The 115,343-nt window shown below is 41.1% G+C and carries 105 protein-coding genes, 2 pseudogenes, 2 riboswitches and 1 other annotated feature (2 of these 110 only partly in view); of the genes and pseudogenes, 71 read left to right on the forward strand and 36 right to left on the reverse strand.

Features of this window, described 5'->3' with window-relative positions; translation table 11 throughout:
- The 3 genes from ACLGGR_RS16845 to ACLGGR_RS16855 form a co-directional block, all read left to right on the forward strand.
- Window positions 1-11 carry the 3' portion of a helix-turn-helix domain-containing protein gene (locus tag ACLGGR_RS16845; RefSeq protein ID WP_136944992.1) on the forward strand. It extends 217 nt beyond the left edge of the window, so 11 of the gene's 228 nt are visible here — the last part of the coding sequence; its start codon lies off the left edge, out of view; the stop codon is at window positions 9-11.
- Between the two features lie 233 nt (window positions 12-244).
- Window positions 245-880 carry a Panacea domain-containing protein gene (locus ACLGGR_RS16850; RefSeq protein ID WP_252050190.1) on the forward strand — a complete coding sequence of 212 codons (636 nt, stop codon included), beginning with the start codon at window positions 245-247 and terminating at the stop codon, window positions 878-880.
- A 3-nt stretch (window positions 881-883) separates the two neighbouring features.
- A complete protein-coding gene (locus ACLGGR_RS16855; protein ID WP_410973510.1) occupies window positions 884-1,375 on the forward strand; it encodes a type II toxin-antitoxin system VapC family toxin in 492 nt (163 codons plus the stop codon).
- A gap of 26 nt (window positions 1,376-1,401) precedes the next feature.
- On the opposite strand, the gene ACLGGR_RS16860 is transcribed toward ACLGGR_RS16855, so the two are convergent.
- Window positions 1,402-1,593 carry a hypothetical protein gene (locus tag ACLGGR_RS16860; protein WP_410973511.1) on the reverse strand — a complete coding sequence of 64 codons (192 nt, stop codon included), beginning with the start codon at window positions 1,591-1,593 and terminating at the stop codon, window positions 1,402-1,404.
- Between the two features lie 1,288 nt (window positions 1,594-2,881).
- On the opposite strand from ACLGGR_RS16860, the gene ACLGGR_RS16865 reads away from it, so the two are divergent.
- The gene (locus tag ACLGGR_RS16865) at window positions 2,882-4,990 is read left to right on the forward strand and encodes an RNA-directed DNA polymerase (RefSeq protein WP_410973512.1); all 2,109 of its coding nucleotides are present in this window, start codon (window positions 2,882-2,884) and stop codon (window positions 4,988-4,990) included.
- 237 nt (window positions 4,991-5,227) lie between these two features.
- Window positions 5,228-5,665, forward strand: a complete 438-nt coding sequence (locus tag ACLGGR_RS16870; RefSeq protein WP_410973513.1) for a hypothetical protein — start codon at window positions 5,228-5,230, stop codon at window positions 5,663-5,665.
- Between the two features lie 47 nt (window positions 5,666-5,712).
- Here the strand turns inward: ACLGGR_RS16870 and ACLGGR_RS16875 are convergent, their stop codons facing one another.
- Entirely contained in the window at window positions 5,713-6,180 is a 468-nt protein-coding gene (locus ACLGGR_RS16875) for a hypothetical protein (RefSeq protein ID WP_024424476.1), read from the reverse strand.
- Window positions 6,181-6,305: 125 nt separating this feature from the next.
- Entirely contained in the window at window positions 6,306-6,980 is a 675-nt protein-coding gene (locus ACLGGR_RS16880) for a hypothetical protein (RefSeq protein ID WP_410973514.1), read from the reverse strand.
- A gap of 209 nt (window positions 6,981-7,189) precedes the next feature.
- On the opposite strand from ACLGGR_RS16880, the gene ACLGGR_RS16885 reads away from it, so the two are divergent.
- Both ACLGGR_RS16885 and ACLGGR_RS16890 read left to right on the forward strand, forming a co-directional pair.
- A complete protein-coding gene (locus ACLGGR_RS16885) occupies window positions 7,190-7,558 on the forward strand; it encodes an RlpA-like double-psi beta-barrel domain-containing protein (protein ID WP_024424478.1) in 369 nt (122 codons plus the stop codon).
- Between the two features lie 73 nt (window positions 7,559-7,631).
- Entirely contained in the window at window positions 7,632-8,681 is a 1,050-nt protein-coding gene (locus ACLGGR_RS16890; protein WP_410973515.1) for a hypothetical protein, read from the forward strand.
- A 214-nt stretch (window positions 8,682-8,895) separates the two neighbouring features.
- Here the strand turns inward: ACLGGR_RS16890 and ACLGGR_RS16895 are convergent, their stop codons facing one another.
- The 3 genes from ACLGGR_RS16895 to gabP form a co-directional block, all read right to left on the reverse strand.
- Window positions 8,896-9,267 carry a carboxymuconolactone decarboxylase family protein gene (locus tag ACLGGR_RS16895; RefSeq protein ID WP_410973516.1) on the reverse strand — a complete coding sequence of 124 codons (372 nt, stop codon included), beginning with the start codon at window positions 9,265-9,267 and terminating at the stop codon, window positions 8,896-8,898.
- A 272-nt stretch (window positions 9,268-9,539) separates the two neighbouring features.
- On the reverse strand, window positions 9,540-11,072 hold the full coding sequence (locus tag ACLGGR_RS16900; protein ID WP_410973517.1) for a multicopper oxidase family protein: 1,533 nt from the start codon (window positions 11,070-11,072) through the stop codon (window positions 9,540-9,542).
- Window positions 11,073-11,170: 98 nt separating this feature from the next.
- Window positions 11,171-12,559, reverse strand: a complete 1,389-nt coding sequence (gene gabP / locus ACLGGR_RS16905; protein WP_039176895.1) for a GABA permease — start codon at window positions 12,557-12,559, stop codon at window positions 11,171-11,173.
- A gap of 480 nt (window positions 12,560-13,039) precedes the next feature.
- On the opposite strand from gabP, the gene ACLGGR_RS16910 reads away from it, so the two are divergent.
- From ACLGGR_RS16910 to guaA, 5 genes are all read left to right on the forward strand, one after another.
- The gene (locus tag ACLGGR_RS16910; RefSeq protein ID WP_034282879.1) at window positions 13,040-13,939 is read left to right on the forward strand and encodes a cation diffusion facilitator family transporter; all 900 of its coding nucleotides are present in this window, start codon (window positions 13,040-13,042) and stop codon (window positions 13,937-13,939) included.
- Between the two features lie 102 nt (window positions 13,940-14,041).
- Complete coding sequence (locus ACLGGR_RS16915) at window positions 14,042-15,004, forward strand: AAA family ATPase (protein ID WP_142946458.1); 963 nt, start codon at window positions 14,042-14,044, stop codon at window positions 15,002-15,004.
- On the forward strand, window positions 15,001-16,191 hold the full coding sequence (locus ACLGGR_RS16920; RefSeq protein WP_410973518.1) for a DUF58 domain-containing protein: 1,191 nt from the start codon (window positions 15,001-15,003) through the stop codon (window positions 16,189-16,191). Before ACLGGR_RS16915 ends, ACLGGR_RS16920 begins: the two co-directional genes overlap by 4 nt.
- 9 nt (window positions 16,192-16,200) lie before the next feature.
- Window positions 16,201-18,405 carry a DUF4129 domain-containing transglutaminase family protein gene (locus tag ACLGGR_RS16925; protein ID WP_410973519.1) on the forward strand — a complete coding sequence of 735 codons (2,205 nt, stop codon included), beginning with the start codon at window positions 16,201-16,203 and terminating at the stop codon, window positions 18,403-18,405.
- 186 nt (window positions 18,406-18,591) lie between these two features.
- On the forward strand, window positions 18,592-20,133 hold the full coding sequence (gene guaA / locus ACLGGR_RS16930) for a glutamine-hydrolyzing GMP synthase (protein ID WP_039176907.1): 1,542 nt from the start codon (window positions 18,592-18,594) through the stop codon (window positions 20,131-20,133).
- A gap of 80 nt (window positions 20,134-20,213) precedes the next feature.
- On the opposite strand, the gene ACLGGR_RS16935 is transcribed toward guaA, so the two are convergent.
- The 3 genes from ACLGGR_RS16935 to ACLGGR_RS16945 form a co-directional block, all read right to left on the reverse strand.
- On the reverse strand, window positions 20,214-20,699 hold the full coding sequence (locus tag ACLGGR_RS16935; protein WP_342499983.1) for a YbaK/EbsC family protein: 486 nt from the start codon (window positions 20,697-20,699) through the stop codon (window positions 20,214-20,216).
- 143 nt (window positions 20,700-20,842) lie between these two features.
- Window positions 20,843-21,898: a helix-turn-helix domain-containing protein gene (locus tag ACLGGR_RS16940; protein WP_410973520.1), complete on the reverse strand. Its 1,056-nt coding sequence runs from the start codon at window positions 21,896-21,898 to the stop codon at window positions 20,843-20,845.
- Entirely contained in the window at window positions 21,899-23,560 is a 1,662-nt protein-coding gene (locus ACLGGR_RS16945; RefSeq protein WP_410973521.1) for a 2-isopropylmalate synthase, read from the reverse strand.
- Between the two features lie 57 nt (window positions 23,561-23,617).
- Window positions 23,618-23,882 (reverse strand) — a binding site (T-box leader).
- A gap of 635 nt (window positions 23,883-24,517) precedes the next feature.
- Between ACLGGR_RS16945 and ACLGGR_RS16950 the strand changes: the two genes are divergently transcribed.
- A complete protein-coding gene (locus ACLGGR_RS16950; protein ID WP_243824942.1) occupies window positions 24,518-25,675 on the forward strand; it encodes an AAA family ATPase in 1,158 nt (385 codons plus the stop codon).
- Complete coding sequence (locus tag ACLGGR_RS16955) at window positions 25,676-27,913, forward strand: S8 family peptidase (RefSeq protein ID WP_410973522.1); 2,238 nt, start codon at window positions 25,676-25,678, stop codon at window positions 27,911-27,913.
- 637 nt (window positions 27,914-28,550) lie between these two features.
- Here ACLGGR_RS16955 and ACLGGR_RS16960 read toward each other — a convergent pair.
- The 5 genes and pseudogenes from ACLGGR_RS16960 to ACLGGR_RS16980 all read right to left on the reverse strand — a co-directional run bounded on the left by ACLGGR_RS16960 (window position 28,551) and on the right by ACLGGR_RS16980 (window position 31,662).
- Window positions 28,551-29,378, reverse strand: a complete 828-nt coding sequence (locus tag ACLGGR_RS16960; RefSeq protein ID WP_410973523.1) for a hypothetical protein — start codon at window positions 29,376-29,378, stop codon at window positions 28,551-28,553.
- 19 nt (window positions 29,379-29,397) lie between these two features.
- On the reverse strand, window positions 29,398-30,126 hold the full coding sequence (locus ACLGGR_RS16965; protein ID WP_410973524.1) for a CPBP family intramembrane glutamic endopeptidase: 729 nt from the start codon (window positions 30,124-30,126) through the stop codon (window positions 29,398-29,400).
- A 94-nt stretch (window positions 30,127-30,220) separates the two neighbouring features.
- The gene (locus tag ACLGGR_RS16970) at window positions 30,221-30,631 is read right to left on the reverse strand and encodes a hypothetical protein (RefSeq protein WP_410973525.1); all 411 of its coding nucleotides are present in this window, start codon (window positions 30,629-30,631) and stop codon (window positions 30,221-30,223) included.
- Window positions 30,632-30,636: 5 nt separating this feature from the next.
- A complete protein-coding gene (locus ACLGGR_RS16975; RefSeq protein ID WP_410973526.1) occupies window positions 30,637-31,089 on the reverse strand; it encodes a LytTR family DNA-binding domain-containing protein in 453 nt (150 codons plus the stop codon).
- 5 nt (window positions 31,090-31,094) lie between these two features.
- Window positions 31,095-31,662: pseudogene (locus tag ACLGGR_RS16980) on the reverse strand (GNAT family N-acetyltransferase).
- A gap of 138 nt (window positions 31,663-31,800) precedes the next feature.
- Here ACLGGR_RS16980 and ACLGGR_RS16985 point away from each other — a divergent pair.
- Window positions 31,801-32,373: a hypothetical protein gene (locus ACLGGR_RS16985; RefSeq protein WP_410973527.1), complete on the forward strand. Its 573-nt coding sequence runs from the start codon at window positions 31,801-31,803 to the stop codon at window positions 32,371-32,373.
- A 44-nt stretch (window positions 32,374-32,417) separates the two neighbouring features.
- On the opposite strand, the gene ACLGGR_RS16990 is transcribed toward ACLGGR_RS16985, so the two are convergent.
- Window positions 32,418-32,591: a Fe3+ hydroxamate ABC transporter substrate-binding protein gene (locus ACLGGR_RS16990; protein WP_410973528.1), complete on the reverse strand. Its 174-nt coding sequence runs from the start codon at window positions 32,589-32,591 to the stop codon at window positions 32,418-32,420.
- A gap of 179 nt (window positions 32,592-32,770) precedes the next feature.
- Here ACLGGR_RS16990 and ACLGGR_RS16995 point away from each other — a divergent pair, with 179 nt between their 5' ends.
- Both ACLGGR_RS16995 and ACLGGR_RS17000 read left to right on the forward strand, forming a co-directional pair.
- Entirely contained in the window at window positions 32,771-33,316 is a 546-nt protein-coding gene (locus ACLGGR_RS16995; RefSeq protein ID WP_410973529.1) for a sigma-70 family RNA polymerase sigma factor, read from the forward strand.
- Window positions 33,285-34,733: a DUF4179 domain-containing protein gene (locus ACLGGR_RS17000; protein WP_410973530.1), complete on the forward strand. Its 1,449-nt coding sequence runs from the start codon at window positions 33,285-33,287 to the stop codon at window positions 34,731-34,733. Before ACLGGR_RS16995 ends, ACLGGR_RS17000 begins: the two co-directional genes overlap by 32 nt.
- Before the next feature lie 42 nt (window positions 34,734-34,775).
- Here the strand turns inward: ACLGGR_RS17000 and ACLGGR_RS17005 are convergent, their stop codons facing one another.
- The gene (locus ACLGGR_RS17005; protein ID WP_410973531.1) at window positions 34,776-35,939 is read right to left on the reverse strand and encodes an MFS transporter; all 1,164 of its coding nucleotides are present in this window, start codon (window positions 35,937-35,939) and stop codon (window positions 34,776-34,778) included.
- Window positions 35,940-36,039: 100 nt separating this feature from the next.
- Between ACLGGR_RS17005 and ACLGGR_RS17010 the strand changes: the two genes are divergently transcribed.
- From ACLGGR_RS17010 to ablB, 21 genes are all read left to right on the forward strand, one after another.
- On the forward strand, window positions 36,040-36,936 hold the full coding sequence (locus ACLGGR_RS17010; protein WP_070326832.1) for a LysR family transcriptional regulator: 897 nt from the start codon (window positions 36,040-36,042) through the stop codon (window positions 36,934-36,936).
- Between the two features lie 115 nt (window positions 36,937-37,051).
- Window positions 37,052-37,153, forward strand: a riboswitch (purine riboswitch).
- Window positions 37,154-37,297: 144 nt separating this feature from the next.
- Entirely contained in the window at window positions 37,298-38,623 is a 1,326-nt protein-coding gene (locus tag ACLGGR_RS17015; RefSeq protein WP_142946439.1) for an NCS2 family permease, read from the forward strand.
- Window positions 38,624-38,830: 207 nt separating this feature from the next.
- Entirely contained in the window at window positions 38,831-38,992 is a 162-nt protein-coding gene (locus ACLGGR_RS17020) for a hypothetical protein (protein ID WP_166644707.1), read from the forward strand.
- Between the two features lie 11 nt (window positions 38,993-39,003).
- Window positions 39,004-39,183, forward strand: coding sequence for a YezD family protein (locus ACLGGR_RS17025; RefSeq protein WP_024424503.1), 180 nt, complete (start codon window positions 39,004-39,006; stop codon window positions 39,181-39,183).
- Window positions 39,184-39,403: 220 nt separating this feature from the next.
- The gene (locus tag ACLGGR_RS17030) at window positions 39,404-40,195 is read left to right on the forward strand and encodes a hypothetical protein (RefSeq protein WP_410973532.1); all 792 of its coding nucleotides are present in this window, start codon (window positions 39,404-39,406) and stop codon (window positions 40,193-40,195) included.
- A 204-nt stretch (window positions 40,196-40,399) separates the two neighbouring features.
- Window positions 40,400-40,954, forward strand: a complete 555-nt coding sequence (locus ACLGGR_RS17035) for a DUF2179 domain-containing protein (protein ID WP_024424505.1) — start codon at window positions 40,400-40,402, stop codon at window positions 40,952-40,954.
- Entirely contained in the window at window positions 40,951-41,151 is a 201-nt protein-coding gene (locus ACLGGR_RS17040; protein ID WP_012009137.1) for an NETI motif-containing protein, read from the forward strand. The genes ACLGGR_RS17035 and ACLGGR_RS17040 overlap by 4 nt, the downstream gene beginning before the upstream one ends.
- Before the next feature lie 79 nt (window positions 41,152-41,230).
- Window positions 41,231-41,332, forward strand: a riboswitch (purine riboswitch).
- 169 nt (window positions 41,333-41,501) lie between these two features.
- Window positions 41,502-41,990: a 5-(carboxyamino)imidazole ribonucleotide mutase gene (gene purE, locus ACLGGR_RS17045; RefSeq protein ID WP_024424506.1), complete on the forward strand. Its 489-nt coding sequence runs from the start codon at window positions 41,502-41,504 to the stop codon at window positions 41,988-41,990.
- On the forward strand, window positions 41,983-43,125 hold the full coding sequence (gene purK / locus ACLGGR_RS17050) for a 5-(carboxyamino)imidazole ribonucleotide synthase (protein ID WP_410973533.1): 1,143 nt from the start codon (window positions 41,983-41,985) through the stop codon (window positions 43,123-43,125). The genes purE and purK overlap by 8 nt, the downstream gene beginning before the upstream one ends.
- Window positions 43,122-44,417, forward strand: a complete 1,296-nt coding sequence (gene purB, locus ACLGGR_RS17055; protein WP_024426701.1) for an adenylosuccinate lyase — start codon at window positions 43,122-43,124, stop codon at window positions 44,415-44,417. Before purK ends, purB begins: the two co-directional genes overlap by 4 nt.
- 72 nt (window positions 44,418-44,489) lie before the next feature.
- Window positions 44,490-45,212, forward strand: coding sequence for a phosphoribosylaminoimidazolesuccinocarboxamide synthase (gene purC, locus ACLGGR_RS17060; RefSeq protein WP_151040312.1), 723 nt, complete (start codon window positions 44,490-44,492; stop codon window positions 45,210-45,212).
- Entirely contained in the window at window positions 45,205-45,459 is a 255-nt protein-coding gene (gene purS, locus ACLGGR_RS17065; RefSeq protein ID WP_003214349.1) for a phosphoribosylformylglycinamidine synthase subunit PurS, read from the forward strand. The genes purC and purS overlap by 8 nt, the downstream gene beginning before the upstream one ends.
- Entirely contained in the window at window positions 45,456-46,139 is a 684-nt protein-coding gene (purQ, locus tag ACLGGR_RS17070) for a phosphoribosylformylglycinamidine synthase subunit PurQ (RefSeq protein WP_024424510.1), read from the forward strand. The genes purS and purQ overlap by 4 nt, the downstream gene beginning before the upstream one ends.
- Window positions 46,123-48,354 carry a phosphoribosylformylglycinamidine synthase subunit PurL gene (gene purL, locus ACLGGR_RS17075; protein ID WP_044335226.1) on the forward strand — a complete coding sequence of 744 codons (2,232 nt, stop codon included), beginning with the start codon at window positions 46,123-46,125 and terminating at the stop codon, window positions 48,352-48,354. The genes purQ and purL overlap by 17 nt, the downstream gene beginning before the upstream one ends.
- On the forward strand, window positions 48,330-49,760 hold the full coding sequence (purF, locus tag ACLGGR_RS17080) for an amidophosphoribosyltransferase (RefSeq protein ID WP_251217007.1): 1,431 nt from the start codon (window positions 48,330-48,332) through the stop codon (window positions 49,758-49,760). Before purL ends, purF begins: the two co-directional genes overlap by 25 nt.
- A gap of 96 nt (window positions 49,761-49,856) precedes the next feature.
- Window positions 49,857-50,897 carry a phosphoribosylformylglycinamidine cyclo-ligase gene (gene purM, locus ACLGGR_RS17085; RefSeq protein ID WP_048240010.1) on the forward strand — a complete coding sequence of 347 codons (1,041 nt, stop codon included), beginning with the start codon at window positions 49,857-49,859 and terminating at the stop codon, window positions 50,895-50,897.
- Window positions 50,894-51,463, forward strand: coding sequence for a phosphoribosylglycinamide formyltransferase (purN, locus tag ACLGGR_RS17090; RefSeq protein ID WP_041108687.1), 570 nt, complete (start codon window positions 50,894-50,896; stop codon window positions 51,461-51,463). The genes purM and purN overlap by 4 nt, the downstream gene beginning before the upstream one ends.
- Window positions 51,464-51,478: 15 nt before the next feature.
- Window positions 51,479-53,017 (forward strand): bifunctional phosphoribosylaminoimidazolecarboxamide formyltransferase/IMP cyclohydrolase, encoded by a 1,539-nt coding sequence (gene purH, locus ACLGGR_RS17095; protein WP_410973534.1) that lies wholly within the window; start codon window positions 51,479-51,481, stop codon window positions 53,015-53,017.
- Between the two features lie 12 nt (window positions 53,018-53,029).
- Window positions 53,030-54,304 carry a phosphoribosylamine--glycine ligase gene (gene purD, locus ACLGGR_RS17100; RefSeq protein WP_410973535.1) on the forward strand — a complete coding sequence of 425 codons (1,275 nt, stop codon included), beginning with the start codon at window positions 53,030-53,032 and terminating at the stop codon, window positions 54,302-54,304.
- 111 nt (window positions 54,305-54,415) lie between these two features.
- The gene (locus tag ACLGGR_RS17105; RefSeq protein WP_410973536.1) at window positions 54,416-54,610 is read left to right on the forward strand and encodes a hypothetical protein; all 195 of its coding nucleotides are present in this window, start codon (window positions 54,416-54,418) and stop codon (window positions 54,608-54,610) included.
- A 15-nt stretch (window positions 54,611-54,625) separates the two neighbouring features.
- The gene (gene ablB, locus ACLGGR_RS17110) at window positions 54,626-55,471 is read left to right on the forward strand and encodes a putative beta-lysine N-acetyltransferase (protein WP_410973537.1); all 846 of its coding nucleotides are present in this window, start codon (window positions 54,626-54,628) and stop codon (window positions 55,469-55,471) included.
- Here the strand turns inward: ablB and ACLGGR_RS17115 are convergent.
- A complete protein-coding gene (locus ACLGGR_RS17115) occupies window positions 55,466-57,124 on the reverse strand; it encodes a PucR family transcriptional regulator (RefSeq protein ID WP_410973538.1) in 1,659 nt (552 codons plus the stop codon). The genes ablB and ACLGGR_RS17115 overlap by 6 nt on opposite strands.
- A gap of 191 nt (window positions 57,125-57,315) precedes the next feature.
- Here ACLGGR_RS17115 and ACLGGR_RS17120 point away from each other — a divergent pair, with 191 nt between their 5' ends.
- Genes ACLGGR_RS17120 through ACLGGR_RS17135 form a run of 4 tightly spaced genes read left to right on the forward strand, consistent with a single transcriptional unit; the run spans window position 57,316 to window position 61,300 of the window.
- Window positions 57,316-58,680 carry an aspartate aminotransferase family protein gene (locus ACLGGR_RS17120; RefSeq protein ID WP_410973539.1) on the forward strand — a complete coding sequence of 455 codons (1,365 nt, stop codon included), beginning with the start codon at window positions 57,316-57,318 and terminating at the stop codon, window positions 58,678-58,680.
- A gap of 12 nt (window positions 58,681-58,692) precedes the next feature.
- Complete coding sequence (locus ACLGGR_RS17125) at window positions 58,693-59,379, forward strand: CoA transferase subunit A (protein WP_410973540.1); 687 nt, start codon at window positions 58,693-58,695, stop codon at window positions 59,377-59,379.
- Window positions 59,355-60,020: a 3-oxoacid CoA-transferase subunit B gene (locus ACLGGR_RS17130; RefSeq protein WP_410973541.1), complete on the forward strand. Its 666-nt coding sequence runs from the start codon at window positions 59,355-59,357 to the stop codon at window positions 60,018-60,020. Before ACLGGR_RS17125 ends, ACLGGR_RS17130 begins: the two co-directional genes overlap by 25 nt.
- A 14-nt stretch (window positions 60,021-60,034) precedes the next feature.
- Window positions 60,035-61,300, forward strand: a complete 1,266-nt coding sequence (locus ACLGGR_RS17135; RefSeq protein ID WP_410973542.1) for a peptidase — start codon at window positions 60,035-60,037, stop codon at window positions 61,298-61,300.
- A gap of 32 nt (window positions 61,301-61,332) precedes the next feature.
- On the opposite strand, the gene ACLGGR_RS17140 is transcribed toward ACLGGR_RS17135, so the two are convergent.
- Window positions 61,333-61,554, reverse strand: a complete 222-nt coding sequence (locus ACLGGR_RS17140; protein WP_142946424.1) for a YgaP family membrane protein — start codon at window positions 61,552-61,554, stop codon at window positions 61,333-61,335.
- 125 nt (window positions 61,555-61,679) lie between these two features.
- Here ACLGGR_RS17140 and ACLGGR_RS17145 point away from each other — a divergent pair, with 125 nt between their 5' ends.
- Together ACLGGR_RS17145 and ACLGGR_RS17150 are read left to right on the forward strand one after the other, a co-directional pair.
- A complete protein-coding gene (locus ACLGGR_RS17145) occupies window positions 61,680-63,422 on the forward strand; it encodes an adenine deaminase C-terminal domain-containing protein (RefSeq protein ID WP_410973543.1) in 1,743 nt (580 codons plus the stop codon).
- Window positions 63,423-63,982: 560 nt separating this feature from the next.
- A complete protein-coding gene (locus ACLGGR_RS17150) occupies window positions 63,983-64,297 on the forward strand; it encodes a YerC/YecD family TrpR-related protein (RefSeq protein ID WP_024424524.1) in 315 nt (104 codons plus the stop codon).
- A gap of 110 nt (window positions 64,298-64,407) precedes the next feature.
- On the opposite strand, the gene ACLGGR_RS17155 is transcribed toward ACLGGR_RS17150, so the two are convergent.
- Together ACLGGR_RS17155 and ACLGGR_RS17160 are read right to left on the reverse strand one after the other, a co-directional pair.
- A complete protein-coding gene (locus tag ACLGGR_RS17155; protein WP_410973544.1) occupies window positions 64,408-64,917 on the reverse strand; it encodes a DUF3916 domain-containing protein in 510 nt (169 codons plus the stop codon).
- Window positions 64,918-65,012: 95 nt separating this feature from the next.
- A complete protein-coding gene (locus ACLGGR_RS17160; RefSeq protein ID WP_410973545.1) occupies window positions 65,013-66,593 on the reverse strand; it encodes an FMN-binding glutamate synthase family protein in 1,581 nt (526 codons plus the stop codon).
- A gap of 139 nt (window positions 66,594-66,732) precedes the next feature.
- Here ACLGGR_RS17160 and ACLGGR_RS17165 point away from each other — a divergent pair, with 139 nt between their 5' ends.
- On the forward strand, window positions 66,733-66,963 hold the full coding sequence (locus tag ACLGGR_RS17165) for a hypothetical protein (RefSeq protein WP_017366762.1): 231 nt from the start codon (window positions 66,733-66,735) through the stop codon (window positions 66,961-66,963).
- Between the two features lie 23 nt (window positions 66,964-66,986).
- Here ACLGGR_RS17165 and ACLGGR_RS17170 read toward each other — a convergent pair whose 3' ends face one another.
- Window positions 66,987-67,352: a DUF2283 domain-containing protein gene (locus ACLGGR_RS17170; RefSeq protein WP_410973546.1), complete on the reverse strand. Its 366-nt coding sequence runs from the start codon at window positions 67,350-67,352 to the stop codon at window positions 66,987-66,989.
- Window positions 67,353-67,625: 273 nt separating this feature from the next.
- On the opposite strand from ACLGGR_RS17170, the gene pcrB reads away from it, so the two are divergent.
- From pcrB to ACLGGR_RS17195, 5 genes are all read left to right on the forward strand, one after another.
- Entirely contained in the window at window positions 67,626-68,318 is a 693-nt protein-coding gene (pcrB, locus tag ACLGGR_RS17175) for a heptaprenylglyceryl phosphate synthase (RefSeq protein WP_048239995.1), read from the forward strand.
- A 57-nt stretch (window positions 68,319-68,375) separates the two neighbouring features.
- On the forward strand, window positions 68,376-70,598 hold the full coding sequence (gene pcrA, locus ACLGGR_RS17180) for a DNA helicase PcrA (protein WP_024426683.1): 2,223 nt from the start codon (window positions 68,376-68,378) through the stop codon (window positions 70,596-70,598).
- Between the two features lie 44 nt (window positions 70,599-70,642).
- A complete protein-coding gene (ligA, locus tag ACLGGR_RS17185) occupies window positions 70,643-72,649 on the forward strand; it encodes an NAD-dependent DNA ligase LigA (protein ID WP_046314111.1) in 2,007 nt (668 codons plus the stop codon).
- 15 nt (window positions 72,650-72,664) lie between these two features.
- Window positions 72,665-73,861: a CamS family sex pheromone protein gene (locus tag ACLGGR_RS17190; protein ID WP_111291427.1), complete on the forward strand. Its 1,197-nt coding sequence runs from the start codon at window positions 72,665-72,667 to the stop codon at window positions 73,859-73,861.
- Window positions 73,862-73,989: 128 nt separating this feature from the next.
- Complete coding sequence (locus ACLGGR_RS17195) at window positions 73,990-74,997, forward strand: phosphotransferase enzyme family protein (RefSeq protein WP_410973547.1); 1,008 nt, start codon at window positions 73,990-73,992, stop codon at window positions 74,995-74,997.
- 63 nt (window positions 74,998-75,060) lie between these two features.
- On the opposite strand, the gene ACLGGR_RS17200 is transcribed toward ACLGGR_RS17195, so the two are convergent.
- The 3 genes from ACLGGR_RS17200 to putP all read right to left on the reverse strand — a co-directional run bounded on the left by ACLGGR_RS17200 (window position 75,061) and on the right by putP (window position 78,670).
- Window positions 75,061-76,211, reverse strand: a protein-coding gene (locus ACLGGR_RS17200) for an IS3 family transposase (RefSeq protein WP_410973548.1) whose coding sequence is annotated in 2 segments (ribosomal slippage) — window positions 75,061-75,938 and window positions 75,938-76,211 — 1,152 coding nt in all. Because the reading frame shifts where the segments join, the coding sequence is not laid out codon by codon here.
- Between the two features lie 117 nt (window positions 76,212-76,328).
- Window positions 76,329-77,021, reverse strand: coding sequence for an MgtC/SapB family protein (locus ACLGGR_RS17205; RefSeq protein ID WP_024424547.1), 693 nt, complete (start codon window positions 77,019-77,021; stop codon window positions 76,329-76,331).
- Window positions 77,022-77,188: 167 nt separating this feature from the next.
- Window positions 77,189-78,670, reverse strand: a complete 1,482-nt coding sequence (gene putP / locus ACLGGR_RS17210; protein ID WP_410973549.1) for a sodium/proline symporter PutP — start codon at window positions 78,668-78,670, stop codon at window positions 77,189-77,191.
- Window positions 78,671-79,092: 422 nt separating this feature from the next.
- Here putP and gatC point away from each other — a divergent pair, with 422 nt between their 5' ends.
- From gatC to gatB, 3 genes are read left to right on the forward strand one after another with little or no spacing between them, the layout of a single operon-like run.
- Window positions 79,093-79,383, forward strand: coding sequence for an Asp-tRNA(Asn)/Glu-tRNA(Gln) amidotransferase subunit GatC (gatC, locus tag ACLGGR_RS17215; RefSeq protein WP_024424549.1), 291 nt, complete (start codon window positions 79,093-79,095; stop codon window positions 79,381-79,383).
- Window positions 79,384-79,397: 14 nt separating this feature from the next.
- Entirely contained in the window at window positions 79,398-80,855 is a 1,458-nt protein-coding gene (gene gatA / locus ACLGGR_RS17220; RefSeq protein ID WP_142946416.1) for an Asp-tRNA(Asn)/Glu-tRNA(Gln) amidotransferase subunit GatA, read from the forward strand.
- A 13-nt stretch (window positions 80,856-80,868) separates the two neighbouring features.
- Window positions 80,869-82,299, forward strand: a complete 1,431-nt coding sequence (gene gatB / locus ACLGGR_RS17225; protein ID WP_024424551.1) for an Asp-tRNA(Asn)/Glu-tRNA(Gln) amidotransferase subunit GatB — start codon at window positions 80,869-80,871, stop codon at window positions 82,297-82,299.
- Between the two features lie 180 nt (window positions 82,300-82,479).
- On the opposite strand, the gene ACLGGR_RS17230 is transcribed toward gatB, so the two are convergent.
- Entirely contained in the window at window positions 82,480-83,325 is an 846-nt protein-coding gene (locus tag ACLGGR_RS17230) for a TetR/AcrR family transcriptional regulator (RefSeq protein WP_251217026.1), read from the reverse strand.
- Between the two features lie 131 nt (window positions 83,326-83,456).
- On the opposite strand from ACLGGR_RS17230, the gene ACLGGR_RS17235 reads away from it, so the two are divergent.
- Window positions 83,457-86,681: an efflux RND transporter permease subunit gene (locus tag ACLGGR_RS17235; protein ID WP_410973550.1), complete on the forward strand. Its 3,225-nt coding sequence runs from the start codon at window positions 83,457-83,459 to the stop codon at window positions 86,679-86,681.
- Window positions 86,682-86,712: 31 nt separating this feature from the next.
- On the opposite strand, the gene ACLGGR_RS17240 is transcribed toward ACLGGR_RS17235, so the two are convergent.
- Complete coding sequence (locus ACLGGR_RS17240) at window positions 86,713-87,666, reverse strand: nucleoside hydrolase (protein WP_061110519.1); 954 nt, start codon at window positions 87,664-87,666, stop codon at window positions 86,713-86,715.
- Between the two features lie 182 nt (window positions 87,667-87,848).
- Here ACLGGR_RS17240 and ACLGGR_RS17245 point away from each other — a divergent pair, with 182 nt between their 5' ends.
- From ACLGGR_RS17245 to ACLGGR_RS17260, 4 genes and pseudogenes are all read left to right on the forward strand, one after another.
- Window positions 87,849-88,757, forward strand: coding sequence for a diacylglycerol kinase (locus ACLGGR_RS17245; protein WP_024424554.1), 909 nt, complete (start codon window positions 87,849-87,851; stop codon window positions 88,755-88,757).
- A 61-nt stretch (window positions 88,758-88,818) separates the two neighbouring features.
- On the forward strand, window positions 88,819-90,198 hold the full coding sequence (gene rlmD, locus ACLGGR_RS17250; protein ID WP_410973551.1) for a 23S rRNA (uracil(1939)-C(5))-methyltransferase RlmD: 1,380 nt from the start codon (window positions 88,819-88,821) through the stop codon (window positions 90,196-90,198).
- A 250-nt stretch (window positions 90,199-90,448) separates the two neighbouring features.
- Window positions 90,449-91,423: a tRNA dihydrouridine synthase gene (locus ACLGGR_RS17255; RefSeq protein ID WP_202739330.1), complete on the forward strand. Its 975-nt coding sequence runs from the start codon at window positions 90,449-90,451 to the stop codon at window positions 91,421-91,423.
- Between the two features lie 106 nt (window positions 91,424-91,529).
- Window positions 91,530-91,973 (forward strand): annotated as a pseudogene (locus tag ACLGGR_RS17260) (SMI1/KNR4 family protein); the annotation flags it as partial.
- 143 nt (window positions 91,974-92,116) lie between these two features.
- Here the strand turns inward: ACLGGR_RS17260 and ACLGGR_RS17265 are convergent.
- Entirely contained in the window at window positions 92,117-92,881 is a 765-nt protein-coding gene (locus ACLGGR_RS17265; protein WP_410973552.1) for a MurR/RpiR family transcriptional regulator, read from the reverse strand.
- A 148-nt stretch (window positions 92,882-93,029) separates the two neighbouring features.
- Here ACLGGR_RS17265 and ACLGGR_RS17270 point away from each other — a divergent pair, with 148 nt between their 5' ends.
- Together ACLGGR_RS17270 and ACLGGR_RS17275 are read left to right on the forward strand one after the other, a co-directional pair.
- Window positions 93,030-94,619 carry an alpha-glucoside-specific PTS transporter subunit IIBC gene (locus ACLGGR_RS17270; protein ID WP_410973553.1) on the forward strand — a complete coding sequence of 530 codons (1,590 nt, stop codon included), beginning with the start codon at window positions 93,030-93,032 and terminating at the stop codon, window positions 94,617-94,619.
- A gap of 17 nt (window positions 94,620-94,636) precedes the next feature.
- Window positions 94,637-95,962, forward strand: coding sequence for a 6-phospho-alpha-glucosidase (locus ACLGGR_RS17275; RefSeq protein WP_251217033.1), 1,326 nt, complete (start codon window positions 94,637-94,639; stop codon window positions 95,960-95,962).
- Window positions 95,963-96,053: 91 nt separating this feature from the next.
- Here the strand turns inward: ACLGGR_RS17275 and ACLGGR_RS17280 are convergent, their stop codons facing one another.
- Entirely contained in the window at window positions 96,054-96,425 is a 372-nt protein-coding gene (locus ACLGGR_RS17280) for a hypothetical protein (RefSeq protein WP_039177014.1), read from the reverse strand.
- A gap of 184 nt (window positions 96,426-96,609) precedes the next feature.
- On the opposite strand from ACLGGR_RS17280, the gene ACLGGR_RS17285 reads away from it, so the two are divergent.
- Window positions 96,610-97,047, forward strand: a complete 438-nt coding sequence (locus ACLGGR_RS17285; RefSeq protein WP_323649569.1) for an Rrf2 family transcriptional regulator — start codon at window positions 96,610-96,612, stop codon at window positions 97,045-97,047.
- A gap of 65 nt (window positions 97,048-97,112) precedes the next feature.
- Window positions 97,113-98,024, forward strand: a complete 912-nt coding sequence (locus ACLGGR_RS17290) for an NAD(P)/FAD-dependent oxidoreductase (protein ID WP_410973554.1) — start codon at window positions 97,113-97,115, stop codon at window positions 98,022-98,024.
- Between the two features lie 10 nt (window positions 98,025-98,034).
- On the opposite strand, the gene ACLGGR_RS17295 is transcribed toward ACLGGR_RS17290, so the two are convergent.
- Window positions 98,035-98,241: a hypothetical protein gene (locus ACLGGR_RS17295; RefSeq protein ID WP_410973555.1), complete on the reverse strand. Its 207-nt coding sequence runs from the start codon at window positions 98,239-98,241 to the stop codon at window positions 98,035-98,037.
- 113 nt (window positions 98,242-98,354) lie between these two features.
- Here ACLGGR_RS17295 and ACLGGR_RS17300 point away from each other — a divergent pair, with 113 nt between their 5' ends.
- Window positions 98,355-99,002 (forward strand): DUF3885 domain-containing protein, encoded by a 648-nt coding sequence (locus tag ACLGGR_RS17300; protein WP_410973556.1) that lies wholly within the window; start codon window positions 98,355-98,357, stop codon window positions 99,000-99,002.
- Between the two features lie 34 nt (window positions 99,003-99,036).
- Here ACLGGR_RS17300 and ACLGGR_RS17305 read toward each other — a convergent pair whose 3' ends face one another.
- A complete protein-coding gene (locus tag ACLGGR_RS17305) occupies window positions 99,037-100,365 on the reverse strand; it encodes a 6-phospho-beta-glucosidase (protein WP_041116119.1) in 1,329 nt (442 codons plus the stop codon).
- Window positions 100,366-100,562: 197 nt separating this feature from the next.
- Here ACLGGR_RS17305 and ACLGGR_RS17310 point away from each other — a divergent pair, with 197 nt between their 5' ends.
- Window positions 100,563-101,294, forward strand: a complete 732-nt coding sequence (locus tag ACLGGR_RS17310; RefSeq protein WP_142946405.1) for a MurR/RpiR family transcriptional regulator — start codon at window positions 100,563-100,565, stop codon at window positions 101,292-101,294.
- Window positions 101,295-101,310: 16 nt separating this feature from the next.
- Here ACLGGR_RS17310 and ACLGGR_RS17315 read toward each other — a convergent pair whose 3' ends face one another.
- On the reverse strand, window positions 101,311-102,510 hold the full coding sequence (locus ACLGGR_RS17315; RefSeq protein ID WP_410973557.1) for an MFS transporter: 1,200 nt from the start codon (window positions 102,508-102,510) through the stop codon (window positions 101,311-101,313).
- Window positions 102,511-102,655: 145 nt separating this feature from the next.
- On the opposite strand from ACLGGR_RS17315, the gene ACLGGR_RS17320 reads away from it, so the two are divergent.
- Window positions 102,656-103,135 carry an aminoacyl-tRNA deacylase gene (locus ACLGGR_RS17320; RefSeq protein ID WP_410973558.1) on the forward strand — a complete coding sequence of 160 codons (480 nt, stop codon included), beginning with the start codon at window positions 102,656-102,658 and terminating at the stop codon, window positions 103,133-103,135.
- Between the two features lie 34 nt (window positions 103,136-103,169).
- Here the strand turns inward: ACLGGR_RS17320 and ACLGGR_RS17325 are convergent, their stop codons facing one another.
- Complete coding sequence (locus tag ACLGGR_RS17325; RefSeq protein WP_410973559.1) at window positions 103,170-104,078, reverse strand: LysR family transcriptional regulator; 909 nt, start codon at window positions 104,076-104,078, stop codon at window positions 103,170-103,172.
- Between the two features lie 103 nt (window positions 104,079-104,181).
- On the opposite strand from ACLGGR_RS17325, the gene ACLGGR_RS17330 reads away from it, so the two are divergent.
- On the forward strand, window positions 104,182-105,384 hold the full coding sequence (locus ACLGGR_RS17330) for an MFS transporter (protein ID WP_410973560.1): 1,203 nt from the start codon (window positions 104,182-104,184) through the stop codon (window positions 105,382-105,384).
- Window positions 105,385-105,447: 63 nt separating this feature from the next.
- Here the strand turns inward: ACLGGR_RS17330 and ACLGGR_RS17335 are convergent, their stop codons facing one another.
- Complete coding sequence (locus ACLGGR_RS17335; protein WP_410973561.1) at window positions 105,448-106,527, reverse strand: DUF3900 domain-containing protein; 1,080 nt, start codon at window positions 106,525-106,527, stop codon at window positions 105,448-105,450.
- Window positions 106,528-106,727: 200 nt separating this feature from the next.
- Window positions 106,728-106,877 (reverse strand): DUF1540 domain-containing protein, encoded by a 150-nt coding sequence (locus ACLGGR_RS17340; RefSeq protein WP_072367870.1) that lies wholly within the window; start codon window positions 106,875-106,877, stop codon window positions 106,728-106,730.
- A 353-nt stretch (window positions 106,878-107,230) separates the two neighbouring features.
- Here ACLGGR_RS17340 and rfbF point away from each other — a divergent pair, with 353 nt between their 5' ends.
- From rfbF to ACLGGR_RS17365, 5 genes are read left to right on the forward strand one after another with little or no spacing between them, the layout of a single operon-like run.
- Complete coding sequence (gene rfbF, locus ACLGGR_RS17345; protein ID WP_142946399.1) at window positions 107,231-107,995, forward strand: glucose-1-phosphate cytidylyltransferase; 765 nt, start codon at window positions 107,231-107,233, stop codon at window positions 107,993-107,995.
- A gap of 4 nt (window positions 107,996-107,999) precedes the next feature.
- A complete protein-coding gene (locus tag ACLGGR_RS17350) occupies window positions 108,000-108,971 on the forward strand; it encodes a GDP-mannose 4,6-dehydratase (protein WP_410973562.1) in 972 nt (323 codons plus the stop codon).
- Window positions 108,972-108,983: 12 nt separating this feature from the next.
- The gene (locus tag ACLGGR_RS17355; RefSeq protein ID WP_410973563.1) at window positions 108,984-109,895 is read left to right on the forward strand and encodes a putative nucleotide-diphospho-sugar transferase; all 912 of its coding nucleotides are present in this window, start codon (window positions 108,984-108,986) and stop codon (window positions 109,893-109,895) included.
- The gene (locus ACLGGR_RS17360; protein WP_410973564.1) at window positions 109,892-111,082 is read left to right on the forward strand and encodes a glycosyltransferase family 2 protein; all 1,191 of its coding nucleotides are present in this window, start codon (window positions 109,892-109,894) and stop codon (window positions 111,080-111,082) included. The genes ACLGGR_RS17355 and ACLGGR_RS17360 overlap by 4 nt, the downstream gene beginning before the upstream one ends.
- Window positions 111,083-112,012, forward strand: a complete 930-nt coding sequence (locus ACLGGR_RS17365; RefSeq protein WP_142946395.1) for a putative nucleotide-diphospho-sugar transferase — start codon at window positions 111,083-111,085, stop codon at window positions 112,010-112,012.
- 181 nt (window positions 112,013-112,193) lie between these two features.
- On the opposite strand, the gene ACLGGR_RS17370 is transcribed toward ACLGGR_RS17365, so the two are convergent.
- Together ACLGGR_RS17370 and pbp4 are read right to left on the reverse strand one after the other, a co-directional pair.
- Window positions 112,194-113,432 (reverse strand): MFS transporter, encoded by a 1,239-nt coding sequence (locus tag ACLGGR_RS17370; RefSeq protein ID WP_142946394.1) that lies wholly within the window; start codon window positions 113,430-113,432, stop codon window positions 112,194-112,196.
- A gap of 146 nt (window positions 113,433-113,578) precedes the next feature.
- On the reverse strand, window positions 113,579-115,343 hold the 3' portion of the coding sequence (gene pbp4 / locus ACLGGR_RS17375; protein WP_410973565.1) for a penicillin-binding protein PBP4(5). It continues 275 nt past the right edge of the window; the window shows 1,765 of its 2,040 coding nt (coding positions 276-2,040); the start codon falls outside the window, past its right edge; its stop codon occupies window positions 113,579-113,581.

Consider the following 115,343-nt stretch of genomic DNA (forward strand, 5'->3'; position numbering starts at 1 on the left):
CTTATGAATAACATAAAGCATCGTCTTACGATTTCACCAATTTATAAGGGGAATAATAACAATTTAACAACACTATATATAGTATGTATCTGAAAATAACACAATATGTAGTGGCTTTATCTTCATTTTAATCAAAATATAGTATTATATCGTGTTGCGACTTAAAAATCAAGATAAAAATGTTGCCAAATTTTATGAAATGGCTTAAAATTAAGATATACCTTTGGATAAAGGAGGGGTTAAGATGAAAATTTCATTGGCAGCTAAGTACTTATTAAGCAAAAGCGAACTTAACACTAAGTATGAAATCACCCCAAAGAAACTACAAAAAATATTATACTATGCTCAGTCTTGGTTTTTAGTTAAAGAGAAAAAACCTTTATTTGAAAATGAGCATTTTCAGGCTTGGCAACATGGACCAGTTAACTATCCTATTTATATGGAATATAAAAATTATGGTTATTTTCCAATACCACCTGTTAATTTTTCAGAGGAGCTTCTGTCTCTTAATGAAAGAAGTCATTTAGACTCTATATGGGAGACTTATGGTCATTATAGCGCTGATGAGTTGGAGCATTTAACTCACAAAGAAGATCCTTGGATAATAACAAGGGGTGATCTAGGTCCTGAGGCACCTTCAAGTGAAGTTATTTCTGAAGAAATAATTTCACAGTATTATACAAGAGTATCTGATGATTTGGCAGAAGGGACTTGGAAATCACCACTAGTTCCTGAATTGAAGTTAGAATATTTAATTTTCCCAAAACAAAAAACCGCTGAAAATCCTTTATTGAAATATGCTGGTAAATGGTCTGGAAATGATTTAGATGAGTGTATTGAAGAGGTATATAATAATAGAGTAGAGGTTAAATTCGATTAAATTATGTTGCTTTTAGATACAAATCATTGCAGTGGAATATTTGGGGGAAATACAGATGTTATATCAGAGCTTCAAAAATTTGATAGTGAGACCCTGTGTACTAGCTTCATAACAGAAGCAGAATTGTACTTTGGAGCTTATAGATCAGAGAAATTTCAAGAAAATCTTTTTGTTGTTGAGTCATTTTTAAATGATATTAAAACATATTCTTGTGATTCAAAAACGTCGAAGGCCTATGGTGAATTAAAAAGTAAGCTTTTATTTCACTTTGGTCCGAGAGAGAAACAAAAGAGAAGAAAGTACACCTTAAAAAAAATCGGGATAGGTGAAAATGATCTATGGATAGCTTCTGTTGCAATCGCACATGATATGACAATAATAAGCTGTGATAGTGATTTTATTAGAATCCAAGAAGTTGAACCTAACCTGAAAGTTGAGAGTTGGATTAAACAAACCTCTGTTCTTAGTGAAGAGACTAGTGTTTCTGATATGTAAAAGCCCACTGAAATAGGTGGGCTTTTTTATTTGAACTTCCATTCTTTTTTCTCTTTATCCCAAGTCAATTCTTTACGGGATACAAGGTTCTTAGCCGCCTTGCGTATCGTTTCCTCATTTTTACCTGTTTTCCTTTTCAGATCCTCCATTGTCGGGTTTTTGCGAAATCGACTCATATTATAAATGATTCGATAAATTTTTCTTTCGAGATCAGTCATATCATCATCACCAAGAATATTTTATCAGAATGTTTGTTCGGTGTCTAAGTGTGGTGTATAATTAGATTATACGGTTTTACCCGCGGAAACGGGATTATAAAAATTCGTATATTTCAATGATTAACTTCTTCTTATATTACTCACAACTTGGCCGCCTAGAAGGACGGCTTTTTTTGATGCCATTTTTGATGCCGAAAGCTGTATAAATGTATATAGAGAAGTAAAAGCCATCGTATTAAATCATCTTTAGGTAATTTTCCACTTCATTTTATATAAGGTCATAAAAACACATATAACTAGGCAATGCATGGGCGGCATGATGTAAGGAGAACTCTAAACCCTTGATAAGACCAAGGGTTAGAGCACTTCTCTTCATACCGTGGCATTTTATTGGTCATCAGCGCCGATAAAATTACTCTAAATATAGAGGTCTCTCATTAATTCACAGAATTTTTGAGAGGCCTCTTTTTCTAATCCTCTTGTTAGAGGTCCGTATATCTCATCTGTGGTTGTACCTGATGAATGCCCCAATCGGGGAGAAATTACTTCATAATGAGATTGGCTTTAATTAAAAGTGAAGCATGGGTATGCGAAAACAATTAAGTCGGACATTCTTTTTATTGTATGTTTTAACGAGTCAGAGAATTGTTTGAATGTAATTGGATAACCTTCTGAACAAGTAAAGATGAAACCTTGGTCTTTATATAAGCGTTTGTTTTTCTTAATGAACTGATTTTGCTTTTCTTTCAAGTCTTTTAACAAATCCATAATGGATGGTTCTTTAGAGTGTTCCTTATGGAACTAAGTGTCTTAGGTTTTCGTAAATTTTAAAGTCTAAGTCCTTCCACTGAAGGGAAACGGCTTCTCCTATTCGCATTCCATGTCGCTCAAGTAAATCAGGGATTTTTAGAACCCAGTAGGGTAGTAACGTGTGATTTTTTAATTAAGTAATTGAGTTGCTATGAAGCTTTCCTTAATAAGGGATTGAGCAATTAAAAAGTGTATTACAAGTAGAGAGGTTACTATAAAAATTACAATGAAGAGGCGCTAGAGGATCACAAGTGAGAGTAAAACCTTGTAATCCTCTTTTCTGTTGGTGTAAAAGGATTTGTGATGATAAATTACAGAATTACACGTTTTTGCAAAAACATATTATTGTTTTTCTAGTAGCTTCCAAATATCTGTCACTGTCTTGTGACTGCCATGTTTCATTGGTATGATAAAGGTAGGAATGTGACTTATTAATCAGATTAAGAATGTACGAAACACATTGAAGAAAGTGAAATGAATGTCTTCAGCAGAGCATTTAATTCAAAATATAGAGCGAAGATATTTATTGAATATTTTTTTATTGGATATTATATTTGGGCTGATGGGAGATTTTATTATGAATTTCGATCAAAAAATGATTGCATATGGTTACCTTGCTAAAGAAATACCGTCAGAATTTCAAACAGAAAGCTTGGCAAAAGTCTTAGACAAAATACAATTCGACAGTTTAACTAATCAAGAAAAGTCAATATGGGCAAAACCTATCCATTTTACTATACCAAATGGTGAAGGTTTTCGACGATTAATTAGCATACCTTCACCGCTACATCAAATATTATTATGCAAGTTAATAAGTGAAAACTGGGAGGAATTACAGATTTTCTTTAGACAATCTAACATTTCTATGACTACGCCAGTGGTAAGTTCTGAAGAAAATATAGCTATAGAATCTAAAATTAATATTAAAGAGAAAATGAATATTAGAATGAAATATTTACATAATAAAAATTATATACTACAAACTGATATTTCTCGATTTTATCCTACAATCTATACACATGTTATTCCGTGGGCATATCACACTAAGGATTATATTAAGAAGAATATAAATAAGAAAAACCTTTTAGGAAATAAAATAGACTCTAGAATTCAATTTATGCAGGATGGCCAAACTTTTGGAATTCCAATTGGACCGGCTACATCGCAGGTTATTTCAGAGATTGTAGCAACTGCGATCGATGTTGATTTTAAAGAGTTAATAAATAGTGAAGTGCCAGGTTTTAGATACACAGACGACATAGAGTACTATTTTGATTCTGAAGAATTAGCTAAAGAAGCTTTGTCAAAGATTCATAAAGTAGTAAATGCATATCAACTCGAGTTAAATCCAATAAAAACAAAAATTATTAAAGCACCAGTAGCATTTGAACCAGAATGGAAGCAATACTTTTCTAGTTACTTTTTTAGAAAAACAGTTCTAGGACAGAGAAGTGATTTAAATTCCTATTTCAGCAGAGCTTTTAGTTTCAAGCATAGTTCACTAGATAAGGGAGTCTTACAGTATGCTCTTAAGAAGGTTAGATCAGAGATAATATTAGAAGAAAACTGGGACATTTTTGAATCTTTATTGTTACACTCTGCTTTTTCTGATCATAGTACGTTACCAGTAGTATTGGAAATAATTGAGTTATATATAATCAAAAATTATCAAATCAATCAGAATAGATTTAAGGAGTTTTTAGAAAAGTTAATTAAGATTAATATTCATCAAGGAAATCATTTTGAGGTTTGTTGGGCACTAGTATATTCTAAAAGAATTGAGATTTCGTTAAGTAAAGAGGTTACAAATCTATTGTTAAATGCAGAAGATTCTATTACATGTATATTGACAATGATATTAAGCAATAAGGGATTATTAGAAGGTAATTTGAATTTCAATAAATACAAAAAGTATTTAAATAAAGAAGAGCTCTATGGATCGAATTGGTTATTTGCATATGAAGCTTTTAAACAAGGCTGGTTAAGACCGTATAGTAATCCGGATTACGTTTTAGAAGATTCATTTTTTAATATACTTTATCAAAATGATGTATCGTTTTTGCAAGATGAAGTCAGCTTGTATGATCTAAGAGATATGATAATAGATTCTTCTACAGTGGAAAGCACAGAGAAAACGGAAATATCTGAGGAAGAAACTGAAGCAGAAGAAAGCACAGAGAAAACGGAAATATCTGAGGAAGAAACTGAAGCAGAAGAAAGCACAGAGAAAACGGAAATATCTGAGGGAGAAACTGAAGCAGAAGAAAGCACAGAGAAAACGGAAATATCTGAGGGAGAAACTGAAGCAGAAGAAAGCACAGAGAAAACAGAAATATCTGAGGGAGAAACTGAAGTAGAGGAAAGCACAGAGAAAACGGAAATATCTGAGGGAGAAACTGAAGTAGAGGAAAGCACAGAGAAAACGGAAATATCTGAGGGAGAAACTAAGCCAGAGGAAATTTTCAAATTATATTCAAAAATGAAAAATACAATTTATAAAAATAATGCTTGGTTGATAAAAGGCATTGATACTAACTTCAAAAAAGATAAGAATATAAGTACTTATCTAGGGGATGAAGGATACTAGGGGAGGTAGTAAATTCACACAGTTCTGATTTTTAATCATTTAGCTGTCACGTTTGTGTGCCAGCTTTTAAAATAATGATCTCTTCCAAATATTGATTCCACAAGGCAAGTGGGAACTGTGATTGAACAAAATCAATGAGTTTTTTCTTTAAAATTACATAAAAAAATCCACTATTTCCATAAAAAATCAGATCAATTCCTTATAATAAAGGTATCTGAGAATGGGGAGTGAGTCGAGATGGACCAAAACTTGCTGCAAATGAATCAAGTAAGATCAGAGGACGAATTAGCGGTTGTGAATATTTCTTCTACAGAGATTGGTGCGCTATCAAAAGAAACAGCGGAGCGGATTTTACAAGCGAAGGATACGGATTATATTCATCAGCTGATGTATGTTCCGATTGAAAAGAAAGAAGATTTGAATTGGTTGATTCAAAGTGTCGGAGAGGCGTTAGACGATGAGGATGAAGATGACGCTGCACTTGAATTCGCTGATTTGCTCTATTTCTTTATCATTCCGTTATATGAGGAGTATATCATGAGAGATCATCATTTGTATGAGTGTTTAGAGGATTTGCTGGTACGATTGGCATCAAGGGCTCACTCAGATATTCACGCACTGGTCAATGTTATGAGAGACGATTTAACCGAGATGAACATGAAAAAAAGCTTGTAGAGTGATTCTCTACAAGCTTTTTATTTATAAGAAAATCCATCAAGCAGTTATTGGGCTCTTTCCCAAGTGATTTTTGTTTCATTTGTTGTTTTCTTTCCTTTTGCGAGCACTTTGCCGTTTTCTTGTTTCACGGTGATGTTTAGGTCATAAAAGGAATAGAGGGCGCCGAGGCTGTCATTTTCCGGTTTATGCAGATTGTTTTCTTTTTCAGTTGATGCTCCAATGGCCAGCGTTTTGGCAAAGTTTAAACCGATGACTTCAGCGTAATCACTATTGGTATCAGAGGAAGCGGTTACGTTTAAAGAAATGACTTTTTTCTTTTGATCCACGGTGATGTCAGTGTCTTTGATGAGTTTAGACTGCTCCATTACTTCTTTTGTTTCTTTTTGAATGCGCTCATTAATCGTAGGAAGTGCCTTAGATTCTGGTTTTTGTTCTTTTGTCGTATTCGAGCAAGCTGCTAGAATGGAGAGACTTGCAACTAGACTCATGAAAACAAGTAGACTTTTTTTCACGTTCGTTCTCCTTTTTTCTTCGAATGATGTATGTTTATGTTACCACGAAACCTTGTTTTGATTAAAAGAGAAGTGTTGATAAGCTGTGAACAATAAAAAGCACCCTCTATCGGGTGCTTTTTTGCTTATTGTGCTGAAAGGCTTGTGCTTAATGGAATAGAAGAAATAACGGTGAATTTAGGAGCCGCAGCACCTGATTCTAAATTTTTACGTAAAAGCGATGATTTGATTGACCCATCCCATTTTTTATAGACACTTCCTGATGTATTTGCACGAAGCTGTACATTTGAGAAGCTTGCTTGTGAATAGCTGTTTGTTCCATTATCCTGTACGCCGTGTACCATTTTTACAACATCTAGGTCTTTCAGACGGCTAGGGTTGTAAACAGGCTGCTTATAGCGCAGTGTCCCATTGACATATAGTGACACCGTTCCATCACCATTGTTGATGAGCTTTAAGTTGACACGTGCACCATCCTTAATGCTCTTATCATATTCACTGTTCCAGTATTGACTGCCGCCTTGTGAACCGCTGCCGAGAAAGACCTTGTAGCCAGAAGACGTTTTTGAAATACCGCTCTCTACAACGGCAGAGCCGAGACCGAGATACCAGTCCGCATAGCCATTTTTAATGGTTGTTGTTTTCGGCAGGACAATATCAGCAGAGATACCTGACCATTTGGCTTCATCCGTTTGTGTCACAATGGCGCCGTGACGAGGACCAGCCGCTGAGGCAGGGATACTTGATAGCATCAAAACGAAGGCCAAACTTACAATCAAAACGGTGAACCACTTTTTCATGAAAATTCCTCCTTAAATTTGATTCACTTTCATTATATAAAATGAAGGAGGGGGGCTGCTTACAATGTTCTGGCTGATTTTGGCGGTATTTATGAACTTAATCGGTCATAAAGTGGTCAACTTGTATTTGAATTGTAATGTGTCTGTAAAATAACTGGGTTCATCTTCATGTATAATGAGTGCAGAAACCAAAAACGGAGGATTTCTTAATGAATAAAAAGCTTATCACGACAATCGTAACAGTAGCTAGTTTATTTTTAGCATTCAGTTTCTCACATGGAGCAAGTGCAAAAAAAGTAAGCGGCAATATTACTTGGTATAATGGTGTCGGTAAAAAAGGCGCAGATGGAAAAAAACTCGGTCATTGGGATGCAGCAACTAAAATGGGCTTTGACGTACCGAAAAAAGGTACAAAACTAAGAGTGACAACAAAAGCGAAACCACATAAAGTGATTACAGTATATAAATATGATGTAGGCAGAATGCCAAATGCTGTACTAGACGTAAGTCCAAAAGCATTCAAAGCACTTGGGTATAAAACAAGTAAAGGTGTCGTAAAAGGGCATTACACTTATTAATACATAGGCATGCAAAGAAGCGGGAAAAGTTCATTTTCTGGCTTCTTTTCTTGTAGAGAGGGTCTGAAAGGCAATGAAAAAATCAACATGGTGGATCATCACAGTCATTGGCGTCGCAGTGATTGCGGCAGTTATTTTCTTCATGATGAAGCCTGGGCAAGAGGCAAAACATGCAGGGAAGGTCAAAACAAATCAAGATGCAAAAGACGAATTGCTCGTTTCATTTACAGATCAAAAGTTAAATAATACTTATTACTTGCACGATCGGGCGCTTCATACAGAGAAACTGACAGCGTATCCTTCGATTGCTTATGATTCTACGAAACAGGTTTTATATTACACGTATACGGATGAAGACACGCAAAAGGTGAGTATTCGGGAATTAAATGTGAAATCTGACGAAGAAAAAACGCTGTTTACGAGTGATGATTCTATCGACAGTATGAGACTGTCTGGTGACGGAAAGAAGTTATTTCTAAGGTATAATAAGGATTCTGGAGAGCAATTTTTTGTCGCATCTTTTGATTTGAAAACACACAAAATGAAGGAGCTGTATCCGGAAAAAAGCAAGGATGATACGGTGAGTTCTTTTGCATATGATCCGACTTCAAATGATTTGGCGATCCAGCATTATTCTTTAAAAGAAGATTATCAAAAAACCGATGAAGCGAATGAAAAGGGTAGAGATCCTGAACCAACAACCATGAAGATCACCCTTCAAACAGGTGAGAAGGGGAAACGCATTGCACGTATCTCACAAACGATCAATGATATTTCATTTTCTCCAGATCATAAGAAATTGATTTATACAGAAGTAAAGGTTCGTAAAGAAAAAGAAATATCCTCTATTAAGATGCTTGATGTAGAAACAGGAAAAACGACGACACTCGTTAAAAATAGCCAGGGTGTTCATATTTTAAGTGCTGCACAGCCGCAATTTTCTACGGACGGATCGTCTGTTTATTTCTTAGGTGTTGCAAAAGACGCAGAAGAATTAAAGGATGACACCGGACGAAAGGCCAAGGTAAGAACGATTTTTGAATACAATATGAAGAAGAAAACGGTGGAAGCCGCTTGGGAAAAGGATGGCGGAATCGTTAACAATTTCACTGTCAATCGATAAAGGAAACGTTCAGTTATTTATATAACTGGACGTTTTTTTATTTTGTCACTTGAAATGCTGGAGAAATGGTGGATTTATAGAAGGAAAATCAGTTTTTAAGCAGGGATACGAGTGCTATTTTCGTATTTTGCTTATGTGACAGAGGAAAAGAAAAAGGGTAATATGAGTGAACATAAAAAAACGAGAGGACTGATGACATCTCGTTTTCTCTGTTTTATTTGTTTTCATCTAATAAGTTTTGAAAGATAAACAGGGCATTAATGGAGTGAGGGAATCCAGCAACCTTTGTACAGTGTTTAATAATCTCCATAATCTCTATGACAGAAAGTCCAATATGTAATGCTTGTTCAAAATGAGTCTTTAAGTCTTCTTCACAATCGCCTTTTGTGATGAGCGAAGATAATGTGCTGATGGCCTTTTGTTTTTCATCTAATATGAAGTGATTGAATTCTTTTTGTTCACTGAGTTCAATGGTTAGTTGTTCAATGTTTGATCGAATGCTCTCGTTCTCATGAATTGAAAGCTTCTCTATGTTACCTGCCGCTGTTTCTTGTTTGACCTGGCAAGTCTCTTTTTCTTCATTCAAATTGAACTCCTCCGTTTTTTATCGCAATTTTCCATTTGTTCGTTCATTATGGCTTATGTGCCTTTTGATAGATGTAATGGGTATATAGTAGTATTATCGGTTTGCTGCGTCAACTTTTTAAGTGTGGAATGCTCAAAGGAATGATTCATGCGATTTATTTTTCCATTTTGAAATGAATCATAAAAGGGCTAATGAATGGATGTCGGTTAGCCCCTTTGTGATCAGCAGTTTCATACAAGTTCTACGCATTTAGCGGAAGAGTGGTTTCATTTTTACTGAATGATATCCATCGGCCTCATCATGTCATAATCTTCATGTTCTAAAATATGACAATGCCACACATATCGGCCGCTGTATGGAACAAATCGAGCAACGATCCGAATGACTTCACCTGCATGCGCCTGAATGGTGTCCTTGTAGCCTTGTTCATGTAAAGGAGGCGCTTCGTTTGGTCCTGTATACACAATTTCTCCTGTCGATTGATAGACTTCTGTATCAAATGGCCTTCTGTCTAAAACCCGAAATTGAACAAGGTGCAAATGAATAGGGTGTGTGCCTCTGGTTGGATTGACGATGGACCAAACCTCTAGACTACCAAGACGAGGATTTTCCGTGACAGGGTCATTCCAAAATTGGTTATCGAGCAATAGGATAGGGCGGCCGTATTTATCCTGCGTGCCGGTAAGTGTGAGTGTACGCTCTCTATCAGCTTGACTTGGTCGAAGCGCTGGCAGCGGTTTGAAAATCGGACGTAATGTTTTAGGTACTCTCCCTTTTAGTGGACGTGTGACTTTGAATTGCATAATGTTCGCATCTGTTTCAGGATTCACATCCTGTCCGCAGCCGGCTGTATTTTTGAGAGTGATCGTTTTGTTTTCATAAGCTGAAAAGTCGATGATGACATCGAAACGTTCAGCAGGTGCGATGCTAAAGGATTGATGGCGAACGGGTCTTGGTAAAAAGCCCCCATCGGAACCAATTTGCAAGATTGTGGCGTCGTTATCTAGATGCAGCTCGTAAGTTCTAGTATTGGACGCATTTAAAATGCGAAAACGGTATTTTCGCGGCTCTACTTCTAAATACGGCCATACTTTTCCATTGACTAAAATGGTTTCTCCGCAAAAAAAGGGCACGATGGATGGGTCTGGTATGTCACTGTCCTCTGGCGTGTTGTTTGGTCTGCTAGGATAAAACAGTGAACCATCCTCCTGAAACGTCCGGTCCATAATCATTAAAGGAATATCATAATCATCTTTTGGCAGCTCTAAGGACTTTTCAAATGCATCTGAGATCAAATAAAACCCAGCTAAACCGGCGTACACATTTAGTCGTGTCAATGCCATCGCATGATCGTGATACCACAATGTGCAGGCTTGCTGATGATTTGGGTAGACGTAAGTCTCTCTTTCAAAAAAAGGGCCGGTTGCTTCAAAATCCCGTGAAAACCAGGCCTCTGGGTAGCCGTCACTGCTTGCTGGTGTGACGCCGCCATGCAGATGAACGACTGTTTTCACCTCTGGTTCATCGTGATGCCCATGGTGAATGGTGTGATCGACAGGCAGAAAATGTTTCAATGGCAATTTGTTCATCCATTTCACTTTGACCTTTTCATTTCGATTGGCTTTAATGGTTGGACCAGGCAAGCTGCCATTATAGGCCCATAGCTTGGTTGGGGGCAGGTCTCTATGAACTTTTAAGAATACCTCCTCCATAGTAATTTCATAATACGTTTGTCTTGGGTTCTTTTTGACGGGCTTCGCGACTTCTGGAATTGGAAGCTCGTCAACAAATTTTTCTAGGTTCATGTTGACTAATCCTCACTTAAATACAATTTGATACAGTATAAGTGCGGACATCAAAATAGGTGAATAAAATAAAAAAACCCGCTTTTCAGCGGGAGAAATTACGGGTGTTTATTTTCAAGCGCCGCATTTGCAGGCACTTTTTTATTCGGTTTAAAGATGAAATAAGCAGCTAGTACGCTAAAGGTAATGATACTCGTCAAAATGAGCTGTGGCCGCATGGATTCGATAAACAGCATCGATGCCAAGATGGCGCAAATAACCAAAATGGTAAAGTACGTGAGGTATGGAAACAGCCACATTTTGATTTTGAGCTGTTCTGGATTTTCTTTTTCAATTTTACGACGCATTCTTAATTGTGAAACGGCAATGACCAAGTAGACAAGAAGGGCAATGGCACCAGATGCATTGACTAAGAACAAAAAGATGGTTTCAGGATAAAAGTAGTTCATCATGACGGCAATGTAGGAAAAGAAGGTACCTGCGACTGTAGCCGCTACAGGAACACCACGTTTGCTGATTTTCATAAAGCGTTTCGGCGCTTCGCCTCTTTCTGCTAATGAATAAAGCATTCTGGACGTTGTGTACAATCCGGAGTTTAAACAAGATAGAACAGCTGTTAAGACAATGACGTTCATGACTTGAGCGGCTGATGGAACACCGATGTATTCTAATACCGCAACGAACGGACTTGTTAAAATACTTGCGGAATTCCAAGGAAGTAAGGTGACAACGACAGCAATTGATCCGACATAGAATACGATAATACGCCATACAACAGAGCGGGTGGCTGTCGTCACAGATTTGACTGGGTCTGCGGATTCACCGGCCGCTATGGCCACAATCTCTGTTCCCATGAAGGAAAAGATAACGACGACGATTCCAAGTAGTACAGAGCTGAATCCATTTGGAAGGAAACCGCCATTCCCTGTTAGATTGGCAAGACCTGAAGTATGATGACCGCCAAAACCAAAGATAAATGCAAAACCAATGAGTAGAAAGAGAATAATGCTGACGACTTTAATTAATGAGAACCAATATTCAAATTCGCCAAAAGATTTAACAGAAAAGATATTTGTTAATGTTAAGAGGATTGTGAGGATAAGACTTGTGAGCCAAACAGGTGCATCTCCATACCAATATTGAATAATGGCAGCACCGGCAATGGCTTCGATGGCGATGACGATCACCCAGAAGAACCAGTAAAGCCAGCCGATTGTAAAACCGGCCCATGGACCGATAGCATCGCTCGCATATTGTGAGAAAGAACCGCTTGTCGGATAGGCACATGCCATTTCTCCAAGCATTCTCATAATAAAGATCACCAGAAGTCCGGCAAAAGAATAGGAAAGAATGGATCCAGGCCCTGCAGAATGAATGACAGCGCCGCTACCAACAAATAGCCCTGCCCCAATGACCCCAGCAATGGAGATCATCGAAATATGTCTTGTTTTAAGGTTTTTTTGAAGACCGTTTGTCATGTTGGACATTTCTTTACCTCCAAACATTTCTCAATAATAGAGAATTTGTTTTTAGAATATTTTAAATTTTATCACACTGAATAATCATTCAGCATTGGACAGGTTATCAAACTGACATTTCAAACCTCTTAACATGATGTTAAAAAGTAGAAAGGATTTGAGAGATTATGTTCCCTCTTTTCCCTCTGTTTATTTTTAAAATAGCATAAATAAGGAAGGAGGTAAGTTGTGTCTCAAAATAAAATTATTCTGACAATTTATCTAAGAAGAGTGATTTGACGATATGTCCATTTCGAAGAGAATTGGAAAAAGGTTGATGGGAGTAGGTCTTGAGGTCATTTGACCTTGTAAAAATAAGTTTGCTTAGGTCAACACATTTCTATTTATCCTATTTTGCTGACATAAGCGAATCATGTTGCTGTAGACCCACACGGGCTTTGCTTTGTAAGATAAATAATAGAAAAGTGATGTGTGAGGAGGCGCGGCGACATGGAGCGCTATAACGAATTAAGACAAGGTGAAACAGGTGCTTGGGTCAGCATCATTGCCTATGTGATCTTATCTGCGGTCAAACTCATTATTGGGTATGTGTTTCATTCAGAGGCCCTTTCGGCAGATGGATTGAATAACACGACAGATATTATTGCATCCCTTGCTGTGTTGATCGGGCTGCGTATTTCTCAAAAGCCGCCTGATGAAGATCATCCGTATGGTCATTTTAGAGCGGAAAATATTGCGTCTCTTGTGGCTTCCTTTATCATGATGCTTGTTGGGCTTCAGGTTTTGCTGAGTGCAGGCAAGTCGCTCTTCTCATCTGAGCATCAAACGCCGGATATGATCGCGGCTTGGACAGCAGCAGGAAGTGCTGTTGTGATGTACGGTGTGTATATCTATAACCGCAATCTGTCCAAACGAATCAATAGCCAGGCTCTTCATGCGGCAGCTGCTGATAATAAATCAGATGCGTATGTGAGTATTGGAACATTTGTAGGAATCATGGCCTCTCAATTTCAGCTGGCATGGATTGATACGCTTGCAGCGTTTGTCATTGGCTTAATTATTTGTAAAACTGCGTGGGAGATTTTCAGAGATGCCTCTCATTCTTTAACAGACGGTTTTCATATAAAAGATATGTCTAAATATAAAGAGACCATTGAGGCTACACCAGGAGTGGGCGATTTAAAAGATATTAAGGCGCGTTATCTTGGAAGTACAGTTCATGTGGATGTAGTGGTTGAGGTCGAGCCTAACTTGAACATAGCAGAAAGCCATGATATTGCAGATGAAATTGAACGTAGAATGAAGCAGGAGCATGATATTTTACACTCTCATGTTCATATGGAGCCAGCAAGTGAGCCAAAAGAAGAGAAGAAGTCTTTTCCATCGTGAGAAGGCTTCTTTTTTATACGTGCTGATGTTATATGTAAATGCGCGTTGTATGGTAAAGTTAGACTATATGAAATTTGACAGAAACGTGATAGGAGGATCAGGATGGCATTTGATGAACCGATGCATTCAGATTTACAAAAAATCGTAGATAACATCAATAAAGTCATGGTTGGGAAAAAAGATATTGCGATATTAAGCCTTGTTGCGATTTTGGCGAAGGGACATGTGCTGCTAGAGGATGTGCCTGGTGTAGGGAAGACGATGATGGTTCGTGCTTTGGCAAAATCTATTGGCTGTGAGTTTAAGAGAATCCAATTCACTCCTGACCTTTTGCCTTCAGATGTAACAGGCGTGTCGATTTACAATAAAAAGACAAATGAATTTGAATTTAGGCAAGGACCGATCATGGGGCAGATTATTTTGGCTGATGAGATCAACCGGACCTCTCCTAAAACACAATCAGCATTGCTTGAAGCAATGGAGGAAGGCAGTGTCACAGTGGACGGAGAAACGATGCCGCTTGCGGATCCTTTTTTCGTCATGGCGACGCAAAATCCAGTGGAATATGAAGGGACTTATCCGCTGCCAGAAGCGCAAATGGATCGGTTTTTATTCAAGCTGCAGATGGGATATCCGACCATGCTCGAGGAGCTGGAGGTGCTCAACTTGCAGGAGAAGCAATCCCCGATTGATACGCTCCAAGCTGTCATGACTAAGGAGCATATCCATGCGTTGCAGCAGGCTGTTCAGACCATTCATGTGGATGCATCTATTAAAGAATATATTGTTGAAATTGCTCAAGCGACGCGTAAACACCCATCTGTTTATCTAGGTGTCAGTCCAAGGGGATCGATCGCCTTGATGAAAGCGGCACAGGCGTATGCGCTTTTGAATCAGCGTGATTATGTGATTCCTGATGATGTACAGTATTTGGCGCTTTATACATTACCGCATCGTATGATTTTGACATCAGAAGCGACATATGAAGGGAAGAAGGCGGAGACACTGCTGCGACAAATGCTTGAGCAAATTGGCGTGCCAGTTCAAAAGTCGCTGACTCAATGAAGTCACGTAATCGTTTAGCCGTTTCATTATGGTTACGGGTGATGATGCTCATCATTCTCACTGCGGCAGCCTTTTGTTATGCCATGTTTCAGGGAGGGTTTGTGAGCTGGTTCCTTTTTTATGCATTTTTACCATATGCTTTGTATGCACTGCTGTTTGCACTCGTTCCGCTGCGCGCGACAGCCAAGAGGACATTACAGCAAACCCGCTTGAAGGCGGGGGATGTGCTGTCCGTTGACCTTGAAATCAAGCGGACCCATCCATTTCCGTATGTTTACGTCATGATTGAGGATGCTCCTCCAGACACCTTTCACTTACAGGAACAGATTGAGATGAAGCAAATGCTTTTTCCTTGGTTTCGGAGAACTTGGCGATTTTCCTATCAATTGAATGATGTCATGCGGGGAGAGCATCATTTGACAGCGGTTCGAATCAAAACAGGTGATATGTTTGGGTTTGTTGAGAAAGAAATCATCATTCCGTTAGAGAAAAAGCTGCTTGTCTACCCAAAAGTGCTTGATATCCCAGTAGAGCCTGCTGAGTCAGTGAATGAAAATGGAGGCAAAGCGGTTCACTCGTGGTTAAATGAACCGACCCATGTGACAACAGGCGTACGGGAATACCAGCAAGGAGACCGGTTTGCTTGGGTGGACTGGAAGACGACGGCCAGAAGAGGCCAGCTGATGACGAAGGAATTTGAACAGAATCAAGCAAAGGATCTTGTCGTGTTTGCTGATTTTACCGATCAAGCTGTTTTTGAAACAGTCGTCTCTATTACAGCATCTGTTCTTCAAACGGCTGTGAAAAAAGGCGTGCCGTCAGGTCTTGTCACTCTAGGAGGTCAGCATGCCTTTCGAGTCGATCAAGGAGAACTTCATTTACAGGACATGCTTTATTATTTAACAAGGGTGCAGCATCAGCCTTCCCGCGCACTAGAATATAAACCGTTAGCAGCGAGTGAGTACCAGCACTCAGGAAAATATGTCGTCACGGGTCAGCTGCAGGAGGAGCTTGCGGCAAGTCTCTTTGGAAATCGAAACAGAAAGAATATCACCGTGCTTTTAGTGAAGAAAGCCGTTGACCATTTGACGACAAAAGAAAAACAGCTTGTAGACCGGCTAAAGGCCTCTGGAATACGCATTACCCTTTTATTTGAAGACCGGCTGCACGAAAGAACTGTGAGGTGACAAACATTTATGCTGCATACGCATCTGCGGCAAAGCCGTTTTGAATTGTTCATCTATTATGCTGTAGCTTTTCTGCTTCTATGGGAGTGGCTTCGTCCACTTCAAGATTTTACAGAGACGAGCCATACGTCTTATTTCATCATTTTTATTGGCCTTACGTGTTTGTTTACGTTCTTTCGTCTGAAGTGGTATGTGACGTTTCCTATTTGTGCTGGACTGATTTTGCTCGCCTTATATTTGATCTTTTATCAATCAGCGCCAGGCTATCCGGCTGCTTTGTTTGCTGATATCAAGGATAATATCATGTTAATGAGCAGGGGCATGTGGAGTGACATGTATCCGTCTTTCCGCACATTGTTGTTTTATATTTTGCTGTGGCTGCTTGTCTACTTGCTTCATTATTGGGTGGTCTATCAGCAGCGTATCTTTTTCTTTTTACTGATGACGATTGTGTATGTCACGATTCTTGATACGTTTACGCCATATGATGCGACCTTTGCGATCGTTCGTATTATGGTATTTGGCTTTTGTTTGCTTGGATTGCTGTATTTCGATCGACTGCGTTCGGCTGAGGGCGTTCGGGTGTCACAGAAAGCACGTCTAAAGTGGTTTTTGCCCATGCTGGCGCTTGTCCTTCTATCAGCGTCACTCGGCGCTTCTTTGCCAAAATCTGATCCGCAATGGCCTGATCCTGTCCCGTTTTTTAAGGCAGTGACGAATCAAGATGGGACAGCAGGGCAGAATAAAGTGGGATATAGTGCAGATGATTCGGCGCTTGGCGGACCGTTTAGTGAGGACCGCACACCTGTCTTTAAATGGAGCGGAAAGGAGCCGTCTTACTTTCGTGTAGAAACAAAAAGTATTTACACAGGAAAGGGCTGGGAGGATGCTTCAAATGATACGAAGCCTACTCGGCTAAAGGATGACACTGTGCCGAATCGGTGGTTTACTGAGCGAGTGAAAACAGAGGAGCATGAAACAAGAATTGATATAGAATCAGACTATCGATTTAATCATGCTGTCTATCCTATTGGAACGATCATGCTGACGCCAATGGAAAATATTCCGCTGCAAATCATGGGTAAAACGGAGAAAATTGTCCCGTCTATGCAAAACCCACCTAAAAATTTAGGGAACTATCAAGTCAGTTTCTTATCTCCTACATTTATCCTAGAGGATTTGCAGAGAATCAAAGTACCGACAAAGAAGCAGGTGAATCAGCAGGTTGGCCGTGAATACTTGCAGCTTCCATCGTCACTTCCAGAGCGTGTGAAAACTTTGGCAAACAGCTTAACGGAAACGAAGGACAATATGTATGATAAAGCCAAAGCAATCGAGGATTATTTAGGATCTGCGAAGTTTTCATATGAAACGCAGAATGTCGCTGTGCCTGGTCGTAATGAAGATTATGTGGATCAATTTTTATTTGATACGATGATCGGCTATTGTGATAATTTTTCAACCTCTATGATTGTGATGCTTCGTTCGATCGGAATTCCGGCGAGATGGGTGAAAGGGTATACGTCTGGCCAGTTATATGAAACGCAGATGGATGGAAACAATGTGTATGAAGTGACCAATAACAATGCGCATTCATGGGTAGAGGTTTATTTTCCAAATAGAGGCTGGGTCACCTTTGAACCGACAAAAGGATTTACAAATCCAGAGACATTTACGAATGAAGCTGTTTCAAGCGATCAGACGGATGATAAAAAGGAAGAAAAAGATCAGTCAAGTTCTGATACAAGCGAAGAAAAGCAGCAAGATCAGCCGCAGCAGCAGGAGGCAGAGCAGCCGGCACAACCAAAGGAACAAACAGCGAAGGCAAAGCCAAATATGGTGCATGTTGGTTGGGTTGTAGGTTATGCGGCAGGAGCTTTTGTCCTGCTTGGATTCATGAGCTGGATGCTTTATCGATTCAGAACAAGATGGCTGCCATTCTTTATTGTGAGAAAAGTGAAACGTTTGCCAGAGGATGAAGCATTCTTCTATGCATATGCGGCTCTATTAAAGCAGCTAGGGCGCAGGGGAATCGAGAAAAAGCCAGGTATGACACTAAGAGAATTCGCTTCGTTGATTGATGAGAAGGATGGAGATCATCATATGTCAGAGCTGACGAAGCTTTATGAACGTGCGCTCTACCGGCGAGAGGATGCCTCAGCGCTTTGGCAGCAATCGGCAAAGTTATGGGAAAATTTAATAAACAGGAGATAGTCTTGACCGCGTACCTTCCTGTTGTTAGAATAGGTGAATATTAAAACCTTCTAAAATACATGAAATTGAAGCGTTCGGATGTGAGTCTGGGCGCTTCAAAAGCGTGATTCACACTGAGAGCAGGTTTTCTCCTCTCATTTTTTCTGTGCGTTTATAAAAAACTATATTGGACATAGAGGTGACACCATGACAAATTTAGTAAATGAAATGATTTTGGTTCTCGATTTCGGCAGTCAGTACAATCAGCTGATCACACGCCGTATTCGTGAATTTGGTGTGTACAGTGAGCTTCATCCGCACACTTTAACTGCTGAAGAAATTAAAGAAATGGCGCCTAAAGGAATCATCCTTTCTGGTGGACCAAACAGTGTTTATGATGAAGGATCTTTCCGCTGTGATGAAAAGATTTTTGATCTGGGCATTCCAGTCTTAGGAATTTGCTACGGCATGCAGCTCATGACTCACTATTTAGGCGGGAAAGTAGAAGCGGCAAGCCAGCGTGAATATGGAAAAGCAGATATTCATATTAACGGAACACCTGCTTTATTCAAAGACCTTCCAACGGATCAAGTCGTTTGGATGAGCCATGGTGACCTCGTAGTTGAAGTACCAGAAGGCTTTACAGTCGATGCAACAAGCGCACATTGTCCAAACTCAGCGATGAGCTTAGCTGAGAAGAATTTCTATGGCGTTCAATTCCACCCAGAGGTTCGTCACTCTGAGTACGGAAATGACCTATTGAAAAACTTTGTCTTCGGCGTGTGTGATTGCGATGGCAAATGGTCAATGGAGAACTTCATTGAAATCGAAATGCAGAAAATCCGTGAAACAGTAGGCGACAAGCAAGTATTGTGCGCATTAAGCGGTGGTGTGGATTCATCTGTTGTGGCGGTATTGATCCACAAAGCCATCGGCGATCAGCTGACATGTATTTTCGTTGACCACGGTCTTCTTCGCAAAGGCGAAGCAGAAGGGGTTATGAAAACATTTAGCGAAGGTTTCAACATGAACGTGATTAAAGTAGATGCAAAAGATCGTTTCTTAAACAAGCTAAAAGGTGTGTCTGATCCTGAGCAAAAACGTAAAATCATCGGTAACGAATTTATCTATGTATTCGATGACGAAGCGGACAAGCTAAAAGGAATCGACTACTTAGCACAAGGAACACTTTACACAGACATCATTGAGAGCGGAACAGCAACGGCACAAACAATCAAATCTCACCACAACGTAGGTGGTCTTCCAGAAGACATGCAGTTCGAATTGATTGAGCCACTCAATACGCTATTCAAGGATGAAGTCCGTGCCTTAGGTTCAGAGCTTGGCATTCCTGATGACATCGTCTGGAGACAGCCATTCCCAGGTCCAGGACTAGGTATCCGTGTACTAGGTGAAATTTCTGAAGAAAAACTAGAAATCGTCCGTGAATCGGATGCAATTCTACGCGAAGAAATTGCCAACTTCGGCCTTGAGCGCGACATCTGGCAATACTTCACGGTTCTCCCAGACATCCGCAGCGTAGGTGTTATGGGTGACGCAAGAACATACGACTACACAATCGGTATCCGTGCTGTTACATCTATTGATGGTATGACGAGTGATTGGGCAAGAATCCCTTGGGACGTGCTTGAAAAGATCTCAACTCGTATCGTCAATGAAGTGAAGCATATTAACCGCGTGGTGTATGATATTACGAGTAAGCCGCCTGCTACGATCGAATGGGAGTAGTTATAATAGAGCTAGAAACCTTTGTGTATCAAGGGTTCCTAGCTCTTTTTTATTTTTAATTGCACTTTTTCCTTCCGTTTTTAATGTGTTAATGAATCATTCCATCCCTTACACACATCAATCCATTGTGAATAACCGGAGTATTTTTCTAATTGTTTTATTGTGAGTTCAATAGCACTGTTACTGCTCCCGCAGGCTGGATAGACTGTCTCAAAACGTTTGAGTGAAATATCTAAATAAACAGAAACGCCATTCTTTATAGCAAAAGGACATACTCCGCCAATTTCATGACCGACCAAGTCAACGACCTCATGAGGAGAAAGCATTTTAGCTTTTGTTTTAAAATATTCCTTGAATTTTTTGTTATCAACTTTTGCATCGCCAGAGGTCACAACTAAAATAGCTTGTCCATTTACTAGAAAGGAGAGTGTTTTTGCGATTCTTTCAGGTTCGCAGCCCAATGCAGAAGCAGCCAAGTCTACGGTTGCACTAGATACTGAAAATTCTTGAATTCGAGTATCCATATCATATTGTTTAAAATAATCTTTTACTTGTTTGATTGACATGATGATTTCTCCTTTTTATTAGTATTGATTTGACATTTTCTCGATTTTAAAATTGTCCTTTTAAGATAAGCGTCATTCATTCTGCTCATTCTAAAGCAATTTTTCTTTTTCAAAGTAACAAGTACAGTCTCTCCTTATTATCATTATCTATTATTTAAACGATATTGATGTGGTGTTAGGTGATATTTTCTCTTAAATAAACGAATGAAATGTTCTACATTTTGATAACCAACGGCTGCCGCAATATGATCTACTTGTGAATTGCTGCCAGTGAGCATTTCGCAGGCTTTTTCCATTCTTATTTTTTGTCTAATCTCACTAAATGATTTGCCAAGCTTACGAGATATATATTTTGACAAATAAGACTGTGAAAGGTTAAATTCCTCTGCCATCTCCTGGATGGTTATATGCTCACAACATTGCTGAATATATTGGAGCATTTCAATAATACGTATATCACTATATTGTTTGACCTGATTTACGTTCATATGACTTGGTTTGAATCTTAATAAAAGACATAATAATATCTCAAACAAATTATTCATAATCAACTGGTAACTAGGGAACCGATTATAATTTTCTGTAAATAGTTGAAGAGAGCAGTCTAGCAAATCTTTATCCAAGTGACTATGGAAAATAAGAATATTTTTATTTTCTTTTATATACAATGCATTCAAAAAGAACTCTGAAATGACATTGTTGCCTTTTAACATTTTAAAAAATACTTTTTGAAAAGTACTTTTACGGATCATGATTTGCATTGCGATTGTATTCTCCATTACAATTGGCTTGTGTATGGTGTCAGGTGGAATAAAGGCAATATCTCCTGATTTTAAAGTCATTTTTTTGTCTTCCACTTCTAAATACATCTCATTCTCCAGAACATAGATCATTTCAAAGAAATCATGGATAGCCGACAATTGAGGCATAAAACGGCTATACTTTCTCACTTCGATATCTTTCTCCTGACCTAACCACATGATATCCTCTTTTTCAAATTCGTTCTGCCCTTTTTGCAAAAATTCTTCTATATATATTTGCTTATGCATTAAATTGTGTTTATCATAATCCTTCAAAAATAATTGCAATGATTGATTGTCATGCTTTTTCTGTTGGTATTGTTGATAAAAGATTTCTTGCTCGTTATATTCTCTTAAATATTGCATCACTTCATGTTTTTCAAGTTTATCTTTTTCCATCTACATCCAGACCTCTAGTTTATTTACTGCAACTACCAGGGCTTTCACTGTTGCTTCTATAATATCTTTATCAATTCCAGCACCCCAATGCATTTTTCCTTGATATGAAATTCCAATCTGTGCACAGGCTTGTGCTTGAGAATCCTTGCCCAAAGAATTCTGTTCATAGACTTCCAAAACATATTCGAGATGAAAATATGCTTTTAACGCATTACTGATTGCATCTAAACTTCCATTACCAGTTCCTTGTATTTCAATTTGTTGATCATCTCTCAGCAAAGTTAAGGTGACTTCCTGCTTGTCTCCTTTATGAAATTGATAATCAAGTAGCTGGAAATGAGGGTGAAAATCAACATACTGTTCTTTAAAAACATGATATATTTCTTCGACAGACAATTCCCTACTTGTCTGATCAGATACTTTCTTCGCTGCATATCCCATGGCTTCATTCATTTGATAAGGAAGTTGAATGCCATAATTTGTTTCTAGTATATAGCCTATGCCGCCTTTTCCAGACTGGCTATTGATTCGAATCACATCCGTTTGATAATTCCTCCCCAAGTCAACTGGATCTACTGGGATATACGGAACGTCCCATTTAACAACATTATTTTCCTTTCTATATTTCATACCTTTAGATATCGCATCTTGATGTGACCCAGAGAATGCGGTGAAAACCATCTCCCCAGAATATGGCTGCCTCTCAGGAACAGTGATTTTTGTTAGTTTTTCATATTTTTTACGAATCGCTTCTAGGTTATTGAAATTCAATTTTGGATCATAACCTTGTGAATACATATTCATCGCCAAGGTAATCAAGTCAACGTTCCCTGTACGTTCACCGATACCAAATAATGTACCTTCGACTCTTTCTGCGCCAGCTAGAACACCAAATTCTGCATCACTAACCCCAGAGCCACGGTCATTATGAGGATGAACAGATAATGTCACACTGTCTCGGTAAGACAGATTTTTGTGTATATACTCAATCTGACTTGCAAAAATATGAGGCATTGAATATTCAACTGTTGTCGGAATATTGATGATCGCTTTATGAGTTGGTGTCGGTTTCCAAATATCTAAAACACTATTACAAATATCTAACGCATAATCAACTTCTGTTCCTGGAAAGCTTTCTGGACTATATTGAAAATAAATATCACTATTTGTTTTTTCGGCAAGTTCTTTTACTAAAATAGCTCCATCAATGGCAATTTGTTTAATTTCATCTTTTGTTTTCTTAAATACTTGTCTGCGCTGCGCTTCTGAAGTCGAATTATATAAATGAACAATCGCTTTCGGTACCCCCTTAATGGCTTCGAAGGTTCGGCGGATGATATGCTCTCTCGCTTGTGTGATCACCATAATCGTGACATCGTCTGGAATCATATGATGATCAATCAGTGTCCGTAAAAACCTAAACTCCGTATCAGAAGCAGCTGGAAATGCGATTTCAATTTCTTTAAAACCTATCTCTACTAATAACTGAAACATTTCCAATTTTTCATCTAAGTTCATAGGAATAGGTAATGCTTGATTTCCATCCCGCAAGTCCACACTGCACCATATCGGAGCACTTTCTAATGTTTCTTTCTTCACCCAATCATAAGTCAGGTTCGGTGGCAAAAAGTATTTCTTTTCGTATTTTTTGTGGTTAAACATCATCGATTCCTCCTAGAAAATAGAATATAAAAAAAGCCTATCATCTCCAATATTTACCTTGGAGACGAAAGACTTCTGCTTACGCGGTACCACCCCTGTTTCATGATAACCATACATTATCATGCCCTTATTCGGATACAGATTGTTTCATCTGATATCCTTCCCATATAACGGTGGGGGGCCGTCCTTAACTACATCAATACTTTTCATTTCACTAAGGATACTCTAAGGTGAGTTCCCTGCCTTTTTGTTATTGCTTCTCATCAACCAGCAACTTTCTGAAAACATTTAGGCAAGTACTATTCCTTATCATCGCATTCTCATTTTTCTGATTTTTTCTATTATACCAAGATTACAAAAAAGAGATAGTGTTAGGGATATCTTTTTTAATTGATCTTTTTTGTCCTATGGGTGTCTTATCTTCGTTTTTAATTTTATTTTCTTTGAGCCCTTCATTTGAGCTGGGAACGTTGATTGATAAGGGCTTAACCTTTTGAACATACAGTTCCCTACCAAAAAACTTACAGAAAAAATATTGGTAGGTTTTTTTATTTCTAATGAACTACTTTTGATTTAATGTGCTATTCTCGTCATCCTCACCAAACAAAAATCCAAGGCCCAAAATATAGGTGAGTGAATTAACAGCGAACAATAAAATCGCACCAATCTTTTTCATGGTCATTTAACTCCTCCTAACATCAGTTGAAATCATCAATTCTTTTCCTATTAGCCCTCAAGTTCCTATAAATTTCAACTGAAATTCTAAGAAAGAACAGTTTGAAGAAAGTGGAAGACAAGCACTTTTTCAATGTAAAGTAGTATAAGTTTATTTTCAACATGATATTCTTAAATTAACGTTCATATTTCCCTTTGAATCGGTTATTATAGACGATAGGTGGTTTAAAGTGTTGAATTCAAAGGGGAAATTATTGTTCAAAGAAGGAAGTGAATTTTAAAATGTCTTTAAACAATCATGTTATTAATCTTGTTAAATTTTTTATTGAAGAAAGAAAAGAAGATTTTTTAGAAGAATGCAAATTAATCATTGAGTATCAAGAAGAAAATAAAAATTATCAATTCGCAAAAAAACTCAATAAGTTACTATTGGATGTGAATCTTCCTGAAACATCTCATTCTGTAAAGAGAAGTTCTTTTGATATTACACCGTTCAATCAAAAAAGTAATTATCTAAGTTCAAATCAGAGCAATGAAGAGAATTTTATAAAAATTTTAGAACCTGAAATTGATTTGAAGAAATTATCTTCAAGTACTGATGTAGATCAACAATTAATATCTGTTGTGCACCAGTGGAAAAAAAGAGATGACTTACTAAAATTTAATCTTAAACCTCAGAATAAAATTTTGTTTCATGGAGTACCAGGTACAGGGAAAACCCTAACAGCAAAAGCATTAGCGAAATCACTTGGTTTAAAAATTGCCTATGTCAGCTTTGATTCATTGATGTCTTCATACTTGGGAAAAACAAGTGATAATTTAAGTAAAGTTTTTGAGTATGCAAGGAATAACTCATGTTTAATCTTATTAGATGAAATAGATGCTATAGGAAAAAGTCGAGATGATAATAATGAGTTAGGAGAACTTAAAAGAATTGTGATTTCTTTGCTTCAAAATTTAGATGACTTTCCTGAGAACTCATTTTTGGTTGCTTGCACTAATCATCCTCATTTACTAGATAAGGCTTTATGGAGAAGATTTGAAAATAATATAGAATTCAAACTACCTGATTATAATCAAAGAAATCAAATAATAGCCAATACACTAACTGATATAAGTCTAAACCTTCACGCTAATCAAATTGATTTTATTACAATATTGACGAAAGGATTTACTCCATCTTTGCTTGTTCAATCAATTGAAAATTCTTCTAGGAATTGGATTATTAATGAAAAAAATGTTAAACTTTACACTATTATTGTCGAAGATATTGTTAGAAACATAAGTAATCAGGATAAAGACATTACATTAGAGCAAAAAATAGGTATAGCAAAAAAATTGAGAAATGAAAATGAACGGAAATATTCTTTTTCATATCTTAGCGAATTACTAGATATACCTAAATCAACTCTTTTTATGAAGATGAAGGAGGAATCCTAGATGGAAAAACCGCATTTGCGGATTTCAGAGAATAGTGTAAGTAAAACAAAAACTAACTTTAATGGTGGTGGAAGCACATATCAACGTAGCGACTACCGTGCACATGGACAGGAATTATTAGAAGATTTATTAAAAATTTCCCAACAGAGCTACGATATTGACCCCGTAAAGGATAGAAAATTCTTTGAAGTTAACCTTGCTCCCGGCGAAAAATTATATGATCGTTTCGGAAACTTGATGGAAAAGTCAGATATAGAGGTTTTGGATGTTATCAATGATTCTTATGGTTACGGTGTAATCTCTAACAGCAGTTTGAATACTCTACAAAGAAAAGTCGAGAGTTATATTAACACTCCGAATAACAAAGGTAAGTCCTATTATTCATTTATTGATGATATTGGGGAAATAAATCCATTAAATAAAATATCTCAAACGGTTAAGTCTAAAATTGATTTTGGAGAAAAAGAAAATTTGGAAGTTTCAATAGAATCATTTACTTCGTTGCCAAAAGATGTTGCTGAAAAAGGATTTAAAGAAGCTATTGAAAAATTTATTGAAAATAGAGGAGGTTTTATAACTGACCAATTCTTATTTTCTTCCGGCAGTGTTTTAGTAGAAGGAACAATGAGTAGCGAGCACATTGAAGATCTTGTTAGATCTTTTAGTTCAATAAAGTCAGTCGATGTACAAACAAAAGTATCAATTACCACTCTCAAAGAATCGTCTCAAGTTGTTGAGGAGATTACAGTAGAGACTTATGATGGAAATGCTGTTGTCTGTGTTATCGATAGCGGAGTGGATAGTTCTAATTCGTTTTTATCTCCTTATATTACAGAACAGATAGACTATACACCAGCATATAGTTACGACAGGTTTCATGGGACATTTGTTGCTGGAAGAGTTATATTTAGAGATAAATTAGATGAACAAATCTCAAGAGGAACCCTAACACCCTTTTGTAGAGTTCTTGATTTTAATATATACGGAAAAGATGGAAACGGAGAAGAATTAAATTTATCTGAGATTGATCTAATTAGGGCAATTCGAAAAGTAGTTCAAGCACATAAAGACGAAGTTAAAGTGTATAATCTTTCTATTAATTTAATAAGTCAAAATGGGTATTCAACATTAGATGAATTCAAAGTAACACGTCTTGCTGCAGAAATAGACCATATTAGTAAAGTCTATGAAGTTTTATTTGTAATTTCTGCAGGAAACATTGAGAATGTGTATGAGAAGCTAAATAGCGAAAACTATCCAGATCATTTTATTCAAGATTCTCAACGAATAAACTCTCCAGCGGAGTCATATCTATCATTAAGTGTGGGCTCATTAATAAAAAATTTCGAAGATGGTATGCTTGGAGGAGAGAACCACCCAGCTCCATTTTCTCGAAGGGGACCAGGATTTAATGGCTCAAGGAAACCCGATTTAGTTGTAGATGGTGGTAATTTAGGGTTAAATAATTCTGATAATCCTAGTTTTGGTACATTGGGCTTTTGTTCTTACTCAGGAGGATTTCAACGATCTCTTGGGACAAGTTTTTCCGCACCTATAGTTTCGTCTTATGCAGCAGAGTTATTTGAAAAAATCCCGGATGCTACCCCTAACTTAATAAAAGGGCTACTAATTCATTTTGCAAATCATCCTACAAGTAGTGAATTTTCTAGACCTTTAGAGGACCATTTGGGTTTTGGTGAGCCTAATTTAGGAAAATGTTTAGAATCTTTAAATAGTAAAGCAACATATGTACACGAAGGAGTGATAGAAGGTCAAACTTATTATAAAATTCCTTTTTGGATTCCGACCATTTTAACAGATGAAACTATTCAACGCTCTGGCAATAAAAAAGTTAACCTGCGTGTAACCGTAGTCTGGGATCCACTTACAGATAGAGGTAAGGGGCTGGATTATTCTAAAATCCATCTTTATTCAAATATCTATAAACTAAATAAAGAAGATGAAATTAAGTTGTCTTTGAATGACATGAATGAAGTTTCTTTTAAGGAGAGATTTTATCCAGTAACCAGAATGGAAAAGGCATTATCAAGAAATATTGATTCTGGAATGTGGAGTTTGGAGCTTCGTATGTCAAAAAAATGGGGTGTGCCAGAAGGTTATGCTCAAAGTTTTGCAGCGATTATTTCAGTCGAGGATCCATATGACGAGTTAGATGTATATTCAGAAATTGAAAATGAAGTAGGAATTAATATGTATCAACCCATTATTCGAATATAAAAAATACTACCCCTTTTTTATTGAAAAGGGGTTTTTTAAGTTTCAAAATAATGAGAGGAACTGCGCATTAAAGCAATAGATAAAACGATTAGCAATAAAACTTAGGATATCTTATCTTTTTTAAAACTATGTTTTATAGTCCAGTATTGGGCGTAACTAATTTCTTGATTAGTAAACAAGCCCCCAGGCTTCTTATCGTTTTTAAATATCTTTCAAAAAAACAAGTCTCATACGTTAGTTGGCAATATCGAAACACAGGACTTCAATCAAAAAGTGAATGAGGTGACGATTGGTTATTTCTTGCGGTAGGTCGTTGGGATAAGGAGATTGCAACATAAGCCCTCTTTACATTAGTAAAATTCTGTTTGGAAAAGTTGATATTGATAGAATTCAAGCGAAGGCTATGCCGGTAAATGATGATGTAAAAAAGTTTTTTGAAAAATGATTTTATCAAAGAAAGATTGCTTAGAGAAGGTGTTTTATGTGGTAAAGGAGTTGTTGATTTAGAAATATCAGCATTCTGAAAAAGGATTACATGCGCTTAGGGTATCAGCTTTTTATTATGATCTAACTTCCCTATTTTTAGGAACTTTATTTTAAAATAAAAAAGCGAAGCAATGAGCTCGCTCATTTATATTTATTTCATCTCATTGGAAAATCGAATTTGCATATCTATCAGTTCATCATAAAATTTGAAGTGTTGTAACTTCAAATCTTCACAGACTTTTTTGATGATCCATTTGCCTCGTTCTTCAATCCTGAGATTGACTTTATGTAGATACTCACTTAATTCTTGTTCATTTTGAGGTTTTAATCGATTGTAACTTCCGATTCCATCAAAATGCCCTTTCCAAAATTCACTCACAGTCCATTTTTCATCATTGTTCACATATGGTTGAAGGAAATATCGTTCGACGAACTGTTTCCAGCATGCTAATGGTTGAAAGAATTCAGATAGTGAATACATCGTAACATCCCAATAATCTTGTGAAAACAAATAACGACCCGAGTTCATCCAATGTGGTAATATGGTGAAATTCCCAATGCAATGGGTGGAAGCAGCAAAGGTTTCAAACTTATGGTTGATATGAACATCAGAAGTTATTTTTTTAGAAAGATTGAAAGTCGTAATAAACGAATTCATTGTTTCTCCGCGGAGCAAGTTGTAACGATCTAGAAAAAGCTGTGATTTAGGCTCTGACTCATAATCAGTACTCCAAAGTAATTGATAAATATAAAAAGGTTCTTTATCACAGTCAGCTTTGCGGCCGGCTTTTTTGGTAACATTACAAATTCCAATTTCTTTGAGTTTACGACTTTTATAATCTAGTAATAACTCAATATGTGATTTATCTTTTGGTATCGGTTCTTCGATATAACTTTGTTTAAAATCCCATTCCCAAGGCTTTATTTCAAGTTCTTCACACTTTTCAAACCAGCCCTCTATCCATGTGTTATTCTTCATTTCTTTCCTCCTATTCTCCTTATCTATCGCACACTTTTTTCATTCTTAATTTTCTCCACAACACCACCGCAAGAATAAGCAAAATGACACATTGAACCGAAAGCAAAAGCATTTGCATTGCCATAGGCGTTTGCCCATTTGTGGTTTGATCTACAATATTATGAACCGCGTGCCATATGATCACCCATTGCAGGCTGTTAGTAAGTGCCACGATTTCGGCTGCGACGAGTCCAAATAAAAGGGCGAAGACGATTTGTGCGATGGTTAAGGTGATGCTTTTTCCGCTTAGTAGATTAGCAGAATGACCAAGGCCAAATAGTACGGCAGATCCCCAGATGGCGGAGCTCAGATTGATTTGTTTTAAATATTGGAACAGAATGCCGCGAAAAATACCTTCTTCAAAAATACCGACACAGACCATGAAGAAGCAAAGTGCCGTAAAGGAAGAAAGGGATAAATCCGTGTTTAACCCAGCGATAAACGGGATGGCCTCGATGAAAAGAATGGGAATGACCCACATACCAAGAGACCCTTTTCGAAAACCTATTTCTTTCAAGTGAAAACGGCTTTTCTGAATAATGAATAGAAGAAAGAGACACCCAGCCAGCATGGCACAGCCATTGATGATATAGATGGTCATTGGGTCGGTTACTTCTTTGATGGATATATAGACACCTGCACTTGTTGGGATGATTAAAGAAAACAGCAGTAGAAGCACAGCTTTTCGAATGATTGTCATTGGTTTCATTGTTGATTCCTCCTCTAATGTCAGAGTAGTGGAATCAAGCAGGAGCCACAATCAAATCTAACTAACAGGTAAATTTAGAGCCCTAAGATGCATATTAAGGTGTTGTCCGTTTCTTTCGCTGCTGTAAAAGTTCATTGATTTCCGCAGCGGTTGCTCGATCTTTTTTATACAATAGGTACTTAATTAAAAAGAATAAAGCAATGACCACGAGGAAATTCACAATGATCGTAGGGAGACTGATTTCACCATTGACGATGATAATGGTTGTCATAATCATACACATCACAAGGATGATATATAAGATTTGTTGAAAAAGAATCCGATTATGGCTGTACGTATGTTTAGGGTATAGCAAGAAGGTCAGGGCACTGGAAAAAAAGGAACTGAACATGATTGCTTGTAACATGTAAATCGGCATTGATCCAAATGTGAAACAATAAATCAGCACTAATACCGTAAAGATCATACAAAATGTGATTAAAAGATTAATGATATAACGTCCCATCCTGTTCACTTCCTCCGTAATCCAAGCTTCTCTTTTAATGCTTGAATATAAAAACGTGAAATCATTACTTTTTCTTCATTTGTAAGGCTTGCTTCAAAACGACCACTCGTTTTAGGAGAAATGTCGGCGATAGAATCAATATTCAGAATCATCGATTTCGAGATTCTGACATAATCATAAATTTCGAGCCGTTCTTCAAGTTCAAACAACTTTTCCTTTAGGAGAAACACCCCGTCTGTCGTATACAAGAACGATTTTTTATCGACACTTTCAATATATAAAATGTCGTGATAATAGATCTTTTTCATGCTTTCTTTCTCCGGGTCTTTCGCTAGGAAGAAGGGGGCTGATTGCTCTACTTGCTGGACAAGCTTTTCAATCGTCGAATTGAGCTCATAAATGTGAAAAGAAACATACTCAGATTGCGGCTTTTGAATGAAATGAATATCTGTTTTCATTTGTTTTATTTGTAATCCCTTTTCAAAATCGCATACATAAAAAACATCATCAAACCCATTCTGACCAAGATCATACTCCCTTAATAAACCCTCTCGAACAAAATCAACATTCTCCAATAATTGAACAGAGGACGTATTTGCTGGATCAATAATCGCTTCAATCCGATTCAGATTCATTTCCTGAAACCCATATCGTAGTACCGCAGCAATCGCTTCGCTCATGATGCCTTTTCTCCAATGATCGTGGTGTAATTCGTAGCCAATTTCCGTGCGACAGTGCTGTTTTTCTAGGTTGAGAAAGCCGCAGCTGCCGATGATGACTGGATTCTCTTTTAGAGAAATGCCCCAGCGGATGCCTGTTTGTTCTTTGAAGATGTCGTGATACCACTTGATTTCTCCTTTTGTGTCTTCAATCGTTTCATGAGCATCAATGCCCATGTAGCGGCACACGGTTTCATTGGATAAATAGATGTGCATATCCTCAGCGTCTTCGAACGTTGCTTGTTTTAAGATTAGTCTTTCGGTATGTATTGTTGGAAATGATTGTGGAAATATCAGTTTACGTTTAGTCATATTTTTCTCCTCATGTAATTTTATTTAAATTATACCTGTACTGGTCAATTTGTGGAATGCTTTGGTATAATATGAAAATATAATTGTGGAAATAATTCACAAGCAGAATTCGATTAAAAGCAAAAGAGGATAATTGAAATGGGCATTTTTCTAATGATGATCGTCATCGTGCTGATCATCGTATCTTTAGCGATCTATTTGTTTAAAAAGGGAATCATTCATTCTAAAGTGTTAGTGATTGTAGGTTCTATTTTAGGAGGAACCGCACTATTTGTTTGGGTGGCTATGTTTTTTAATTTTCACTCTGTATCTTTAACAAATGAATCGCTAGGTCATTTTAAGATCGGTGAAAAATTTGAGAGAGATCATACTTTTGTGGAGAATACTCAATTCTCTCATCCTAAACAGAGGGTCTATATGGAAAAAGAAAATCAAGATTTTGTAGTATCAGTTGATCAACATCATCGAGTTATATCTATTTACAATCAGTCAAAACAGAAAAAACTCAAAACATCTAAGGGAATCACTATTGGAGAAGATTATTCATCTGTGATACAAACATATGGAGATCAATTCAAGAAGCTCTGGTTTGTCGAAGGGTATAGCAAAGGTATACAATATCAAGATCAATCAAACGGTATCCTTCTGAAGTTCTTTTTCAATGATAATAATAAACTAGCACTCATTGAACTTCGTAGTAAGCGGAAATAAAAAGTAGAAAGTAAAAACAAGCATTTCAATTGAAATGCTTGTTTTTATGTTTCTTTTCCATAACATGCCTTACAATAAAAAACCCCTTCATTCCTCAGACAAGCCTTCACCTCTGTCATTCCTTTTCTCTTTGGATAGACAAGCTTGACGTACACTTCTTCGTTTCCTTCTATCTTTTTCTGACAGCTAGCACACGCGGGTTCTTCAAATAGAAACAATCGACTTACTCCTTTTTGTACATATTTCTTCCATTATATCAAATATTCAACTTGTTCTTTCGACTCCATTCTTCACTTTTTTTGTTTTTGTCCGACATATGCTAAGTAAAAGAAATTTGCGTTTGTTGAAACCGTTTGTGAGAAACCTTGCTCTAACAGGTGTAGGAGGTGTGAGTGAGATGAAGCAAGTGCGTCTAATTAAAAAAGCACAAAAAGGGAATGTCCCGGCATTTGAGAAATTAATGCTGATGTATCAAGAGCGTTTATATAAAACGGCTTTTCTCTACACAAGAAATAAAGAGGATTCGTTAGATGCTGTTCAAGAAACGGTCATTAAAGCGTTTAAGCATCTATCTGGATTAAAAGAACCGGCGTATTTTTCTAGCTGGCTGACACGGATTTTGATTCATACAATTTTTGCGATGAAGAAAAAGCAGCAAGATGTTGTTCCGTTTGAACAGCATCATGAAAGCGTTGAGCGCCATGATTTTTTGGAAGACAGGCTCGATTTAAAACATGCACTTGAAGTGTTAGATGAGCAATACCAGGTCGTCATTCAGTTGTTTTATTTTCAAGATTATTCAATTTCGATGATTTCTGAGCAGATGGGTGTGCCTGAAGGAACGGTTAAAACTCATTTGTATCGAGCAAGAAAGTTATTAAAGCAAACATTGGAGAAGGAGGAGAGTGTTGATGGAACGAAAAGAAATGAAAAAGCTTTATGATGAGATTGATGTACCAACAGTTGAAGTGACCTCTGCGATTCGCCAAGCCATTGGGGATGTGAAAGCGGAACAGAAAAGACATTGGTTCAAATGGAACTGGAGAACGCCAATATACTCTGCCATTGTTCTCATCGTCCTTTACTTTTCATCAGGTTTCCTTTTTCCTTCTCTTAATACAGCGATGGCACGTGTCCCGATTATTGGGCAATTTTATATGATGTTTCACGATAAAGTAGGAATGGCTCTTTTTCAGAGTGATTTGGTGAAACATGTCAATGAGGGGGCTGAATCAAGAGGAATTACTGTGAAAGTAAACAGTGTATACTATGATGCCGGGCGTCTTGTTTATACGTTTACTGTCGATCATTTGAATACAAAGGAAGATTCTGTACCATTCATCGTCAGCAACTTAGATCATATAAATGAAAATTTCCAACCGAGTTACGACAATCAGGAATTGAAAAAATTAAAGGATGGCCGATATGTTGGACAAATGGAAGTCTATACAAATGGACAGACAATTAAGCAAGGTCAAAAAGCCCCACTCGTCATTTCAAAAATTGGAGATATTGTAGGGAATTGGCGTTTTGAATTACCTGTGGTCAAGCAAAAAACCACCTTACTAGCGGGACAAAAAGACGTGTCTATTTTAAATGGACGTTATCAAATAAGAAATGTAAAGGTAGAAAATGGAGTGAATGGCTCTGCTATTCAATATGCCATTGATTACAATGGTTTTGCCAAAGATGATAAAGTTAGTATACATGGGATGAAAGATAATTTAGGGAATGAGTACGAGTTAGAATTAGGAACAAGGTTAGGAAGAAAACCACTTTCTCCTAAAAAAAATAGAGTCGATCATTTAACCATTTTGAATCAGCCGATCAATCCAAAGGCGACCGAATTGACATTTGACACATCTGTGGATATCGAACGAGAATACAGCCACATCATTCCTCTCAAGACAAAGCTGCCTGTTCAGTTCAAAACAAAACACCATGGCATCGGAATCAAAATCAATAAAATAGAACAAAAAGACCGTTCTGTGATTGTTGATTATCAATTCACTGGAGTAGATCGAAAAGAATTAGATCAGGATGTGATGGAGAATATAGGTGAATTCATTGGATTAGGCGATGTTGAAAAGATGAAATCATGGCCCGATCCACAAGCAGACTATGAAAACGGATATTACTTGAAGGGGAACAATGCGAAGGTAACCAATTTGAAGTCAGCTTCGATGCAATCCACCTTTGAATTTGATAATAAGGAGTTAGAGACTTTATCATTAAACCATTTTTCATTTAAGGATTATGGGCTTTATCTTAATTTGTCAGATTTGAATCTGTTGGCACCGCAAAAAGAAATAACGGTAACCATTCCAGTCAAAAAAGAAACTTCAAAAGCTAGTCAATAAATAAGAGAGCGAACATGATTACACATGTTCGCTTTTTGTCTGTTATTCCACCAGTCGATGACGATTGAACGAATACCGAATCAACATCAACGCCACAAAACTAGCTAATCCGCCAATCCAACTTAAATTAGTCACATTTGTATACTGTATAATCACGCCGCCCATTGACGATCCGAGCATCATGCCGATGTTCATAATCGCTGTATTAAAGCTCAGCACTGTTTCTGATGCTTGGGGTTTAAGGGAGATCAGATAGTATTGCTTCGCTGGTGTTGTTGTCCATGTGGCGATGCCCCATATGGCGAGCGTGATCAAGACGCTAATTGTAGAGAATTGCGTAAAGAATAAGGCAAAGAGAGCGAACATCTGGATCATGATGCTAATCGAGATGGTTCGGTTTGGTCCCCATTGATCGACGGCGAAGCCGCCAAAGCGTGAGCCAATAAAAGCAGAAATTCCTAAGACGAGCAAAGCAATGCTTGTCATTTCAAGTGAAAAGCCAGCGGTCTGTCTTAATAATGGAGAGATATAAGCAAAGACCATCGTGTAGCCTAAGATCCAAAAGACGGTTGTGGCTAAGCCGCTGATCACCCTGCGGTCTTGAAGGATGTGTAATTGCTGTTTCAATGGCAGATGAGAATGTCCCTCTATGCGTGGCAGCAATTGATAAAGAAGCATGAAGAGACAAGCAGTACCTAGTGCAATGATGAGAAAAATATAGTGCCAATCCACTTGACCTGATAGAAATGTTCCGATCGGCACACCGAGTACGAGTGAAACGGTGAATCCAGTGATGACCGTCGCCATTGCGCTTCCCTTTTTTTCTGGCGGGGCGATCTGCGCTGCATAGTTCGTGGCGACGACAATATATAAGCCGCCGCTCATGGCCATGATGACGCGAGATAGCAGGAGCAGCACAAAATGATGGCTGAAAAAGGCGAGCATATTGCCTAAAATAAACACAAAAATAGCTGATAACAAAACCTTTTTTCGGTTCAGCTTCGACGTTGCCATGACTAAAAAGAGAGCGCCTACTGCATAAAAAAGAGAATAGACGGTGATGAGCTGACCGGCAGCAGGAATGGAGATGTGTAAATCAACAGCAATGATATCTAGAATGCCAGACACAACGAATTCTGACGTGCCTGTGACAAATGAACCGACAGCTAAAAGAATAATCAATAGATGATGAGATGTGTTTTTCATTTTGAACCCTTCCTTCATGTTGATGCGTTGTCTTTAGTTTAAATTCCGTGCTAACATAAGTAAAATTGATGTTTTTCATGAAGGAGATGAGTAAATACTCATGAGCTTTGTTCGCTTTGATATTATCGCAAAAGTTGTGGAGCTTGGCAGTTTTACAGCAGCAGCTGAAGCATTAAATATGACGCAGTCAGCTGTGAGTCATGCAGTGGCGAATGTAGAGTCAGAGTGGGGTGTGTCTTTATTCATTCGTGACCGAAAAAAGGGCATTATGCTGACGGACATTGGTCAGACCCTTCTCCCGCATATTAGAGAAGTGTTAAATAGAGTGGAGAAAATCCAGCAAGAAATTGCGCTAACGAAAAATATTGAAACAGGTATGATTCGTATCGGCACATTTGCCAGTGCCTCTGCTTGTTTATTGCCTAAGCTGCTTGTGAGCTATCAGAAAAAACATCCAAAAATCGAATTTAAATTCTATGAGGGAACGTATGAAGAAATATTGGAGTGGCTGGATTCTGGCATCATTGATGTTGGATTTGTTGTGAAAGGCCATGCGGATGAAGCCTTTGATTTACTGCCGCTTATGAAAGATGAGATGGTCGTCGCCTATCACCCAAATCATCGATATGAACAGCAGCCCATTGTAGATATAACAGATTTGGCGGGTGAACCATTTATTATGCCGACTGGCATGTATCAATCACATGTAGAGGATATTTTTTCGGAGGCGCAAATGAAGCCAGCTGTTTTATTTGAAGTTCATGATTGTACGACCATTGCCCGTATGGTCGGGGAAGGACTTGGTGTCACAATAGGCCCTGAGTTATTTTTAAAAACGCAGCAGCTTGTGCATATTCGCCAGCTGAATGTCTCTCATCATCGTGAGGTTGCGCTCGCCTGTCCATCACTCTCCCAAGCTTCTCCGGCAGTGAAAGAGTTTTTCCATGTAGCCGAAGCGGTTTTTGCAAAAGAGAAGGATTTGGGGAAGGGTGTATAAAGAACTAGATATGAATTTCCAAATTCGTGTAATAAGACGAATGAAGCGGACATTTCTTTGAAAAATGTTCGCTTTTCGTATTGTGTTTTAAAAATGAAGTTGGTACAATAGACACAGAAATCAAATAGATAGAAGTCGTATAATCGCGGGGATATGGCCTGCAAGTTTCTACCAAGCTACCGTAAATGGCTTGACTACGTCAATTCACACTCGTTTGATATAAATCATGCATTGTTCTTGTTTTATGTCACGGTCTGAATTCACATATGTAGTCAAGCGTCCCAAAATTGTTGGGGCGTTTTTTATTTGACTAGTGAATGGGACAGACTAAAGCAAAAGGACATGAAGGGAGTCAGTTGGCTTGAAACAGTTTTTTCAGTTTGATGAGTTAGGTACGAATTACCGCAGAGAAATCATCGGTGGTTTAACCACATTTTTGTCGATGGCTTACATTCTGTTTGTCAATCCGATCACACTTGCATTAGTGTCTGTGCCGGATTTTCCAGATAAATTACGAATTGATCAAGGGGCAGTCTTTACAGCGACGGCGTTAGCTTCTGCTGCAGGGTGTCTCCTGATGGGATTGATCGCCAGGTATCCGATTGCGATAGCCCCAGGGATGGGTCTGAATGCGTTCTTCGCCTTTTCGGTTGTGCTTGGTATGGGCATCAAATGGGAAGCAGCACTTTCAGGTGTGTTTGTTTCAGGATTGATTTTCGTTGCTCTTTCTTTAACAGGTTTCCGTGAAAAGATCATCAATGCCATTCCAGCTGAGCTGAAGCTGGCGGTTGGTGCAGGTATTGGTTTGTTCATTACGTTTGTCGGTCTGCAAGGCTCTGGCATTATCGCCAATAATGATAATACGCTCGTTTCGATTGGGAACATTCATAGTGGTCCTGTCCTGTTAACAGTGTTTGGTATCGTTGTGACGGTCATTTTAATGGTTCTTCGAGTGAATGCAGGTGTCTTCATTGGGATGCTTGTGACTGCTATTGCCGGGATGATCTTTGGTCTTGTGCCAGTACCATCTCAAATTGTGGGAAGTATTCCAAGCTTGTCTCCAACCTTTGGTCAAGCCTTGATTCACTTGCCAGAAATTTTCTCGATTCAAATGCTTGTTGTGATTTTAACGTTCCTATTCGTTGGGTTCTTTGATACAGCTGGTACACTTGTGGCTGTGGCAACGCAGGCTGGTTTAATGAAAAATAATGAGCTGCCTCGTGCAGGAAGAGCACTGCTGGCGGATTCTTCTTCTATCGTTGTAGGTTCTATTCTTGGTACATCTACAACGACATCTTATGTTGAATCTAGCTCAGGTGTTGCTGCTGGTGCGCGTTCTGGTTTTGCAGCTGTCGTCACAGGCATTTTCTTCTTGCTTGCGATGTTCTTCTCACCACTGTTATCCATCGTTACATCGAATGTGACAGCACCTGCTTTAATTATTGTCGGTGCGCTGATGGTCGCTCCGCTGGCGAAGATTGCATGGGATCGTTTTGAAATTGCGGTACCAGCTTTCTTAACGATGATTATGATGCCACTGACATACAGTATTGCAACAGGGATTGCGGTTGGCTTTATTTTCTACCCGATTACGATGATCTTTAAAGGGAAAGCGAAAGAAGTACATCCAATTATGTACGGATTGTTTGTCATCTTTATTCTATATTTTGCTTTCTTAAATCATTAATTGAACATTTGAAACAGCAGCTCATGGAAGCTGCTGTTTTTTTGTTAAAAAAATCAAAACATAGTTGACTTATAGGAATTATGTGTTTATGATAAAAAGACATAATTCGCTGATTGGATCACCAAAGGCGCTTTGATTTCCTTTTTAATAGAAGGTTTCAGGGTGCCTTTTTTTCTTGTAGACATTTAAAAGGGGAGGAGATGTCTTTTGTCACGCTGGCTTAGACAGGTGATTGAACGAAAAAAGCAGGTGCTGATTCAAAAGCTCCTTTTATGGGGGCATGAAGAAAAACAGGAAGCGCTCATGCATTATACGATTCATGAGTTAGAAAATGAGGTTCTCTATTTAAAAGAGCGAAAACAAAAATAGGGGGATGAGCGATGGATGAACAAAAGCTGAATTATATTTTATCTGCCTTAAAAGGGATCGACTATGGATCAGTGGTCATCACCATTCATAATGGACATATTACACAGGTCGATACGACCAAAAAGACTCGGTTCCCCGCTCATCAGGAGAATCTCCGGGTCCAGCAAGGAAAGCGGAGCCAATATCGTTGACCACGAATTTCAACATTGATAAAAAGCTGATGGAGGCCGTCAGCTTTTTTGTTTTGTCTTATTTTCTCTCCGTTTTAAAACCTCTGCTGCCTTTTATCCGTCTATTCGTATGAACGTCGAGGAATCTTGACTGAATAGAGAGACTCCGCTACTTTAAGAGGAGTCATCCGAACAGATCATTTACTTGAGCCTGTGAGGATTGGATAGGAGTTGATATGAGATGTTAGAGAAAGATCAAGATCAGGGGACATCTGAAAAGAAAAACGAAGAGTCATCAATAGATCAAGAAACAAGGCAATCCCGCCTCAGCCGCAGCGCTGCAAAACGTGGAAGAACCTCAAAATCAGCGGATGATGAGCGTTCAGCTATCCAGCGTATACTGCAAGGTGCAGGAGGCGCGTTTAAGCGTTATGGTTCATATGGACTGGCGATGTTAAAATCACCGAGCCGGGCCATCAATCAAGCGGAAACATTGCGTATGAAGTACGCCTGGATCTCGATTGTGTTATTCAGCGTGTTTTTTACTTTAGGCAACTATGTTCAATTAAAGGCGTCAAAGACCCGTTTATTAGGCTTTGGCATTCATTATTCTTTTGGCGACGCTTTTTTGAAGGTAGCGGTCTTTACACTCATTGTGTTGACATTGATGATGCTTACCGTCTGGCTGCTCGGGAAGTACATGCTAAAAGGGAACATATCACTGAAAGAAGTGATCATGAAGTTTGGCGCTGCGCTTGTGCCGGTTTTGGTTTTATCCATCCTTTGGCTTGTATTTGCCATGCTGAATATTCCATATGTGACCGTCATATTATCCGTGATGATGTTTGTCGGCCTTCAGTTGATTGCGGTCGTGCTCTTTCGCTCGATTCAATCGGAGCATGATGCCGTACGTGGAGATTTGATGTATGCAGGCTGGATCTTTTTATTGGTTGAGCTTGTCATCATTGCGCTGCTCTGGGGCATAGTCGGGGATTATTTGATTCCATCACTTGTTCCTGTTCGATTCGGATAAAACACACTGAAAACCTCCTTTTTTTAAAAAGGGGGTTTTCATGTTGAGAAGAGAAAAAAACGGGTAAACTCTTGGTAACAAAGACCACCCTTGTTGTCGAAAGATATATGTGTTTTTATCGCGTAAATTTGATTGTATCAAGGTATGTTCTCTAGTAGAATATGGGGTGCTTTATTTGATTTTTTAGTGCAGGGGGTTCGAATCGTGCTTCAACAACTTTTATCCAATGCGTTCACCATGGTTTTAATCATTTTAGTGATTAATATTGTCTATGTGTCTTTTTCCACCATGCGTTTGATTTTAACAATGAAAGGCAGACGGTACGCAGCTGCTTTTGCGGGTACGATCGAAATGCTCATTTATGTCATTGGGTTAAGTATCGTTCTAGATAACTTAGACCAAATACAGAATGTCATTGCGTATGCGCTAGGTTATGGAATGGGGATCATTGTCGGGATGAAAATTGAAGAGAAGCTGGCACTTGGCTACACAACTGTTAACGTGATCACAAAAGAATTGGATGTCGATCTCCCAAGACAATTGAGAGAAAAAGGATATGGTGTCACCAGCTGGGTAGCAGGCGGTCTTGAAGGAGACCGGACAGCATTGCAAATTTTAACACCGAGAAAATATGAACTGCAATTATATGAAACGATTAAGACGCTGGATTCAAAGGCGTTTATCATTTCATATGAGCCCAAATCGATTCACGGCGGCTTCTGGGTGAAGGCTGTGAAGAAAAGGAGAATTAAAGAATGACCGCAAAACCAAAGAAGAAAAAATTCTATGTGGAAGACAACATGACGATTGATCAAGTGTTGTCCCAGATGGCAGCGGAAGGCTACTCGCCTGTCCGACGAATGGAGGAACCGATTTTTCAGGAAAAGAAGGAAAATGGGTCGATTCAGATCATTCCGATTGGGAAAAAAATCGTATTTGAAGGAAAAATAGTCTAAATCCGAACATTAAAACGACGACTTCATAGATTGTTCGATAAATCCGTTGACATCATGAACATCCGTTGTTAAGATAAACATGAAATCAAAACACGAGCCTCATATAATCTTGGGAATATGGCCCATAAGTTTCTACCCAGTTACCGTAAATGACTGGACTATGCAGGATAGTGAACAAAACTGACATGGCAATTCAAAAGCGAACAGCGCTTACCATGGCCCGGTTTGTGTTGCTTCCTAACAATGCAATGCAAATCGGGCCTTTTTGTTCGGCGTTTGACAAGCTGCTTAGGTTTGGGAAGCGTGTCAAACGATACAAAATCGAATATCAGCTTAAAGGTGGGGACAAAATGAAGCCGCTTGTAGGTGTCATCATGGGAAGTACATCTGATTGGGAAACAATGAAAAATGCGTGCGACATCTTAGAGGAATTAAACATTCCGTATGAAAAACAGGTGGTATCCGCACACCGGACACCTGACTTGATGTTTGAATATGCGACTGAAGCAAGAGGTAAAGGACTAAAGGTCATCATTGCCGGTGCTGGAGGCGCAGCACATTTACCGGGGATGGTCGCAGCAAAAACGACACTGCCGGTCATTGGTGTGCCTGTACAATCAAAGGCACTAAACGGGCTGGATTCCTTATTATCCATCGTTCAAATGCCAGGCGGTGTACCAGTTGCTACAGTAGCAATTGGCAAAGCCGGTGCAACAAATGCAGGCCTTCTTGCCGCACAAATGATTTCAGCATTTGATGAAAAGGTCGCAGCTCGCCTTGAAGAAAGAAGAGAGCAGACAAAACAGACTGTACTAGAAAGCAGTGATCAGCTTGGCTAAGCAGACCATTTTTCCAAACGCAACCATCGGGATTATTGGCGGCGGACAGCTTGGCAGATATATGGCTGTCAGCGCAAAGCAAATGGGGTACCGGGCAGCAGTTCTAGACCCGGTTGCACAATCTCCTTGCGGACAGGTTGCGGATACAGAAATTACAGCCGCATATAGTGATCTTGAAGCGATTCGAAAGCTGGCAGAAATCAGCGATGTGGTGACTTATGAGTTTGAAAATATTGATTATGATGCACTCAATCAGCTGAAAGAAGAAGCCTATTTACCACAAGGAAGCGACCTTCTTCTTCTAACTCAAAATCGTGAGACCGAGAAAAAAGGGATTGTAGACGCAGGCTGTGAAGTAGCGCCTTACCGCATTATTCATGATGAAAAAGAGCTGGAAGACGCAGTGGACGTGCTCGGTTTGCCAGCCGTGTTGAAAACATGCAGAGGCGGCTACGACGGAAAAGGACAGTACGTCATCAAAGAAAAAGGACAGCTTCAGGAAGCAGCTGCACTGCTTACACATGGAACTTGTATTTTAGAAAGCTGGGTTCCGTTCCAAATGGAGCTCTCGGTGATCGTCACTCGTTCTGTTCATGGAGAAATTGCAGTATTCCCAGTCGCTGAGAACATTCATAAGCATAATATTTTGTTCCAAAGCATTGTACCTGCAAGGGTAGAGGACCGCATTCAGGAGAAGGCGAAAGAACTGGCAACAACACTAGCTGAAAAGCTGGGGCTGGTTGGTACTCTTGCTGTAGAACTGTTCCTGACAGATGACGGAAAGCTGCTCGTCAATGAACTGGCACCGCGCCCGCATAATTCTGGTCATTATACGCTTGATTTATGTGAGACAAGTCAGTTTGAACAGCACGTTCGCGCTATATGTGGTTTGCCGCTTGGCGGTACAGCCCTTTTATCAGAGGGAATGATGGTGAATTTATTAGGCGATGAAGTGGACATTCCAAAAGAGCATCCTGAGCTTCTCAAAGAAGCGAAGCTTTATCTATATGGAAAGCATGAAGTAAAAGCCGGCCGCAAGATGGGGCATATGACGTTTATGAAACAGCTCGATGATGAGTGGATGACAAACATCACAAAGATATGGACTGAAAGAGATGGAGGAAACGGGAAATGATCGAACGTTACGCACGACCAGAAATGTCAGCAATCTGGACAGAGGAAAACAAATTTAATGCATGGCTTGAAGTAGAAATTCTCGCTTGTGAAGCTTGGGCAGAGCTTGGCGTCATTCCGAAAGAAGACGTTGTGACCATGCGCAAGAATGCAAGCTTTGATATTGGACGTATTTTAGAGATAGAACAAGACACGCGCCACGACGTGGTTGCCTTTACGCGTGCTGTATCTGAATCTCTAGGAGAAGAAAGAAAGTGGGTTCATTACGGGTTAACATCGACAGACGTAGTGGATACGGCACTTTCATATTTATTAAAACAGGCGAACGATATCTTGCTCAAGGACATTGAGAGATTTGTTGACATACTAAAAGAAAAAGCAAAAGAGCACAAATATACCGTCATGATGGGCCGTACACACGGTGTACACGCTGAACCGACAACATTTGGCCTGAAGCTTGGTCTTTGGTACGAAGAAATGAAGCGTAACCTAGAACGTTTTAAACAAGCAAAAGCTGGCATTGAATACGGCAAAATCTCTGGAGCTGTTGGCACATATGCGAACATCGACCCGTTTGTTGAGCAATATGTATGTGAGAAACTTGGCATCAAAGCTGCACCAATTTCAACCCAAACCTTGCAGCGTGACCGCCATGCAGATTACATGGCTACTCTTGCTTTAGTCGCAACGAGCATTGAGAAATTTGCTGTTGAAATTCGTGGTCTTCAAAAGAGTGAAACACGTGAAGTAGAAGAGTTCTTTGCAAAAGGACAAAAAGGATCATCAGCAATGCCGCATAAGCGTAACCCAATCGGTTCTGAGAATATGACGGGAATTGCCCGCGTGATCCGTGGATATATGCTGACAGCTTATGAAAATGTACCGCTTTGGCATGAACGTGATATTTCCCATTCATCTGCTGAGCGCATCATTTTACCAGATGCAACGATTGCACTGAACTATATGCTCAACCGTTTCTCAAACATCGTGAAAAACTTAACGGTTTTCCCTGAAAACATGAAACGCAACATGGACCGCACACTTGGCTTAATTTACTCACAGCGCGTTCTTCTCGCATTAATTGATACAGGCATGGCACGTGAAGAGGCATATGACACGGTTCAGCCAAAGGCAATGGAAGCGTGGGAGAAGCAAGTGCCGTTCCGATCATTAGTAGAAGCAGAAGAAAAAATCACGTCACGCTTAACACCTGAACAAATCGCTGACTGCTTCGATTACAACTATCATTTGAAAAATGTCGATATGATTTTCGAACGTCTAGGTCTTGCGTAAGAAATGGGCCGCCTGCTCACCAGGCGCCCAATCCTGAAAATTGCCAACATTCAAATTAGGAGGCCAACCTGAATGACTGTGAAACAAGAACTTCTCTACGAAGGCAAAGCGAAAAAAATCTATCAGACCGATGACGAGCATATTTTATATGTCGAATATAAAGACTCAGCTACAGCATTTAACGGCGAAAAGAAAGCAGAAATCGAAGGCAAAGGCAGACTGAACAACGAAATTTCGAGTTTAATCTTTCAAATGCTGCATGAGAAAGGGATCAACAATCACTTTGTGAAACGTCTTTCTGAAACAGAGCAGCTCATTCAAAAGGTGCAGATTGTTCCGCTTGAAGTGGTTGTACGAAATGTGGTGGCAGGCAGTATGTCAAAACGCCTCGGCATTCCAGAGGGAACGAAACTGGACACACCTTTGATTGAGTTTTACTACAAAGATGATGCGCTCGGCGATCCGCTCATTACAGAAGATCATATTCGCATCTTACATGCAGCGACACCTGAGCAGGTCGAGGAAATGAAACAGATCACAAGACAAGTGAATGAAGAGTTAAAGCAAATCTTCTCAGACTGCCATGTGAATTTAATTGATTTCAAGCTTGAATTCGGAATAGATCACGAGAATCGTATTTTGCTAGCTGATGAGATTTCACCTGATACGTGCAGGCTTTGGGACAAAGATACAAACGAAAAGCTTGATAAAGACGTGTTCAGACGAAACCTGGGCGGCTTAACGAATGCATACGAAGAAATTTTCAAAAGACTTGGAGGCCATAAACATGTATAAAGTGAAAATTTTTGTCAGCTTAAAAGAGAGCGTTCTTGATCCACAAGGAAGTGCGGTGCAGCACGCTTTGCACAGCATGTCTTATCAGGAAGTAAAGGATGTCCGTATCGGGAAATACATGGAGCTTGTCATTGAAAAATCAGATCGTGATTTAGACACAGTTGTCAAAGAAATGTGCGAAAAATTACTTGCCAACACGGTGATTGAAGATTACCGCTATGAGGTGGAGGAGGTTGTCGCACAGTGAAGTTTGCAGTGATCGTCTTGCCTGGCTCTAACTGTGATATCGATATGTACCATGCGATTCAAGATGAGCTAGGTGAACAAGTTGAATATGTATGGCACGACGAAACGAGTCTTGACGGATTTGACGGTGTACTCGTACCAGGCGGTTTCTCTTATGGGGATTACTTAAGATGTGGTGCGATCGCCCGCTTCTCAAACATCATGCCGGCGGTGAAAAAAGCAGCTGAGGAAGGGAAACCTGTTCTTGGTGTTTGTAACGGGTTCCAAATTCTTCAGGAGCTTGGCATTCTTCCGGGTGCGATGAGACGAAATAAAGACTTGAAGTTTATCTGTCGTCCAGTTGAACTCATTGTGGAAAACAACGAAACGCAATTTACAAGCGGTTATCAAAAAGGCGAATCCATTACGATTCCTGTAGCGCACGGTGAAGGCAACTTCTACTGTGATGAAGACACTTTAGCGAAGCTCATTGAACGCGGCCAAATCGCTTTCACTTACGGAGACGACATTAACGGCAGTGTGAATCGTATTGCAGGTGTAACGAATGAAGAGGGCAATGTACTCGGCATGATGCCGCACCCTGAGCGCGCGGTTGATTCATTACTAGGCAGCGCAGACGGACTTAAATTGTTTCAATCTATCGTGAAAAATTGGAGGGACACTCATGTCACTACTGCTTGAACCAAGTCACAAGCAAATTAAAGAAGAGAAATTGTATCAGCAAATGGGATTGAGTGATGAAGAATTCGCTTTAATCGAATCCATTATTGGCAGGCTGCCAAACTACACAGAAACGGGCATTTTTTCTGTCATGTGGTCAGAGCATTGCAGTTATAAAAACTCAAAGCCTGTTTTAAGCAAATTCCCGACAAAAGGAGAGCACGTCCTTCAAGGTCCAGGGGAAGGCGCTGGAATCGTTGATATTGGAGACAACCAAGCGGTTGTATTTAAAATCGAATCACATAACCACCCATCTGCGATTGAACCGTATCAAGGAGCGGCGACAGGTGTCGGCGGAATTATCCGTGATGTATTCTCCATGGGTGCGCGTCCAATTGCTGTATTAAACTCTCTTCGTTTTGGTGAACTGACTTCACCGCGCGTGAAGTACTTGTTTGAAGAAGTAGTGGCAGGGATCGCAGGCTATGGAAACTGTATCGGAATTCCAACAGTTGGCGGAGAGGTTCATTTTGATCAAAGCTATGAAGGCAACCCGCTTGTGAATGCGATGTGTGTTGGATTAATCAACCATGAGGACATCAAAAAAGGGCAGGCAAAAGGTGTCGGCAACACGGTCATGTACGTTGGTGCCAAAACGGGACGTGACGGAATTCACGGTGCAACATTTGCGTCTGAGGAATTTTCTGATGAATCAGAAGAAAAACGCTCAGCTGTTCAAGTCGGTGATCCGTTCATGGAAAAACTGCTGCTTGAAGCGTGCCTTGAAGTCATCAAAAACGATGCACTCGTTGGAATTCAGGATATGGGAGCGGCTGGCTTAACAAGCTCAAGTGCGGAAATGGCGAGTAAAGCAGGTTCTGGTATCGAGATGAATCTAGATCTTATCCCGCAGCGTGAAACAGGCATGTCAGCATATGAAATGATGCTGTCTGAATCTCAAGAGAGAATGCTTTTGGTCATTGAAAAAGGCCGTGAACAAGAAATCATTGATATTTTTGAAAAATATGATCTTGAAGCAGTATCAGTCGGTCATGTGACAGACGACAAAATGCTTCGTTTACTTCACCAAGGTGAAGTGGTATGTGAGCTTCCTGTTGATGCACTTGCAGAAGAAGCGCCGGTTTATCACAAGCCGTCAAGTGAGCCTGCATACTATCGTGAGTTTTTAGAAACAAAAGTGGAAGCACCTGCCATCACAGATGCAGCCGACACGTTAAAGCAGCTCCTTCAGCAGCCAACAATTGCAAGTAAAGAATGGGTTTATGATCAATATGACTACATGGTTCGGACAAATACAGTGGTTGCACCAGGCTCTGATGCGGGCGTACTAAGAATCCGTGGAACGAAAAAAGCCCTTGCGATGACAACAGATTGTAACGCACGTTATCTGTACCTTGATCCAGAGGTCGGCGGGAAAATCGCAGTCGCAGAAGCAGCACGTAACATTGTGTGCTCAGGCGCTCGTCCGCTTGCAGTAACAGATAACCTAAACTTCGGTAATCCAGAAAAACCAGAAATTTTCTGGCAAATTGAAAAATCTGCTGACGGTATTAGCGAAGCGTGCCGCAAGCTAAGCACACCGGTTATCGGTGGGAACGTCTCTTTATATAACGAATCAAATGGAACAGCCATTTACCCAACACCGGTCATTGGGATGGTTGGTTTGGTTGAAGACACAGCTCATATTACGACGCAGTCGTTCCAGCAGGCTGGCGATGTGATTTTCGTCATTGGTGAGACAAAAGAAGAATTCGCAGGCAGTGAGCTTCAAAAGATGACAGAAGGCCGTATTTACGGAAAAGCACCAGAAATTGATTTGGATGTAGAGCTCACGCGTCAGGAAGCCCTTCTTGCTGCGATTCAAAACGGACTTGTTCAATCAGCTCACGATGTGTCTGAAGGCGGTCTTGGTGTAGCACTTGCTGAAAGTACATTTGGAACAGACGGCCTTGGCGCTCATATCCAAATTGATTTAAACAGCGAAGCTTCATTATTTAGTGAAACACAGTCACGTTTTGTCGTCACAGTGAAACCAGAGCACCGCGAAGCGTTTGCTGCGGCTGTCAAAGATGCGAAAGAAGTTGGAACGGTGACAAATGATGGTGTATTCACTGTCAAAAATCAAGAAGGACAACAATGGATTCATGCAGCGGTCAACGAGCTTGAACGCGCATGGAAAGGAGCGATCCCATGCTTGCTGAAATCAGAGGCTTAAACGAAGAGTGTGGCGTCTTTGGGGTTTGGGGACACGAAGAAGCCCCGCAAATCACATATTACGGATTGCATAGCCTTCAGCACCGAGGACAAGAAGGTGCGGGAATCATTGCAACAGATGGTGAAAACCTGACGGCACATAAAGGCCTTGGACTGATTACGGAAGTCTTTCAAAACGGTGAGCTAAAGGATTTGAAAGGAAAAGGTGCGATCGGACACGTTCGGTATGCGACAGCAGGCGGAGGCGGCTTTGAAAATGTGCAGCCCCTCTTCTTCCGCTCGCAAAACAATGGCAGCCTTGCCCTTGCTCATAATGGGAACTTAGTGAATGCAACGCAGTTAAAGCAGCAGCTAGAGAACCAAGGGAGTATTTTTCAGACGTCTTCTGATACGGAAGTGCTCGCTCATTTAATTAAGCGCAGCGGCTATATGGAATTGAAAGAGCAGATCAAAAATGCCCTGTCCATGCTTAAAGGAGCATATGCTTTCTTAATTATGACGGAAACAGAAATGATTGTGGCGCTTGATCCGAACGGCTTACGTCCGCTTTCACTTGGTATGCTTGGGGACGCGTATGTTGTTGCTTCTGAAACATGTGCATTTGATGTTGTCGGTGCCACGTATTTACGAGATGTGGAGCCTGGCGAAATGCTGATCATTAATGATGAAGGCATGAAATCTGAACGCTTCTCCATGAACATTAACCGCAGCATGTGCAGCATGGAATACATTTATTTCTCAAGACCTGACAGCAATATCAACGGCATCAATGTGCATAGTGCGAGAAAGAACCTTGGCAAAAAGCTTGCTGAGGAAGCGCATGTCGAAGCAGATGTTGTGACAGGTGTACCAGATTCGAGTATTTCTGCAGCGATTGGATATGCCGAAGCAACAGGTATTCCATATGAGCTCGGTTTGATTAAAAACCGTTATGTCGGACGGACCTTTATTCAGCCGTCTCAAGCATTGCGTGAGCAGGGCGTGCGCATGAAGCTGTCTGCTGTGCGCGGGGTCGTCGAAGGAAAACGTGTTGTGATGGTGGATGATTCCATCGTACGCGGTACAACGAGCCGCCGTATTGTGACGATGCTAAGAGAAGCGGGTGCAACGGAAGTCCATGTCCGCATCAGTTCACCTCCAATCGCACATCCATGTTTTTATGGCATTGATACGTCCACACATGAAGAGCTGATTGCTTCTTCTCATTCAGTGGAAGAAATTAGACAGGAAATCGGAGCAGACTCCATAGCATTTTTATCTGTAGACGGTTTAATGGACGGGATTGGCAGGAAGTATGATGATCCGCAGCGCGGTCAATGTTTAGCATGCTTTACTGGGAAATACCCGACTGAAATTTATGAAGATACGGTTCTTCCGCATGTGAAGGAAACAGCACTGACGAAATAATCGAATAAAGGAGCAGCAGTCAAGATGATTTGATATGCTGCTCTTTCATTCTGCTGAAAATAAATGGAAGAGAAGCAGCTAAAAGGAGTGAATGGGATGTCAGAAGCATATAAAAACGCCGGTGTCGACATCGAAGCAGGATACGAAGCCGTCAAACGAATGAAAACACACGTAGAACGTACAAAAAGAGCAGGCGTCATGGGTGCTCTAGGCGGATTTGGCGGTATGTTTGATTTATCTGAGCTGCCATACAAAAAGCCCGTTCTTGTCTCAGGAACAGATGGTGTCGGAACAAAATTAAAGCTTGCCTTTTTAATGGATCAACACGATACAATCGGCGTAGATGCCGTGGCAATGTGTGTCAACGATGTGCTGGCACAAGGGGCAGAGCCGCTCTTTTTCTTAGATTACTTAGCAGTTGGTAAAGCAGATCCTTTGAAAATTGAATCCATTGTCAAAGGTGTGGCTGACGGCTGTGAGCAGTCTGGTTCGGCGCTTGTCGGCGGAGAAACAGCAGAAATGCCGGGTCTTTACACAGAAGATGAATATGATATTGCTGGTTTTTCAGTAGGCGTCGTTGAAAAGGACGAAATCGTGACAGGAGAGAGCATCAAAGAGGGGCACTTGCTCATTGGACTCAGCTCAAGCGGAATTCATAGCAATGGGTACTCTCTCGTTCGTAAAGTATTGTTGGAAGACGCTGGTCTGGATCTGCATCAAACGTATGAACCTTTTACAAGACCGCTTGGAGAAGAGCTTCTTGAACCGACCAAAATTTATGTGAAGCCCGTCCTCAAACAAGTGAAAGCCGGCAAGATTGACGGTATGGCACATGTGACAGGCGGCGGCTTTATTGAAAATTTACCACGTATGCTACCTGAAGGGCTTGGCGTTGAGATTGATAACGGCTCATGGCCAGTACCGCCAATTTTCTCCTTTATTCAAGAAAAAGGACAGTTAAAGGCTGAAGAAATGTTCAACGTGTTTAATATGGGCATTGGCTTTGTCTTAGCGGTAAAAGAAGATGACCTTGTCGAAGTGATCAGAGGACTTGAAGAAGACGGAGAGAAAGCATTTCTCATCGGTCGTGTTCAAAAAGGAGAAGGTGTCACATTCGGCGGTGGAAGCCTCTCATGAAGAAGTTTGCGATCTTCGCCTCTGGAAGCGGGACGAATTTTCAAGCCATTATGGATACATTAAAAAAAGAACAGTGGCAGGCAGAGGCCGCCATTGTGATTTGTGATAAACCGGGTGCAAAGGTGCTGGAGCGTGCTGAGAAAGAGGGCATTCCCTCCTTTGCCTTTACCCCGAAGGCTTTTCCGAATAAAGCCGCTTTTGAACAAACGATCATTGAACAGCTTAGGCTGCATGAAGTGGAATGGATTTTCCTTGCTGGGTATATGAGACTGATTGGTCCGACATTACTTGAAGCATTCAGAGGGAAAATTGTCAATATCCATCCGTCCTTGCTGCCTGCCTTCCCAGGGCTGGATGCCATTGGCCAAGCCTATCAAGCAGGCGTCAAAGTGGCAGGCATCACTGTCCATTTTGTCGATGAAGGCATGGATACAGGTCCGATCATTGACCAAGCGTCGATTTACATCGAACAAGGGGAAGAGCTTGAATCGATTGAAAAAAGAATGCATGAACTAGAACACACACTATATCCAAAAGTGATCAAATCACTTTTAGAATTATCTTAATGAGGTGACGAAGGCATGACGATCAAACGCGCATTAATCAGTGTTTCCGATAAAACGAATCTTGTACCTTTTGTGAAAGAATTAACAGAACTTGGCGTTGAAGTGATTTCAACTGGAGGTACACACAAGCTTCTTCAAGAGAACGGCATCAATGTCATTGGGATTTCTGAAGTCACTGGATTCCCTGAAATCATGGACGGACGACTCAAAACACTTCACCCGAACATTCATGGTGGACTTTTAGCAGTGAGAGAAAACGATGAGCATATGGCACAGATTGAAAAGCATGGCATTCAGCCGATTGATCTTGTTGTCGTGAATCTCTATCCATTCAAAGAGACGATCTCAAAAGACGATGTGACGTATGAAGAAGCGATTGAAAACATTGATATTGGCGGACCGGGAATGCTACGTGCAGCATCAAAAAACCATCAAGACGTCACAGTGATTGTCGATCCTTGTGACTATGATACTGTCATTCAGCAAATCAAAGAAGGCGGCGTGTCATTAGAGAAAAAACGTGAGCTCGCTGCAAAGGTATTCCGTCATACGGCTGCTTACGATGCTCTGATTGCGGATTACTTAACAAACTTTGTGGGCGAAACAGAGCCAGAACAGTTCACTGTCACGTTTGAGAAAAAACAATCCCTTCGTTATGGAGAAAACCCACACCAAGCGGCGACTTTCTATGAAAATGCTCTTCCAGCCAAAGGATCTTTGGCTACTGCAAAGCAATTACATGGAAAAGAACTTTCCTACAACAATATCAAAGATGCAGATGCAGCTCTCCAAATTGTACGTGAATTCACAGAGCCGGCAGCTGTCGCTGTGAAGCATATGAACCCGTGCGGCGTTGGTACAGGAGAAACGATTGCAGAAGCATTTGACCGAGCATTCAAGGCAGATGAAACTTCTATTTTTGGCGGCATTGTGGCACTTAACCGTGAAGTAGACAAACAAACAGCTGAGGTGCTGCATACGATTTTCTTAGAAATTGTCATCGCCCCATCGTTCAGCCAAGAAGCACTTGATGTGTTAACGGCGAAAAAGAACCTTCGTCTATTAACATTAGATGTAGAAGCGGATCTCGGGAAAAAAGAAAAGCAGCTGACAAGTGTTCATGGCGGATTACTTGTTCAGGATATTGACACGTATGGCTTAGAGGAAGCAACTATTTCTATTCCAACGAAAAGAGAACCAACAGAAGACGAATGGAAAGACTTAAAGCTTGCTTGGAAAGTCGTCAAGCATGTGAAATCAAATGCCATTGTCCTTGCGAAAGATCAAATGACAGCAGGGATCGGTGCTGGTCAAATGAACCGTGTCGGCTCAGCTAACATTGCCATTGAACAAGCAGGTGAAAAGGCAAAAGGAAGCGCACTAGGCTCTGATGCATTCTTCCCAATGGGCGATACAGTGGAAGCTGCTGCAAAGGCAGGCGTCACAGCGATTATTCAGCCAGGCGGATCTATTCGTGATGAAGAATCGATTCAAAAGGCAGATGAATACGGCATCGCCATGGTCTTCACTGGCGTTAGACATTTCAAACATTAAGGGGATGACAGTGTGAACGTACTAATTATTGGCAGAGGCGGAAGAGAGCATACCATCGCATGGAAAGTGAATCAAAGTGAACTTGTCAGCCAAGTATTTGTCGCACCCGGCAATGATGGAATGACAGATGCTGCGAAGCTTGTACCAATCGACGAAGGCGATCATGAATCATTAATTCGTTTTGCAAAAGAAAACGAAATCGGCTTAACGATTGTCGGTCCAGAGGTTCCTTTAATCGCAGGTGTCGTTGATGCATTTGAAGAAGCAGGTCTGAAAGTATTTGGACCGAATGCAAAAGCCGCAGTCATTGAAGGCTCAAAGGAATTTGCAAAAGACTTAATGAAAAATTATGAGATCCCGACAGCCGCTTATGCTACCTTTACGTCGTTTGAAGAAGCGAAGGTATATGTGGAAGAAAATGGCGCTCCAATTGTCATTAAAGCAGACGGTCTCGCAGCAGGAAAAGGCGTGACCGTCGCAATGACACTTGAAGAGGCGATCAACTGTCTGCATGATTTCTTAGAGGATGAAAAGTTTGGCGATGCAAGTGCATCGGTTGTCATTGAAGAATTTTTAACGGGTGAAGAGTTTTCTCTGATGGCCTTTGTCAATGGAGAAAAGGTGTATCCGATGGTGATCGCACAGGATCACAAACGGGCCTTTGAAGATGACAAAGGACCGAACACCGGCGGAATGGGCGCTTATTCACCAGTTCCGCAAATTTCAGATGAAGTGGTTGAAAAAGCGGTGGAAGATGTCGTCAAACCGGCAGCTCGCGCGATGGTGCAGGAAGGTCGTCCATTTACAGGCATTTTATATGCAGGTTTAATGCTGACACCAGAAGGCTCAAAAGTCATTGAGTTCAACGCACGCTTTGGCGATCCTGAAACGCAGGTGGTTCTCCCTCGTCTTGAATCAGATCTAGTCCAAGTATTCCTCGATATTCTTGATGGAAAAGATGTAGACTTGCAGTGGAAAGATACTGCGGCTGTCAGTGTGGTCCTTGCATCAGAAGGGTACCCAGAAGACTATGCAAAAGGCACGCCGATTGGTGCTTTACAAACAACTGTCTCTGATGTCGTGACCTTCCATGCAGGAACGAAAAAAGAAAACGATCAATTCGTCACAAATGGCGGCCGTGTAGCAAATGTGACCGCATTTGATGACACATTTGAATCGGCAAGATCAAGAGTGTATGAAGCGGTTGAAGAAATCATTCAGCCAGGCCTATTTTATCGCCGTGACATCGGTGCCCGTGCGCTGAAGGCTGCGGGGAAAACCGTTTAATCAAAACACCTTTCTATCTGACGAGATGGAAAGGTGTTTTTTGTTCATGAGAAGGGATGATGCTCGAATATGAAGAAGTAGTATGGGATTACAAATGTATAGGGAGGAAACATGGAAATCAAAGCATTTATGATCTTTGCAATCGTCATACTTATTTTATTTCTCTTAACTATCAATAACATCATGTTGATTGCCATTAAGCAGAATAAATTGAAAAAAGGCGTAGCCATTAGTTATATGATCCTATCCATTTTTTCTGGCATTGCTATTTCTTCATTTTTAATTTGGAAGTTTTTTATTAGCTAAGAGGGGAATGAGTGTATGGTGCAATTGAAGAAGCTTGCAAACGAGCGTTTTTCTGCTTTGATCTGTATGGATCCATTCAATGAGCGAATTCGTTTAGATGACTATAGCGGCAGGGTGCAGGATGTGATTCAGTCCGTGCTTCAGGAAGCGGCGGACTGCAAGGCGTCTAAGGTCATTGTGAAAGTCAGGCGTGAGCATATGCCTCTTTTTTTAGAAAAAGGCTTTCGGCTTGAAGGCGTGTTTTCTCATTATTTCCTTGGAAGTGATGCGTACGGCATGTCGCTCTTTCTGACGGAGGATCGTATGAACAGCCCATATTGGCTGAAGGAAGATGAAATTGTTGCGTCTATTCAAGAAAAGCCTCTCAAAAAAGACCAAGGCACTTGGCAGGATGAGTATGTGATGAGGAAAGCCGATCCAAAGGATATTCACAAGCTGGCAAAGCTCTATGATACCGTCTTTGAAACGTATCCTACGCCAATGAATAAGCCAGATTACATCCAAAAGGTGATGGAGGAAGGGACGGTCTTTTATGCCGTTGAACATGACGGGCACATTGTGAGTGCGGCATCCGCTGAAATCAATGCGCCGTATGGTCATGCGGAATTAACAGATTGTGCGACCCTTCCGACATACAGAAAACTAGGATTCATGCATCATTTGATTCTAGCAATTGAAAAAGAACTTCAATCCATGCACATTTATGTCTTTTATTCTCTCGCACGTGCATTGTCCTATGGAATGAATCAAGTGTTTTATCAGCTCGGCTATACGTATACCGGCCGTTTCCAAAACAACTGCTATATTTTTGACAAAATTGAAGATATGAATCTATGGGTGAAAACGCCGAATGAATCATGAAATGGTTCTCATCTGATCAAGCAGACCAGATAGGCGGTACGCCATGATACTGAGCTGCAGCTTCATCCGATCGTCCGTGGATTTGAGGTTGCAGCCTGTTCTCGTTTCAATTTGTTTTAAGCGATAGCTTAATGTATGTCTGTGAATAAACAATTCTCCCGCAGATTTTTGAATATTTTCATTGTGTGCCAAATACACTTCGAGTGTATGAATCAGATCAGCCCCCTGTTTTTTCGTATAAAGCAAAGGACTTAACAGCTCCACGTAAAAATCATGCAAATTCATACCCGCCTCATTCATTTCAAGAAGCATCCCGTATAAGCCGAGCTTCTGATAATGAATGATGCATTCGTCTGTTTTTAAAAGCGGAAGAAGCCTTGCTGCATATTGCGCTTCCTTCGCGCTTTTTGCAAAGAGACCAATCTGGTCATAGGCTCTCCCAATGCCAATCACGATCGGATGGACGGGAAAAAAATAAGACCAGGTGCTCCGGCACTCCTCTGCTGCACGATACCACTCCGCTTCTTGAAATGGTTTTTTTCCTGCTGGTGTAAGAACAAAAATGGAATCGAGCCTTGTCTTTAGTAAAAAAGGAATATGTCTGCGTTCAAATATCGATGTGAGTAATTGAGATAGGCGCTGCATCATTTGGTGATCGAGCTGTGTGTGCTGATGCTGAAATTGAAAGTAGATGACCACCTGCTCATCGCTCATATCATATTGTAGCTTTGTTGCTTGTTCGACCACATAGCTTTCTTCTGTGTATTGCTGCTGCAAAATATCATCTAACAAATGACCTTGCATTTGGTTTTCTGTATCTTGAATGGCTTTTTGCTTCAGCCATTCAATTGCATACACCGCCCCGGCATGCTCGATGGCAATCGCGTCGAGATGATGCCACTCATCCTTTTTCTTTAAAGATACAATAAACCCGAAAATATCACCCATCGCAATCACCGGACATGCAGCGAGGACAAACGCACCGCACGTGTCATAAACGAGCCGTCCTTTCTCCTCAGCCTGCTTGAGAAGAGATGTTGTTTCAATTGGTTCGTGATCTGTTTGAAAGCCAAAGGCAGGAGAATACATTACTTCCTCTGTTTCGAAGTGAGCTGCTGTTTGATGTAAAAAAACATCAAGCACGACGATGTTTGCCGAAGTGAGATGTGCCAGCTCATCTGTAATTTGCGTGACATTTTTATTACTGACATTTAAATGGGTCAGTCTTTGGTGAATGGCTGAAGAATATTTAAGCTGATGGAGCTGGCTGCTGACGATTTGCTCTAGGACGGCTTTTGTAATGTCTGAGAAGTTGACATGTGAAGGAATCTCGATGAGTGGAATGCCGCTGTTTTTGGCAGCTTCGATCAGTGATGCAGGAATTTCCGTTAAGTACACGCCTTTATAAATCGCAATGGCCGATAGACGATGAGATTGAATCAGCTCCTCAAGCCGGATGCGTCTTTCCCTATTGTCTGCAAGTCCAAAGCCGGTTGTGACGAGCAGCTCCCCTTCTGAAAGCCTTGAAGTATCTTCGATAATTTCCACAATGGTCACCCACTGAATGAGGCGCTCCAGTCCATTTTCCCCAGCAAGCAGCTTTGTTTCCTTCATGATATCGAGCGAGAGTGCATCTTTGACGAGAATCGCCATAGACTCATGACCTCCTTTTGAACACTCTTATACACGATGTATAAAAAATGCGTGTGAAATTCGGGCATGTGGCGAATGGAGGATGACTGCCCTCTTGATTAAGCTAATCTTATAACAAGTATACAAAATTTTCTTGCGATTCATGAAAAAAGAAAGATGCAGCTGCTGACGAGAGAGGGAGGAATGACAAAGTGGAGACCCGGGATTACTTAATCAAACCGATGTTGAATCAGCATTATCCTGTGGCTGTGAAAGGAGAGGGGATTTATTTATATGATCGGGACGGGAAAAAATATTTAGACGGCTCATCGGGTGCTGTCACGGCAAGTATTGGACATGGCATACGAGACATCATTGATGCCATGACAGAGCAAGCGGAAAAGGTGAGCTTTACGTACAGATCACAATTCACAAATGAACCAGCAGAAGAACTAGCCTATGAATTGAGTACGCTCTGCCCAGGGAACCTGAACTGGTCTTTTTTTGTCGGAAGCGGATCAGAGGCAACAGAAACCGCCATGAAAATAGCCATTCAGCATTGGCAGGAGCAGGGGAAGGCTGAGAAGAATCACATCATCTCAAGATGGATGAGTTATCACGGAATCACACTCGGTGCGCTGTCGATGTCAGGACATATTGCAAGGAGAGAGCGCTTTGAACCACTGCTCGAAAAACACCCGGTGCTGTCTCCGCCATACAGCTATCGTTCGTGGCTGCCAAAGGAAGAAAGCAAGCAGGTCGAATGGTATGTACAGGAATTTAAAACCGTCATCCAGCGTATAGGAAAAGAGAGGATTGCGGCGTTTATTGCAGAGCCGATTGTTGGAGCAGCGGGCGCGGCGCTTGTTCCGCCAGATGGATATTTTGAGGCGATGAAGCGAGTTTGTGAGGAAAACGATATTTTAATGATTGCAGATGAAGTCATGACAGGCTTTGGACGAACTGGGAAAATGTTTGCCATGGAACATTGGGGCGTCGTACCAGATATTATGGTACTCGGAAAAGGCATGAGCGCCGGCTATTCACCGATTGCGGCAGCTGTCTCAGCGGATCATGTGATTGCACCGATTCTCAGCGGATCGGGCTCTGTGATGGCAGGTCACACTTATAGCGGCAATCCGCTTTCAGCAGCCGTCTCACTGGCTGTCATTCGATATATGAAAAAACACCAGCTTTCAGAACGAGCTGATTTATCTGGCCGATATTTAATAAATGCTTTAAAGAATTTGCAAACAAATCATTCCATCATAGGAGATGTGAGAGGAAAGGGACTGCTCATTGGCATTGAGTTTGTCGCAGACCGATTATCGAAAACACCATTTCCTGCCCATGCTCAAATGACGCACTTAGTTGTGGAGACGGCCAAGCAAAATGGTTTGCTTGTTTACCCAGCAAGCGCTGGAGAGGATGGTGTGGGAGGTGCAGCGGTCATGATCGCACCGCCGCTTTCTATTACGCAGCAGGAGATGGATGAACTCATTCATTTATTCGGGCAGACAATGACGCAGGTTGAACAAGAAGTCATCAATCGAGGGTTTTTCCCATCTGCCATGTAGGGAGGAAAGATGATGAACAAAATAGCGAACTTTGATGAAGTCATCACACATTTTAGAGACGGAATGACCATCATGTTTGGCGGGTTTGGCGGTGTGGGGTCACCGCCATCATTGATCGATGCCATCCTAGAAGCCAATATCAAAGACCTGACATTGATCGGAAACGATGCAGGCTTCCCGCAAATCGGTGTTGGCAGGCTGATCACAGAAGGAAGAGTGAAGAAAATCATTGCTTCTCATATTGGTTCAAATCCAATTGCCGGGCAGAAAATGCAGGCGGGTACACTAGACGTTCTTTTTTACCCGCAGGGCATTCTAGCGGAAAAGATCCGAGCAGGCGGGATGGGTTTAGCGGGCATTGTGACAGATGTTGGCATGGATAGCCTGAATCTTGATGAGAAACAATTGGTTCCGCTAGGTGGAAAGAAGTATATTCTTGAGCCTGCGCTGACTGCGGATATTGCGATTGTGAATGCCCTCAAAGCAGATGAAGCAGGCAACCTGATTTTTGATAAAAGTGCACGGAATACAAACCCGATTGTGGCGATGGCAGGAGACTGGACCATTGCGGAAGTAGAAGAGATTGTGCCTGTGGGCAGGCTTCATCCAGAGGAAATCGTGACACCAGGCGTATTTGTGAACCAGATCGTGCAATCAAAAGGAGTGAACTGGACATGGGCATGGGAGACATCGATTTAAGACACCGCATAGCCAAACGCGCGGCACAGGAAATTGAAGATGGGATGATTGTCAATCTTGGGATCGGCATCCCGACCCTTGCAGCTGAATACATCCCAGCACATTACGAGGTGTGGCTGCATGCAGAAAACGGCATTATGGGGGCAGGCGCTTCACCAGAACGAGGAGAAGAAGATCCAAATTTGTGCAATGCCGGCGGTTTTCCCATTACGTTAACAAAAGGCGGCTCATATATGGACAGTACAACCGCTTTTGGCATCATTCGCAAAGGGATGCTGGATATGACCATTTTAGGTGCACTTGAAGTCAGCAGTCATGGTGACCTTGCCAATTGGATTGTGCCAGGGAAACGAGTGCCGGGTATGGGTGGAGCGATTGAACTAGCGCAAAAAGCGAAAAAGGTGGTGGTTGTGATGAGCCACCTTGATAAACATGGAAAATCTAAGGTGAAAGCAGCTTGCACGCTGCCTTTAACAGCTAAGTCTTGTGTGGATCTGATTATTACGGATATGGCAGTCATTGAGGTCAAGTCACAGCTGCTTATTTTGCGTGAAGTCATGCCGCCGTTTCAGCCGGAAGATGTCATGAGGGCGACAGAGGCGCCATTAATTTTAGCGCCTGATGTCAAATCTGTTGTGTAGAAAGGATGACCGACTTGCAGCCAATTACTCGTATCAGAAGCTGGATGAAAGAGCATAAGGAAGAAGCCGTGACGCTTCTTCAGCAAATGGTGCAATGTGACAGCACACAAGGAAATGAGCAAGAAGTACAGCAAATCGTAGCAAATAAACTTTCTGCCATTGGCTTTGATGTTGACGTATGGGACATTGGCGGAGAAGACTTGCTGAACCATCCGTATTTTTATTCCCCAAGGCGTTCTTTTGAAGGAAGTCCCAATGTCGCCGGACGATTGAAAGGTAAAGGAGGCGGCAAATCCATTTTATTAAATGGGCATGTGGATGTTGTGCCAGCAGGAGATCACAAACAATGGACATATCCGCCCTACAGCGGGCATATCATAAACGGGAGACTTTATGGACGCGGGGCAACAGATATGAAAGGTGGAAACGTTTCTTTACTCTTTGCACTTGAGGCACTGCATTCGCTTCAGATTCCGCTGAAAGGAGATGTCGTATTTCATAGTGTTGTCGAAGAAGAGAGCGGCGGCGCAGGCACCCTTGCAGCCATACTAAGAGGATATACCGCAGATGCAGCCATCATTCCAGAGCCAAGTCATATGAAAATCTTTCCGATTCAGCAAGGATCTAAATGGTTCAGACTGCATATTAAAGGAAGGGCTGCTCATGGCGGAACAAGATATCACGGCGTTTCTGCTATTGAAAAGAGTACGATTGTCCTTTCACATATAGCGGCACTTGAAGAAGAAAGAAATCAGCGAATCACCGAGCCGCTGTTTCAGCATATCCCAATCCCGATCCCAATCAATATCGGGAAAATTCAAGGCGGTGAATGGCCATCTTCTGTAGCAGACCTTGTCACAATGGAAGGCAGGCTCGGGGTGATGCCGGGTGAAACGGTAGAACAGGCAGAGAAGGAATTAGAAAATTGGATGGCAGGCCTCGGGGAAAAAGATGAATGGTTCCAAGAACATCCTGTTGAAGTCGAATGGTTTGGTGCAAGGTGGCTTCCGGGTTCAATCGATACGGATCATCCGCTTTTAGGTATATTGAAGGAACAATATGAAGCGGTCATGAATCAGCCGCCGAAGATCGAAGCCGCCCCTTGGGGAACGGACGGCGGATTACTGTCACAGGCGGCAGGTATTCCGATCATCGTGTTTGGACCGGGAACAACGGAGCTTGCCCATTTTCCGAATGAATCCATTGACATTGAGCATGTGATTGAAGCAGCAGAAATTATTGCAGGGACAATGGTCGAATGGTGTGAATCAGCGGAATGAGATGAAAATGATCACAAAAAAAGAAGGCTGCCTTACTCAGCCTTCTCTTTATGTGTGTTCTGCTGCTCACACATATATGTCACTGGACAAAAACGAAGAATGCCAGATCCCAGTTTCATACCGCCAAACATGATGCTGAGAAGCAGCATTTTACTCCATGGTTTTCTAGCATATAAGGATCCAGCCACAGTACATATTGTCATTCCGCAGGCAATTCTAATGAGCGCTTCCATTAAGCCGAGATTAGGTTTCATTGAAGGTGAATCTCCTTTTTTAAATTATTTTAAGTGTGATTTCAAGAAATTGTAACGTTTCATTAATGCGTAACGTGGTTCGTTATGTTACGATAGGGCTAATACAAATGAAGGAGAGTATGTGAATGTCCGAACGTACTTTTAATTGGAGAAACAATGACATCCGCACACAAATCGATGTAGTCGACTCAAAAATAGTTCCAACACTCCTTTTAACGAATGGACTCGTGCTTAACCCGTTTTTGAAGCAATGGGTGAAGGCAAATATTTGGATACATGATGATCGAATTGTTTATGTCGGAGCAGAGCTTCCTCAAAATAAATCAGCTAAACTTGTGATTGATTGTGAAGGGAAATACATTGTGCCTGGGTATATAGAGCCTCACGCGCACCCGTTCCATATTTATAATCCCCAATCACTTGCAGAATATGTGTCTCAATTTGGCACAACAACAATGGTCAGCGATAACTTATTTCTTCTTTTGCAAAGCAATGAAAAGAAAGCGCTTTCCACTCTGTGTGAATTAAAAAAGCAGCCATTTCAGTATTTCTGGTGGTCCAGATACGATCTTCAAACGGAAGTCAGATACGAAGATGAGATGCTGCCAATCAACTACCGGAAGGAATGGATTGATCATCCTGACGTCCTCCAAGGCGGCGAATTAACAAGCTGGCCAAGATTGATGGACGGTGATGATCTCATTTTATATTGCATGCAAGAAACGAAGAAGCAGAGAAAACGAATTGAAGGGCATTTCCCTGGAGCTTCTGAGAAAACGCTAACAAAAATGAAGCTGTTTGGCGCTGACAGTGATCATGAAGCGATGAATGCGGATGATGTGTTAAAACGCTTGTCCCTTGGCTATCATGTTTCATTGCGGCATTCTTCGATCCGTCCAGATTTAGTGAACATTTTAAGAGAACTGCATGAGCGTGACTTTAGACACTATGACCACTTTTTCTATACAACAGATGGTGCTGCCCCTCACTTTTATGAGGAAGGCATGATTAACCGTTTGATTTCAATTGCCCTTGAAGAAGGCGTGCCGATCATTGATGCGTATAATATGGCGACATTTAACATTGCAAAATACTATCAAATTGATGATTTACTAGGCGTTGTTGGTCCAGGCCGGCTGGCTTCTTTGAATATTTTAGATGATCCATTGAACCCAAATCCTGAAACGGTCATATCTAAAGGGGTTATTCTCAAATTAGATGGCGAGAACCAGCATCAATTCCAAGAAACAAAATGGGAAAATGGCGGGCTGGCTCCATTAGATTTAAGCTACGACCTCACGATGAGTGATTTGCAATTCTCTATGCCGCTAGGTGTCAAGATGAGAAATGCCGTTATTATGGAGCCTTATACAGTGGAAATTGATAACTCTATCAACCAGCTGTCATGTGATCATGATCAAAGCTTTTTTAGCCTGATTGACCGAAAAGGCGAGTGGCGTGTGAATACGATGCTAAAAGGGTTCGCAAATAAAGTGCAGGGCTTTGTCAGCTCATTTTCGCTCACGGGTGACATTTTAGTGATCGGGAAAAATAAAGAGGATATGATGCTGGCTCATAAGCGGATGAAAGAAATTGGCGGGGGAATCGTACTCACAGAGAACGGGAAAATTTTGCACGAAATCCCGCTGCAATTATCAGGCTGTGCATCGGCAGAACCGTTTGAGACTGTTCTTCAGCAGGAACAAACATTGCGCGAGCTGCTCATTGAGCGCGGTTATCCATTTGACTGCCCAATTGATACACTTGTCTTTTTCCAAAGTACACATTTACCGTATATTCGAGTGACACCAAGAGGAATATTTGATGTCATGAAAAAAACTGTACTCTTTCCGTCTATAATGCGTTAAAATATAACAGAGTGAAGCTGTATCATCTTTGCCGCATTTCTGACTGCTGTTATAGGGCAGAAGTGAGCCATGGTTCTCTTCACTGCCATGTAAGTGAAAATGATCTTATGTGGAGCTGTTGACAAAGCAGAGGGCTTTGACATGACGAATGAAGTACTCTAATTGTAAAATGATTCTGTCGGTTACGCTGACCGGCCAACATATTTTGAATGATTGAGCAAGGCGGGGCGCACTTTTGTGGTCTCGCCGAGCTTTCCGCAAAGCCTGTATATGAGGGCAGAAGACCTAACCAAGCAGAAGTCATCTTTATACCGGAAGCAAACAAGTTTGTCAGATTGTCATACAAGGAAAATGACAGAACTTGTCGAATTTGTTTACGATAAAGAAGCTTCGGCTTACGAAAGAACCTGACGGCATTTTCAGCGTAGAACCAAACCTGTCATGATCTGTTCAAAGCTCATTGCTAAGGTTTTAAAAAATTTAGTCAGGAAAGATACCGCTTTCTCAGAAGAAGATCTTGAGAAGCGGTGGGGCAATAGTAAAGGAGAAGATGTATTAAGATGCAAATTGATAAATTAAGGGGCAAAAGCTTAGATCAGTTATTCAACTCCATCTTATCCCTTAAAGACCTGGAAGAATGTTATCGATTCTTTGATGATTTGTGTACCATCAATGAAATCCAATCTTTATCACAGCGTCTTGAAGTAGCGCGTATGCTTCGCGAGGGAAACACGTATCATAAAATTGAGACGGAAACAGGTGCAAGCACTGCAACCATCTCACGTGTCAAACGCTGCTTGAACTATGGAAACGATGCCTATACGATGGCTCTTGACCGCGTAGCCGAACAGCAGGAAAATAACGAAACAAAATAAAGCAGCTTTCACTGTAAACAATCCGTTTCACAAAAAATGGACTTGTTTGCAGTTTTTTTATGGAGATCGTCTTGAAGGCGGGCAGGGACTGATAAATTGTCCCTGTTTTTTTACTTTAGCTCGCCCATAAACCATCTTTCTCCTTCATAGGAGATGTCATCTTCGCCAGTGATGATTTCCTTAAACCCTACTGTTTGCATGTCCTTTGAAACAGATAACCCCCATTCCCTTTGAAAGTCTCTTTCAGCGGGAAGAGGCAGCCATTTCTGATCGTCATCATGTCTATCGAAAAAGTTTTGAAAATAGGCATCATCTTTAAACACAATAATTTGCGATCCCCAAAATCCAGGGACATCTACTGCAACTACTACACGATATGATTCACTGTCATTTGGTTTTAGATCAATAAGATGTTCAGCTCTATTTAATAGGGTTTGAATGCATAATCGCTTTATCTTTTTCGGTGTTTTGCTTGAGGAGATAAAATCATAAGCAACTGGTAGAGGCAGGTGCCAATAGCCATGTTCGATATCTGCCGGGAACTTCTGTGTATTTGCCTCGATTCTTGTGACCATTTGATCAGTCTTCCGTTTCCTTCCGCGAACCTTTTTTTCACGCATGCTCCAGCTCTCCGTTCAGTCACTTTTTTAAGTTCTTTATACGCGATTGAGCGAAAATGTCAATAAAAAAAGGCGCGTTTCCGCACCTTTTCGAGCTAGACAGATGGCTGTGTGCCTGAGAACATTGGCACTTCGCTTGTCTGGCCATTCTCTTGTCTAAAGATAATATGTTTTTCATTAAAATGAATAGGCGATTCTATTCCCGCAGCTGCGGATAAGTTAAACAAACCTTCTCTAAGAGACAGGATATAATTGCATACTCGGTATTTTTTTTCTTCAATCGATAAACCCTTTTGCAGCTTGGGATCCGTCGTGGCGACTCCGACTGGGCATTTATTCGTGTGGCAGACTTGTGCGCGAATGCATCCGACTGAAAACATGAGTCCTCTGGCAATATTCACAAAATCAGCTCCCATTGAAAGGGCAATCGCAATTTTATCAGGCGAGAGAAGTTTGCCAGAAGCAAAGAGCTTCACTTGATCTCTGACACCGTATTCTTTCAAAATTTGATGAACCATTGGGAGTGCCGTGAAAATGGGAAGCCCGGCAGAATCCGCCAATTCATGAAAGGACGCCCCTGTCCCGCCTTCTCCGCCATCAACTGTAATGAAATCAGGATGTTTCCCGCTTTTTTTCATATAGCTCGCAAGCTCTTCAATATTTTCTTTATGTCCGACAACAAGTTTGATTCCAACTGGCTTTCCGCCTATACTCCGCAGCTCCTCAATGAAATCAAACATGTCAGGAATGGAGTGGAACATCTCAAAACGGTTGGGGCTGTCAATGGACTGGTGAGGCGGCAATTTACGGATGTTCGCAATTTCTTCCGTGACTTTTTCGCCATCAATATGACCGCCGCGTGTTTTTGCTCCTTGTGCCAGCTTGAGTTCGAAGGCTTTAACTTCCTCGTGTTCGCTTTTTTTCTTGAATTCTTCAAAGGAAAATTCGCCATCCTCTGTTCTGACGCCAAATAAACCGGGCCCAATCTGGCAAATGATATCTGCGCCGCCTTTGAGATGATAAGGAGAAAGACCGCCTTCGCCTGTGTTCATCCACGTACCGCCGGCCATTTTTAATCCTGAGGATAGAGCTGTAATCGCCCTGTCGCCTAAGGAGCCGTAGCTCATGGCAGATTGCCCGATCAGTCCTTTTACATGAAAAGGCTTTTGACATGTGTGTTCACCAATGACTTGTACATCCTCTTGATGGAGAAAGTAAGGATTTGCTTCAACTTCTTTGACATGTTCACTTCTTCGCAGTAAATTGTCTTGATCAATCTGATATACTTTTGTCTTGATTTTTTCAGATTGATCGATTCGTAGTTCATCTCGCTGCTTTGGAAACAGGACGTTTCGAATGTAATAGCCTGGCTTGTCAAAATCACGTTTTGATCCAAAACCCATCGTCCGGCTTTTGTACTTCCCAGACATGACTGCCTGCTCGTATTCTCTTCTTGAGAAGGGCAGCTCCTCTCGGTCATTCAGAAAGAGATATTGGCGAAGCTCAGGTCCTATTTTTTCAAAGATAAACCGCAGCTTTCCAATGACCGGATAATTTCGCAGAACTGAATGCTCTTCTTGTTTTTCATCCCTCATCCAAATCCAGATTAATAGAATGATTGGGATGATCAAAAAAATGATTAGCAATGTGCCGATGACAATTAAGGTTGTGGTCACGAAGATCCCCTCTTTTCTCTTTCATTGCTGTTGTTATTCCACTTTTTAATGAAAGAGAAACCACATCAACATATTGTGACGTTTAGAAATGAAAAGGCCGGGTAACTTACAAATAAGATCATAAGGGGAGGGAACATACATGAATAAGCGTCCAAATGCGTATGTACTTGCAGGATTAGGGGTTGGAGGAGCTGTGTTATTAGCGGTAAAAAATAAACAGCATCTGAAAAAATGGGCAAGCATGTTCCGGTCAGATGAAAAGGTTCCTGAAAAAGCCGGCCACCCAGATCCATTAGATATCCAAGACAACAAGATGGTCGACGAAGGGGCCATGACATCCGTCCATTATTTTAATGAAGTGAGACAATAGTTTGAAAAAACCGTTTTGAAAGATCAAAACGGTTTTTTTCTTGTGATGTTATAGCGAAGAGGATCGACAATGGTAAAACCGGTCAGCCCATTGTGATCAGATGTCGAGAATTGAAATTCAATGCCTGACAGATGATAGGTTGAGAGAATTTCCTGATCCGTCAAACGTAAAGAAAGCTTATCCTCATACACCGGTACGTTCCGCAGGACTTCGGATTCTTCCGCAAATAACTCCAAGCCAGCCACCCGGCCTTCTTCATCGATATCTACATTGACACATTCATTGACATCTAATTCAATGGTTTCTTTGATTTTCATATGCTCCGCTTGCGGGGTGATATAGATGTAACCGATGTCTATATTTTGTTCGTATGTAATCGTTCTTTTCAACTGAGTCACCTCTGCTCAATAGATGGTTTTTAAATCTATAGTAAAATATTCCTTTATTGTATAATGGCATGTGACAAAGTGCCAAAATATCAACCTCTTTCAGCTCCTCTTCGAGTGAATTTTTTATCTATTCTCCAGCAATTTTTTCTAAAGTCACAATCACCCATTTTCAAAAGAATGAAACTTTTAGCGAAAGGAGGTTACCCATTTTTTGCGGCCTTTGATTTTGTTATAATATTTAAATGGAATGAAACGAATGGAGGAACGTTTTTCATGTATGATGTTACCGAGTGGAAGCATGTCTTTAAACTCGATCCAAATAAAGAAATTTCCGATGAACAGCTAGAAGCAATTTGCGAATCTGGGACGGATGCCATATTGATTGGCGGAAGTGATCATGTGACAGAGGACAACGTGCTTCAATTGATGTCAAAGGTCCGCCGGTTTCTTGTGCCTTGTGTGCTCGAAATCTCCACACATGAGATGATTGTGCCTGGCTTTGATCTGTATTTCATCCCGACTGTCTTAAACAGCTCTCACCCTGACTGGATTGTTGGGCTCCATAAGGACGCGATGAAGGAATTCGGTGATTTGATGTCAATGGAAGAGATTGTGCCTGAAGGTTATGTGATCTTAAATGAAGATTGTAAAGCGGCCAAGCTTACAGAGGCAAATACAGCGCTTGATATCGATGACGTCAGGGCATATGCAAGAGTGGCAGAGCATTTGATGAAGCTGCCCATTTTTTATCTGGAATACAGCGGAACGCTTGGAGACATAGAACTTGTCAAAGAAACAAAAGCAGTGCTTGATGAAACAGTTCTTTTTTATGGCGGGGGCATCGAGAACGCTAAGCAGGCAAAAGACTTCTCGCAGCATGCAGACGTCGTGGTTGTAGGAAATGTCATTTATGACAATTTCAAAGAAGCACTAAAGACAGTCGAAGCAGTCAAAAAGTCATCATAGTCAAATAAGACGAAACGGGTTAAAATAGAACATAAGTTCGAATTGGCGGTGAATGGAATGAATGAAATATCGAATCATCTATTAGAAGGGCTGAATGACGCGCAGAAAGAAGCAGTCAAAGCAACAGACGGTCCTTTATTGTTGATGGCAGGAGCAGGAAGCGGGAAGACACGGGTGCTCACACATCGAATTGCCTACTTAATGGCAGAAAAGCATGTGGCGCCGTGGAACATTTTAGCGATTACATTTACAAATAAAGCAGCACGTGAAATGCGTGAACGTGTCCAGGCAATTTTAGGACCTGGCGCAGATGACATCTGGATCTCTACGTTCCACAGTATGTGTGTCCGTATTTTAAGGCGCGATATTGACCGTATTGGTGTGAATCGCAACTTCTCTATTTTAGACACATCTGACCAGCTTTCAGTTATTAAAAACATTTTAAAAGAACGGAATATCGACCCTAAAAAGTTCGACCCACGCAGCATTTTAGGATCGATCAGCAGTGCAAAAAACGAACTCATTGACGCAGAGGAATACGCCAAAACAGCAGGTGATTTCTATGATCAAGTGGTCAGCGATGTCTATACAGATTATCAAAAGCGTCTACTTAAAAATCAATCACTCGATTTCGATGATTTAATTATGATGACGATTCGTTTGTTTGAGCGCATCCCTGAAGTATTAGAGCACTATCAGCGGAAATTCCAATACATTCATGTGGATGAGTATCAGGATACGAACAGAGCGCAGTACATGCTTGTGAAACTGCTCGCGCAGCGTTTTCAAAATATATGTGTTGTCGGTGACTCGGATCAGTCTATTTATCGCTGGCGCGGAGCGGATATTACAAACATTCTTTCCTTTGAAAAAGATTATCCATCCAGTGAAGTGATTCTGCTTGAGCAGAATTACAGATCGACGAAACGCATTTTGCATGCCGCAAATACGGTCATTCAAAACAATGCAAACCGGAAGCCGAAAAATCTTTGGACAGAAAATGATGAAGGGGCAAAGATTGCCTATTATCGTGCAGATAATGAATTCGGTGAGGGACAATTTGTCGCAGGAAAGATTCGCCAGCTTCATCAGAGCGGAAAGCGCAAATTATCCGATTTTGCGATCCTTTACCGGACCAATGCCCAGTCTCGTGTCATAGAGGAAACATTAATGAAAGCCAACATTCAATACAACATTGTCGGCGGCACGAAGTTCTATGACAGAAAAGAGATCAAGGACATTTTGGCATACTTACGCCTAGTGGCAAACCCAGATGACGATATTAGTTTTGCACGAATTGTCAACGTACCAAAGCGCGGAATCGGTGCGACATCTGTTGATAAAATTGCAGCATATGCGGAGATGAATGACCTGTCTATGTTTGAAGCGCTTGGTCAGGTGGATTTCATTGGACTGAGTGCAAGAGCGGCCAATGCACTTGATGAGTTCAAACAGCTCATTGATCAAATGACGAACATGCAGGATTATTTATCTGTCACTGAATTAACAGAAGAAATCCTAGAGAAAACAGGCTATCGTGAAGCGCTGAAGCTCGAAAAAACGATTGAGGCACAAAGCCGCTTAGAAAATATTGACGAGTTTCTATCCGTCACTAAGAACTTTGAAGAACAAAATGAGGACAAGTCACTTGTGACCTTCTTGACAGATCTTGCCCTTGTCGCAGACATTGATAAGCTGGATGAGAATGAAGAAGAAGATCAGGATGCTGTCATCTTAATGACTCTTCACGCCGCAAAAGGTCTAGAATTCCCTGTTGTTTTCTTAATGGGGATGGAGGAGGGTGTTTTCCCGCACAGCCGTTCATTAATGGAAGATGCGGAGATGGAAGAAGAGCGCCGCCTCGCTTATGTAGGCATCACACGGGCTGAAGAAGAGCTTTATTTATCAAGTGCAAAAATGAGAACACTTTTCGGCCGGACGAACATGAACCTTGAATCAAGATTCATTCGAGAAATACCAGCCGATTTATTGGACAACCTAAATGAGAAAAAAGAAACAAAAACACCGTTTGGCCAAACAAGAGAAAGACCGCAAAGACGGGGACCTGTCTCACGTCCACAAACACAAACGATTCAAAACACAGGCGGCGGCAGTATTGGCTGGGCTGTGGGCGATAAAGCGGCCCATAAAAAATGGGGCGTTGGTACGGTTGTGAGTGTGAAAGGCAGCGGAGACAGCACAGAGCTTGATATTGCCTTCCCAAGCCCTACAGGCATTAAGCGTCTTCTCGCAGCATTTGCACCAATCGAGAAGCAATAAACGGATAGGACTGACAAAACGGATGAATTGAAAGGAAGAAGCAGATGGATAAAGAAGCAGCGAAACGCCGGATCGAGGAACTGCACCAGATTTTGAATCAATACAACTACGAATATCATACACTTGATCGTCCAAGTGTTCCTGACGCTGAATATGATGCGCGGATGCGTGAGCTGATTTCTCTGGAGGAAGAGCACCCTGATTTAAAAGCAGCGGATTCTCCTTCACAAAGAGTAGGTGGCGCTGTTTTAGACGCCTTCCAAAAAGTGCGTCACGGCACACCAATGCTCAGCCTAGGGAATGCGTTTAATGAACAGGACCTTCTTGATTTTGACCGCCGGGTTCGTCAAGCAGTCGGTGACGATATCGCATACAATGTCGAGCTGAAGATTGATGGACTCGCTGTTTCTCTCCGTTATGAAAATGGCGTGTTTGTCCGAGGAGCTACCCGCGGCGACGGAACAACGGGTGAGGATATTACTGAAAACCTCAAAACGATTCGTTCCATCCCGCTTAAAATCAAACGCCCTCTGTCGATTGAAGTGAGAGGCGAGGCATTTATGCCAAAACCTTCTTTTGAAGCATTAAATGAAAAAAGAATACAAAACGAAGAAGAGCCGTTTGCAAACCCGCGTAATGCGGCTGCAGGTTCACTTCGTCAACTAGATACGAAAATTGCAGCGAAACGAAACCTTGATATATTCGTCTACAGTATAGCGGAGCTTGATGAAATTGGTGTTGAAACGCAAAGCGCAGGACTTGATCTTCTCGACGAACTTGGCTTTAAAACAAACAAAGAAAGACGGATGTGCCAAACGATCGAAGAAGTCATTGACCTCATTGAAACATTAAAAGTAAAGCGTGCCGATTTCTCTTATGAAATCGATGGAATTGTCATTAAAGTCGATTCATTGGCTCAGCAGGAAGAACTCGGCTTTACAGCAAAAAGCCCGCGCTGGGCGGTTGCGTACAAGTTTCCGGCTGAAGAGGTCGTAACAAAGCTGCTTGATATTGAACTTAGTGTCGGGCGAACAGGCGTGATTACACCAACAGCAATTCTTGAGCCTGTCAAAGTAGCAGGGACGACAGTGCAGCGTGCGTCTCTTCATAATGAAGATTTGATCAAAGAAAAGGATATTCGCTATTTTGATCAAGTGATTGTGAAAAAAGCCGGCGATATTATTCCTGAAGTCGCAGGTGTCCTTGTCGATCAGCGTACAGGCGAAGAAAAGCCGTTTCACATGCCAACTGAATGTCCAGAGTGTCATAGTGAGTTGGTGCGAATCGAAGGCGAAGTGGCCCTGCGATGCATCAATCCAGAATGTCCTGCCCAAATACGTGAGGGGCTCATTCACTTCGTTTCCCGTAATGCAATGAATATTGATGGACTTGGCGAGCGGGTCATTACACAGCTCTTCAAGGAACAGCTAGTCTCTCGTGTGTCCGACCTTTACCGATTAACGAAAGAAGAGCTGATTCAGCTTGAACGAATGGGCGAAAAATCTGTTGACAATTTACTGCGTTCGATTGAGCAATCGAAAGAAAACTCTCTTGAGCGTTTACTATTTGGACTCGGTATTCGATTTATTGGGTCAAAAGCGGCAAAGACCTTGGCAATGCATTTCGAAAACATCGATCAATTAAAGCAAGCGACGAAAGAACAATTACTTGAAGTCGACGAAATTGGTGAAAAAATGGCTGATGCCGTCGTCACGTACTTTGAGAAAGAAGAAATACTCGATCTGCTAAATGAACTAAAAGAGCTTGGAGTCAATATGACCTACACAGGGCCAAAGCCGGTAAAAGCAGAAGAAAGTGATTCCTACTTTGCAGGAAAAACCATTGTGCTGACAGGAAAATTAGAAGAAATGGCTCGAAACGATGCAAAAGCAGCGATCGAAGCGTTAGGCGGCAAGCTGGCAGGTAGTGTGAGTAAAAAAACAGATCTAGTCATTGCCGGAGAAGCAGCGGGGAGTAAGCTGACAAAGGCAGAAGAACTCAATATTGAAATTTGGGACGAAGCTAAAATGCTCGAGGAGCTAAAGAAATAAGAGGAGTGTTTTCTATTGAAAAAGTTGTTATTGCTGCTGACAATGCTCACACTGGTATTGTCAGCGTGTGCACCTTTTGGGGGAAAGGAAGAGGAAGAGGTCACACAAAAAACGGATGAAACGAAGGAAACAAAGGAAACAGCCATCATCCCGATGTACAATATCTCAGACTCCTATTACAAAATGGTGCTGCCGTTTAAACAAGGAGCTGCGAGAGGTTTAACAGCGGAGCGTCTCAACACACGCTTGGACATTGATGAATTTGAAACAGGACTCATGCGCCTTGCAACAGAGTCATTTAATACAAACGACTATCTTTTCCAAGAAGGACAGCATTTAGATGAGGACACCGTTCTCAGCTGGCTGGCACGCAAAAAAACAGGCAGTGATCTGAAAAAGGCAGAAAAAGATGATAAAGACTTTAAGAATCTAGGCTTAAATCCTGCTCTTCCAAACTCAGGTTCAACAAAGTCTAAAAATGAAAATAGTCCTATCTACTTAGCTTCAATGCTAGAGCATAATTACTTAATTCGAAAAGACAAAAACAGTTTACAGCTTGGCGGAGTTGTCATTGGTCTTGCGCTGAACTCTGTTTATTATTACCGTGAAAAGATCGGTGACCCGCAGCAAGAGGTGACCATCGATTCATCGAAAAATTCAAAGAAACTTTTGGCAGAGGGTGAAAAAATCGCTGAACAAGTGGTCAAGCGCATTCGTCAAATGGACGGACTGCAAAAAGTGCCTGTCATGATTGCCCTTTATAAGCAAGCACCAAAATCATCTATCGTTCCAGGTAACTTTATCGCCAAAACGGATGTGAAAGCAGGCTCCGCTGATATTGGAAATTGGGATACGATCAAAGAGGAGAATGTATTCTTCCCTTCAGATAATGCGAAAAGCAGCTACAAAGATGATTCAGAGCGATTTGACCGCTTCAAGACAAAGGTCGAAGACTACTTCCCGAATTACACTGGTGTTGTAGGAAAAGGTTTTTACAAGAACGGCAACCTGCAAAAAATGAAAATCGAAATTCCAATGCAGTTCTATGGAAAAACGGAAGTCGTAGCCTTCACACAATATTTAACCGGGGAAGTTATGGATTACTACAAGAGTACCAATATCGAAATCAACATCACATCTTCTGATCAACAAGAAGCCCTGATCACGAAAAATGCTGAAGACAAAGAACCAACTGTTCATATATATGACTAAATAAGAGGGAATTCCAAACTCTTGTCAAAATATTAGTAGAAACCAAGAAGAAAGGCAGGTATGTTGATGCTCGTATAATGCTGATTACCGTCAAGAACATGTAAAAAGACGATAAAAGGAGAATCAGCATGCATAAAGAAGTAAAAGCACGATACGATGAACAGAAAGTCTTAAAGAAAGCGGCTCATTTGTATGACTTTCAGCTAGACCAAGTCACATTTCTAGCCGATGCAGAAAATTATGTGTATGAATATAAGGCAATGAATGGGGAGAATTATATATTAAAAATCACCCATACCATTCGTCGGTCACCCACATATATTTTAGGAGAAATGGACTGGATTCAATTCCTGTCTCATCATGGTATTTCCGTAGCGAAGCCGATTTCATCAGCTAGAGGGAAAGATGTTGAAACCATTCCTGATCAAGCCGGAGGCGCATTTTTACTCCGTGTGTATGAAAAAGCACCGGGGAGAAAAGTGAATGAAGGAGATTGGAATGGGCAGCTGTTTGAAGCGTTAGGCTCCTATACAGGTCGAATGCATCAAATAACAAAACGATATCAAGTGAAAGATCCTCGCTGTAAGCGTCAAGAGTGGTATGAAGAGGAGCAATTAAAGCTTGATCAATATATTCCATCTGATCAAACGGTTGTTTTGCGAAGAAAAGATGAACTGATGCAAAAGCTTCACCAGCTCCGAATTTCCAAGGATGTGTATGGGCTGGTGCATGCCGATTTGCATCACGGGAACTTTCATTATCATCAAGGAGAGATTATCGCATTTGATTTTGATGATATTGGATATCACTGGTTTATCAATGATATTAGTATTTTGCTATACAATGTTCTTTGGTATCCAGTGATTCCATATGATGATAAAGCTGAATTTACAGCAGAATTTATGAGTCATTTTCTAAAAGGCTATCGACAGGAGAATGAGCTTGATGACGCGTGGCTGGCAACAATTCCTGATTTTCTCATGCTGCGTCATATGCTTATTTATGGGCTTTTACATCAAGCATTTGATCTCCAAACAATGACTTCTGACCAAAAAGCCATGCTGTCATGTTTTCGAAAGGAAATTGAGCAAAAAACACCAATTACTCCTTTTGACTTTCAACAGCTGGCACGATAAAAAAACCCCTTGCTATGTCAAACGGGACTGACCCCCGTTATTGAGACAGGGATCAAAACACCTTTATACAGCCAATTGCCGATAGTTTATCGGTGATTGGTTGTTTAGTTTCGTTTGAATACGAATGTTGTTATAATAATAAATGTATTCTTTGACAGTGCGTTCTACGATGGTGGTCGTAGTTCGATCAATGCTGTTAAGATAGAACGTTTCAGACTTTAGTGAGGAATGAAACGATTCGATGGAGGCATTATCAGCGGGCGTCCCTTTACGGGACATGCTCATGGTAATGCCTTTTATATGAACAGCTTTCTGATACTCGTAAGATGTATACACAGAACCTTGGTCGCTATGTAACACGCAGTTCTCAGGCAGTACTGGGAGCTGATCAAGTGTGTTTAAGATAAAGTCTGTGTCCTGCTTATCGCCAATCGTAAAAGCAATCACTTCTCCATTATATAAATCCAATATACTGGAAAGGTACAATTGTTTCTGTCCATAAGGCAAATACGTGATGTCCGTTACTAGTTTTTCAAGAGGGCGATCAGACTGAAAGTTCCGATCGAGTATATTACCAGCCACGGCATAGGGTTGCCCATTCTTCTTACGCTTTTTCATTTTAACCCGGCATTGCCACTGGTTTTTCTGCATGATACGTTGAACAGTTTTATGGTTAATACGCATTCTCACTTTTAGTATGGTTGTAATTTTTCGGTATCCATATCGATACTTGTGTTCTCGGCACAACGTGCCGATTTGTTTCTCTAGTTGTCTTTTAGAATGATTCTGAGTCAGATTCTTTTTCCATCTATAGTACGAAGCTCGTGAGATGCCTAAATGGACACAGATGTCCTGTACTGTCATCTTTTTGCACAATTCTTCTACCAGTTTGATTGACGTTTCCTTATCAACTTCCTTTCCAATTCGTTGTACTTTTTTAAAACTTCATTCTGTTGACTCAGATAGCGATTTTCTGCCCGCAGTCTCTCTAATTCGGAAGAGTACTCAGGACCCTTTCCATGGGTATATTGTTTTCCAACAGGCTGTTCGAACCGGTGTGTTTCCCCAGCCTTATGCCACCTCACCCATGTCTGAACCTGCGTTTTATTTTTGATATTCAATTCCTGCATGATCTCTTTCATTGATACGCCTGCCAATCTCATTTCTACAGCTTTCTGTTTGACTTCAACCGGATAACTCACTCTTGTCCCCATAGAAAAAACACCTCCATGTTTTATTTCGGATCACAACGATCCGTTTTCAAACTTGAAGGTGTTTTTTATTTGTCTCATCTTATGGGGTCAGTCCCAACAGCAAGGGGTTTTTTATGACTACACCGTATCACACTTCACGCCAACGACGCCTTCTAGATCTTTAATATCAAAGTACACATCGGTTGTATAGCGGTCTTTATGCACACGTACGCGTACTTCCATAATCGGATAGTCCTTTTCTTTTAAATCATCAATTCGTACAGAATGAATGCGGATATTGAGAGCTTTCATTTCTTTTAAAATATCGGTCATGCGGTTTCGGTCAGAAAGAGACATTCTGATGCGGATTTCTTTTTCCTGCAGGCGAATTGGCCCGATCCGCTGGAAGAGCCATGGTAGAAATTCGACACTAATTAGAATAAAGAAAAGACTGAGGAAGGCTTCTTTATAAAATCCTGCACCTGTTGCAACCCCAAGTCCTGCTGCTCCCCAGATCATTGCAGAAGTCGTGAGTCCTGAGATGACATCATTGCTTTTTCGAAGAATCACACCTGCTCCAATAAAACCAACACCAGATATAATTTGCGCCGGTAACCTGAGTGGGTCCATTTGAAGCTTAGAGACTCGAGGGAAATTGTAGGCTGCATCAATGCTGATGATGGTTAAGACGCAGGAGCTGACAGCAATGACAATACACGTTTTTAAGCCGAGGGGCTTTTTCTTCAGCTCTCGTTCAAGCCCGATAATCAGACCGATTAAGGTGGCCACGGCTAATTTTAAGACTGTATCCCATTCAATTGTCCAAAACATGCGTATCGCTCCTTCACTTCATGTACGTTTCACAACATGTATATGATCTTCTCACAGCCCATATGGCTGCACAACTCTTATTTTATTCAGTTTCTGAAGAAAGAAAAGCTTTTTATTTTATTTAAAAAGAGAGTCATCCGCATAGGGCAGATGACTCTTCATGTTCTTTATTTTGTTTCTTCTTCAAGATGATCTTCCATTTTGTGAAATAGCTGTTTTGAAGCTTTTGACGGCTTACTTGTCAATAAGCTCACAATAATGGCAGCTAATCCGCTTAGCGTAAAGCCTGGAATCATTTCATAAATACCTGTGGCATGGTTGAGGCCTGTCGTAATCCATGTGAGAACTACAACCGCACCAACGATCATTCCTACTAGGGCACCATGATGATTCATTCGTTTCCAGTATAGGCAAAGCAAGATGACTGGACCGAATGAAGAACCAAATCCTGCCCAAGCATAACCGACAAGGTCAAGAATGGTGTCACTTGGGTTAAGTGACAGGCATAAGGCAATCACAGCGACAACGAGAACAGACATCCGGCCAATCATGACGAGCTCTTTGTCTGATGCTTTTTTTCTAAAGAACGTTCTGTATAAATCCTCTGTCATCGCACTAGCTGTGACAAGCAGCTGAGACGAAATTGAACTCATAATCGCAGCTAAAATGGCAGAAAGTAAAAATCCAGTGATATATGGATGGAACAATACTTTAGAAAAGACGATAAAGATGGTTTCAGGGTCAGCAAGATTCATACCCGTTTCATGAATATATGCAACACCCACTAAACCGACAGAAAGTGAACCAATCACTGAAATAATCATCCAGCTCATTCCGATTCGGCGTGCTGGTTTTAAATCTTTTACAGATGTAATGGCCATAAAGCGCACGATAATATGCGGCTGTCCAAAGTAACCTAGTCCCCAAGCAAGGAAGGAAATAATGCCAATGACGCTCGTTCCTCTAAAAATATCTAGCAATTTAGGGTCAATCTGTTGAATATCTTGGAATGTAGCAACAGGTCCGCCTAATTGTGTAAAGGCAACGATCGGCACGAGCACTAATGCTAAAAACATGATAGCTCCTTGGACAAAGTCCGTTAAGCTCACTGCCAAAAATCCGCCGAACAATGTATACAAAATGACAATACTTGACGTCAAAATCAGTCCAAACATGTAGTGAGCACCGAATGCTGATTCAAATAAACGTCCGCCTGATACCATCCCAGACGATGTATACAGCGTAAAGAAAATTAAAATGATGACGGCTGAAACAGCTTTTAATAAAGCAGATGATCCTTTGAATCGTTTATCAAAGAAATCAGGAATCGTAATCGCATCATCCGCAATTTCTGTATAAGAACGTAAACGTGGCGCAAGAATGAGGTAGTTCAAGTAAGCACCGACGATTAAACCAATCGCAAGCCAGGTTGTCGATAAACCTGTTTTATACATTTCACCTGGCACACCCATCAGCATCCAGCCGCTCATGTCCGCAGCACCTGCTGAAAGGGCTGTAACGAATGGGCCAAGCCCGCGTCCACCAAGCATATAATCATTTAAATCATGTGTTTTCCTGAATGCATACCAGCCAATGGCAAGCATCCCAATAAAATAAATAGATAAGGAAATTGTAACTTCAATACTCATTTTGTGTTCTCACCTTTTTCGTATTAATTTGACATCACCTCAATCAAAATATACAGAAGTGCGATGGCAGCATTTTTGATTGACTGTCCCGCTCACTGCTATGGTTACTTAACCTAACAGAGTATTCCCAAGTGATCAACCTACCTAAACTTCTTCATTTTGAAGAAAAAATGTACAGACCGGTGATAAGAATCAACATGTAAGCGATTACAAAAATAAGAAAAAGTAAAAATTTTCTGAAAATAAAAAAGTTACCTGATGAATATTTTTTTATCGATTTGATAATAAAGTCGTTTCAAGAGAACGGACCTTTTACCGCACCTGTGTAAAGTTGCTTTAGAACAGTAAAATTTGATATGATAAAGTGTATATGACTTATGATCATGACCACGATCACGCATCATTTTTGGAGGTGAACCTGCATGTCAAGAATTTCAATAGAAGAAGTCAAGCACGTTGCGCATTTAGCAAGGCTTGCGATTACAGAAGAAGAAGCTGAGATGTTTACAGAACAGCTTGATAGCATCATTTCATTTGCAGAGCAGTTAAACGAGGTAGATACGGAAAACGTTGAACCTACTACACACGTATTAAAAATGAAAAACGTCATGAGAGAAGATGTTCCGAATAAAGGTCTTTCCATTGAGGCAGTCGTCAAAAACGCGCCTGATCATAAAGACGGCTATATTCGTGTGCCATCAATTTTGGACTAAAGGAGGCCCGAGACATGTCACTGTTTGATCACAAAATTTCTGAATTAAAAGAGCTTTTACATAAAAAGGAACTGTCTGTTTCTGATTTAGTGGACGAGTCTTATAAACGAATCAATGAAGTAGACGGGAAAGTACAAGCATTCCTTGCACTGGACGAAGAGAAAGCACGTGCGTATGCAAAGGAATTGGACGAGGCAGTTGGTGAAAAGGACGAGCTTGGCCTATTGTTCGGTATGCCGATCGGTGTGAAAGATAACATTGTTACAAAGGATTTGCGTACAACAGCTTCAAGTAAAATCCTGCAAAACTTTGATCCGATTTATGATGCAACCGTTGTGAACCGTTTAAGAGAGGCTGAAGCAGTCACAATCGGTAAATTAAACATGGACGAATTCGCAATGGGATCTTCTACGGAGAACTCAGGCTACAAAGCGACGAAAAACCCATGGAATTTAAACACCGTTCCAGGCGGATCAAGCGGTGGATCAGCAGCTTCTGTTGCAGCAGGTGAAGTACCGTTCTCCCTTGGTTCAGATACAGGCGGTTCTATTCGTCAGCCGGCATCTTTCTGCGGGGTTGTCGGCCTTAAGCCGACATATGGCCGTGTATCCAGATACGGATTAATTGCATTTGCTTCATCATTAGATCAAATTGGTCCGATTACACGTAATGTAGAGGACAACGCCTATGTTCTTCAAGCGATTGCTGGTGTCGATCAAATGGACGCAACAAGCGCAAATGTCGATGTTCCAGATTTTCTTTCTTCATTAACTGGCGACATCAAAGGTCTGAAAATCGCTGTGCCGAAAGAATATCTAGGCGAAGGCGTTGGCGAGGAAGCAAAAGAGTCTGTTCTTCAAGCGTTAAAAGTATTAGAAGGACTTGGTGCTTCGTGGGAAGAAGTGTCTCTTCCGCATTCTAAATATGCGCTTGCGACTTACTACTTACTGTCTTCTTCTGAAGCATCTGCAAACCTTGCACGTTTTGACGGCATCCGCTATGGCTACCGTACAGATAATGCAGACAATCTCATTGATTTATACAAAAATACTCGTTCTGAAGGTTTCGGAGACGAAGTGAAGCGCCGCATCATGCTTGGTACATTCGCGCTAAGCTCAGGGTATTACGATGCGTACTATAAAAAAGCGCAAAAAGTCCGTACATTGATCAAAAAAGACTTTGAAGATGTTTTCGAAAAGTATGATGTCATTGTAGGACCAACAACACCAACTCCTGCATTTAAGATTGGTGAGAAGACAAGCGACCCGCTGACCATGTATGCAAACGATATTTTAACGATCCCTGTTAACCTTGCAGGCGTTCCAGGAATCAGTGTGCCTTGTGGATTTGCAAATGGCCTTCCGTTAGGACTGCAAATCATCGGCAAGCACTTTGACGAAGGAACAGTGTACCGCGTGGCTCACGCTTTTGAGCAAGCAACAGATCATCATAAAGCAAAACCTGAACTGTAAGGGGTGAATCAGAATGAACTTTGAAACGGTAATTGGACTTGAAGTCCACGTAGAGCTAAAAACACAATCGAAAATTTTCTCAAGCTCGCCGACACCTTTTGGTGCAGCTGCCAACACGCAAACAAGTGTCATCGACCTTGGGTATCCTGGCGTACTGCCTGTACTGAACAAAGAAGCGGTGAACTTTGCGATGAAAGCGGCCATGGCGCTGAACTGTGAAATCGCAACAGATACAAAATTTGACCGTAAAAACTACTTCTATCCTGATAACCCAAAGGCGTATCAAATTTCTCAATTTGATAAACCGATCGGTGAAAACGGCTGGATTGAAATTGAAGTAGAAGGCAAAACAAAACGAATCGGTATTACGCGTCTCCATTTGGAAGAGGATGCAGGGAAACTGACGCACACAGGCGACGGCTATTCACTCGTCGATTTCAACCGTCAAGGCACGCCGCTTGTTGAAATCGTATCTGAGCCAGACATTCGCACTCCAGAAGAAGCGTATGCTTACTTAGAAAAATTAAAATCCATTATTCAATATACAGGCGTTTCTGACTGTAAGATGGAAGAAGGCTCACTTCGCTGTGATGCTAACATTTCTCTTCGCCCAATCGGCCGTGAAGAGTTTGGTACAAAGACAGAGCTCAAAAACTTGAACTCATTCGCTTTCGTACAAAAAGGCCTTGAATTCGAAGAGAAGCGTCAAGAGCAAGTATTGCTTTCTGGCGGCTTGATCGAACAGGAAACCCGCCGTTATGATGAAGCGTCTAAAAAGACGATCCTGATGCGTGTCAAAGAGGGATCTGATGATTACCGCTACTTCCCAGAACCGGATTTGGTGGAGCTGTATATTGATGACGAGTGGAAAGAACGCGTAAGAGCATCGATCCCAGAGCTTCCAGATGAGCGCCGCAAACGCTACATCGATGAGCTTGGACTTCCTGCATACGATGCAATGGTACTCACGCTGACGAAAGAAATGTCTGATTTCTTTGAAGCGACCATTTCAGAAGGTGCAGAAGCGAAGCAAGCATCAAACTGGCTCATGGGTGAAGTATCTGCATACTTAAACTCTGCTCAAAAAGAGCTGGACGATACAAAGCTAACGCCGCAAGGACTTGCTGGCATGATCAAGCTCATTGAAAAAGGAACAATTTCCTCTAAGATTGCGAAAAAGGTATTCAAAGAGCTCATTGAAAATGGGGGAGATGCAGAAACAATCGTCAAAGAAAAAGGACTTGTCCAAATTTCTGACGAAGGTGCGCTGCTCAAACTTGTCACAGAAGCACTTGATAACAACCCGCAATCCATTGAAGACTTTAAAAATGGTAAAGACCGTGCGATTGGTTTCTTAGTCGGACAAATCATGAAAGCATCGAAGGGCCAAGCTAACCCGCCGATGGTGAACAAGATTCTACTTGAAGAAATCAAAAAACGCTAATTAGCAAAAAACCGCCTGATGAAATAGGCGGTTTTTTTTGCTTGAAATGACAGGGTCTTATCATAGATTCAGACCACCGCCGTATATCAATTTAGAGAATCTTTTCTTATAATGAAGCATAAGCGAAAGTGCACATTCGAAGGGGGAAAGGTGAGCTAAATCGAAAAACAGCATGTCATGTTACTGAAGAAACAGCTTCAATTGCTCCACTGCTCTTAGAACAGCAGGCTCCTCACATTTTTCTAAATTCGTCAGCATTCCTTGGATGACTGGCTTACGAGGTTCAGCTTTTGCCAGCTCTTCTTCAATCACTTCGATGGATACAACGGTATCATCAGAAAGCAGATGCTTAAGCTTTAACAAACGAAGCTCCTCTTGAAGGGAAGCAGCACTCGGCGCTTCATCGTCCCAAATGGTTTGCTTCAAAATCGGCTTCGTCTGAGAACGAAGCAAGCCTTGGACCAGATCATCAAACCGTTCGAGTATAAAGGATGAGAGCTCATCAAATGATAATTGCATTTGATCCTGTAAAAGCAGAACCTGCACATACGATTGAATAATTCCTTGAATCATGACTGACAGGTCAGTTATATATGGTTCGATCTCCTGTCCATAAGTGGTCAAGATAGAAATTTGAATTTCATCGTTCATTTGCTTTTTTACAGTTTTTGAATACTTTTTAATTTGCTGGTTTTCCGGAATAATGTTCTCGCTGAGGATCAGAATGATAAAATCTTTGTTCTCAGCAAAATGCTGAAACTGTTCAGCGATTTGTTTCTGAAAGATCTCTCTCGGCGCGAGATGCTGATTCTCTTTTCGAATCGTTTCGATAGTTTGCATCGAAGTGTCGATATAATATTCAAACGCTCGGTTGAAAAGCTGTTCTTTTGATTTGAAATGTAAATAAAATGCGCCTTTTGATATTCCGCATTCATCTGCAATTTCCTGAATGGTCGTAGAAGAAAAACCCTTTTTCGCAAACAATTGGATGCTCGCTTTAATGATTTTTTCTTTTTTTTCGTTCATGAAATAAGGCCCCTTCAGCTTTAGAATGTTACGTCAAACGCAAGTGAAATGGTTGACGGCATTGTATATCACCGTTTATTATGATATAGAATGACCAGTCAGTCAATACATAAAGGAAAATGGAGGACATAATGAATTCGATCATCAATTTTGTATTAAAGAATAAGTTCGCTGTATGGCTCATGACGATTATCGTAACAGTTGCTGGTCTATATGCCGGATTGAATATGAAACAAGAATCAATCCCAAATATCAACACTCCAGTCATTACGGTTTCTACAACGTACCCTGGCGCAACGCCGGACGAAGTATCAGATAAGGTGACAGATCCAATTGAAAAGTCGATTCAAAACCTCAATGGGGTCAGCGTAGTCACTTCTAATTCTTTTGAAAATGCATCATCCATTCAAATCGAGTACGATTATAGCAAAGACATGGATGAAGCAAAGAAGGAAATTGAAGATGCGATTAGCAATATCGATTTTCCTGAAAATGCAGAAAAACCTAAAATCGCACGCTTTAGTATTAACGCGATTCCAATTTTAGCTCTTAGTGTCTCTGGAGATAAAGAATCATTACAAGACCTTACACAAAAAGTAGAAAATGACCTCGTTCCTTCACTTCAAGGGTTAGACGGTGTCTCTTCTGTCGAAACTTCAGGACAGCAAATCAAAGAAGTGGAATTTTCGTTTAAAGAAAAGAAACTAAAAGAATACGGTTTAGATGAAGAAACCGTCCAAAACATGATCAAAGGCTCTGATGTGAATGTGCCATTAGGTTTATATACATTTGGCAACAAACAAAAATCAGTTGTTGTGGACGGCAATATTTTAAGCGTCAAAGATTTGAAAAACATGCGAATTCCAGTCACACCAAGTGCAGGCGGTGGTGCGGGAAGCGCTGGAGCTGGAGCACCTTCTAACGGCTCAGAAAACCCAGGTGCGCAAGGTGCGGAGCAGCAGGCTGGAAGTGCAAGTCAGCAGCAAGCAGCAGCTCAGCAGCCAACAGGTGGAGGTGCAGCAAGCAGTCAATCTGTAGAGCTGCCGACGATCAAGCTATCTGAGATAGCAGATATTAAAGTTGTAAAAGATGCAGAATCGATCTCTAGAACGAATGGAAAAGACAGTATCGGTCTGCAAATTGTCAAAGGCTCTGATGCCAACACAGTGAGTGTAGCAGAAGAAGTGACAAAAGAGCTTGAGAAATTCAAAAAAGACAACAAAGGCATCAAAGTAAGCACGACATATGATCAAGCAGAGCCGATTAAAGAGTCTGTCAGCACAATGCTGAACAAGGCGATCATCGGAGCAATCTTTGCGATCATTATCATTATGTTGTTCCTGCGAGATATCAAATCAACATTAATTTCGGTCATTTCCATTCCGTTATCCCTGTTGATTGCTGTTTTATTATTAAATCAGCTGGATATTACATTAAATATCATGACACTTGGTGCCATGACCGTCGCCATTGGGCGTGTGGTCGATGACTCGATAGTGGTCATAGAAAATATCTATCGACGAATGGCGTTAAAGGATGAACCATTAAAAGGCAAGGCACTCGTCAGAGAAGCCACAAAAGAAATGTTTATCCCAATTATGTCTTCGACGATTGTGACTATTGCAGTATTCTTACCGTTAGCATTAGTAGGTGGAATGATTGGTGAACTATTCATCCCATTTGCCCTAACAATTGTGTTTGCGTTGCTTGCTTCACTGCTTGTCGCTATTACAATTGTTCCAATGATGGCACACACTCTATTTAAAAAGAACCTGTACGGCACAGCGAAAAAGGTAAAAGAACATAAACCAAGCAAGCTTGCTGGCGGTTATAGACGTGTACTTAATTGGACACTCAACCATAAATGGATCACATCAGGAATTGCCATTCTTATGCTTGTCGGAAGCTTATTCTTAGCACCACTTGTCGGTGTCAGCTTCTTACCACAGGAAGCAGAGAAAACGGCGATGGTGACATACACGCCAGAGCCTGGACAAACGAGAGAACAAGCAATTGATGAAACGAAAAAAGCTGAAGAATATTTGATGAAACGTGATCATGTCAATACAGTTCAGTATTCACTAGGCTCTTCAAATGCCATGACAGCAAGTGTTGGCGGTAACTCTAACGGTGCATTATTCTTCGTACAATATGATGATGACACGCCAAACTTTGATAAAGAAAAAGATCGCGTGGTCAAAGCTCTGCAAGATAAGGCATCTAAAGGGGAATGGAAATCACAAGACTTCTCATCTGCTGGTGCAAGCAATACTGTGACGTACTATGTGTACGGGGATAAAGCAAGTGATATTGAAGGCACAGTAAAAGATGTTGAGAACATCTTAAAAGATGAGAAAAACCTGAAAAATGTCAGCACAAGCTTATCTGAGAAATACGACGAATATACGTTTAATGCAGATCAAGAAAAACTAGCGAAACTAGGTCTAACTGCTTCACAAATCGCTCAAGCGATTGCACCTCAAAATAGTGAAACAACACTGACGAAAGTCACAGAGGACGGCAAAGAACTTGATGTGAAGCTTCAAACAGAAAAAGATGAATATAAGAGCAAAAAAGATTTAGAAAATAAAAAGATCACCACACCAACAGGGCAAGAAGTTCGAATTGGTGATGTCGTAAAAGTAAAAGATGGTTCGACAGCAAATACGGTGACAAAACGTGATGGGAAAATCTACGCAGAAGTGTCTGGTGACATGACAACAGACAACGTCTCAAGTGTAACGCAGGATGTTCAGAAGAAAGTCGACAAGCTTGATGTGAAATCTGGCGTAACGATTGACACAGGCGGCGTAAGTGCGGATATTGAGGAATCCTTTACACAGCTTGGTCTCGCAATGCTTGCAGCAATTGCCATTGTGTACCTCGTTCTCGTCATCACATTTGGCGGAGGTCTTGCACCATTTGCGATTCTATTCTCACTACCATTTACGGTAATTGGTGCACTTGTCGGACTGTTTATAGCAAAAGAAACCATCAGCTTAAATGCCATGATTGGATTGCTTATGCTGATCGGGATCGTTGTGACCAATGCCATTGTCTTCATTGACCGCGTTATTCATAAAGAAAACGAAGGTCTTTCAACAAGAGAAGCATTACTGGAAGCAGGTACAACAAGATTACGACCAATCTTAATGACGGCACTTGCAACGATTGGTGCACTGCTGCCACTCGCATTAGGATTTGAAGGCGGAAGCCAGATCGTATCAAAAGGACTTGGTGTTACCGTAATTGGCGGTTTAACAAGTTCTACACTTCTCACATTGGTTATCGTGCCAATCGTGTATGAAATGTTAAGCAAGTTTAGACGTAAGAAAAAGTACGCAGATGAAGAATAAGAGGAAGCCCCGCCAATGAGCGGGGCTTTTTTTATTTTGAAATCTGACAAACAGCTTTTCTCATAAGTTCTTCAAATGCGTGGAAAAAGGCATCACGATCGACATGGTCAATCACTTGAATTGATTTTCCATCTGGATGCTCTTCGGTGCGTCCTTGCTTTGGCGTCTCGGTATAAACGATCGCATTAACTTCTTTTGAACGGGTAAATGATGTAGATGCAAGAGTAATCGTTGTCAGCACATCCCATAAGTAATACGTCGAGTTCGTCTCATGATGAATGAGCGGCGGGCAAAAGGCGTAGCACTGACCGATAAAATCTATTCCAATATGAGAACGAAGGGAAGCCCAGCGCTGACGTACATCAAGTGTAAGCGGGACTTGATTTGTACTTTCAAGTGCGACCATTTCAATAGGAAACGGTTCCTGAAAGACAGTGCTCACAGCATAAGGATCCCAAAATGCATTCCATTCTGCTGTCCCGTCATGCTCGGGCTCTTCAACATTGCCTTTTTCAAGGAACGTGCCGCCCATCCACACCAATTTCTCAATTTTATTAGAGATCGAAGGATCTTCTTCTAAAGCGCGTGCAAGATCTGTGAGCGGACCAGTAAAGAGCAGGGTGACAGGTTCTTTTGCCTTCTTAACTGTTTCAATTAGATGAAGGTGTGCTGGCAGCTTGGACACTTTAGTATCAACAGTGCCTTTTTCATTTAAAATTGGCAGAGCATCTACATAAAAAGCATGCATGCGCCACTCCTTCGGAAATGGATTGACGCCTCTAGAAGTTGAAGCAGCGACTTCAATTTCATAAGGACTGAATCGATCAATGATTTTTTGAGATGCACTAAGAGCAGGCTCTAAATAACAATCAGCAGGAATCACAGACATTCCGATGACTTTCAGATGTTCCATTTGAAGGAGAAGAAATAAAGAGACGAGGTCATCAACACCGCCGTCATGATTAAAATAGACAGGCTTTTTCATCGCATATCATCCTTTACAGTGTTTTCTTTTATCTTATCAGAATGCTTTCTTGCTGAGGGAGATTGGCTAGGAGATTTCACATAATTAGGTGGTTGTTTTGTTGCCATTTTCAAATCTCATAGTATAATTAAAGGTTGTTAGTGGTGAAAATAGATTGCATAATGAATATAGGATGATGATGAATGAAACGTGCTCGAATTATATACAATCCGACATCTGGGCGTGAACTCTTCAAGAAGAATTTACCGCAGGTTTTGCAAAAATTTGAACAAGCTGGCTATGAAACTTCTTGTCATGCGACGACATGTGCAGGAGATGCCACGCAAGCAGCAGAAAAAGCCGCACAGAGAGATTTTGATTTAATTGTAGCAGCAGGTGGAGACGGCACGATCAATGAAGTCGTCAACGGACTAGCACCGCTTGAAAAAAGACCAAAACTAGGAATTATTCCAGTTGGAACAACAAATGACTTCGCAAGAGCACTTGGAATTCCACGAGAAGGTGTTTTGAAAGCGACAGATGCCATTATTGAGGGTGTAGCGAAGCCGCTTGATATCGGTAAAGTCAATGGCCATTATTTTATTAATATTGCTGGCGGCGGCCGGTTAACAGAGCTCACCTATGAGGTGCCTAGTAAACTGAAGACCATGCTTGGACAGCTTGCTTATTATTTAAAAGGCATGGAGATGCTTCCTTCTATCCGCCCGACAGAAGTCGAAATTGAATATGACGGCAAATTGTTTCATGGAGAAATCATGCTGTTTCTTGTTTCACTCACAAACTCAGTAGGCGGCTTTGAAAAACTAGCGCCAGATTCCATTTTAGATGATGGGATGTTTGACCTCATCATTCTAAAGAAGGTCAATCTAGCAGAAGCTATTCGAGTGGTCAGCCTTGCACTCAGAGGCGAGCATATTCATGATAACAATGTCATCTACGCAAAAGCGAATCGCGTGAAGGTAGATGTAAAAGATAAAATGCAATTGAATTTAGATGGTGAATACGGCGGCATGCTGCCAGGTGAATTTGAAAACCTGTATCGCCATATTGAATTTATTGTGCCAAAAGCAACAGCTGAAAAAATAGGGTGAAGACTGAACTTGGTTCCTTATGGCGGCCAAGTTTTTCTTTGCAAATGAGGTGATAAAATTGGTGAAAATGAAACCGCCTGTTGAAAAGAATGAATACTACAATGTAACCTTCGAAGACTTAACGCATGAAGGTGCAGGTGTAGCAAAAATTGAAGGATTCCCTGTCTTTGTACCAAATGCCCTTCCTGACGAACAAGGGCAAATCAAAGTCACACGAGTCAAAAAAGGATTTGCTTTTGGACGACTCATGGAGCTGACAAAGGAAAGTCAGCACAGGCAAGATGCGCCATGTCCCATTTACAAGCAGTGCGGCGGCTGTCAAATTCAGCATATGAGCTATGAAGGCCAACTGCTTTTTAAACAGAAACAAGTAAAGGACGTTTTAGAGCGGATCGGCAAGCTTGATATGAGCCGTGTAAAAGTTCATCCTGTACTCGGCATGGAAGACCCTTGGAATTACCGAAACAAAGCACAAGTTCCAGTTGGCGAACGCGAAGGCGGACTTGTTGCAGGGTTTTATCAGCAACGTACTCATGAAATCATTGATATGGAAAAATGTTTAATTCAACAGTCAGAAAACGACGAAGTGGTACAGGCAGTAAAAGACATATGCAATGCGTTTGGCATCAAAGCATATAACGAAGAGCGGCACAAAGGCTGGCTGCGTCATGTGATGGTTCGCTACGGTATTGCAACAGGTGAAATGATGGTTGTGTTTGTGACTAGAACGGCTGACTTTCCGCAAAAGCAGCAGGTGATTGAGCAGATTATAGCACGCTTCCCACATGTTCGGTCAATTGTACAAAACGTGAATTCAAAGAAAACAAATGTCATTTTCGGAGACGAAACAACCGTTTTATGGGGCGAAGAATACATTTATGACACGATTGGCGACATCAAATTTGCCATTTCAGCCCGCTCCTTTTATCAAGTAAACCCAGCTCAAACAAAGGTGCTTTATGACAAAGCGCTTGAATATGCAGAGCTGCAAGGAGAAGAAACTGTCATCGATGCCTACTGCGGAATCGGTACGATTTCCTTATTTCTCGCACAAAAAGCAGGCAGAGTATATGGCGTAGAAATTGTGCCAGAAGCGATTGAAGACGCAAAACGCAACGCTGCCTTAAACGGAATCAACAACGTCGAATTTGCAGTCGGCGAAGCAGAAACGGTCATCCCAAACTGGTACAAAGAAGGCATCAAAGCAGACACCCTCGTCGTCGATCCGCCAAGAAAAGGCTGTGACGAAGCACTGCTTGATACGATTTTAAAGATGAAACCAAAACGAGTTGTGTATGTGTCTTGTAATCCCGGGACGCTCGCCCGTGATTTGCGTATTCTTGAAGATGGTGGGTATGTGATAGAGGAAGTGCAGCCTGTGGATATGTTTCCGCATACAAACCATGTGGAGTGTGTAGCAAGTCTTGTGATTAATCAGTAATGTATTGAGACATCCCGATTTCGTGAAAAACATCGATATCGGGATATTTTTATTTTTGCCTGCTCTAATTACATAAAATAGGTTAACCAGAGGTCAAAAATTAATATTTACCTCGCATTTGGTTATGAAATGTCCTTTTTTGCAATTTTGCCCGGTTCATATTAAAGTATATAATGATAAAAATTGCTGAAAGACTTTATAGAAGGACATGCCCTTTAGGCGCTATGTCATGAGAGGAATTGGATGAAAGATGAGTAAAAATTTCTGGCTTGATTTACCGCGGCCATTTTTTATATTAGCACCAATGGAAGAAGTGACAGATGTTGTGTTTCGTCATGTTGTGAGTGAGGCGGCGAGACCTGATGTGTTTTTTACAGAGTTTACGAACAGTGAGAGCTATTGCCACCCTGATGGTATTCAAAGTGTGAAGGGGCGTTTAACCTTTACAGAGGATGAGCAGCCGATTGTTGCTCATATTTGGGGAGACAAGCCTGAGAACTTTAGACAAATGAGTATTGGAATGGCGGAGTTAGGATTTCAGGGGCTTGATATTAATATGGGTTGTCCTGTCCCTAATGTTACGCAAAACGGGAAGGGCAGTGGCTTGATTCTTCGTCCAGATGTTGCGGCAGAGCTGATTCAAGCGGCAAAAGCTGGGGGATTACCTGTCAGCGTCAAAACAAGACTTGGTTTTACTGAAGTCGATGAATGGCGCGGGTGGCTTAGACACATTTTGGAGCAAGACATTGTGAATTTATCAATCCATCTTCGCACAAGAAAGGAAATGAGCCAGGTGGATGCGCATTGGGAGCTCATTCCTGAGATCAAAAAACTTCGTGATGAAGTAGCACCTGATACTCTTTTGACAATCAATGGTGATATTCCTGATCGTCAAACAGGCTTAAAGCTCGCTGAACAGTATGGAGTGGACGGTGTGATGATTGGGCGTGGGATTTTCCATAACCCATTTGCTTTTGAAAAAGAGCCAAAGGAGCATACAAGTGATGAACTGCTCGGTCTTTTAAGATTACATCTTGATCTCCATGATCAATACTCATCACTAGGTCTACGTCCATTCAAGGCACTTCACCGTTTCTTTAAGATTTATGTAAAAGGATTCAGAGGAGCGAGTTTCTTAAGAAATCAATTAATGAACACATCATCAACAGATGAAGTGCGTGCAATGCTGGATGAGTTTGAAGCGAGAAATCAAGAACAATCATGACCAAAAAGAGGAGGGGGAACCCTTCTTTTTTTTATTTAATAGGACTATTAAACTAGTTCGCTTAAATGGTGAAATGAGATAGAAATAACAATTGGAGGTATTTTATTTGAAACCATTTTGGGATAGAGAAAGCGAAGAAACATTTAAGAAAATCAATGAGAAAGGCATTGCAAAAGCGGAAAAGAAGCTAGGCGTCATCTTGCCTGATACATATAAGAAACTTATCCTCGAACAAAATGGCGGGTATACCCTGCATAATGCTTTTCCAACGGATCAACCGAATGGATGGGCAGAGGATCATGTGTCATTTGATCATTTAAGAGGAATTGCCAAAAATGAAGGCATTATGGATAGTGATTATTTAATAGAAGAATGGGAATTGCCTGAGGGACTTGTGCTCATTTCTGGTGATGGTCATACGTGGATTGCATTGGATTACAGAGAAACGAAGGAACATCCACCGATTCACTACTTTGATCTAGAAGATGAGACGGATTTCAAATTAGCGGATTCGTTTGATGAACTGATTGCTGGGCATTATACTGCTGAATAACATTCATAGGAAAAGGCAGCCGCAAGTAGATATATTTCATCAAATCCGTGTTATACAGTGTTTTTTGAGAGAGACAAAAGAGTCTCTCTTTTTTTTGCGAAGCAACATTGAATCTCTCTCCAAAACTGTACCTGTTATGTTTAAGTCCTATTATTCAATTGGTTCACTTTCCACTCACTAAATTTCCTGACGATAATATCTGCCACAATGTAAAATGGCAGAAAGCTGGAGTTGTCCACTTTGTTATATAAGTGAAACGGGGTGCTGCTTACATAGATGTTAAACATGGCATTTTGTGCAAGGAGGTTATTCCTCAATGTGGTCATGCTGATAAATTTGATATGCCTTGTTTTCACCAATTGAATGATTTCATCTAAATTCTTCGATTCACCTGATAAAGAAATGATAAATAAAAGGTCATCCTCACCAAATTCAATGATTCCATCTGTTAAGTCTCGCTTGCTTCGTAATACTTGGGATTTTTTATGCAGTGACCATAGCTGCCGTTGTACATCATTGGCCAAATCGAGCTGTGCTGTTCCTGTACCATAAATATAAATATACGGTGCACGATCTATCAGTTGATTTAATTGATGAAAGTCCAGCTGCTCCATATATTTTCTTGTCTGCTGGATATCTTGATCGAGCAGCTTCATTAAATCCTGTGTTGTCTCTTCAGTGAAAGCATTTAATTTCACATAAGACTTTAAGTCACTGTAGCCGTCGAACCCTATTTTCTTGGCAAGCCTATGAATGGATGAGATGGAAGTATGAGCATAGCGAGCAAGGTCCTGAATTTTCATTGTCTTCATTTCTTCAAGATGATCATGGATCGTTTTAATAATGTGCAGGTCATTCTTATTTAAATCTTCGAAGTATTCATTTACCAGCTTGTCCAGTATCATGCGATGTGCCCTCCAACATGAAAATATTTTCTTCCTGTGAAAATATAATCTAATGTTACAACTTGATTTCTAAATACGTCAAACCTATTGGTTTTTGTAAGCGCTGCCTTTACAGTGATGTTATGGATCAAGCAAAGGGGTTATGCTTATGAATGCAATCAAGCGGTTTGGCAGTGCTATGGTAGTTCCTGTACTTTTATTCGCGTTTTTTGGTATTGTTGTCGGCCTCGCGACTTTATGTAAGAATCCAGCGATTATGGGGGAAATGGCTGAAGAAGGTACGATGTGGTACAAGGTTTGGTCACTGATTGAAAGCGGGGGATGGACGATTTTCAATCATATGGAATTAGCCTTTGTGATTGGATTGCCCATCTCACTTGCAAAAAAAGCGCAAGCACGTGCGACGCTCGCAGCTTTGATGATTTATCTCGTATTTAACAATTATATTCATGCTATTTTGACACTTTGGCCGTCTACTTTTGGTGTTGATTTATCGCAAGGTGTCGAGAACGTAGCGGGAGTAAAAGAAATTGCGGGTATACCTACGCTGGATACAAGTATCATTGGTGCGGTGATGATATCTGGAATCGTCATTTGGATTCATAATCGTTTTTATGATCAAAAGCTGCCTGAGATGCTCGGGATTTTTCAGGGGCTTGTATTTGTTGTCATCATCGGATTCTTTGTGATGATTCCTATTGCTTTTATCGTTGCTTTTGTATGGCCCTATGTTCAGCAGGGGATTCAATCTCTCCAAGGGTTCATGGCACAGTCTGGTTATATTGGTGTCTGGCTGTTTCATTTCTTGGAAAGGGTGTTAATTCCAACAGGACTTCACCATTTTATTTATACACCTTTTGAGTTTGGTCCAGCGGCTGTAAATGGGGGGTTAAAACCATATTGGATTGCTCACTTAAATGAATTTGCGTCCTCAACTTCTGATTTGAAGGATCTTTATCCATACGGATTTTTATTGCATGGGAATATTAAGATGTTCGGCTGTTTAGGGATAGCTCTAGCCATGTATTTTTCTACACCGAAAGAAAACAGAAAAAAGGTTTTGGCATTGGTATTACCCGCCACATTGACAGCCATATTTGCCGGAATTACAGAACCGCTTGAATTTACGTTTCTATTTCTCGCGCCTTATTTATTTGTGATACATGCACTTCTTGGAGCGACCATGGTGACAATCATGAATATGTTTGGTGTTGTCGGAATGATGGGTTCCGGGCTTATCGAGATAGCTGCATTGAACTGGATTCCGCTCTCTTCAAATCATGGAGGGATTTATCTGATCCAAGCGATGATTGGACTTCTCTTTACAGCAGTGTATTTTGTCATCTTTAGATGGATGATTGTGAAATTTGATATTCCATTACCAGGACGAAAACACGAGGAGGAGACGAGGCTATATACAAAACAAGATTATGAGAATGCTTATAAAAAAGGGCATGACCAAAAGAAAGCGCCCGTTTATGCGTCTGAGTATGAAGAGAAAGCCGTTTATTTCTTAGAAGGCCTTGGCGGTAAAGAAAACATTAAAGATGTGACAAACTGTGCCACGCGTCTGCGTATTACAGTGATTGACCCTAGCTTGGTGAAAGATAGGGACTACTTTACAGAAAATAAACTGGCACACGGCATGGCGAAGAGTGGTCAAAGCATTCAAATCATTGTTGGCTTAAGTGTACCGCAAGTAAGAGAGTCCTTTGAGACAAAACTTTCATTAGATTGAAAAAGGAGCTGGATATGATGAAAAGATTTAATATTACTATTGCTGGAGGCGGAAGTACATTTACACCGGGAATCATTTTGATGCTGTTAGACTATCTAGATGAGTTCCCAATTCATACAATTAAACTCTATGATAATGATGAAGCTAGACAAAAGACGATTGCAGATGCATGTGAGATTATGTTAAAAGAACGAGCACCAGAAGTACGATTACTGGCAAGCACGGACCCAGAAGAAGCCTTTACTCAAGTCGATTTTGTGATGGCGCATATTCGTGTCGGCAAATATGCAATGCGTGAATTAGATGAGAAAATTCCATTGAAGCATGGAGTCGTCGGACAGGAAACATGCGGTCCAGGCGGAATAGCTTACGGAATGCGGTCCATTCCAGGTGTATTAGAACTTGTCGATTATATGGAAAAATACTCACCTGATGCTTGGATGTTAAACTATTCTAACCCTGCAGCGATAGTAGCAGAGGCAACACGTAAGCTAAGACCGAATTCTAAGATTTTAAACATATGTGATATGCCAATTGGCATTGAAGAATTAATTGCAAAGAATTTAGGCTTATCTTCACGGAAAGAATTAGAAGTCGATTACTATGGTTTAAATCATTTTGGCTGGTGGACCGATATTCGAGATAAATCAGGAAATAGCTTAATGCCTGAGGTGATTAAGCATGTAAGCCAGCATGGTTATGCAACAGATGGCACATCTGAATTAGAACAGCAGAAGAGCTGGAACAGCACATTAAAAAAGGCTAAAGATATTCAAGCACTTGATCCAAAAACGGTACCGAATACGTATTTGAAATACTATCTATTTCCAGATGAAGAAGTGGCACATTCAAATATCGAGTTCACACGTGCCAATGAAGTGATGGAGGGACGGGAAGCTTTTGTTTTTAGTGAATGTCAGGCTATCATTGATAAAGGAACTGCAAAGGAAACAAAGCTGACCATTGATGAGCACGCTTCTTATATTGTTGATTTAGCAAGAGCTATTGCTTTTAATAAAAAGGAACGGATGCTGATGATTGTAGAGAACAATGGCGCCATTAGGAACTTTGATCCAACAGCCATGGTCGAAATTCCTTGTATTGTTGGGAGCAGCGGTCCAGAAAAATTAGTAGTTGGAGAGATTCCAAGATTCCAAAAAAGTCTCATGGAGCAGCAAGTTGGCGTAGAAAAACTAGTAGTAGAAGCATTTGAAGAAGGGTCCTATCAAAAACTATGGCAGGCTATCACATTATCGAAAACGGTGCCGAGTGCTAAAGTAGCAAAAGATATTTTAGACGACTTAATTATGGCAAATCAAGCATTTTGGCCAGAGTTAACATAACAAAAGAATAAGCAATATGGGCGTCACAGCGCTCATATTGCTTATTTGTTTTTTTTAACCGATGTATTGTGATGGAGAGGAAAAGGCCCCCTTACTCTGCACTCTCCTCAACCTCACGGCTATCCTCTGTTTCACCAATATAAATAGGGCCGTTAGCGTGGTCGATTCGGATTGGCCATTCGTATGGAATTTGAAGACGTCTAGCAATGGCTCTCCAGAATTTTGTGGAATCCAATTCGAATTCTTGGAAGTCTTTTAATAAGTCTTTGTAAGACGAGCCATCAAATTGAATGTACATATCTTGAAGGCGCATGAACGCAACATGTCTCACTTCAAGTGCTGCTGCGGCTTCCATTTCTTCTTCTGTTGCTTCTCCGATGATTGTACCTGCGGGCGGAAGCATGTCGTATACGTTAAATTCCTCTTCTTCTTCGTGTGCTGCATTGTGCTGTTGATCTGACATTTTTCTTCACTCCTTCTCGTTCTCAATCAAAACTTTATTCCGTGCTTACTTCTATTATCGGAAGGAAATGTGAAATGTGGAATGAAAAGTGGAGCAGATCCACAACACTTGCTTTTTTCTCTTGAATCATCTATGATCAATTGTAGATATAAAAGGTCTATAATAGATAGAAAGGAGTTTTCTCATGAAATATTCTAAAGCGACCAACTATGCGCTGCATACGATGGTGTTTTTAACTCTTGCGCCAAAGGGTAAAGCGATTGGCGTTGAGCCTCTTGCTAAGATGCAAGACCTTTCACCAACCTATTTATCCAAAATTTTAACAAAGCTTGTGAAGGCGGGATTGATTGAGTCTACACCTGGTGCAAAGGGAGGATACACCCTTATCAAACGAAAGGAAGACATTTCGTTTTTAGATGTCATTCAGGCTGTAGAAGGACAAACGAATTTATTTCGCTGCTCTTTAGAGCACGACTCCTTCATGCCTCATGATGGCTGTTTGATTGAACAAGTCATGCAGGATGTGGAAACGAAAATGCAGGAGACGTTAAGTCAAAAACGGTTAATTGATATTGCGAACCAAATTGAACAGACAGAAAAAAATCCATTTTTCAACGTGTGATTTTTTTGAACTAATTATAGATATTAAGTGTCTTTAAAGTCTTGAATAAAAAAGGAGAGATTTTTATGATATTAGATTGTGCCATTATCGGAGGCGGGCCAGCCGGATTAAGTGCAGCACTTGTTGTAGGAAGAGGCAGAAAGCAGGTCATTGTATTCGATGATGAGCTGCCAAGAAATCGAGTGACGCAGGAATCACATGGATTTATTACAAACGATGGAATGACACCATTTGAGATTAGACAAGCCGGAGAGGCAGATCTTCAAAAATACCCTCATATCCAAATGAAACGAAGTAGAATTGTTGATATACAAAAGAAAGAGGAAAGCTTTACGTTACTGACACATGAGGGGGATGCATTTGAAGCGAAAAAAATCATCCTAGCAACAGGTCTTCAGGATATACTGCCAGAGATCGAAGGAATTCATGATGTGTATGGAAAAACGTTGTTTAGCTGTCCTTTCTGTGATGGATGGGAATTAAAGGAGAAAGCACTTGCCCTCATTGCAGAGAATCAGCGAGCCTTGCACATGGCTAAGCTTCTTTCCAATTGGACAAAGGATTTGATCGTGTTTACGAATGGGCACATGTTAGCTGAAGAAGACAAGACGCTTCTGACGGCACATTCTATTCAAGTCATTGATGTGCCAATTGTGTCGATTGATCATGACAATGGACAGCTGCGCTCTCTACAGCTTGCGAATGGGGAGATAGTGAATAGGGAAGGCGGTTTTGTCGCAAGTGAATTCAAGCAGTCAGCCCCATTTCCCGAAAAGCTTGGCTGTCAAATGACGAAGAATGCGGGGATTGAAACAGATATTCTTGGACGTACAACCGTCAGTGGTGTCTTTGCATGTGGTGATAATTTAGGCGGTCCTGCTCAGTTAGTTCTCGCAGCATCAGCTGGAAGCCAGGCAGGAATGGGCGTCATTCATGAACTTGTGCAAGAAGAATTTCAAGAAAAAACATCTCTATGAAAAGAGATGTTCAGCGGAGAGCGGTTTTCCATTTTGTTAAGACGTGAGCTGTCCATTCAAAAAGTGCGTAGATAACAAAGAAGATCAGGATCCAGCTGCTGACATCGACCCATACATTGGTGATCTGAATGATGTTCGCCTGATCAAGTCCAGCCTGTATCCACATGGTGATCAGTGCTGTAAGGAACACTTGTAAAAACCATTTTGATGTTTTCAATTGGCCACACCTCCATCTCTTTCTATCATATAAGAAATGACAGTTTATTTCCAATTGTTTTCCTATACGTTTCAACGGTAAAATAAGAAATAAAACGAGTGAAAGGGAAGCAAATGAGCGATCAAACCAATAGATTTTTAAAAAATCATTTTCCTGATCTTATCCTCACGCCGCCGCTTTTTTATGGGTGGCCTATTGGGCTTCGGTTTGAAGTGGCAGATTGGTCATTAGGAAAAGAATCGATTTTATTAGAAAAAGCGGGAGATCGTGCTTTAGAGATTGTGAAATATGCTTTTGATCCAGAAGACGAGATGCTGCTTGTAACGGATGTGTATACAGAACATGAACATGAATTAACGAAGCGTAAGCTCTTGGTATACCAGAAATATGTCAATCGAAAAATGCGTTACCGATTGCGTCATGAGCTTTTGACTTATGTACACCCAGAAATAGAAGAGAGCATGAAGTTAGAGCGGTTTACAATCAACTGCCGTCTGCGAGATATTCGGTTGCGCCCTTTGCTTCATGCGATATGCCAAGAAGGTTTTTTTACACCAAATCAGATTTTGAAGGGAAGACTGGGGTATGAAATCTATCTTATCAATCTTTCTAAAAAAATGATTTTTCACTTATATGATGATCGAGGCTGTGATCTCATTGCGGCAGAGCCGGAACATTTAAGACCAGTCTATGAAGGCTTACAGCACTGGCTATTAGACTATGATCGCGCTCAGATGGACCGCCTGTTTGCAGCGAAATAAGAAAAACCGCACTTTCGACAAGTGCGGCTTCTTTTTATGCTTCTACTTTATTGAAGAACTGCGGCAAATATTCTTTGTGTGCTTCTAGCATTTCATCTAGGATGCTTTTTGCAATGGCATCTGATGGGACAAGCGGGTTGATGGTCATTGCGACAAGAGCTGTATTGTAATCGCCTGTCACGGCTGCTTCAGCAGCTACACGTTCAAAGGATTTAATTTGAGAAATGAGTCCTTTGACAGCAACTGGCATTTCACCAACAGCGATTGGTTTAGGACCGTCTTTTGTGATAACGCAGTTGAGTTCAACGGCAGAATCATTTGGAATGTCACTAATTGCCCCATTATTAATGGTGTTTACAGGCTGAATGTCATGCTTGTCGTTATAAATGGATGCAATCAAGTTACAAGCTGCATCACTGTAGTAGGCACCGCCTCGTTTTTCAAGCTGTGGCGGCTTGATGTCGAGATCAGGGTCTTTGTAAAGCTCAAACAGATCATTTTCTAATGCGCGAACGACTTCAGCACGAGTTCCTTCATTTGCTGCTGCTTTCTTTTCCTCAGCCAGCATATCACTTGTTTTGTAGTAGTAACGGTGATACGGACAAGGAATGACGCCAAGCCCTTTTAAGAAATCAGCATCCCATGGAATCGCTTGAATGTTGTTCATCGACATGCTGGAGTTTGGATCAGCCATGTCTTCAATGACTTGATCCATGATGCTTTTGCCGTCTAAGAATACATTAAGCCCAAAGACCATATGGTTTAATCCAGCAAAGCTGACTTCAACTCTGCTTGCGTCGACATCAAGTCCTTTGGCAATTCCCATGCGAATACCGATAGGCACGTTACATAAACCAACGACTTTGCGATGGTTTGAATAACGAAGAACGGCTTCAGTGACCATACCAGCTGGATTTGTGAAATTCACAAGCCATGCATTCGGGCAAAGCTCTTCAATATCTTTGACAATATCAAGAATGACAGGAATGGTGCGAAGTCCTTTGAATAGACCCCCTGGACCATTTGTTTCTTGACCAATGACATCATATTTTAAAGGGATGCGTTCATCCTTCATACGTGCTTCAAGAAGTCCGACACGGAATTGTGTTGTGACAAAATCAGCATCTACAAGTGCTTTCCTGCGATCTAAAGTTAAATGAACCTCGATCGGAAGACCTGCTTTTTTGACCATGCGTTTTGCAAGATTTCCGACGATCTCAAGCTTTTCTTTTCCCGCTTCAATATCAACGAGCCAAAGCTCGCTAATCGGAAATTCATCGTACCGTTTAATGAATCCTTCTACAAGCTCTGGTGTATAGCTTGATCCTCCACCAATTGTGACAACCTTTAATCCTTTTGCCATGTTCTGCACCTCCGAATAATGTAACGCGCAATGTTATAATAGAGAAAAGTCTTTTTTATTTTGTACATCTATAGCTTATCGTTAGAGCATCTCGTGCGTAAATGACTTCAGCGTCTTTAGGCAAGGGTGCCCTATTTAGAGATTTGTTACATAAAAGAAACACATTGTGACATGTTGTTGGAGAAAGGGGAAGTCAGATGTTTTCAAGTGAGATCATTTCCAGCTTTAATGAACTAGAAAGCGCTTTATACCGATATATCATGGAAAACAGTGAAAAGGTCGTGTACATGAGAATTCGAGACCTTGCAGATGCTGCGCATATTTCTACTTCGTCTGTCCTTCGCTTTTGCCGAAAAGTAAATTGTGAAGGCTTTTCAGAGTTTAAAGTGAAGCTCAAAATGTATTTAGAATCAGAGCAGACACCTACTCTAAAAAGCACCCAGCACTTTTTGTATGAATTTATTGAACGTACCCTAAAAGGGGACTTTGAAGGGAAGATTAAAGAGGCAGCAAGGCTCATTGCCGATGCGAAAAATGTGCTGTTTATTGGCACGGGCAGTTCTGGCATTTTGGCGCAGTATGGGGCAAGGTACTTTTCAAGTCTTGAGAAATTTTCATTTTACATCAATGATCCGTTTTTTCCGATGAATATGCAGTATTTAGACAATAGTGTCACCATTGTGCTGTCTGTATCAGGAGAGAACAGTATTACGATTGATCATATTTCGAAGTTAAAAAGAGAAGGCAGCACAATCATTAGTATTACGAATAACCAGCACTGCACGATTTCGCGTATTTCAGATTTAAATATTGCCTACTACGTCACAGATGAGCGGGTTCACAGAGCCAATATCACCACACAGACGCCAGTTGTGTATATTTTAGAAGCCATGGCCCGTGACATGTTCGCGATGTTAAAAGAAAAGTAAAAGAGCCGCTCATACATCAGCTGCTCTCTTTTTTCTGCTTTATAAAAGAAAGGATGGCAATGCCGGAACAGACGAGTACAAACAGACCTCCTAGCAAATACACAAATCTCGTTCCAAATGTATCCGCAATCAATCCAACAAAGAAAATAGATAAACTGACAGACATAGAAGAGAGGACGTATTGAGCTGAATACACTTTTGATAAGTCATGGACTGGCGTTTCTGTTTGAAGAATGGTTTGCTGAGAAACATCCCGAATTTGATAGGCTGGCCCCATTAAAATACAAAGCAGCAACGCAAGCCATGGCAGGCTGTTCAGCGAAAACAGAATGGTCAGCACTGCATAAATAAAAGAGCCTGCTGCCATAAAGAGGAGAAGCTGTTTTTGAATAAACCGGCTCAGCCATGCAGCCAAGATCCCGCCTATAATGGCACCTATATAATAAGCAGCATTGATAAATCCCCACCATTCCTCACCTTGCTTTAAAACAAGAGTGACAAAGGCAAGCGTAACCGGTCCGACCCACAAAGCACCTGCAATATTTTCACAAACATCCATGAAGGTCAGGGTGCGCACCGTTTTGTTGGTCCAAATGATCTTCCAGCCTTCCTTGAACCTGTTCATCGTATTTGCTTTTTGAACCGTGTCTTCTTGCTTGAGTAGAGAAAAAACAGGGATGATAAATAGATAAGACAACACAATCATGAAACAAGAAGCCCACATTAAATAAAACGGGCCAATCAACAGGACAAGCATTCCAGTAAACGTATAGCCGGCAATTTGAACAGATTGATAAAAAATGGAGGCTGTACTGTTCGCTTTCACAAGCTGATTTTCTGGCACAAGTATCGGCATGATGGCCTGTAATAAAGGACTAATAAGCCCGCCTGTGATGGAAATTAAAATGAACGCGCTAAACAGCCAGACTAGATGCTGCTGAAAGAAATGAAATTGGGATGTGAATACAACGAGCATCGCAATCCGTAAAAGAGGGACCCATTTCAATAGACGATCGGCTTGAAAGTGAGCGGTCAAAACAGGAGAGATAAGCCCGGCCAATAGCTGACATAGCGTTCTTATTAGCGGAAATACAGCCGCATAGGCAACAGATTGTGTATCTTGATAAATAACTAACGTGATGATCATCAAAAATAGAATATCACTCAGCATGAGAAGGCTTTTACTGCCTGTATAACACCAAAACTTGTTTCCCATATCAAACCGGCTCCTTTTCAAAAACAAGTTTAGTATAGCATGGTGATGAAGGGTCCTTAGGCTTTCCATTGAAAAATACATCTTAAGGATGAGAAGATTGTGATAAGCTAAATGAAGAACATTGTAAGGAAAGGGGTTCAATCGATTGAAAAAATTACCGGCACATGACTTTTTGGACAAACACGACATCCCATATGAGATCAAAACATTTTCTTCCGAAACAGAAAAGGGAGCAGCAAATGTAGCGGCAGCCCTTGGTTTTCGTGAAAGACAAATGATTAAAACATTGATTTTTGAAACAGGAGAAGGGGAGCAGCTGCTTGTGATGGTTGGCGCTGATCAGCATATTAAGTCAGGGAAACTAAAGAAAGCGGCCGGCTCCCGTAATATAAAAATGGCTTCACCGGAGAAGGTTCTTGAAGTGACGGGCTATCGCATTGGTTCGATTCCGCCGTTTTGCTGGCAGCCAGAAGGATTCCGCACCATTATTGAGGCTTCATTATTAGGAGAGGAGATATTAGGTGTTGGGGCAGGCGAATGGGGAAATGAAATCCTCATCACACCAGAACAATTAGTGAAAGCCTCAAAAGCTGTACCGTTTGACATCGTGCAGCCAGCCGAATAGAAAAAAAGTGCCTGTTTCTGAAGCAGGCACTTTTTTAATTGGCAGCAGGCGTAGTAAATGGACCGATACCTTTCATTTGCAGGAAGGCATCTACGGTTCTATTTTCTTCAAGATCATTCGCCCGTTTGCACACAACAACCGGTCTGACGATCTCAATGCCTTCAATGTACACGCGCCCAATTTCTTTCCGCTTGAGACTGCCTTGAACCGCATCACGGGGAACAAGGGTAATGCCATATCCAGCTTTGATCATTTGAATCGCTTCATGAACTCCGCTGAATTGTAAATCAACGGTCGGTTTTTTGATCCCTTTCGAGGTAAATAATGAAAAGAGTTTATCTCTTGTGGAACTGCCTTCTTCACGCATCAAAAAAGGCTCCTGACTCAGGCGCTCTAGCGGGACCGTTTTTCCGTTCAACTGATGGTCTGCCGGCACAATAAAATCATAGCTCAAATTCGTTAAATGAGAGGTGAGAATCTCCTCATGGTGCAGATCTTCGATCACAGCGATGGCGACATCTGATTCATATTGAAGCAGGCTCTCTAAAACTTGAGCGGAGTTTCCGCTTTTTAATTCAATTTCTGTCTGTGGTGAAGATGTTTTAAAGGCAGCAAGCCAATCTGGCAGTAAAAAGTTAAGTGGTACATAGGTAGAAGCGATGCGGAGCCGCCCCTTTTTTCCGTTTTGTAAAAGTGTGATCTGATATTCTACTTCCTTTTCAGCCTCGAACACTTGCCGGGCATAAGGGTATAGAATTTTCCCCATTTCCGTAAGTGTAATGCCTCTGCCATTTCGTTTAAACAGACGGAACCCGATCTCACTTTCAATGCTTCTAAGCTGAGCCGTGACAGCTGGCTGTGTCAATGACAGTACATCTGCTGTTTGTGTAACGCTTTTTGTCTCTGCGACCTTTGCAAATATCCGAAGGGCATGTAAATTCAACTTTGCACCACCTATCAATTATTTTGATGTTTTAATCAAAAACATTCATTAGATTTATTATAAGGCATCCCTTATCGTAAAGGTAGAGAAGGGGGAAGGGAAAATGGATCATCGTCAAAAGCAAGTGGTCTCAATATCGCTTATCACAGCATTTGCACTGATTGGGGATTCAATGCTTTATATTGTTCTTCCGATCTATTGGAAAGAGATTGGTTTATCATCTATTTGGGAGGTTGGGCTGCTGCTGTCCATTAACCGATTCATCCGCATCCCGCTAACACCTGTCGTTTGGTGGTTTTATCGGTTTGTCCCAATGAAGACTGGTGTATTGATCGCTATTTTGATTGCGTCCGTGACCACAGTGCTTTATGGTGTGAGCGGTTTTTGGCTGTTGCTGATCTGCCGCTGCGCTTGGGGGCTGGCATGGACGTTATTGCGCATGAGCGGGATGAGATTGATTGCTGAAATGGAGGAAGGCTCACAAGGGCATTATACGGGTATTTATAATGGGCTTTACCGGCTTGGCAGTTTATTTGGCATGTTATTTGGCGGAATATTCGCCAGCCTGATCGGCTTTCAATCCATGACGCTTGTCTTTGGTTTACTCTCATTGCTGGCGCTCATTTTTTATGTCTCTTTGGATGAGATTGAAAAGGGCGAAGAGAGGCAGGTGTATCAAGTCATCAAACAGAGGTGGCTTGCACGAGATGTTGTGAAAGTATTAATGACAGGTATGCTGATCGCACTTGTGATACAAGGGTTATTCGCATCAACGCTGAGCCATGTCATTGAAGCAAGGATCGGTCATGGTGAATTTGCTCTGTTCGGCTTTGTCATTGGAGCTTCGGCTTTAAGTGGAATCATTCAAGCGCTCAGATGGGGGTGGGAACCATTTGTAGCACCGAAAACTGGCAGATGGTTTGATGGCCTTGTGATGAAGGAACGAACACTTTGCTGGATGTTTCTTTCATTTGGAGGTCTCAGTCTTCTTGCGGTCATGCTGAAGGTAAGCGGCTGGTTTCTTGTGATGCTGCTTTTGATCCAGCTGCTGTCAACGATCTTAACGACATTAACGGATACACTTGCCTTTCAAAAAGCCTCTGCTCAAACAGATAAAAATCGCTTCCTCGCAAGCTATTCCTTTGTTCAAGATATGGGAGCGGCTTTAGGACCCTTGTGCGGATATACGATGATTCAGCTTTTTGGATCAAGCAGCGTCTTTTGGCTGATGCTCATCATAAGCTTATTGCTTGTCAGCATGTGGGCAAGAGGCAGGGAGCTGCATGTTTCTTCTGATTCAGCGTAAAAAATCAATCATTATACTAAAAAACTGCCTCATGCGCTGAATGCAAGAGGCAGTCATGGTTTCTTATTCTACATCTGAATCATAGGCTTTTTGCGTCAGCTGGCTGACCACCTCTTTTAAACCATTTGGTTTATGAAATTCAACAGGTGTGCTTCCTTTTTCGAAGACGATTTGGTCTGCTTCAACGAGCACGACATATCGATTGTTGACCTTTGCAATATGGATCGAGTGGCCAAAGTCTGCTAGAAGACCTTTGATTTCCGTTTCGCCTAAACGCATTTTCATTGTAATATCAGGGGTTTGTTCAACAATATGGGAGGCCGCTAACGTGACCTGTTCTGTATCGAGTGTTTCTCTAATTTCTCGCTTTTCACTCGCTTCCCATATTTCAAGATCCTCTTCAAACTGCTTTAATTCTTCACTTTCATCCTGTAATGTTTCAAAAACCTGTTCCTGTACCATATTCATAACCTGTGATTTCATAATTTCAGGCATGGATTCACCGTATTCGACGAACTTCAAAAAATCCTCAAAATAACGAGCGTGTGAGGATTGATGAATTTTCACTTCAGCTTCCTCTGTCATGCCCTCTTCTGGCATGAACGGGTATTGAATCGATTTCATGTTTTTTGTCGTAATGGCCATTTCCACTTTTCTGATCAAAGTAGATGTATCAGCGATAGAAGCCACTTTCTGTTCGAAATCGCATTTCATAATAAAGACAAAGGAATCATCGAAATACTTTTTAGGAGCAGCAGAAGCAACTAAAAAAACGCCGCCTCTGACAGCACTTGTATCTAAATATGTGCGAACAAACTGTTCACTGCATTCATTAAACAATTCTTTTGTATCTGCAAATCTCGTTTGATGAAATAGATTGTAGTTTGGGTTAGAATCGAGCTCATGACCGGGTTCTACAATAAATCGACCAATTTTGGTCGGTACTTGTTCAGATTTAGGATGTCTGTCCACTTTTCGTTTGACGATTTTTTTCAGCTCGCCGTCTAAAAAGTCCTTCAGCTCACTTTGTTCAAATTCTTCTTGATCTAGTGTTTGATAATGTTTAAACCGTTTATTTGCTTGTTCATCTTTGCCTTCGATTTCAACGACAAAGAATGAGAGAAAACGTATCGTAAAATCCATTGATTGGTCACCACTTTTTCTTCTTCGGATATGTTGAGTATAGAAAAAGGAGTGAAAATCGTCAACGAATGGAGAAATATCGTGTCATTATTTCCCGAGAAATGTTTATTGAAAAACACTTGATAATAATTATCATTCTTGATAGAATGATAAAAGAAAAGAAGGAACCTGCCAGTTCCTTCATCTCAGAGAAAAATAGATTATTTTGTTTCAAATGTTTCGCAATCAGTTTCAGTATTGCGAGTCACTTCAGTCATCGTGTTTTTACCAATTTTAATGGTAGAAGCGGTACAGCTGTTTTCAGCCCAAAAACGGCAAGAGTTCACTTCACAAAGAACGTTTTGTGCCATGGGAATTCACCTCCGTGATTCATATTGAGAATGAAGCAAGCTGCCACTTGAATTCATTCAATCTAGTAGTCTCTTTGTAGAAAGAGGCTGTTTGTGCTGGTTATGCACATGTTTATCATACCATCTACCCTGAAAATATACAATTGAAACTTTGGAAGAGCGAGAATATGAATCTCGCTCTTTTTTATTTGTAAAAATAGTTAAATGCTAGGTGGCACACTCTCTCATTTCGACATATGAATAGAGTAGATTCAAAACCTGATGTCGGACAAAGTATGAGGGTACATGTACTGATTTTCCGCATAAAGATAGGGTTTTAATCAAAAATCTTCATAGAGAGATGAGGGGAGAAGATGAAAGCAGTCATTCTCTGCGGAGGAAAGGGAACGAGAATGAGTGAGGTCACACAAGCGCTTCCTAAACCACTTGCTATGATCGGAGATCGGCCTATTCTATGGCATATTATGAAAATCTATCAGTATTACGGTGTAGACGAATTTATCCTATTGCTTGGATATAAAGGAGAGAAGATCAAAGAGTATTTTCTGAACTACGACTGGCAGCACCACAGCATGCAGCTCGATATGGCGACAGGAGAAATGAAGCTATTAGGGAAATCGGAGAACTGGAAAATCACCTTTTTAGATACAGGCGAAGATACGATGACAGGCGGACGTTTAAAGCAGGCACAGGATTACATTGGTGATGAGACCTTTATGATGACGTATGGTGATGGATTGGCCAATATCAATATGTTTCATTTGCTTAAACGTCACCAGGATCTTGGAGCAGCTGCGACTGTCACAGGAATTGAAAAGAAGTCCCAGTACGGGACACTGAAGGTGTATAACGGGATGGCACAATCCTTCTCTGAGAAGACAGACAGTATCGGGATGATCAATGGAGGATTTTTTGTGTTGTCTCCAAAGGTATTTGATTATTTGACAGACGAGGATCAATGCGTGTTCGAAGCAGAGCCTCTTCAAAACCTGGCGAATGATGGAGAGCTTGCCGTTTATGAGCATCACGGATTTTGGACAGCAATTGATACGTATAAAAACCTGAAGGAAATCAACGACATGTGGACAGATGGAAAACAACCATGGAAGGTTTGGTGACAGCATGAGCGGATTTTGGAATGGAAAGAACGTATTTGTAACTGGATGTACAGGGCTGTTAGGGAGCTATCTCGTTAAGGAATTGATTGATCAAGGGGCAAACGTGACTGGGCTTGTGCGTGATCAGGTGCCTCGATCGAATTTATATCAAGGCAGCCAATTTGAAAAAATGAATGTGGTGCAAGGTGCATTAGAGGATATGCAGACGATTGAACGTGCGTTAGGAGAATATGAAATTGACACCGTCTTCCATTTGGCTGCCCAAGCCATTGTTGGGGTCGCGAATAGACATCCTGTTTCTACATTTGAAGCGAATATCTTAGGGACATGGAATGTGCTGGAGGCTTGCAGAAGACAGCCGCTCATCAAACGAGTGATCGTGGCATCAAGTGACAAAGCATACGGTGATCAAGAGCAGCTTCCATATGATGAAGACATGCCGTTAAACGGGAAACATCCGTATGATGTCTCGAAAAGCTGTGCAGATCTCATTTCTCATACGTACTACAACACATACGGTCTTCCAGTTTGTATTACACGCTGCGGTAATTTATATGGAGGCGGGGATTTGAATTTCAACAGAATCATCCCGCAAACCATTCAGCTTGTGTTAGAAGGAAAGGCGCCGGAAATTAGAAGTGACGGTACATTTATTCGTGATTACTTCTACATTGAAGATGCAGTGAAGGCTTATTTGCTGCTAGCTGAAAAGATGGAGGAAAAAGGGCTGGCGGGAGAAGCCTTTAACTTTAGTAACGAAATTCAGCTGACAGTGCTTGAGCTTGTGGATAAGATTTTAAAGGCAATGGGAAGTGAGCTGAAGCCTCGTATTTTGAACCAAGGAACACATGAGATTAAGCACCAATATTTATCGGCAGAGAAGGCGAGAAAGCTGTTTGATTGGAAGCCTGACTACTCCATTGATGAAGGTTTAGAGAAAACGATTGAATGGTACCGCGAATTTTTTCAAAAATAGAGGTGTAAATAGATGAGCAGCATATATTGTACGGTTCTTTCAAGTGGAAGACTTTATCAAGCCATTGCGTTTTTCTTATCGTTGAAGCAAGTAGAAGATGATGCTGTCATCAAGACGTTATGTATGGATGATGCTGCATTTGATTTGCTTCATCAAATGAATTTCCCGCATGTGGATCTTGTTCATGTACGGGAGCTCGAAACACCAGAGCTACTGGAGAAAAAAGAGGAACGGGATGCATCGGAATATTGCTGGACCTTAAAGCCGATTTGGATTGAGTGGTTATTTGACCAGGAGCAGGCAGAGAGCGTGACCTATCTTGATGCGGATTTGTTCTTTTATGAGAGCCCTCAGGTTATTTTTCAACATCAGCCGAATGCTTCTGTTTTAATTTCGAGAGGGGATATTGTCATTCCAAGTTTTGATGCAGAGGAAGTGAAGATGCTTCAGAAGCTTTTAGGACGCTATAACTCTGGCTTTCTGCATTTTAAAGGAGATGAAGCTGGACGAAAATGCCTCAGCTGGTGGAAAGAAGAATGTCTAAAAGAATGTAAAAATGCACCGGGAGAAGGCAAGTTTGGCGATCAAGGATATCTAGATCATATGCCGAGGCTGTTTGACAAAGTAGAAGATATTGAGACAAAAGGCGTGAATATTGGTCATTGGAACTATGGGCAGCATTCTTATCGGGAGGAGAATGGACGTATTCTTCTCGAGGATGGGCACCCGCTCATTTGCTATCATTTCAGCGGCTTTCGGATTGTGAGCAAGGATGAGATGCAGCAAATTCATGAAAAAGGACGAAATGACCTGCCGTTCTTCCAAGAAGCCTATCGGGAAGTGCTTCGTCATGTGATTGAATCTGTAGAACAGGTCGATCCGCTGTTTAACGGCTATGCCAAACGGGAGGAGGATGACGCATGAACGATAAGCCAAAGGTAAGCGTCATTATTCCTAGCTATAATGCCAAAGAGCGTTTAGAAGGAAGCCTTTTTTCCTTAACGCTTCAGGAAACAGATATTCCATTTGAGGTCATTGTTGCCGATAATGGCTCAACGGATGGCACGATGGAAATGCTTGAGAACATTGAGGTGAACTTCCCGTTTAAAAAGGTGCGTATTCCTGTCAATCAAGGAATTGCAAAGGGGCGTAATCATGCCATTCGCGAGGCGGAGGGAGATCTGCTCATTTTCCATGACAGTGATATGTTGGCAGAACCGAGATTTATTCAAAAGCATGCAGATGCCCATGCTGACAGGGAGGATCTTGTCATTTGCGGTGTGTGCTGGAAGCGGATTTATCGTTATTTTTACACAGCATTTGATAAGGAACATATGAAGCGATTGAAAAAGCAAGGGCTGTATAAACGGAAAATGGAGGACAAAACGCCTCTTTTATCAATGGAAGAAGTCGAAAATGGTGCATTTCTAGAGAAAAGCTTCGATTTGCAGTCTGAGTTTATTGATATCCTGAAAGACATTTTGGAAACGTACCAATATGATTTAGGTTCTTATGAGCTGCCATGGCGATTTTTTATTACAAATAACTCCTCTGTTAAACGTAAGCATGTCATTGCACTGGGGATGTTTGATGAAAATATCGTTCGGTACGGATTTGAGGATTATGATTTAGGGATTCGACTGAATCAGCTTGGTCTCTCCTTTGAATTGCGAGAGGATATCATGAGTGTGCATCAAGAGCATCCAAGTAATTTAACGTCATTTGATGACATCAAATACAACATTTTGTATATGTGTGAGAAGTACAATTATATTGATGCCATTGATGTCCATTTGGCTTTCTCTGGTCCATTTTCTCACACTGTGACAAATGATATTGTGAAAGAAGTTCGGCAGCTGCGTGAGAATTCAGCATTTGATGACCTGTTATCCTATTTTTTAGAGCTGCTTCATTTGATCACAGAGCGGAATGTAGGCATCAAGCGGGATAAAAAAGATATGCTGACAGCCAAGCATGTTCCTTTGAAAAAGCTGGCAGAAGCGGCTCAGCTTGCACGTCAGGAGTATGGCTGCATGGTGCTTGTAGAAGCCATTCAAGGGCTGACGAAAGAGCTGTTACGTGTTGATTTGTTCCAAGTGGATGTGTTTTAAATGGCGTCTTATCATTTTACAACCATTGTGTCGAATACCCATGTCTTTAAGCTTTTGGCGCTGATTCATTCGCTTGAACAAAACGCTCATGCATTCAAGCTGTCCGTTTTATGTGCAGACCCTTTGGCTTATCAGGTGTTAAGGGAGTTCCCTCACCCGCATGTTCAATATGAACAGCTTGAGGACATTGAAGATGACACGCTGCGAAAGGCAAAAGAAGATCGTACGTTTCATGAGTATTGCTGGACGTTAAAGCCTGCTTTTCTGCTTAAAATTCTTGAGTCCTCAGATGCGGATTATCTTGCCCATCTGGATACGGATTTGTATTTTTATCATGATCCAGAGGCAATTTTTGCAGAGAATCCAAGCGCTCATTTATTTTTGACGGACCATATGAATTCCAAGAGGTTCTATCATTTTTATGAGTTGTCTGGACGCTTTAATACTGGGTTTGTAGGCTGCCGTAACACAGATGTTGCCAAACAGGCAGTCACGCAATGGAAAGAAAACTGTCTTGCACATTGTACAGTAGAAATGGATACAGAAAAAAAGACGTATGGAGATCAGCGGTATGTGGAAAGATGGGTTGATGATTTTGAAGGGGTTCATATCGTTGCATCTAAAGGAGCCAATGCGGCGATTTGGAATATTGAAAACTACAAGCTTTCAGTTGTAAAAGGAGATATGTATCTCGACGAATGTCCACTCTTGTTCTATCATTTTTCTGCCTTTACGATCATTGATGAGAATACCTTTAACCTTAATTGGTATTATTATATGAAAGAACAGAAGCTTGTGGATCATTTGTATATTCCGTATGCTGACTTGGTTCATCAAAAGATTAAACAGGTGCAAAAGGTATTTCCAGAATTTAAGCAAGGATTTATTGCGAAGAAGCATGTTCCTGACACGCATTTTTATGAGAAATGAAAAACCGCTCATTTATTGAGCGGTTTCAGCGTGTAGACAAACCCTCGCATTCTTTGTCAGGTCTGCGCTCCGGTGCTCGCCCTTCCTAGGGCTGCAAAGGTTTTCTATCACGCTGAAAAGAAGAAAAAGTGCTAAAATACCAATCGAAAAAAACCGCTCATTTTATTGAGCGGTTTTCTTTTTATGATTCATTCCATTTGGAGATGGTTTGGTCGCTAGGAAGTAAGAAGGCTAGGATGCCTAATATCGGTAAAAAGGCAACACCGATCATGGTAGGCGTTAAGCCGAAGGCATCAATGAATGAGCCGAGGGCAACCGATCCGATGGCACCCATACCAAACGCAAGCCCAACAGTTAAACCAGACATTGTGCCAATTTTCCCGGGAAATAGTTCTTGGGCATAAACCACGGTGACAGAGAAGCTTGATGTCAAAATGAGCCCAATCAGCCCGAGTAAAACATAAGCAAAAACGGGTCCGGCAAATGGCAGCAGCAGGGCAAGTGGGAAGGATGCCAATAAGGAAACTAAAATGACGTTTTTCTTTCCAAATCGGTCTGCAAGCGGCCCGCCTAAAAATGTCCCAATTGCACCTAGAATAAGAAATAAGAAAATATAAGTCTGTGATTCTTTAATCGTCAAACCGTATTGTTCAATCGCATAAAACGCATAGAAATTTGAAATGGCATTTCCATACCAAGAGCGGGCAAAGATGAGAAAGACGATAATGCCAAGTGCAATGAGTGCTGATTTACGATGAATTTCAGATCTGGCAGCTTTTGCAGGAGCTTTTTTCGCTTGGGCCCGAATGGTTTGAAGCCTTCCTGCGTACCATCTTGAAATATAAAGAAGGAAACCGACCGCCATCATTCCGACAATCGTAAACCACGCCACGCCTGTCTGACCGAGCGGGACGAGCATTAATGCAGCGATAAGCGGAGCAAAGGCTTGACCTGTATTCCCGCCTACTTGATAGATGGACTGTGCAAGTCCTCGTCTTGGACCAGCTGCCATGTTGGCAACACGGGAGCCCTCTGGATGGAAGATCGCTGAGCCAAGTCCGATAAAGACAACACAAAGCAGAATGGTGGCAAAGGATGGAGCAAACGCGAGTCCGAATATACCGACAGCACTTGAAAATAAAGCAATCGGAAGCGCATAAGGCATCGGCCGTTTATCTGTGTACCACCCAATAGCAGGCTGCATCACGGAGGAGACCATATTTAATGTAAAGGCAATCAGCCCTAATTGTGTAAAGGTCAGCCCCATTGATCGTTCTAAAATAGGGAACATCGCAGGAATAACGGCTTGCAATGTGTCGTTCAGCATATGACAAATTCCAATAATCAATAAGATGGGATAAACCGTTGAGCCAGTAACAGAATGTTGAGGTTTATCCTTTGTACGAGCAGCAATGGCCAATGAGACTTCCTCCCTTCATTTATCTGTTTTCTGATTTTTGCATTCTTCTCATTTTATTCATAAGGTGAACTATAAAACAATAGCAAATTGTCATGATTTAGAAAAAAAGAGACACAAGCGCTTGATGAAGCGTGTGTCTCTAAGGGTTATTTATAAAAAGAAGCGATCACAGGCTTCATTTTTTGAACGACGAGTCCACTGCCGCCGCGGTTTTTCACACCTTCGATCATGCCGACGAGGACGTAATCTTCTTTTTTAGGATTAAACGCAAGTAAAAATCCATTTTCAGTGCCGTCTGTTGCACCTTGTTTGCTCTTTAGTTCTGCCGTTCCCGTTTTAGCGGCAATATCCGCTCCTTCAATTTGTAAGGAGTGGGCTGTCCCGTTTGGACTGGTCACGACCTTAGTCAATGCGTCTTTCACTGTGTTTGCCGAGTCTTCTTTGATGATTTGTTTTGGTGATGCTGTTTTTTCATCTTGAATCACTCGAGGGTAGACAAGCTTGCCTCCCGTGGCAAATGGAGAATAGGCATGTACTTGTTCAATCGGTGACATGAGTAATTCGCCTTGCCCATACGCTGAGTCAGCCAGTAAGATATCCGATTGAATACCATCGTTCGATACTTGTGCAGGCTTCATTGTAAATGGCATGTGTAAGTCTTCGCCAAATCCAAATGCTTGCACTTTTTTCTCGTAGGTGTCTTTGCCGATTTCGAGTGCTTCCTGTCCAAAATAAATATTGTCTGAGTACACAAGGGCATCGACCATATTTACTTTTTCTTTATCGTGAACCCGTGTGATGCGGTAATTTCCCCAAGATTGATCCTTTTGCCATTTCAGTCCGTGAATGGTGCGCACTTTGTCAGGCTTTGTGACACCTGTTTCCAGCCCAATGGCTGCTGTAATGGTTTTGAATGTGGATCCTGGTGCATACCGGCTCGCATATCGAGCTTGGAATGGAAGGTCTGGGTTTTCACTGTATGCCTGATATTGCTTAGGTGTAATCCCGTTTGTCATGAGATTGACATCGTAGGAAGGGGTGCTGACAAGTGCTAATAGATCACCAGATGATGGATTCATGATCGTGACGGCCCCTTTTTCACCTTTCAGCTGATCATAGGCTTTTTTCTGTAAAGATGCATCAATCGTCAGCTTCACTGTTTTTCCATCTTTTCGAGCTGATTTTTGTAAAGTTTCTTCAATGCCTGTTTCATCATGGACGATGAGAATGCTTCCGCCATCCTGGCCGCGTAAGTTTTTATCAAATGTAAATTCAAGTCCGGTTTTGCCGATGATTTGATCCGCTTTTAATGCTGGATTTCTTTTGATATCATCCGCATTTGCTTTTCCGACATACCCGGTGAGATGAGCGGCGGCTTCGTTATATGGATAGTAGCGCATTTCCTTTGATTGATAGGTGACGCCATTTATGTCCTTTGGAATTGGCTTTTGTTTTAACATCGATTTGAGCGGGACAAACGTGTCGTCTGTGACCCATGCTTGTTTCAGCTGATTGTTGATTAGTTCTTCCTCTATATCAAAAGCTTTGCTGATTTTTTTGATATTGCGTTCTTTTTCTTCACCTGTTCCGAGCTTTCCTGGGATGATGCCAAGTGCGTTTCCACCAGTTGTTTCTGCCAGTGTACGTCCTTTTCGGTCAACAATGTTTCCGCGGACAGCAGGGTCTGATTTGACCTTGATGGTATCTCCCTTCTCCATTTGCGGGAAGATGAGATTTGGTTTCCAGTCCACTTTCCACTTGTCATCCTCTTCGGAGAGAATACCCTTGTAAGACAGCTTATGCAGCTTGCCAAGAGACGTTTTCATCGTTACATCATAAGAAAATTGATATCCATTTCCTTTGTCCTGTTTTTCAACGTTGAGCTTTGATATGTTCAGATCATAAGCACCA

Source organism: Bacillus sp. BD48, from assembly GCF_046566805.1.
Lineage (GTDB): Bacteria > Bacillota > Bacilli > Bacillales > Bacillaceae > Bacillus > Bacillus safensis.

Bases quoted from the DNA above. Each gene is read 5' to 3' on its own strand.
- ACLGGR_RS16850 (WP_252050190.1), top strand. From the start codon at position 245: ATGAAAATTTCATTGGCAGCTAAGTACTTATTAAGCAAAAGCGAACTT.
- ACLGGR_RS16965 (WP_410973524.1), bottom strand. From the start codon at position 30,126: ATGAAACCAATGACAATCATTCGAAAAGCTGTGCTTCTACTGCTGTTT.
- ACLGGR_RS17245 (WP_024424554.1), top strand. From the start codon at position 87,849: ATGAAACGTGCTCGAATTATATACAATCCGACATCTGGGCGTGAACTC.
- ACLGGR_RS17360 (WP_410973564.1), top strand. From the start codon at position 109,892: ATGAACGATAAGCCAAAGGTAAGCGTCATTATTCCTAGCTATAATGCC.
- ACLGGR_RS17165 (WP_017366762.1), top strand. From the start codon at position 66,733: ATGAATAAGCGTCCAAATGCGTATGTACTTGCAGGATTAGGGGTTGGA.
- ACLGGR_RS16915 (WP_142946458.1), top strand. From the start codon at position 14,042: ATGGCATTTGATGAACCGATGCATTCAGATTTACAAAAAATCGTAGAT.
- ligA (WP_046314111.1), top strand. From the start codon at position 70,643: ATGGATAAAGAAGCAGCGAAACGCCGGATCGAGGAACTGCACCAGATT.
- gatB (WP_024424551.1), top strand. From the start codon at position 80,869: ATGAACTTTGAAACGGTAATTGGACTTGAAGTCCACGTAGAGCTAAAA.
- ACLGGR_RS17330 (WP_410973560.1), top strand. From the start codon at position 104,182: ATGGATCATCGTCAAAAGCAAGTGGTCTCAATATCGCTTATCACAGCA.
- gabP (WP_039176895.1), bottom strand. From the start codon at position 12,559: ATGTCCAACATGACAAACGGTCTTCAAAAAAACCTTAAAACAAGACAT.
- ACLGGR_RS17105 (WP_410973536.1), top strand. From the start codon at position 54,416: ATGGAAATCAAAGCATTTATGATCTTTGCAATCGTCATACTTATTTTA.
- ACLGGR_RS16950 (WP_243824942.1), top strand. From the start codon at position 24,518: ATGTCTTTAAACAATCATGTTATTAATCTTGTTAAATTTTTTATTGAA.
- ACLGGR_RS16985 (WP_410973527.1), top strand. From the start codon at position 31,801: ATGGGCATTTTTCTAATGATGATCGTCATCGTGCTGATCATCGTATCT.
- purF (WP_251217007.1), top strand. From the start codon at position 48,330: ATGCTTGCTGAAATCAGAGGCTTAAACGAAGAGTGTGGCGTCTTTGGG.
- ACLGGR_RS17285 (WP_323649569.1), top strand. From the start codon at position 96,610: ATGAAATATTCTAAAGCGACCAACTATGCGCTGCATACGATGGTGTTT.
- ACLGGR_RS16925 (WP_410973519.1), top strand. From the start codon at position 16,201: ATGCTGCATACGCATCTGCGGCAAAGCCGTTTTGAATTGTTCATCTAT.
- pcrA (WP_024426683.1), top strand. From the start codon at position 68,376: ATGAATGAAATATCGAATCATCTATTAGAAGGGCTGAATGACGCGCAG.
- guaA (WP_039176907.1), top strand. From the start codon at position 18,592: ATGACAAATTTAGTAAATGAAATGATTTTGGTTCTCGATTTCGGCAGT.
- ACLGGR_RS17155 (WP_410973544.1), bottom strand. From the start codon at position 64,917: ATGCGTGAAAAAAAGGTTCGCGGAAGGAAACGGAAGACTGATCAAATG.
- ACLGGR_RS17195 (WP_410973547.1), top strand. From the start codon at position 73,990: ATGCATAAAGAAGTAAAAGCACGATACGATGAACAGAAAGTCTTAAAG.
- purL (WP_044335226.1), top strand. From the start codon at position 46,123: ATGTCACTACTGCTTGAACCAAGTCACAAGCAAATTAAAGAAGAGAAA.
- ACLGGR_RS17010 (WP_070326832.1), top strand. From the start codon at position 36,040: ATGAGCTTTGTTCGCTTTGATATTATCGCAAAAGTTGTGGAGCTTGGC.
- ACLGGR_RS16860 (WP_410973511.1), bottom strand. From the start codon at position 1,593: ATGACTGATCTCGAAAGAAAAATTTATCGAATCATTTATAATATGAGT.
- ACLGGR_RS16940 (WP_410973520.1), bottom strand. From the start codon at position 21,898: ATGGAAAAAGATAAACTTGAAAAACATGAAGTGATGCAATATTTAAGA.
- purH (WP_410973534.1), top strand. From the start codon at position 51,479: ATGACGATCAAACGCGCATTAATCAGTGTTTCCGATAAAACGAATCTT.
- ACLGGR_RS16960 (WP_410973523.1), bottom strand. From the start codon at position 29,378: ATGAAGAATAACACATGGATAGAGGGCTGGTTTGAAAAGTGTGAAGAA.
- ACLGGR_RS17275 (WP_251217033.1), top strand. From the start codon at position 94,637: ATGAAAAGATTTAATATTACTATTGCTGGAGGCGGAAGTACATTTACA.
- ACLGGR_RS17145 (WP_410973543.1), top strand. From the start codon at position 61,680: ATGTCCGAACGTACTTTTAATTGGAGAAACAATGACATCCGCACACAA.
- ACLGGR_RS17040 (WP_012009137.1), top strand. From the start codon at position 40,951: ATGACCGCAAAACCAAAGAAGAAAAAATTCTATGTGGAAGACAACATG.
- ACLGGR_RS17340 (WP_072367870.1), bottom strand. From the start codon at position 106,877: ATGGCACAAAACGTTCTTTGTGAAGTGAACTCTTGCCGTTTTTGGGCT.
- ACLGGR_RS16920 (WP_410973518.1), top strand. From the start codon at position 15,001: ATGAAGTCACGTAATCGTTTAGCCGTTTCATTATGGTTACGGGTGATG.
- ACLGGR_RS16900 (WP_410973517.1), bottom strand. From the start codon at position 11,072: ATGAACCTAGAAAAATTTGTTGACGAGCTTCCAATTCCAGAAGTCGCG.
- ACLGGR_RS17365 (WP_142946395.1), top strand. From the start codon at position 111,083: ATGGCGTCTTATCATTTTACAACCATTGTGTCGAATACCCATGTCTTT.
- ACLGGR_RS16890 (WP_410973515.1), top strand. From the start codon at position 7,632: ATGAAAAAATCAACATGGTGGATCATCACAGTCATTGGCGTCGCAGTG.
- purM (WP_048240010.1), top strand. From the start codon at position 49,857: ATGTCAGAAGCATATAAAAACGCCGGTGTCGACATCGAAGCAGGATAC.
- ACLGGR_RS16995 (WP_410973529.1), top strand. From the start codon at position 32,771: ATGAAGCAAGTGCGTCTAATTAAAAAAGCACAAAAAGGGAATGTCCCG.
- ACLGGR_RS17025 (WP_024424503.1), top strand. From the start codon at position 39,004: ATGGATGAACAAAAGCTGAATTATATTTTATCTGCCTTAAAAGGGATC.
- putP (WP_410973549.1), bottom strand. From the start codon at position 78,670: ATGAGTATTGAAGTTACAATTTCCTTATCTATTTATTTTATTGGGATG.
- ACLGGR_RS16955 (WP_410973522.1), top strand. From the start codon at position 25,676: ATGGAAAAACCGCATTTGCGGATTTCAGAGAATAGTGTAAGTAAAACA.
- ACLGGR_RS16855 (WP_410973510.1), top strand. From the start codon at position 884: ATGTTGCTTTTAGATACAAATCATTGCAGTGGAATATTTGGGGGAAAT.
- rfbF (WP_142946399.1), top strand. From the start codon at position 107,231: ATGAAAGCAGTCATTCTCTGCGGAGGAAAGGGAACGAGAATGAGTGAG.
- ACLGGR_RS17290 (WP_410973554.1), top strand. From the start codon at position 97,113: ATGATATTAGATTGTGCCATTATCGGAGGCGGGCCAGCCGGATTAAGT.
- purC (WP_151040312.1), top strand. From the start codon at position 44,490: ATGACTGTGAAACAAGAACTTCTCTACGAAGGCAAAGCGAAAAAAATC.
- ACLGGR_RS17000 (WP_410973530.1), top strand. From the start codon at position 33,285: ATGGAACGAAAAGAAATGAAAAAGCTTTATGATGAGATTGATGTACCA.
- ACLGGR_RS16880 (WP_410973514.1), bottom strand. From the start codon at position 6,980: ATGAAAAAGTGGTTCACCGTTTTGATTGTAAGTTTGGCCTTCGTTTTG.
- ACLGGR_RS17300 (WP_410973556.1), top strand. From the start codon at position 98,355: ATGAGCGATCAAACCAATAGATTTTTAAAAAATCATTTTCCTGATCTT.
- ACLGGR_RS17350 (WP_410973562.1), top strand. From the start codon at position 108,000: ATGAGCGGATTTTGGAATGGAAAGAACGTATTTGTAACTGGATGTACA.
- purS (WP_003214349.1), top strand. From the start codon at position 45,205: ATGTATAAAGTGAAAATTTTTGTCAGCTTAAAAGAGAGCGTTCTTGAT.
- ACLGGR_RS17205 (WP_024424547.1), bottom strand. From the start codon at position 77,021: ATGTTTTGGACAATTGAATGGGATACAGTCTTAAAATTAGCCGTGGCC.
- gatC (WP_024424549.1), top strand. From the start codon at position 79,093: ATGTCAAGAATTTCAATAGAAGAAGTCAAGCACGTTGCGCATTTAGCA.
- ACLGGR_RS16935 (WP_342499983.1), bottom strand. From the start codon at position 20,699: ATGTCAATCAAACAAGTAAAAGATTATTTTAAACAATATGATATGGAT.
- pcrB (WP_048239995.1), top strand. From the start codon at position 67,626: ATGTATGATGTTACCGAGTGGAAGCATGTCTTTAAACTCGATCCAAAT.
- ACLGGR_RS17240 (WP_061110519.1), bottom strand. From the start codon at position 87,666: ATGAAAAAGCCTGTCTATTTTAATCATGACGGCGGTGTTGATGACCTC.
- gatA (WP_142946416.1), top strand. From the start codon at position 79,398: ATGTCACTGTTTGATCACAAAATTTCTGAATTAAAAGAGCTTTTACAT.
- purE (WP_024424506.1), top strand. From the start codon at position 41,502: ATGAAGCCGCTTGTAGGTGTCATCATGGGAAGTACATCTGATTGGGAA.
- ACLGGR_RS16910 (WP_034282879.1), top strand. From the start codon at position 13,040: ATGGAGCGCTATAACGAATTAAGACAAGGTGAAACAGGTGCTTGGGTC.
- ACLGGR_RS17235 (WP_410973550.1), top strand. From the start codon at position 83,457: ATGAATTCGATCATCAATTTTGTATTAAAGAATAAGTTCGCTGTATGG.
- ACLGGR_RS17230 (WP_251217026.1), bottom strand. From the start codon at position 83,325: ATGAACGAAAAAAAAGAAAAAATCATTAAAGCGAGCATCCAATTGTTT.
- ACLGGR_RS16870 (WP_410973513.1), top strand. From the start codon at position 5,228: ATGGACCAAAACTTGCTGCAAATGAATCAAGTAAGATCAGAGGACGAA.
- ACLGGR_RS17125 (WP_410973540.1), top strand. From the start codon at position 58,693: ATGAACAAAATAGCGAACTTTGATGAAGTCATCACACATTTTAGAGAC.
- ACLGGR_RS17265 (WP_410973552.1), bottom strand. From the start codon at position 92,881: ATGATACTGGACAAGCTGGTAAATGAATACTTCGAAGATTTAAATAAG.
- ACLGGR_RS17140 (WP_142946424.1), bottom strand. From the start codon at position 61,554: ATGAAACCTAATCTCGGCTTAATGGAAGCGCTCATTAGAATTGCCTGC.
- ACLGGR_RS17030 (WP_410973532.1), top strand. From the start codon at position 39,404: ATGTTAGAGAAAGATCAAGATCAGGGGACATCTGAAAAGAAAAACGAA.
- purB (WP_024426701.1), top strand. From the start codon at position 43,122: ATGATCGAACGTTACGCACGACCAGAAATGTCAGCAATCTGGACAGAG.
- ACLGGR_RS16865 (WP_410973512.1), top strand. From the start codon at position 2,882: ATGTCTTCAGCAGAGCATTTAATTCAAAATATAGAGCGAAGATATTTA.
- purN (WP_041108687.1), top strand. From the start codon at position 50,894: ATGAAGAAGTTTGCGATCTTCGCCTCTGGAAGCGGGACGAATTTTCAA.
- ACLGGR_RS17115 (WP_410973538.1), bottom strand. From the start codon at position 57,124: ATGGCGATTCTCGTCAAAGATGCACTCTCGCTCGATATCATGAAGGAA.
- ACLGGR_RS17335 (WP_410973561.1), bottom strand. From the start codon at position 106,527: ATGGATTTTACGATACGTTTTCTCTCATTCTTTGTCGTTGAAATCGAA.
- ablB (WP_410973537.1), top strand. From the start codon at position 54,626: ATGGTGCAATTGAAGAAGCTTGCAAACGAGCGTTTTTCTGCTTTGATC.
- ACLGGR_RS17255 (WP_202739330.1), top strand. From the start codon at position 90,449: ATGAGTAAAAATTTCTGGCTTGATTTACCGCGGCCATTTTTTATATTA.
- ACLGGR_RS16945 (WP_410973521.1), bottom strand. From the start codon at position 23,560: ATGTTTAACCACAAAAAATACGAAAAGAAATACTTTTTGCCACCGAAC.
- ACLGGR_RS17130 (WP_410973541.1), top strand. From the start codon at position 59,355: ATGGGCATGGGAGACATCGATTTAAGACACCGCATAGCCAAACGCGCG.
- ACLGGR_RS16885 (WP_024424478.1), top strand. From the start codon at position 7,190: ATGAATAAAAAGCTTATCACGACAATCGTAACAGTAGCTAGTTTATTT.
- ACLGGR_RS17150 (WP_024424524.1), top strand. From the start codon at position 63,983: ATGCAAATTGATAAATTAAGGGGCAAAAGCTTAGATCAGTTATTCAAC.
- ACLGGR_RS17270 (WP_410973553.1), top strand. From the start codon at position 93,030: ATGAATGCAATCAAGCGGTTTGGCAGTGCTATGGTAGTTCCTGTACTT.
- ACLGGR_RS17310 (WP_142946405.1), top strand. From the start codon at position 100,563: ATGTTTTCAAGTGAGATCATTTCCAGCTTTAATGAACTAGAAAGCGCT.
- ACLGGR_RS17305 (WP_041116119.1), bottom strand. From the start codon at position 100,365: ATGGCAAAAGGATTAAAGGTTGTCACAATTGGTGGAGGATCAAGCTAT.
- ACLGGR_RS17315 (WP_410973557.1), bottom strand. From the start codon at position 102,510: ATGGGAAACAAGTTTTGGTGTTATACAGGCAGTAAAAGCCTTCTCATG.
- ACLGGR_RS16970 (WP_410973525.1), bottom strand. From the start codon at position 30,631: ATGGGACGTTATATCATTAATCTTTTAATCACATTTTGTATGATCTTT.
- ACLGGR_RS17355 (WP_410973563.1), top strand. From the start codon at position 108,984: ATGAGCAGCATATATTGTACGGTTCTTTCAAGTGGAAGACTTTATCAA.
- ACLGGR_RS16975 (WP_410973526.1), bottom strand. From the start codon at position 31,089: ATGAAAACAGATATTCATTTCATTCAAAAGCCGCAATCTGAGTATGTT.
- ACLGGR_RS17280 (WP_039177014.1), bottom strand. From the start codon at position 96,425: ATGTCAGATCAACAGCACAATGCAGCACACGAAGAAGAAGAGGAATTT.
- ACLGGR_RS17005 (WP_410973531.1), bottom strand. From the start codon at position 35,939: ATGAAAAACACATCTCATCATCTATTGATTATTCTTTTAGCTGTCGGT.